This is a genomic window from Paenibacillus sp. FSL k6-2145 (assembly GCF_037976585.1).
Classification (GTDB): Bacteria; Bacillota; Bacilli; order Paenibacillales; family Paenibacillaceae; genus Paenibacillus.
Genome location: NZ_CP150267.1, coordinates 6805004 through 6920346, shown reverse-complemented (window position 1 = coordinate 6920346; position 115343 = coordinate 6805004). Strand labels below are relative to the sequence as shown.

Annotated in this window: 96 protein-coding genes and 4 pseudogenes (2 of these 100 running past the window's edge); 75 read left to right on the top strand and 25 right to left on the bottom strand. The window is 46.3% G+C overall.

Annotated features, from left to right (window positions below; all coding sequences use genetic code 11):
* The 3 genes from NZ043_RS30650 to NZ043_RS30640 all read left to right on the top strand — a co-directional run.
* A protein-coding gene (locus tag NZ043_RS30650) for an aminopeptidase (RefSeq protein WP_339310023.1) crosses the window boundary here: on the top strand, positions 1–464 show its 3' portion. Its footprint begins 652 nt before the window's first position; only the last 464 of its 1116 coding nucleotides appear in the window; its start codon lies beyond the left edge, outside the window; it ends in the stop codon at positions 462–464.
* A gap of 96 nt (positions 465–560) precedes the next feature.
* Entirely contained in the window at positions 561–806 is a 246-nt protein-coding gene (locus NZ043_RS30645) for an HPr family phosphocarrier protein (protein WP_036614658.1), read from the top strand.
* A gap of 225 nt (positions 807–1031) precedes the next feature.
* Positions 1032–1325: a YlaN family protein gene (locus tag NZ043_RS30640; RefSeq protein WP_017687426.1), complete on the top strand. Its 294-nt coding sequence runs from the start codon at positions 1032–1034 to the stop codon at positions 1323–1325.
* Positions 1326–1511: 186 nt separating this feature from the next.
* Here the strand turns inward: NZ043_RS30640 and cax are convergent, their stop codons facing one another.
* A complete protein-coding gene (gene cax, locus NZ043_RS30635; RefSeq protein WP_339310020.1) occupies positions 1512–2582 on the bottom strand; it encodes a calcium/proton exchanger in 1071 nt (356 codons plus the stop codon).
* A gap of 183 nt (positions 2583–2765) precedes the next feature.
* Between cax and NZ043_RS30630 the strand changes: the two genes are divergently transcribed.
* Positions 2766–3128 (top strand): Asp23/Gls24 family envelope stress response protein, encoded by a 363-nt coding sequence (locus NZ043_RS30630; protein ID WP_017687428.1) that lies wholly within the window; start codon positions 2766–2768, stop codon positions 3126–3128.
* Between the two features lie 128 nt (positions 3129–3256).
* On the opposite strand, the gene ftsW is transcribed toward NZ043_RS30630, so the two are convergent.
* Positions 3257–4546, bottom strand: a complete 1290-nt coding sequence (gene ftsW, locus NZ043_RS30625; protein WP_339310018.1) for a putative lipid II flippase FtsW — start codon at positions 4544–4546, stop codon at positions 3257–3259.
* A gap of 13 nt (positions 4547–4559) precedes the next feature.
* Complete coding sequence (locus tag NZ043_RS30620; protein WP_017687430.1) at positions 4560–4907, bottom strand: YugN family protein; 348 nt, start codon at positions 4905–4907, stop codon at positions 4560–4562.
* Positions 4908–5117: 210 nt separating this feature from the next.
* Here NZ043_RS30620 and NZ043_RS30615 point away from each other — a divergent pair, with 210 nt between their 5' ends.
* The 8 genes from NZ043_RS30615 (at position 5118) to NZ043_RS30580 (ending at position 13409) form a co-directional block, all read left to right on the top strand.
* On the top strand, positions 5118–6287 hold the full coding sequence (locus tag NZ043_RS30615; RefSeq protein WP_091028622.1) for a M20 family metallopeptidase: 1170 nt from the start codon (positions 5118–5120) through the stop codon (positions 6285–6287).
* Positions 6288–6480: 193 nt separating this feature from the next.
* A complete protein-coding gene (locus tag NZ043_RS30610) occupies positions 6481–8175 on the top strand; it encodes a DNA repair helicase XPB (protein WP_249912194.1) in 1695 nt (564 codons plus the stop codon).
* 35 nt (positions 8176–8210) lie between these two features.
* Positions 8211–9929 carry a helicase-associated domain-containing protein gene (locus NZ043_RS30605; RefSeq protein WP_339310014.1) on the top strand — a complete coding sequence of 573 codons (1719 nt, stop codon included), beginning with the start codon at positions 8211–8213 and terminating at the stop codon, positions 9927–9929.
* A 152-nt stretch (positions 9930–10081) separates the two neighbouring features.
* Positions 10082–10519, top strand: a complete 438-nt coding sequence (locus tag NZ043_RS30600) for a YlbF family regulator (protein WP_036614642.1) — start codon at positions 10082–10084, stop codon at positions 10517–10519.
* A gap of 30 nt (positions 10520–10549) precedes the next feature.
* Positions 10550–10813 carry a YlbG family protein gene (locus NZ043_RS30595; protein WP_026080981.1) on the top strand — a complete coding sequence of 88 codons (264 nt, stop codon included), beginning with the start codon at positions 10550–10552 and terminating at the stop codon, positions 10811–10813.
* A gap of 165 nt (positions 10814–10978) precedes the next feature.
* Positions 10979–11416: a hypothetical protein gene (locus NZ043_RS30590; protein WP_017687436.1), complete on the top strand. Its 438-nt coding sequence runs from the start codon at positions 10979–10981 to the stop codon at positions 11414–11416.
* 132 nt (positions 11417–11548) lie between these two features.
* A complete protein-coding gene (locus NZ043_RS30585) occupies positions 11549–12472 on the top strand; it encodes a selenium metabolism-associated LysR family transcriptional regulator (protein ID WP_339310012.1) in 924 nt (307 codons plus the stop codon).
* 67 nt (positions 12473–12539) lie between these two features.
* Positions 12540–13409 (top strand): PHP domain-containing protein, encoded by an 870-nt coding sequence (locus tag NZ043_RS30580; RefSeq protein ID WP_339310010.1) that lies wholly within the window; start codon positions 12540–12542, stop codon positions 13407–13409.
* Positions 13410–13553: 144 nt separating this feature from the next.
* Here NZ043_RS30580 and NZ043_RS30575 read toward each other — a convergent pair whose 3' ends face one another.
* On the bottom strand, positions 13554–14000 hold the full coding sequence (locus NZ043_RS30575) for a GNAT family N-acetyltransferase (RefSeq protein ID WP_091028636.1): 447 nt from the start codon (positions 13998–14000) through the stop codon (positions 13554–13556).
* A 193-nt stretch (positions 14001–14193) separates the two neighbouring features.
* Positions 14194–15966, bottom strand: a complete 1773-nt coding sequence (locus NZ043_RS30570) for an NFACT RNA binding domain-containing protein (RefSeq protein WP_339310008.1) — start codon at positions 15964–15966, stop codon at positions 14194–14196.
* A gap of 357 nt (positions 15967–16323) precedes the next feature.
* Here NZ043_RS30570 and NZ043_RS30565 point away from each other — a divergent pair, with 357 nt between their 5' ends.
* The 19 genes from NZ043_RS30565 (at position 16324) to spoVM (ending at position 37882) form a co-directional block, all read left to right on the top strand.
* Complete coding sequence (locus NZ043_RS30565; RefSeq protein ID WP_339310006.1) at positions 16324–19182, top strand: calcium-translocating P-type ATPase, SERCA-type; 2859 nt, start codon at positions 16324–16326, stop codon at positions 19180–19182.
* Between the two features lie 182 nt (positions 19183–19364).
* Positions 19365–20198: a diaminopimelate epimerase gene (gene dapF, locus NZ043_RS30560; protein ID WP_339310004.1), complete on the top strand. Its 834-nt coding sequence runs from the start codon at positions 19365–19367 to the stop codon at positions 20196–20198.
* A gap of 215 nt (positions 20199–20413) precedes the next feature.
* Positions 20414–22303 (top strand): bifunctional homocysteine S-methyltransferase/methylenetetrahydrofolate reductase, encoded by a 1890-nt coding sequence (locus tag NZ043_RS30555; protein WP_091028643.1) that lies wholly within the window; start codon positions 20414–20416, stop codon positions 22301–22303.
* Between the two features lie 19 nt (positions 22304–22322).
* Positions 22323–23222 carry a YicC/YloC family endoribonuclease gene (locus NZ043_RS30550; RefSeq protein WP_076211386.1) on the top strand — a complete coding sequence of 300 codons (900 nt, stop codon included), beginning with the start codon at positions 22323–22325 and terminating at the stop codon, positions 23220–23222.
* Positions 23223–23273: 51 nt separating this feature from the next.
* Complete coding sequence (locus NZ043_RS30545; protein WP_006209218.1) at positions 23274–23534, top strand: DUF370 domain-containing protein; 261 nt, start codon at positions 23274–23276, stop codon at positions 23532–23534.
* A gap of 13 nt (positions 23535–23547) precedes the next feature.
* A complete protein-coding gene (gene gmk, locus NZ043_RS30540; protein WP_017687445.1) occupies positions 23548–24120 on the top strand; it encodes a guanylate kinase in 573 nt (190 codons plus the stop codon).
* Between the two features lie 157 nt (positions 24121–24277).
* Positions 24278–24490 (top strand): DNA-directed RNA polymerase subunit omega, encoded by a 213-nt coding sequence (gene rpoZ, locus NZ043_RS30535; protein WP_091028645.1) that lies wholly within the window; start codon positions 24278–24280, stop codon positions 24488–24490.
* A gap of 138 nt (positions 24491–24628) precedes the next feature.
* On the top strand, positions 24629–25864 hold the full coding sequence (gene coaBC, locus NZ043_RS30530) for a bifunctional phosphopantothenoylcysteine decarboxylase/phosphopantothenate--cysteine ligase CoaBC (RefSeq protein WP_249912200.1): 1236 nt from the start codon (positions 24629–24631) through the stop codon (positions 25862–25864).
* Positions 25865–25867: 3 nt separating this feature from the next.
* Positions 25868–28417: a primosomal protein N' gene (gene priA, locus NZ043_RS30525; RefSeq protein ID WP_133385482.1), complete on the top strand. Its 2550-nt coding sequence runs from the start codon at positions 25868–25870 to the stop codon at positions 28415–28417.
* Between the two features lie 116 nt (positions 28418–28533).
* The gene (gene def, locus NZ043_RS30520; RefSeq protein WP_017687449.1) at positions 28534–29022 is read left to right on the top strand and encodes a peptide deformylase; all 489 of its coding nucleotides are present in this window, start codon (positions 28534–28536) and stop codon (positions 29020–29022) included.
* 12 nt (positions 29023–29034) lie between these two features.
* Positions 29035–29988 carry a methionyl-tRNA formyltransferase gene (fmt, locus tag NZ043_RS30515; protein WP_339310002.1) on the top strand — a complete coding sequence of 318 codons (954 nt, stop codon included), beginning with the start codon at positions 29035–29037 and terminating at the stop codon, positions 29986–29988.
* A complete protein-coding gene (rsmB, locus tag NZ043_RS30510) occupies positions 29985–31463 on the top strand; it encodes a 16S rRNA (cytosine(967)-C(5))-methyltransferase RsmB (RefSeq protein ID WP_133385480.1) in 1479 nt (492 codons plus the stop codon). Before fmt ends, rsmB begins: the two co-directional genes overlap by 4 nt.
* Before the next feature lie 253 nt (positions 31464–31716).
* Positions 31717–32757, top strand: a complete 1041-nt coding sequence (gene rlmN, locus NZ043_RS30505) for a 23S rRNA (adenine(2503)-C(2))-methyltransferase RlmN (protein WP_036614609.1) — start codon at positions 31717–31719, stop codon at positions 32755–32757.
* Positions 32758–32764: 7 nt separating this feature from the next.
* Positions 32765–33541, top strand: coding sequence for a Stp1/IreP family PP2C-type Ser/Thr phosphatase (locus tag NZ043_RS30500; protein ID WP_091028658.1), 777 nt, complete (start codon positions 32765–32767; stop codon positions 33539–33541).
* The gene (gene pknB / locus NZ043_RS30495; RefSeq protein WP_133385479.1) at positions 33538–35748 is read left to right on the top strand and encodes a Stk1 family PASTA domain-containing Ser/Thr kinase; all 2211 of its coding nucleotides are present in this window, start codon (positions 33538–33540) and stop codon (positions 35746–35748) included. Before NZ043_RS30500 ends, pknB begins: the two co-directional genes overlap by 4 nt.
* Before the next feature lie 61 nt (positions 35749–35809).
* Positions 35810–36718 (top strand): ribosome small subunit-dependent GTPase A, encoded by a 909-nt coding sequence (gene rsgA / locus NZ043_RS30490; protein WP_017687455.1) that lies wholly within the window; start codon positions 35810–35812, stop codon positions 36716–36718.
* Position 36719: 1 nt separating this feature from the next.
* Positions 36720–37379: a ribulose-phosphate 3-epimerase gene (gene rpe / locus NZ043_RS30485; protein ID WP_017687456.1), complete on the top strand. Its 660-nt coding sequence runs from the start codon at positions 36720–36722 to the stop codon at positions 37377–37379.
* 3 nt (positions 37380–37382) lie between these two features.
* Positions 37383–37634: a hypothetical protein gene (locus NZ043_RS30480; RefSeq protein WP_091014322.1), complete on the top strand. Its 252-nt coding sequence runs from the start codon at positions 37383–37385 to the stop codon at positions 37632–37634.
* Positions 37635–37801: 167 nt separating this feature from the next.
* Complete coding sequence (gene spoVM / locus NZ043_RS30475) at positions 37802–37882, top strand: stage V sporulation protein SpoVM (RefSeq protein ID WP_019424875.1); 81 nt, start codon at positions 37802–37804, stop codon at positions 37880–37882.
* Between the two features lie 194 nt (positions 37883–38076).
* Here the strand turns inward: spoVM and rpmB are convergent, their stop codons facing one another.
* Entirely contained in the window at positions 38077–38265 is a 189-nt protein-coding gene (gene rpmB, locus NZ043_RS30470; protein ID WP_017687459.1) for a 50S ribosomal protein L28, read from the bottom strand.
* Between the two features lie 637 nt (positions 38266–38902).
* On the opposite strand from rpmB, the gene NZ043_RS30465 reads away from it, so the two are divergent.
* From NZ043_RS30465 to NZ043_RS30445, 5 genes are all read left to right on the top strand, one after another.
* Positions 38903–40714 (top strand): DAK2 domain-containing protein, encoded by a 1812-nt coding sequence (locus NZ043_RS30465; protein WP_133385478.1) that lies wholly within the window; start codon positions 38903–38905, stop codon positions 40712–40714.
* A gap of 215 nt (positions 40715–40929) precedes the next feature.
* On the top strand, positions 40930–41793 hold the full coding sequence (locus tag NZ043_RS30460; RefSeq protein WP_091028666.1) for a DegV family protein: 864 nt from the start codon (positions 40930–40932) through the stop codon (positions 41791–41793).
* 10 nt (positions 41794–41803) lie between these two features.
* Entirely contained in the window at positions 41804–43849 is a 2046-nt protein-coding gene (recG, locus tag NZ043_RS30455) for an ATP-dependent DNA helicase RecG (RefSeq protein ID WP_339309996.1), read from the top strand.
* A gap of 115 nt (positions 43850–43964) precedes the next feature.
* On the top strand, positions 43965–44252 hold the full coding sequence (locus tag NZ043_RS30450; RefSeq protein WP_036614589.1) for a stage VI sporulation protein F: 288 nt from the start codon (positions 43965–43967) through the stop codon (positions 44250–44252).
* A 609-nt stretch (positions 44253–44861) separates the two neighbouring features.
* A complete protein-coding gene (locus tag NZ043_RS30445) occupies positions 44862–49319 on the top strand; it encodes a glycoside hydrolase family 3 C-terminal domain-containing protein (RefSeq protein ID WP_339309994.1) in 4458 nt (1485 codons plus the stop codon).
* A 33-nt stretch (positions 49320–49352) separates the two neighbouring features.
* Here NZ043_RS30445 and NZ043_RS30440 read toward each other — a convergent pair whose 3' ends face one another.
* Positions 49353–50933 (bottom strand): response regulator, encoded by a 1581-nt coding sequence (locus NZ043_RS30440; protein WP_133385475.1) that lies wholly within the window; start codon positions 50931–50933, stop codon positions 49353–49355.
* Positions 50934–50940: 7 nt separating this feature from the next.
* Positions 50941–52749: a sensor histidine kinase gene (locus tag NZ043_RS30435; RefSeq protein ID WP_133385474.1), complete on the bottom strand. Its 1809-nt coding sequence runs from the start codon at positions 52747–52749 to the stop codon at positions 50941–50943.
* A gap of 131 nt (positions 52750–52880) precedes the next feature.
* Here NZ043_RS30435 and NZ043_RS30430 point away from each other — a divergent pair, with 131 nt between their 5' ends.
* The 9 genes from NZ043_RS30430 to glsA all read left to right on the top strand — a co-directional run bounded on the left by NZ043_RS30430 (position 52881) and on the right by glsA (position 63940).
* Complete coding sequence (locus NZ043_RS30430; RefSeq protein WP_091028675.1) at positions 52881–54212, top strand: extracellular solute-binding protein; 1332 nt, start codon at positions 52881–52883, stop codon at positions 54210–54212.
* An 85-nt stretch (positions 54213–54297) separates the two neighbouring features.
* On the top strand, positions 54298–55176 hold the full coding sequence (locus NZ043_RS30425; RefSeq protein WP_133385473.1) for a sugar ABC transporter permease: 879 nt from the start codon (positions 54298–54300) through the stop codon (positions 55174–55176).
* Positions 55173–56009 (top strand): carbohydrate ABC transporter permease, encoded by an 837-nt coding sequence (locus NZ043_RS30420; protein WP_133385472.1) that lies wholly within the window; start codon positions 55173–55175, stop codon positions 56007–56009. The genes NZ043_RS30425 and NZ043_RS30420 overlap by 4 nt, the downstream gene beginning before the upstream one ends.
* A gap of 13 nt (positions 56010–56022) precedes the next feature.
* A complete protein-coding gene (locus NZ043_RS30415; RefSeq protein ID WP_339309992.1) occupies positions 56023–57576 on the top strand; it encodes a sugar hydrolase in 1554 nt (517 codons plus the stop codon).
* A 660-nt stretch (positions 57577–58236) separates the two neighbouring features.
* A complete protein-coding gene (locus tag NZ043_RS30410; protein ID WP_339312916.1) occupies positions 58237–59898 on the top strand; it encodes a sensor histidine kinase in 1662 nt (553 codons plus the stop codon).
* A 10-nt stretch (positions 59899–59908) separates the two neighbouring features.
* Positions 59909–60703, top strand: coding sequence for a LytTR family DNA-binding domain-containing protein (locus tag NZ043_RS30405; protein ID WP_091028680.1), 795 nt, complete (start codon positions 59909–59911; stop codon positions 60701–60703).
* Positions 60704–60883: 180 nt separating this feature from the next.
* Entirely contained in the window at positions 60884–62119 is a 1236-nt protein-coding gene (locus tag NZ043_RS30400; RefSeq protein WP_339312914.1) for an OFA family MFS transporter, read from the top strand.
* 260 nt (positions 62120–62379) lie between these two features.
* Positions 62380–62862 (top strand): GNAT family N-acetyltransferase, encoded by a 483-nt coding sequence (locus NZ043_RS30395; protein WP_133385468.1) that lies wholly within the window; start codon positions 62380–62382, stop codon positions 62860–62862.
* Between the two features lie 136 nt (positions 62863–62998).
* Positions 62999–63940, top strand: coding sequence for a glutaminase A (gene glsA / locus NZ043_RS30390; protein WP_091028684.1), 942 nt, complete (start codon positions 62999–63001; stop codon positions 63938–63940).
* Between the two features lie 224 nt (positions 63941–64164).
* Here the strand turns inward: glsA and NZ043_RS30385 are convergent, their stop codons facing one another.
* A complete protein-coding gene (locus NZ043_RS30385; protein WP_062835342.1) occupies positions 64165–64506 on the bottom strand; it encodes a YolD-like family protein in 342 nt (113 codons plus the stop codon).
* Positions 64503–65747: a DNA polymerase IV gene (locus NZ043_RS30380; protein WP_339309991.1), complete on the bottom strand. Its 1245-nt coding sequence runs from the start codon at positions 65745–65747 to the stop codon at positions 64503–64505. The genes NZ043_RS30385 and NZ043_RS30380 overlap by 4 nt, the downstream gene beginning before the upstream one ends.
* 857 nt (positions 65748–66604) lie before the next feature.
* On the opposite strand from NZ043_RS30380, the gene NZ043_RS30375 reads away from it, so the two are divergent.
* The 6 genes from NZ043_RS30375 (at position 66605) to NZ043_RS30350 (ending at position 75023) form a co-directional block, all read left to right on the top strand.
* A complete protein-coding gene (locus NZ043_RS30375) occupies positions 66605–68830 on the top strand; it encodes a hypothetical protein (protein ID WP_289389772.1) in 2226 nt (741 codons plus the stop codon).
* A 26-nt stretch (positions 68831–68856) separates the two neighbouring features.
* Entirely contained in the window at positions 68857–70065 is a 1209-nt protein-coding gene (locus NZ043_RS30370; RefSeq protein ID WP_091018251.1) for a HEAT repeat domain-containing protein, read from the top strand.
* Positions 70066–70087: 22 nt separating this feature from the next.
* Positions 70088–71488 (top strand): glycosyltransferase, encoded by a 1401-nt coding sequence (locus NZ043_RS30365; protein WP_176872555.1) that lies wholly within the window; start codon positions 70088–70090, stop codon positions 71486–71488.
* A 276-nt stretch (positions 71489–71764) separates the two neighbouring features.
* Complete coding sequence (locus NZ043_RS30360; protein ID WP_339309990.1) at positions 71765–72568, top strand: response regulator; 804 nt, start codon at positions 71765–71767, stop codon at positions 72566–72568.
* Positions 72569–72723: 155 nt separating this feature from the next.
* Positions 72724–74091 (top strand): nucleotide sugar dehydrogenase, encoded by a 1368-nt coding sequence (locus NZ043_RS30355; protein WP_124116107.1) that lies wholly within the window; start codon positions 72724–72726, stop codon positions 74089–74091.
* 8 nt (positions 74092–74099) lie between these two features.
* Entirely contained in the window at positions 74100–75023 is a 924-nt protein-coding gene (locus NZ043_RS30350; protein WP_339309989.1) for a hypothetical protein, read from the top strand.
* 259 nt (positions 75024–75282) lie between these two features.
* Here the strand turns inward: NZ043_RS30350 and NZ043_RS30345 are convergent, their stop codons facing one another.
* Positions 75283–76155 (bottom strand): AraC family transcriptional regulator, encoded by an 873-nt coding sequence (locus NZ043_RS30345; protein WP_339309988.1) that lies wholly within the window; start codon positions 76153–76155, stop codon positions 75283–75285.
* A 549-nt stretch (positions 76156–76704) separates the two neighbouring features.
* On the opposite strand from NZ043_RS30345, the gene NZ043_RS30340 reads away from it, so the two are divergent.
* The 6 genes from NZ043_RS30340 to NZ043_RS30315 all read left to right on the top strand — a co-directional run bounded on the left by NZ043_RS30340 (position 76705) and on the right by NZ043_RS30315 (position 83655).
* Complete coding sequence (locus NZ043_RS30340) at positions 76705–77889, top strand: LLM class flavin-dependent oxidoreductase (protein ID WP_339312912.1); 1185 nt, start codon at positions 76705–76707, stop codon at positions 77887–77889.
* Positions 77890–78142: 253 nt separating this feature from the next.
* Entirely contained in the window at positions 78143–79417 is a 1275-nt protein-coding gene (locus NZ043_RS30335; protein ID WP_339309987.1) for an extracellular solute-binding protein, read from the top strand.
* A 3-nt stretch (positions 79418–79420) separates the two neighbouring features.
* A complete protein-coding gene (locus NZ043_RS30330) occupies positions 79421–80293 on the top strand; it encodes a sugar ABC transporter permease (RefSeq protein ID WP_017687487.1) in 873 nt (290 codons plus the stop codon).
* A 49-nt stretch (positions 80294–80342) separates the two neighbouring features.
* Positions 80343–81158: a carbohydrate ABC transporter permease gene (locus NZ043_RS30325; RefSeq protein WP_017687488.1), complete on the top strand. Its 816-nt coding sequence runs from the start codon at positions 80343–80345 to the stop codon at positions 81156–81158.
* Between the two features lie 113 nt (positions 81159–81271).
* Positions 81272–82489 (top strand): MFS transporter, encoded by a 1218-nt coding sequence (locus NZ043_RS30320; protein ID WP_133385462.1) that lies wholly within the window; start codon positions 81272–81274, stop codon positions 82487–82489.
* Positions 82490–82767: 278 nt separating this feature from the next.
* The gene (locus NZ043_RS30315; protein ID WP_256332217.1) at positions 82768–83655 is read left to right on the top strand and encodes a cell wall hydrolase; all 888 of its coding nucleotides are present in this window, start codon (positions 82768–82770) and stop codon (positions 83653–83655) included.
* A 121-nt stretch (positions 83656–83776) separates the two neighbouring features.
* Here the strand turns inward: NZ043_RS30315 and NZ043_RS30310 are convergent, their stop codons facing one another.
* The 4 genes from NZ043_RS30310 to NZ043_RS30295 all read right to left on the bottom strand — a co-directional run bounded on the left by NZ043_RS30310 (position 83777) and on the right by NZ043_RS30295 (position 87492).
* Positions 83777–84487 (bottom strand): ABC transporter permease, encoded by a 711-nt coding sequence (locus NZ043_RS30310; protein ID WP_339309986.1) that lies wholly within the window; start codon positions 84485–84487, stop codon positions 83777–83779.
* Positions 84484–85329, bottom strand: coding sequence for an ABC transporter ATP-binding protein (locus tag NZ043_RS30305; RefSeq protein WP_339309985.1), 846 nt, complete (start codon positions 85327–85329; stop codon positions 84484–84486). The genes NZ043_RS30310 and NZ043_RS30305 overlap by 4 nt, the downstream gene beginning before the upstream one ends.
* Positions 85330–85467: 138 nt before the next feature.
* Positions 85468–86403 (bottom strand): LytTR family transcriptional regulator DNA-binding domain-containing protein, encoded by a 936-nt coding sequence (locus tag NZ043_RS30300; protein WP_339309984.1) that lies wholly within the window; start codon positions 86401–86403, stop codon positions 85468–85470.
* Between the two features lie 318 nt (positions 86404–86721).
* Complete coding sequence (locus NZ043_RS30295; protein WP_339309983.1) at positions 86722–87492, bottom strand: hypothetical protein; 771 nt, start codon at positions 87490–87492, stop codon at positions 86722–86724.
* A gap of 400 nt (positions 87493–87892) precedes the next feature.
* On the opposite strand from NZ043_RS30295, the gene NZ043_RS30290 reads away from it, so the two are divergent.
* From NZ043_RS30290 to yaaA, 6 genes are all read left to right on the top strand, one after another.
* A complete protein-coding gene (locus NZ043_RS30290) occupies positions 87893–88567 on the top strand; it encodes a hypothetical protein (RefSeq protein WP_339309982.1) in 675 nt (224 codons plus the stop codon).
* A 132-nt stretch (positions 88568–88699) separates the two neighbouring features.
* A complete protein-coding gene (locus tag NZ043_RS30285) occupies positions 88700–89059 on the top strand; it encodes a hypothetical protein (RefSeq protein WP_339309981.1) in 360 nt (119 codons plus the stop codon).
* Between the two features lie 63 nt (positions 89060–89122).
* Positions 89123–89404 (top strand): DUF3139 domain-containing protein, encoded by a 282-nt coding sequence (locus NZ043_RS30280; RefSeq protein ID WP_339309980.1) that lies wholly within the window; start codon positions 89123–89125, stop codon positions 89402–89404.
* A 120-nt stretch (positions 89405–89524) separates the two neighbouring features.
* Positions 89525–89965: a hypothetical protein gene (locus NZ043_RS30275; RefSeq protein WP_339309979.1), complete on the top strand. Its 441-nt coding sequence runs from the start codon at positions 89525–89527 to the stop codon at positions 89963–89965.
* 296 nt (positions 89966–90261) lie between these two features.
* Positions 90262–91140: a prohibitin family protein gene (locus NZ043_RS30270; RefSeq protein ID WP_249913434.1), complete on the top strand. Its 879-nt coding sequence runs from the start codon at positions 90262–90264 to the stop codon at positions 91138–91140.
* Positions 91141–91353: 213 nt separating this feature from the next.
* Positions 91354–92106 (top strand): peroxide stress protein YaaA, encoded by a 753-nt coding sequence (gene yaaA, locus NZ043_RS30265; RefSeq protein ID WP_339309978.1) that lies wholly within the window; start codon positions 91354–91356, stop codon positions 92104–92106.
* A 654-nt stretch (positions 92107–92760) separates the two neighbouring features.
* Here yaaA and NZ043_RS30260 read toward each other — a convergent pair.
* Complete coding sequence (locus NZ043_RS30260) at positions 92761–93519, bottom strand: SDR family oxidoreductase (RefSeq protein ID WP_339309977.1); 759 nt, start codon at positions 93517–93519, stop codon at positions 92761–92763.
* A 213-nt stretch (positions 93520–93732) separates the two neighbouring features.
* Between NZ043_RS30260 and NZ043_RS30255 the strand changes: the two genes are divergently transcribed.
* Entirely contained in the window at positions 93733–94620 is an 888-nt protein-coding gene (locus NZ043_RS30255; RefSeq protein ID WP_339309976.1) for an AraC family transcriptional regulator, read from the top strand.
* Positions 94621–94992: 372 nt separating this feature from the next.
* Here the strand turns inward: NZ043_RS30255 and NZ043_RS30250 are convergent, their stop codons facing one another.
* Entirely contained in the window at positions 94993–95559 is a 567-nt protein-coding gene (locus NZ043_RS30250; RefSeq protein WP_091028718.1) for a DUF4879 domain-containing protein, read from the bottom strand.
* 608 nt (positions 95560–96167) lie between these two features.
* Between NZ043_RS30250 and NZ043_RS30245 the strand changes: the two are divergent.
* The 5 genes and pseudogenes from NZ043_RS30245 to NZ043_RS30225 form a co-directional block, all read left to right on the top strand.
* A pseudogene (locus NZ043_RS30245) lies at positions 96168–96428 on the top strand (WXG100 family type VII secretion target); the annotation flags it as partial.
* A 531-nt stretch (positions 96429–96959) separates the two neighbouring features.
* A pseudogene (locus tag NZ043_RS30240) lies at positions 96960–97367 on the top strand (hypothetical protein); the annotation flags it as partial.
* A 26-nt stretch (positions 97368–97393) separates the two neighbouring features.
* Positions 97394–97774: a hypothetical protein gene (locus NZ043_RS30235; RefSeq protein WP_111618892.1), complete on the top strand. Its 381-nt coding sequence runs from the start codon at positions 97394–97396 to the stop codon at positions 97772–97774.
* Positions 97775–98138: 364 nt separating this feature from the next.
* Positions 98139–98471 (top strand): hypothetical protein, encoded by a 333-nt coding sequence (locus NZ043_RS30230; RefSeq protein WP_339309975.1) that lies wholly within the window; start codon positions 98139–98141, stop codon positions 98469–98471.
* A gap of 270 nt (positions 98472–98741) precedes the next feature.
* Positions 98742–98984, top strand: coding sequence for a hypothetical protein (locus NZ043_RS30225; RefSeq protein ID WP_339309974.1), 243 nt, complete (start codon positions 98742–98744; stop codon positions 98982–98984).
* A 193-nt stretch (positions 98985–99177) separates the two neighbouring features.
* Here the strand turns inward: NZ043_RS30225 and NZ043_RS30220 are convergent.
* Positions 99178–99695: pseudogene (locus tag NZ043_RS30220) on the bottom strand (GNAT family protein).
* Between the two features lie 687 nt (positions 99696–100382).
* On the opposite strand from NZ043_RS30220, the gene NZ043_RS30215 reads away from it, so the two are divergent.
* Together NZ043_RS30215 and NZ043_RS30210 are read left to right on the top strand one after the other, a co-directional pair.
* Positions 100383–101219, top strand: coding sequence for a hypothetical protein (locus NZ043_RS30215; RefSeq protein WP_091028726.1), 837 nt, complete (start codon positions 100383–100385; stop codon positions 101217–101219).
* 262 nt (positions 101220–101481) lie between these two features.
* The gene (locus tag NZ043_RS30210; RefSeq protein ID WP_091028729.1) at positions 101482–101763 is read left to right on the top strand and encodes a DUF6809 family protein; all 282 of its coding nucleotides are present in this window, start codon (positions 101482–101484) and stop codon (positions 101761–101763) included.
* Between the two features lie 141 nt (positions 101764–101904).
* Here the strand turns inward: NZ043_RS30210 and NZ043_RS30205 are convergent, their stop codons facing one another.
* Positions 101905–103281: a right-handed parallel beta-helix repeat-containing protein gene (locus NZ043_RS30205; RefSeq protein ID WP_339309973.1), complete on the bottom strand. Its 1377-nt coding sequence runs from the start codon at positions 103279–103281 to the stop codon at positions 101905–101907.
* A 655-nt stretch (positions 103282–103936) separates the two neighbouring features.
* Positions 103937–105427, bottom strand: a pseudogene (locus NZ043_RS30200) (catalase); the annotation flags it as partial.
* 205 nt (positions 105428–105632) lie between these two features.
* On the opposite strand from NZ043_RS30200, the gene NZ043_RS30195 reads away from it, so the two are divergent.
* Positions 105633–107597, top strand: coding sequence for an ATP-dependent DNA helicase (locus NZ043_RS30195; RefSeq protein ID WP_240768058.1), 1965 nt, complete (start codon positions 105633–105635; stop codon positions 107595–107597).
* Between the two features lie 490 nt (positions 107598–108087).
* Here NZ043_RS30195 and cysK read toward each other — a convergent pair whose 3' ends face one another.
* From cysK to NZ043_RS30175, 4 genes are all read right to left on the bottom strand, one after another.
* Positions 108088–109044 carry a cysteine synthase A gene (gene cysK / locus NZ043_RS30190; RefSeq protein WP_339309972.1) on the bottom strand — a complete coding sequence of 319 codons (957 nt, stop codon included), beginning with the start codon at positions 109042–109044 and terminating at the stop codon, positions 108088–108090.
* Positions 109045–109206: 162 nt separating this feature from the next.
* Positions 109207–109590 carry a hypothetical protein gene (locus NZ043_RS30185; RefSeq protein WP_289389750.1) on the bottom strand — a complete coding sequence of 128 codons (384 nt, stop codon included), beginning with the start codon at positions 109588–109590 and terminating at the stop codon, positions 109207–109209.
* 459 nt (positions 109591–110049) lie between these two features.
* Positions 110050–110283 (bottom strand): hypothetical protein, encoded by a 234-nt coding sequence (locus NZ043_RS30180; RefSeq protein ID WP_017687536.1) that lies wholly within the window; start codon positions 110281–110283, stop codon positions 110050–110052.
* The gene (locus tag NZ043_RS30175) at positions 110280–111317 is read right to left on the bottom strand and encodes a nucleotide-binding protein (RefSeq protein WP_051447360.1); all 1038 of its coding nucleotides are present in this window, start codon (positions 111315–111317) and stop codon (positions 110280–110282) included. Before NZ043_RS30175 ends, NZ043_RS30180 begins: the two co-directional genes overlap by 4 nt.
* A gap of 949 nt (positions 111318–112266) precedes the next feature.
* Between NZ043_RS30175 and NZ043_RS30170 the strand changes: the two genes are divergently transcribed.
* Positions 112267–113001 (top strand): YitT family protein, encoded by a 735-nt coding sequence (locus tag NZ043_RS30170; RefSeq protein ID WP_036614465.1) that lies wholly within the window; start codon positions 112267–112269, stop codon positions 112999–113001.
* Positions 113002–113125: 124 nt separating this feature from the next.
* Here the strand turns inward: NZ043_RS30170 and NZ043_RS30165 are convergent, their stop codons facing one another.
* Entirely contained in the window at positions 113126–113596 is a 471-nt protein-coding gene (locus tag NZ043_RS30165; protein WP_249913446.1) for a DUF2188 domain-containing protein, read from the bottom strand.
* A 429-nt stretch (positions 113597–114025) separates the two neighbouring features.
* On the opposite strand from NZ043_RS30165, the gene NZ043_RS30160 reads away from it, so the two are divergent.
* Both NZ043_RS30160 and NZ043_RS30155 read left to right on the top strand, forming a co-directional pair.
* Positions 114026–114826 (top strand): lipid II flippase Amj family protein, encoded by an 801-nt coding sequence (locus tag NZ043_RS30160; RefSeq protein WP_249913447.1) that lies wholly within the window; start codon positions 114026–114028, stop codon positions 114824–114826.
* A 137-nt stretch (positions 114827–114963) separates the two neighbouring features.
* Positions 114964–115343 carry the 5' portion of a TetR family transcriptional regulator C-terminal domain-containing protein gene (locus NZ043_RS30155; protein ID WP_339309971.1) on the top strand. The gene runs 229 nt beyond the window's last position, so 380 of the gene's 609 nt are visible here — the first part of the coding sequence; it begins with the start codon at positions 114964–114966; its stop codon lies beyond the right edge, outside the window.

Below are 115343 nucleotides of genomic sequence, written 5' to 3'. Positions count from 1 at the left end.
TGTACAGCGCCCCTGTGCGTAATTCCGTGAACGGAACGATTAGTTATAACACGCCAACGCTGTATAACGGAGTGACATTTGAAAATATCAAATTCACGTTCGAGAATGGAAAAATCATTGAAGCGACAAGCAACGATACAGATCGTTTGAATGAAATCCTGAATTCGGATGAGGGTGCTCGTCATATCGGTGAGTTTGCGATTGGATTTAACCCGCATATTCTTCATCCGATGAAAGATATCCTGTTCGACGAAAAAATCGCAGGTAGCTTGCACTTTACACCGGGTCAGGCATACGAAGAAACGGACAATGGCAACCGCTCGTCCATCCACTGGGATCTGGTGTTGATCCAGCGTCCGGATTATGGCGGCGGGGAGATTTATTTTGACGACGTGCTGATTCGTAAAGACGGTATCTTTGTTATTCCTGAGCTGGAATGCCTGAACCCGGACCGTTTGAAATAGGAGCAGGATTTTGCTGTTGCTAGGAAAGCGGATTCAAGGTATCATGTAGTGGTAATTAATAGATGATACCAATAGTAAAAAGACGGAGGGATTCCTATGTCGAGTAATAACGCGGCTGTAGTGGAAATTGCTCAAACAGCAGGCAAGTTTACTTCTTCAATCGTGCTTCATTCGGAGAACAAGTATATCGATGTGAAAAGTATTCTCGGATTGTTTACAACGCTGATCAGCACGCACAGCTATGAACTGCATGTTCATGGTCCAGATGCAGTTGAAGCGAAAGCAGCCATGTCAGAAGTATTTGCCAAGCATGGACTGAATGTAAGCATCGCATCTGAGTAATAGCTCTCAAGAAGCACCTTTGCCTTTTTAGGCAGGGGTGTTTTTTGGCATGGAATGATCTGAATACTCGTCTGAACGTGACTGGAACAGGTGGATTATGCTTCAACAGAAGGCTTAACTTTGCGGGCTTATTTTGGTCAGGTTCTTGTATTAGCTCTTCATTTCGTCTAATATTAGAGGTAGAACGTCTTTACGCGATTTTTGGGACATAGGGGGGAAAAATGCATGACTTCATCTGATCTGCAGGACCAGCTGAATTTGAAAGCGATCAGTCTTCTTCAAGAAGATGCAGATAAAATACAGAAGCTTATTGAAGTACAGATGGAGAATCTGGCTACCCGCTACTGCCCTCTCTATGAGGAAGTATTGGATACACAGATGTATGGGTTCTCCAAGGAAGTTGATTTTGCTGTTCGTGCAGGGCTCCTTCCAGAAGGTGCAGGTAAGCAGCTGGTTAGCGCGCTTGAGCGGAATTTGGCAATTCTATATGAAGCCTTGAACAAGAAGAATGAGCAATAGCCTGCAGATGCGCGGGTCAGAATAGAAGGCATGCAGGCGTTTATGCATGCTTTTTTTGTGCGTCTGAACGGGATGGGGATGCAAGCCAGCCGGAAGGCGTATACAAGCAAAGAGACAGCACCGAAGATAAATTCGGGCTGCCTCTGTGGCTTGTTTATTTTTAACGATGGCTACGTGAGGGCCTGGTTACACCAAGAAGAAGGATACACCGAGTATGATATATACCACGAGCAGGAGTAAACCTTCGTACCAATTCGTTGAACCATCTTGGGTAATGGACTTTGCAATAAATACGGATACGCCGATGGCGACCAGTTCAATCGTTGTAAATACGATATCCATGGTTCTGCCTGTGAAGTAGCTGACAAAAATCAGAACAGGAGCGACGAAGAGCGCGATCTGCAAGCTGCTGCCAACCGCAATCTCGACGGCTGCTCCGATTTTATTTTTCATGGCAAGCATGATGGCTGCACTGTGTTCGGCCGCATTACCGATGATGGCCACAAGGAATGCACCGACAAACAGTTCGCTAAGTCCAAATTCCGAAGTGAAGACTTCGAGCGTGCCCACCAGCCATTCACTGACAAAGGCAACCATGACTGTTGCGAGCACCAGGTAGAGAATAGATTTTTTCTTGGACCACGCCGGAGCATGCTCATGAGGTAGCTCTTCATCGCGATCCTCAGTAACGTCTGCAAGGTATTTCTTATGTGTCACCATGGAGAATAATAACCAGGCAATATACGCGAGAATGAGCAATCCGGCTACGATGAGACTAAGTGTATTCGTGTCTTTCTGTGTAATGGAATGTGTGTTGAGAAAGACTGCCGGAATAAACAGGGCAATGATGGCAACAATCATCAGGGAACCATTCAGACCTGCAAGTGAAACATTATAATTCTGAATTTTGAACTTGAGTCCTCCGGCAAAAATACTTAACCCAAGCACTAACAGCAGATTTCCGATAATGGAACCTGTCAGACTTGCTTTGACCATGTCGAACAGTCCCTCTTTCACGAGGAAAATGGCGATGATCAATTCGGCTGCATTGCCGAAGGTTGCATTCAAGAATCCACCCAGCCGCTGTCCGGCGTAGTGGGCCACATTTTCGGTGGCTTTGCCTAAAAAACCGGCCACAAAAATAACCGAAATGGCTGATATCACGAACTGTAGAATCGAATCCCATTTCAAGTAGTGGGCGATGGCACTGAGTGCAAAGAAAGCAATCAGCAAAATGGATGAAATCCGGTTTCTCACAACAAACACCTCGGTTATAAATTATTTTGTTTTAAATTACACTGTAAATCGCTTATGAGATTATTTTCATATTTCAATATAACCAAATGGTGGTAGGTTGTAAACGCATCTTTTTGAGTTTAATTTGCTTTTTGGGGTGGAAAGGATTTAAAATACGAGTAACGAAGTGAAGGAGGATGTGGCATGGCAGAACAACTTCAACTGGAGAGCGGAAACATCCGGATTGCCGATGACGTGGTTGCAAAAATTGCCGGAATGGCTGCAATGGAAACACCCGGAATTGCCGCAATGTCTGGAGGTTTGTCAGAGGGCTGGGCGAAGCGACTCAGCGGTAAAAACGTACAGAAAGGCGTGAGCGTTGAGGTCGGCCAGCTGGAAGCAGCCATTGACCTGCGCATCATCGTCCTGTACGAAACCCCGATTCATGAAGTTTCCCGTATGCTTCAGCAGAATGTAAGAGAAGCGGTAGAGACCATGACCGGATTACGCGTGGTTGAAGTCAATGTAAAGGTAGAAGGCGTATCTTTCAAAGGCGACGATCTGTAGAAATCGCAATCCGTAATGGAGGACAGAGTCATATTGACCTGTTCTTCATCTTGATAGACAGAATAGTACCGAGTACACAGAAAAAGGCTGCGCATCCATTAGGTGCACAGCCTTTTTTGTGTTGTTCTTTATCGAATCCGACGGATGGACTCCCGTGAACGAAGAGCAGGAGAGGTGCGAGTCTGTGTCTGTACAGTTACGGACTTCGTTTTCTCTTCCTTGATCACGTCCAGATTGTTGGTGCGTGAGATACTGAGCAGAATGCCCATGGCAACCATCATCACAAAGAGTGAGGTACCCCCATAACTGATAAACGGAAGCGTGACCCCCGTCACCGGAATGGTCTGAGTTACACCACCGATGTTGATAAATGCCTGAATCGCAATCAGTCCCATGATACCTATGCCGACCAATGTTCCGAATGGATCGGGACAGCGGAGAGAGACAATAATTCCGCGCCAGATGAAGTACAGGTAAACAAGCAGGAATAATGCACTTCCGATGAATCCAAGTTCTTCCCCAATTACGGAGAAAATAAAGTCATTATAAGCATTTGGCAAATAGTGCAGCTTCATCGTACCTTGTCCAATCCCGGAACCTGTCATACCGCCATCACCAATGGCAACAAGGGAACGGTAGAGGTTAAGACTTCCGCCATTAATATCGGATAATGGATCCAGGAAAGCTTGAATACGTCCGATCTTGTAGTTCTGCTCCGCAGTGACTGCTGTTGTAGCAGTTGTTGTGTCGGAAGGAGACATGGAAGAAAACAGAGAATTCGCTCCGAACGCCAGTGCCCCACCGAGTACAACCAGGAGAATGGAACCCAGGATATGTTTCATACTGGCTCCACCGGCATAGATCAAGAGACCACAGGTGGACACCAGGATAAAGGTGGTACCGAAGTCTGGTTGCAGCATAATCAGTCCTGCGATGAATCCAACGATGAACAAGACGGGAAAATACCCTGTCTTGAAAACCCTGAATTTCTCACCTTTTTTGGTAATAAGAGCAGAGAGATAGAGAATGATAGCAATTTTCGCGAACTCTGCAGGCTGAAGACTAAAACCGAAAATGTGAATCCAGCTTCGTGCACCGTTCAATACTGCACCTGAGATCAAAACAATCACCAGCATGACCGTAGTGAGCAGGAAAAAGGGTGCATAGAGCTTTTTGTACTTGTTGAAGCGGATATTCATGGCAAAAAACATGCCAAATAGACCGATAATCGCCCACATAAGTTGTTTTTTCGTGAAGTAAAGGGCATCATTGTTAAATTTATCGCTTGCGATTGCAATGCTGGAACTGGAGCTGAATACCATCACCAGTCCAAAGCCCACCAACAATAAAGTGAGGATTAGCAGTTGAAAATCCGGCGTGCCTCTCTTCGTTTTCGTTTGGGCCGTTTGTTGTTTCATCGTTTGGCCCAGCCTATGCTTCCAGCAGTTCTTTGAGCTGCTGTAATTTTTGGGCTGCCAGCTTCACGACTGGTTGCGGAACGGAAGAGTCATAATCCAGGCCGTGAGGGAAAGTGGCTTTGCCGAGGTATACTGCTTCCACAGCAAGAACGGTATCCGGTTTTTCCAATTTGCCTTCCACAGCGCGGGTATTAATGCGTACAAAGTATTCTGAGTTGGTTTGTTCATCTTCAATTTTGTAGTCATATGTAGCACGGTAATATTCCCATTGCCACCGGACAAATCCGACTTTCTCGGCGCTCTCATCCAGGTATGCCAAGTCGCTCTTCAAGCCATCCAAGCCTGTATTCTCAAAAATCATAAGCGTTTGATCCTCCTCATAAGCTTCCGAGTATAATTTCTCGAGTATTTCTCTAGTTCATGATAGTATGTTTCCCCTTCCCGTGCAAGCTTTCCGAAGGCGTTTCGTATCGGTTTTCTTCCAATTCTGCTACAATATACAGCAATAGGTTTGAAGAGGAAGGTTCGGGCTTGATATAAGTCCCGTTCAAGATTGAAAGGGTGGAGAGAAATGACTAATAATATATGGTGGGAAGATCTGCAGATCCACATGGTGGAATGGCGGCGTCACCTTCATCGCAATCCAGAGGTTTCCTTTCATGAGGAGAAGACATCCTCTTTTGTAGCGGATATGTTGGAGAGTTTTGGCGTGGAAGTGAGGCGTCATGTTGGTGGTCACGGGGTCATCGGTACCCTTCGTGGGGACAAGCCGGGTCCTGTCGTCATGCTGCGAGCTGATATGGACGCACTTCCAATTCAGGATGAGAAGAATATCGAGTATGCATCACAACAAGCAGGAGCGATGCATGCATGTGGCCACGATGGTCATATCTCAATCTTGCTCGGTACGGCATTGTATTTCAGCCGTCACAAGCAGGAGATCCAAGGCGAGATTCGCTTTTTGTTCCAGCCAGCAGAAGAGCTGCTTCCGGGCGGTGCAGTCCAGGTCATTGCGGATGGTGCGCTTGAAGGCGTGGATGTCATATATGGCATTCATCTGTGGACCCCGCTGCCTGTAGGTGTTGTTGCCAGCAAAGCAGGACCGATGATGGCTGCGGCGGACGATTTTTACATTGAGATCAAAGGCAAAGGTGGACATGGCGGGATGCCACAATCCACGATAGATAGTCTCATCGCGGGTTCTGCGCTTGTGATGCAGCTTCAGACCGTTGTCAGTCGTTCGGTTGATCCATTGCAACCGGCAGTGCTGACCATTGGTACAATGCAGGCGGGCTCGGCTCAGAATGTAATTGCAGAGCAATGCAAAATGAGCGGTACGGTAAGAACGTTTGATGAAGAGACCCGAAACGGGATGAAAGAGCGCGTGCTTACCATGGTAGCCCAGACAGGGGCAGCTTATGGGGCAGAGACGCAAGTGAAATATATTATGGGATATCCGCCTGTGGTGAACGATGAACAGGAGACAGCGCGTTTCTTCAGAGAAGCTACAGAATTATTTGGGGCAGAACGAGTGCAAGCATCCCCCATGCTGATGCCAGCGGAAGATTTTGCGTATTATCTGCAGAAGGTGCCAGGGTGCTTTATGTTTGTTGGAGCAGGCAACCCGGATAAAAATGCGATCTATCCGCATCATCATCCGATGTTTGATTTTGATGAAGACGCGATGCAGACTGCCGTGAGATTATTTATCGCCATGGCCAAGGGTTACACAGCCGAATGACTTTATAGCTAGTTGGGCATCCTGTTCATACCGAGGTATGGGCAGGATGTTTTTTTGTGGATTTTTATAGATGTTGTTCAAAAAGTCCATCTTCTCGGTACTGAAAACCAGACTTTTTGAACTCGCAATTATACAGGTTCATTTTCGGAAGCTGCCGGAACTGGACTTTTTTGTGATAGGAGGAAGGCTCCAAATGGAAGGAACAGAACATATGGTAAGGACAGATGCTTGTATCGTTCAGCGAGATTTTACAGTTTTGCTGGAAGTTGGCCACCCCGGATTCGAAAGAGCAAGAGAGCAGCTTGGGATGTATTCAGAACTGGTTAAGACACCAGCAGCGTTTCATACTTACCGAATCACTCCGTTATCGCTCTGGAATGCGGCTGCGCTGGGATGGAATGCAGATCAAGTCATCGCAAGTCTGGAGCTGGTATCCCGCTGGAACGTGCCTGCTGCACTGATACAGGATGTTCGGAGAATCATGGATCAGTATGGCAAATTAAAGCTGCATTCCGAAGCAGATCACACCAGAATGCGTCTTTACAGTGAGGATGAGCGGTTGCTGGATGAATTAAGTGGATTGAAAACGATAGCTGCCTTTCGGATGGAACGCAAGGACGCTCATGAACTTCTGCTCCCAGGAGAACAGCGAGGGTTATTAAAAAGGGAATTAACACGATTGGGTTACCCTGTGCTTGATTACGTGGGGTATCGGGAGGGAACCAAACTTTCATTTGATTGGCGGTCTAATGATCCAGGGGACCACTCTGAGCGATTTGCGCTGCGTTCTTACCAGAGAGAGGCTGTGGATGCATTCGAAGGCAGTGAGGGCATGGGAGGAAGCGGTTTGCTCGTACTTCCTTGCGGAGCAGGCAAAACGGTCATTGGCATGGCCGTGCTGGAGCGGCTCCAATGTGAATGCCTTATTTTGACGTCCAATACAACGTCTGTGCGACAGTGGATTCAGGAAATTCAAGACAAAACCACGATTACCAGTGAACAGATTGGTGAGTATTCAGGTCAGAAAAAACAGGTGAAACCTGTGACAGTAGCTACATATCAGATTCTGACACACCGGAAATCAAAGGATGCTGATTTTACTCATATCAAACTGCTCAGTGAGAGGCAATGGGGGCTGATCATATATGATGAAGTACATTTGCTGCCAGCACCAGTGTTTCGTGCAACTGCGGATATTCAAGCTACGCGAAGACTGGGATTAACGGCTACATTGGTTCGAGAGGATGGCTGTGAACAGGATGTTTTCTCGCTGATTGGTCCGAAGCTCTATGATATGCCGTGGAAACAACTGGAGCAGCAAGGGTGGATTGCTGATGTACAATGCCAGGAGATACGTATCCCATTTTCCCCGGAACTAAGATCGAATTATCTGCAAGCCGAGGTTAAGCACCAATTTCGATTGGCTGCCGAGAATCCGGCGAAAGTAAGTGTAGTCAAGCGTTTGCTTGAACGTCATCGGGATTTGCCTGCACTTGTGATTGGACAATATCTGGATCAACTCAAGTTGATTGCCCGGGAAATTGAAGCACCTCTAATCTCGGGGACCATGTCACAGCAAGAGCGAATCAAGTGGTTTGCCGCTTTTCGACGTGGAGAGATTAAAACGATTGTTGTATCCAAGGTTGCCAATTTTGCTGTGGATCTGCCCGATGCTGCTGTTGCGCTTGAGATATCCGGGAGTTTCGGGTCAAGGCAGGAAGAGGCACAGCGTTTGGGGAGAATTCTGAGACCGAAAGCTGGAGAAAATAAAGCATATTTCTATGCGCTGGTATCAGAGGATAGTAAGGAACAGGAGTTTGCATTAAACCGTCAGATGTTCTTGGTGGAGCAGGGATATGAATATGCCATCGTTCATGAGAACGAATAGTCCATTTATACTCGCGAAAAGAGGAGGATTGGGATATGTCTTCATTTGAACCAATAGATGAGCCTGTGGTACTGAACCTTGATTCATGGTCAAAGCTTGCTTTGGTGGAACAAACAGTGCTTGGTGCAATTTTTCACAAACATGCGGGTCAGCCTTTTTCCTCCCTCCTGCCGCGAGAACAGTGGGCCATAGAAGGACTAAGTGTCGCAGAAGCCAAATCTTCATTCGCCAACCTTAGGCAGCAAAGATGGATTGAATCTGTATATAAGAGTTGGGGGGAGCGATTATTCTATATTCCTGCTTCGCTGATAGAGACGTTGACGATTGCTTACGCACAAAGAGTGGGTATAACCGTTGAAAAGATGGCACAGCATGCTCATGTACTTCAGGAAGGAAAGCCGGATCTCGCTGCAGAGTTGATTCATCTGATCGCTTGGATCGGAAGAGAAGGACTTCCTTTGACAGGTAAAGGTACGATACATAAGAGAACGGTTCAAAAATTAAGTGGAATAACAGTACTATCCGCTACAGACTTTGATGGTTTGGGCATCCAATATGAACATTCGGATTTGTATCCGACCCACGTAGCTATCCTTCTCGATCTACTGCTCAGTCTGAATCTCGTTCAGAAGTCAGATGATCGAATTCAGATTGTAGATCATCGATTACAAAAATGGTTGAAGCTCTCGTGGAGACAGATGCATCGGGAAATATATCAAGCGTGTATGGAAAGATACGGAGAAGCTGAACCCGCGTTGCAGCATTTCCGTTATCAATTGGCATTGTTTGCTCCAGAAAAAAACATATGGTGCCATATAGAGAATTCGGAATTGAAACCACGGGTCAGGGGCTGGCTTTGCGCACTAGCTTGCTGGGGTTATGGTGAAGTAGGAGAAGATCAGTCGGGAGAGCTGGCATTTCGCTGGCTGATCGAACCGCAGAGCCTGTTAAATCGGGAACAAGAGATGGTAAGTGAGACGGAGCCGTCTGGATTTTACATGCAGCCTGATTTTGAAATGTTGGTGCCGCCGGAAGCAGGGCCTGATGTGATCTGGATGCTGGAGCAATACGCAGAACGGGTGACACGTGATCGAATGTCGATCTACCGTTTGACAAGAGAACGATTCATTTCGGCCATAGCCAGAGGGTATGGATTACATGAAGTGATGGAGTTTCTGGATCAATATGCTCTGACAGGTATACCGGAGAATGTATGGATTGCGTTAGCAGATTGGGGCAAGGAGACCGATGCTGCACTGTTGACTGTAAATCGGAGTATGAAGGTAATGGAGGCAAGTACAGGCTCCGCAGATGATCCGAAGTTATTAGAAAAAGATGTGTTGAGCGATGTATATTCTTCTTTCTACACACCGGATAATCAAGGTCTGGTTGATGTCCCTGCATTTCTGCATGGGTTGGAGCGTGATCATTCTGTCATTGAGAAGAAGTTCTCTCTGTTGGGATTTGAAGAGATACCGGAGACCTGGTACAGGGAGTGGCGTCGATATCATAGTTCAACCGCACGACAGATTGCTACCAAAGCCATTGAGTGGCAGACCAAGCTGGGGATACAACAGGAAAATCGTACGCAATACCTCATTCCACATCAGGTAGAGGGTCATGAACAATGGACTTTAAGCGGTTGGTGCATGCTGGATTCAAATGAACATACATCAGAGACGGAATGGCGTACATTCACCCCGTCAGAGTGGGATACAATGCGTCTTATCTTGCCAGATGATGTCATAACCTGACTATTTCACGTAAATATCAGGTTGAAAGGCGAATTTTCGAGCTCCCCCTATTTCTAATTGCAGGAAAAACTCTTCTTAACTATTCATGGATATGCTATGATGAGGTAGTCTACGTTAAGTAGAACTTTATATATAGATAGGATGAATATTTCATGAGCGTAGCGGAAATGAACACGGTCGATATGGCCCAAGTGTTAACGGGCGCATATGAACTGGGCGACATGATTAACCAATCTGCCGAAGTATCGGATTATTTATATTGGAAGCAGCAAGTCGAGACTACCCCTGAGATTCAGATGGGGATTCGGAAGCTGAATGCCAAGAAGGAATTGTTTGAAGAAACACAGCGTTTCGGTCATTTTCACCCGGATTATCATGCAGCAAAAGACCAGGTGAAGGCTCTGGAACAGGAGTTGGAAAATTTCGAGGCGGTAATCCGCTTCAAACAGGCAGAGAAGTCCCTGGATGATATGTTATTCCAGATGTCAGAGACCATTGCATTCGCAGTGTCAACAACCATTAAAGTACCGAGCAATGACCCGAATCCGAAGGGCGGCTGCGGTAGTGGCGGCAAGTGTGGTTGCAGTTAAGTAATCATTATAGAAGGGCGGGGAACGATGATGTTTGCGGAAAGGACAGGATTCATTATTTGGGTCAGTGATTTGAAGGCTGCCCGTAATCTCGAAAAATATGGCACCGTGCATTATATCTCCCGCCGTATGCATTATGTAGTCATGTATGTTAATGCAGAACGGGCTGATGATACGATGAAAAATGTGAAGCGACTTTCCTATGTGCGCAAGATCGAACGCTCGTATCGTAATGAGATCAAAACCGAGTATGCCAGCAAAACGATGGACAAAACGAGCTTTTACGGAATATAGACGAGAAACTGGAGGGACCCTTTGGGGTCGCTCTTTTCTTGAATTATGCACAAATTGGCTATTGTGAAAAAAAGTTAAACTTACGCCTTGAGGTTGCGGGACTAATGTTGTAATATATTTGGTAATAAATAGATAGAAAGTCCTATCTGGTGGAGAGTGATTCCCATGCGTGATAAGGTGATGCAACGTTGGAGCACCTACGAGCCGTTTTTCGTGGCTCTTGGAGACAAGAAAGTGGCCGACATCGTCATTACCCATCATGCCAAGATGCGGTATGCAGACCGTATTGAGCCTGCACGTAGTGATGATGACCATATTGCGGCGTGGTTATGGGAGTGTCTGAAGCAGGACCGTATAACACCATACTACCGTAATGAACAGGACGTCTACCTGATTGATGAGGATCTGGTGGTGGTCGCCGAATTTTCCGAACTTGAAGGAGAATATGATATTGCGGGCAACCCGCTGCACAAAATGATTGTGGTTACGTTTCTGGGACGTATGTCGGAGACTATTGAGTTGAGGGACCTGAAATCATATTATTCATGGTTAAGACATTCAAGAAGAATGACGTTGGTCAAAAATAGCCGCAAGCATAAGTAAGCCTGAGTAGATTCAATATGTTGAAATCATAGATTCAAGTATTATCGCATGCAGACAAGCTGCATGCTTTTTTTGTTGCCAAGCGGGAAATCGGCTACAATGTAGAGAGTGTAATCGAAGAGGGGCGAAGATATGAATTTTCACCAATTGCATATTTTTTATACGGTAGCAGAGAAGGGGAGTTTCTCGGCTGCTGCACAAGCATTACATATGACTCAACCGGCAGTAACGATGCAGATTCAATCATTGGAGGATTATTTTGGCACCAAGTTACTGCATCGTTCCACCAAAAAAATAGAATTATCCGAGGCGGGTCGGACTTTATTACCTCATGCGAAACGGAGTGTAGAGCTGGTCAGACAGACGGACGAAGCGATGTCGGCGTTTACCCAGATGTTACAGGGCAGACTCCAGCTGGGAGCCAGTTTAACAATCGGGGAATATGTGCTTCCGCGCATGCTCGGACCATTTGCGCTTCAATATCCCGATATTTCAATCGTCATGAAAGTGATGAATACAACGCAAATTCTGGATGATATATTAAAGCACCAGCTTAATTTTGGTCTGATTGAAGCGCCAGTGCACCACCCGGACATGATTGTAGAGCCTGTCATGCAGGACGAGCTGAAACTGATTGTACCTGCCGGGCATGATTTGGCTAAGCGCAGCAAAGTGAATATTGAGGATGTAATGAATTATCCTTTTGTGCTGCGTGAGAAGGGCTCGGGTACTCGTCAGGTGATGGAAGACCAATTGCAAAAGAAAAAGATTGATCCACAGGATATGAATGTTGTGATGGAACTTGGCAGTACAGGAGCGGTAAAATCGGCCGTAGAGGCAGGGGTAGGCATTACGATGTTATCTCCTTCTTCGGTGCAGCATGAACTGGCTCTGGGACTTGTTCATATTGTGGATATCCGCGGACTCGAATTCAAAAGGCAGTTCTATGCCATCCATCTAAAATCGTCCTTGTTGCCCCTGTCAGCAGTCGCTTTCCTGAATTATCTGCGTCAGCAGGAGCAGCCTGAGTCGGTACATAAGACGGGAAAGGCATAATAGTTGGCAACATCAATGATAGATAAGATTGAATCATAATCAATTTTACACAAAGGAGCTGTTGTTCATGGATCAGCGCCAAGGACGCTGTGATCTTCATACGCATAGTCAGGCTTCCGATGGAATGCAGCCACCTGCTGATAATGTGAAGCTTGCCAAACAAAAAGGGCTATCTGCGGTTGCCCTAACGGACCATGATACAGTAGCTGGTGTAGCGGAAGCTCAGCAAGCGGGAAAAGAGTACGATATTGATGTTGTTGCCGGAGTGGAGATCAGCACTCGGGCTGGTGGGAAAGATATTCATGTGCTCGGGTATTATGTGAATACAGAGGATGAGCAGTTCCTGCAACGGTTGCGCGGATTACGAGAAGCGCGAGATGAGCGGAATCATCTGATTATCGCCAAGCTCCAAGAACTCGGGCTTGATATAAGCTGGCAGGAGGTACTGGATGAGCTGGGACGACCATTAGAGCCGGATGAGAGTATTGGAAGGCCTCATATGGCGGATGTGCTGGTGAAGAAGGGATACGCAGTTGACATGCGGGATGCATTCGATCGGTATCTTGCTGAAGGCAAGCCAGGCTTCGTATCTGTACCCCGCGTTGCACCAGAGGATGCGTGCGAGTGGATCAGAGCCGCTGGTGGAGCCGCTGTGATTGCCCATCCGGGTCTCTATAATGATGATGAATTGGTGCGACGTATCATCGAAGACTCTCGTCCGGATGGCATTGAGGTGTTTCATTCGGACCATGGCCCGGAAGAGGAACGCAGGTATGGTGAGCTGGCCAAGGAATACGACCTCATTGAAACAGGTGGATCTGATTATCATGGCAAACGGCAAGGTGTTGTTTTCCACGGGGATCTTGGTAGCAAGACCGTGACGGTTGATGTGTTGGAAAGGCTGAAGGCAGCTGCTTCACAGCAAAAAGTAGAGTAAGCGAGACGTTGCAACGCTCTATCTGACTATAATAAATTCTGTATTACTGGCTACATTTTAAGATCGAAGGAGAAAAGGACATGCAATCATGATAGGGCTGAACCTTCATGTTTGCATGTCCCTTTTTTTTGTTTTCAAAAGAGTCTACGTAATGGAATAGTTTACCCAAGCGCCACGGTTAGCCCCAAGACGTTCGAATAATTGCTGTGCCCGCTCATTGGTCACTGCTGTGATCCAAGACATATATGCACATCCATGGTCACGCGTATACTGCTGACAGTGTGCAAATAATTTGGCTTCTGCTTCGCCCTCTCTGAATGTTTCCGTAACAAATAGGTCATTCATGATGGCGACACGCTCTGCTTTCATCGTGCTGTAAGTAAAGAACAGGGTGGAAAATCCGATAAGCTTCCCGTCCTCTTCTGCCACGAATTGAGCACCGATCTGCTGATTAAGCAGGTTGTTGATCAAAAGCTGGATGGATTGATCACCAGGCCAAGGGTTGTTGTAGAATCCCACCACATAGTCATGCATTAATGCCATCAGGGGTTTCAGATCATCAGGTTGAGTTTCTCTGATATGTATGGTCATGATACACTTCCTTAACAGTAGTTTTAATTATCACAATTGAATTATTATACATATAAATGAATTAATATTCAATGAGGAAACTAAATAAGCTGAGCTTCACATAACATTGAAACAAGTAGTGAAACCACAAAAATCCCCTGAACCGTTAATGGTCAGGGGATTCTGTCTTTGTTACTGTTACATCTATATAGCCTTATCCATTTTTAATGGTTGATGGCAGACTTTTGATCAATTCATCATTTGGAGTGACAAACAAGGTCTTCTGGTGATCATAGATCACAAAACCAGGCTTCGCACCACTTGGTTTGCGCACATGACGGATAAACGTGTAATCCACAGGCACACTGCTGGACTCCTTGGCTTGGCTGAAATAGGCAGCAAGCTGTGCTGCTTCTTCCAATGTAGCTTCACCAAAGTCCGTACTGCGAATAACGACATGTGAACCTGGAATGTCTTTGGTATGCAGCCAGGTGTCGTTGGAAGAAGCAAGACGGTTGGTCACATACTCATTTTGCAGGTTGTTTTTGCCCACAAGAATATCAATTCCCTCAGAAGAGGTAAACTGGTGTACGGTCGGACGGTCACTTTTCTTCTTCTTTTTACCCTTTTTATTGCGATCACGAAGGTATCCCTGTTGCACAAGCTCATCCCGTATTTCCTCAATATCGTTCATAGATGCGATGGACAATTGCTGCAACAGGTTATCGAGATAGTCAATCTCGTCTTTGGTTTTGCCAAGCTGCTCATGAATGACAGCCAGACTGTTCTTGTATTTGTTATACCGCTTGAAATAACGTTGTGCGTTGTCAGACGGTGTGAGCAGTGGATCAAGCTGAATGGTAATGTTGGCTTGGTCTTCATCGTAGAAGTTCACAAGCTCCACGCTCTTGTCCCCTTTGTGGACCTGATGCAGGGAGGCGAATAGCAACTCACCCCATAGTCTGAACTTGTCTGCATCGTCCGCTTCCAGCAGGTCCTTGTTCAGGTTGTCCAGCTTTTTGATGTTTTTGCTTCGCTCATTCTGCAGAAAACGGAGCAGATCACTTACTCTTTGTTTTACCGTGTCCCGCTCAGCTTTGTCTCCGTAATAATCTTCCATGCACTTGCTCATCGTGTCATAGGTTTTCTCCAAGTCCTGAATGCTCTGAAGATGAACGGCCGAGAAAATCATTTTGCCTTTGGCGTTTGTTCCGGTTACAGGCGTGTAGATATGATCTCTGACAGGTCCCATCACGGCTTCAAAAGCGTTCCAGAGTGCACCAGCCTCAACTCGGCTCTCACCCTCAACCACATCTGGAGTGCTCACGGTGCCTTCAAGAGCAATCCCACGGGCAGCAATCTCTCCCGCAATTAACGGGCTAAGACCGCTAAAGGAATTCACAAGCCAGCGTGATGCCTCTTCTTCAACGGCATGATAGCTGTCCTCGAATGCTGTCCGGCTCACTTCGAGCGGATTACTTTTATGTTGTTCGGGTGGAGCGGTATACGAGAATCCAGGCATGATTACCCGGTAGCTGCTGATGGAAGGAGTCACATGATGAATGCCATCCAGAATCGTTTCTGTAACGGGATCAAGCAAAATAATGTTACTGTGACGCCCCATCAATTCAATGATGATCCGTTTAACCGATACATCCCCTAGTTCGTCACGCTGGCGCACATTGATGTGGATGATACGTTCCATGCCAATCTGACGGATCTCCTCAATGATTGCACCTTCACAGTGCTTGCGGAGCAGCATGCAGAACATGGGTGCTTCCGTAGGGTTAAGGAATGTCTTTTCCGTAAAATGCACACGGGGATAGGTTGGGCTTGCCGAAACAAGCAATTTACTATTACCGCGTTGAGCACGTAGGGTGAGAACTACGTCATGGCCATTCGGCTGATGGATTTTGCTGATGCGTCCACCAATGCAGCCTTGCAGTTCATGAACAATGGCCCGTGTTACAATGCCGTCCAATGCCATTTTTTCCACTTCCTCTCTCTATCGAGCATCTGCATTTATCATGCCAAATGCTTCATCTATATAACTGAAACCGTGCAACCAGGTATGTAAAAAAACAAGGACTGGCTGCAGATTCTTCGTTGCTTGCCTGTTGAACGCTGGAATCGGTACTGCGCAGAACATCGCAGACTTTTATTTTAGCCTATTCTGTCCATCAGGGAAAGGATTCACCTTCCGGGTGCTAATCACAGACCTGTCCGAATACATATAGAGCAGGTAGTTTGTCCGGCATAGTGTACAGCCTGTCGACCAGCACGCCGGTGAAACATGTGAGCTTATTTTGCAGATGAAATACAGACTGGGAGGGAAACTTGAAGCATGGAACATACCAAGTGGCATCAACTTAGTGATGAAGAGCTTCGTAACACTCTTGGCGTCAGCCCGCAGGAAGGATTGACGGATGAAGCTGTAGCAGAGAAGAGGAAAGTGGTCGGTTCGAATGAGCTGAGCGAGGGGAAACGCATATCTCCGATTACATTGCTCTTGAATCAGTTCAAAGATTTTATGGTGCTGGTGTTGATGGGAGCAACGTTGGTATCCGGATTACTGGGTGAGTATCTGGATGCGGTAACGATTGTGGCTATTATCGTACTGAATGCGATTCTGGGGTTTGTACAGGAATTCCGGGCTGAACGATCTCTTCGTGCATTGAAACAGTTGTCTGCACCTCTTGCCAAAGTGCTTCGTTCAGGCCAGGAAGTACACCTTGCCGCCAAACAACTTGTCCCCGGGGATATTATTATGGTGGAGAGTGGGGATCGTATACCCGCTGATGTGCGCTGGCTGCAAACAAACAGTCTGGATGTTGAGGAGTCAGCACTTACCGGGGAATCGGTTCCTGTAAGCAAACATTGCCTTCCGATTGCCGATGATGATGTTCCGCTGGGTGATCAGAAGAATATTGGTTTTATGGGTACCATGGTCACTCGTGGTACAGCCAAAGGCGTGGTTATCCGTACGGGGATGGAGACGGAGATGGGCAAAATCGCCGACTTGATCCAGAATACGGAGGAGCAGGAAACACCGTTACAGCACAGGCTGGAACAACTGGGCAAAATTCTGATTTTTGTCGCATTGGGATTAACCATTATGGTTGTCGTCGCCGGGATATTACACGGTCAACCAGCCGTTGGCATGTTTCTGGCAGGGGTTAGCCTCGCGGTGGCTGCCATACCGGAGGGTCTGCCGGCTATTGTAACCATTGCACTCGCACTTGGCGTGCAGCGAATGATCAAACGTAAAGCCATTGTACGCAAACTGCCTTCCGTCGAAACTCTGGGCTGTGCATCCGTAATATGTTCGGATAAGACTGGCACGCTCACCCAGAACAAGATGACGGTAACGGATGTGTGGCTGGAGGGACGTAACATCAAGGTTACCGGGGATGGTTATGCACCTGAAGGGCAGATGCTGGAGAACGGTCGTACGGTGGAACTGAAGAGTGACCAGTCGCTACGTAGAATGCTTCAGATCAGTGCGCTTTGCAACAATGCCAGTATTGTCGAGAGTGTTGCAAGCGAGGCCGGGAGCAAGAAAAAGGGCAAGGATACCAAAAAGGACGGCAAGAAAAACACAAAAAAAGGTGATCTCCAAGAAGAAACCGTTCAACGAGATAATGTATTCTGGGAGCTGAAAGGTGATCCGACGGAAGGGGCACTGGTCACACTGGCCTCCAAAATGGGGCTTACTCCTGCCGGACTCAAAGAGTTGTATGCCCGCCAGCAGGAATTCCCGTTTGATTCGGAGCGGAAACGCATGTCGGTCCTGGTTCATCATCAGGGGGGCCGAATGATCTACACCAAAGGTGCACCGGATGTGTTAATCGGACACTGTAGTTATATTTTGTGGGAAGGTAAGGTCGTGCCTTTCACTGGAACACTGCGACAGAAAGTGATGGCAGCTAACGAGAGCATGGCTGGAGCAGCACTGCGTGTCCTCGGAATGGCCTACCGTGAAGTGCGGCCGGAAGAAAAAGTGGCTGACGAACACGCCGCCGAAAGTCAACTTGTCTTCGTAGGACTTGCAGGTATGATAGATCCGCCGCGTCGTGAAGTGCGAGATGCAATTGCCACATGCCGCAAAGCGGGCATTCGTACCGTCATGATCACAGGTGATCATGGAACAACGGCAGAAGCCATTGCTCATCAGCTGGGGATTCTTCCCCGCGGAGGCGCGTCGTTAAGTGGTCAACAACTGGCAGGCATGACAGACGAGCAACTGGATAAACAGGTAGAGGGCATCTACGTGTTCTCAAGGGTATCTCCAGAACACAAGCTTCGCATCGTAAAATCGTTACAGCGCAAAGGGCATGTCGTCGCCATGACAGGAGATGGAGTCAATGATGCTCCAGCCATTAAAGCGGCAGACATCGGGATTGCGATGGGCATTACGGGTACAGATGTCACGAAGGAAGCTTCGGCGCTGATTCTGAGTGATGATAACTTCTCAACCATTGTGGCTGCCATTGAAGAAGGCCGTAATATTTATGAGAACATTCGCAAATTTATCCGTTATTTGCTGGCATCAAACGTGGGTGAGATTTTGACGATGTTCTTTGCAATGATGATGGGCCTGCCACTGCCGCTTGTACCTATTCAGATTCTGTGGGTTAACCTGGTGACGGATGGATTACCTGCAATGGCGCTCGGGGTAGATCAGCCTGAGAAAGATTTGATGGAACACAAACCCCGTGGTGCCAAGGAAAATATTTTTGCCCGCAGACTGGGTTGGAAAATCGTCAGCCGGGGTGTGTTAATTGGATTATGTACACTCGGAGCATTCTGGCTTACCCTTCAGGCTGCACCGGATAATCCGGGTCAACTCATCAAGGCACAGTCTGTAGCTTTTGCTACACTCGTTTTGGCGCAGCTTATTCATGTCTTTGATTGCCGTAGTTCGCGGTCCATCTTCCACCGGAATCCTTTACAGAACAAATATCTGGTTCTTGCGGTTATTTCATCGGTTGTACTGATGCTGGTTGTGATGTACGTTGAACCGTTGCAGCCGATCTTCAAAACCGTACCGCTTGGTTTGCGTGAATGGGCGATCTGCATCGTTGCAGCGGGCATTCCAACGTTCCTTATGGGCGCAGGCAGCGTCTGGGGTGGTCGTCGTAACCGCCGCCGTATGGGTGGTTCTGGCCGCTTCGTACCGAAAAGTACAAAGTTTTCGGCATAAAATCAATACCTTTTCCTGACCTATTTCGTTATGCTATCCTCAAAATGATTCGAAGCGAGAGCTTTGGCATTTTGCAGGATAGCTTTTTTGTGTAAATGTTGAATATTAATTTCTATGGTAATCCTGTAGAAGAGCAAGAATATAGCTTTGGCAGCAGACTGCCAAAAGGAGTGGGCAAGATTATGGAATTTACGAAAATGCATGGACTTGGTAACGATTTTATCGTTGTATTTGGTGAAAAGGAGCTTCCGGCAGATGCAGCAGAACTGGCTGTGAAATGGTGCAACCGTTTCTTTGGCATCGGTGCGGACGGCCTGGTTTATATACTGCCTTCAGAGAAGGCGGACTTTCAGATGCGTATCATGAATTCGGACGGTTCGGAAGCAGAACAGTGCGGTAATGCCATTCGCTGTGTATCCAAATATGTACACGATCATGGTCACGTGAATCAGGAGCAGATCACCATTGAAACGATTGGTGCAGGGGTACAACCTGTGAGTCTCAATATTCGTGATGGTAAAGTGGAAACGGTTCGTGTCGATATGGGGGAGCCGATTCTGAACGGTCTTCAAGTGCCTACAACGGTGGATGCCAATCCAGTGGTTGATCACTACATTGAAGCGAATGGACATGCGTTCAAATTCACTGCCGTATCCATGGGTAACCCGCATGCGGTTATCTATGTAGATGATGCTGTTAATTTTGACCTCACGACTTGGGGCCCACTTCTTGAAGTACATCCCATGTTCCCGAAAAAAATCAATGTGGAATTTGCTACAGTTCGTGACCGTGGATATGTGGACATGCGTGTATGGGAACGCGGAGCTGGTCCAACACTTGCTTGTGGAACCGGAGCTTGTGCGACACTGGTATCCTCTGTCCTGAATGGTCATACAGATCGTACAGCAATCATTAGCCTCAAGGGTGGAGATCTCCACATTGAGTGGAATGAAGCTGACAATCATGTATACATGACTGGGCCTGCTGAAGTTGTTTTTAAGGGAATCACTTCATAATCAAGTGAACGGTGTAACAGAAGAGGCCTGTGGGCCTCTTTTTTTGTTAAAAAGAACAGGTCGTGTCTCCTGTACAGAGACATATTGGGGGCTGTTTGGCAAGAAAGTCCATATGAGCTGGATACTCATCAAAAACCTGTGTTTTTCTTCGTTTTTTAGCGTTTTTTGTGTTACATTAGTATGTAAATGATCACAGCTAGGCGGGGGGAAATGGGATGAAGGCGGATTTGCGCAAAGTTATGCAGGAACGGGTTCTTGTTGGAGATGGGGCCATGGGAACATATCTGTACCAAATGGGGTTCCCAGTGGGGATTTCATATGAAGAATTGAACTTGATTTCACCTGAAGTAGTGGCGGATGTACATCGCCGTTATCGGGATGCAGGTACAGAAATATTTGAAACAAATACGTATTCTGCCAATTACGACAAGTTGTCCAAGTTCGGTCTGGAGTCCAAGGTGGAGGACGTGAATCGTGCCGGCGTACGTATTGCCAAAGAGGTAGCTGGGGATACCGGTTATGTGCTTGGTGCAGTTGGTTCCATTCGAGGTGGCAAGCGGACGAACGTGTCAACGAGTGAACTGAAACGCTTTTATCAACAACAGATCTCTGCACTGCTTGATGAAGGCGTAGATGGCATTTTACTTGAGACCTTCTATGATATCGAGGAAATGGATATTGCTCTTTTGCAAGCGCGCAAGCTAAGTGATCTGCCCGTGATTGGACAGTTCGCTGTAGAGGATGTAGGACATACACTGGACGGATATACGATGCCTGAAGCCTTCCGGATTATGCGGGAGCAGGGCGCGGACGTCATTGGTTTTAACTGTCGCTCAGGTCCAAACGGGATTATGCGTGCCATGGAAACCGTCTCCGGACGTATTGGTATTCCAATGTCTGTTTATCCAAATGCGGGTGCTGCAGATTATGTAGATGGTCAGTTCCGTTATGGTGCAACTCCGGAGTACTTTGGTCAGACGGCAGTGCAATTTGCCGAACTGGGCGCTCGTATTATCGGCGGTTGCTGTGGTACGACACCTGATCATATTACCGCTATGAAAGAGGCGCTTGCTGACTATATACCTTCGCCTATTTTGGAGCCTGATCCGTCAGAATCCAAACCGCGTATTGTGTTGCATGAACATGTGGATGAGCGTTCCGGGCGTGGAGGACAGCCTACGATCGTTGATCTGGTCAAGCAGCGTCACACGGTCATTGTTGAACTCGACCCGCCGCGTGACTTGGACATTGCCAAGTTCATGAAAGGTGCCGAGACATTAAAAGCAGCAGGAGCCGATGCCCTGACACTGGCCGATAATTCACTCGCGGTTACACGGATGAGCAACATGGCACTGGGTCACCTTGTTCAGGATCGCACGGGCCTTCGTCCACTTGTGCACATTGCCTGCCGTGACCGGAACCTGATTGGAACACAGTCCCACATGATGGGGTTTGATGCTCTGGGCATCAATCATGTACTGGCTGTAACAGGAGATCCTGCAAGATTTGGTGATCTGCCGGGTTCAAGCTCGGTATACGATCTGACTTCTTTTGAAATCATACGCATGATCAAACAGTTGAACGATGGAGTGGCTTTCTCTGGTAAACCGCTGAAGCAAAAAGCGGGTTTTGTCATCGGAGCAGCATTTAATCCTAATGTGAAATATTTGGAAAAAGCTGTACAGCGTCTGGAGAAGAAAATTGCCTCTGGTGCAGATTACATTATGACACAACCGATCTATGATCCTGAGTTGATTGTGGCGATGCACGAGGCGACCAAACATCTGGATGTGCCCATTTTTGTAGGTGTAATGCCGCTGGCGAGTGGACGGAATGCAGAGTATCTGCACAACGAGGTTCCCGGAATTCAGCTTTCGGATGAAGTGCGTTCCCGTATGGCAGGTCTGGAAGGTGAAGAAGGCCGTGCGATGGGGGTAAAAATTGCCAAAGAATTGCTGGACGTAGCAACAGCGCATTTCAAAGGCATCTATCTTATGACACCGTTTATGTTCTACGGCATGACGGCCGAACTGACTCAATACGTATGGGAGAAGTCGGAGCATCAATGTCCTACTTGTTTCAACCCTAATAATCAATTACAATAGTAAAACGGATGTGATGCCGATGTCATTCAGTATGACCGGATACGGTCAATCCGCCTTTCATTTTGGCGGCTATAAGGTACAATTAGAGATCAAATCTGTTAATCATCGTTATTGCGAAGTGATGATGCGTCTGCCAAGAGAGTGGACGTATTATGAAGACGGTTTGAGGAAAATCGTACAGAGTCGTTTGAAACGTGGGCGGATTGATGTTTATGTAATGAAAGAAAAAGAGGAAGACCAGGCTCTTCCCGCTGTTCTGAATGAACAGACGGTCAGGGCCTATCTGCAGGCTGCAGAGCAACTGGAGACCCAATATGGAATGCAGGGCAAACCAAGTATTGTGGATATGCTTGGTCTGCCGGACGTCATGGTTCATTCGGATGGGACAAGTTCCATTCCCGAAGAGCAGAAGGACGAATGGGAGCGAGTTCTGCAGGAAGGATTGAAAGAGGCTCTGTCCAGCCTTGAACAGATGCGCGCTCGCGAGGGTCTTCATCTGGCCAGTGACCTGGAACGGCGGATTACCCGTCTGGAGTCACTGCATACCGAGATGCTTGATCTTGCACCGACTGTGGTAAGTGATTATCGCAACAAGCTAAGACAAAGGCTTACGGAAATGCAGGAAGAAGGCTCTTTCCCTTTTGATGAGCATAAATTGGGTATGGAAATTGCAATGTTTGCCGATCGTTCTAACATAGAAGAGGAGCTTACGCGTCTACAGAGTCACTTTGGACAGAGCAGGGAACTGCTGAAGAGTGATGAGCCGGTAGGTCGTAAGTTGGACTTTCTAATTCAAGAGATGAATCGGGAAGTCAATACGATTGGATCAAAAGCCAACCATTTGGCTCTGGTGAATCGTGTTGTCGAGATGAAGGCGGAACTGGAGAAGATTCGCGAGCAAGCTGCGAATATCGAATGATCGGCCTAATTTCGACAAAAGAGTCGCATGTATAGGGGGAAGAACCTGATTATGGCAATCAAACTCATTAACATTGGATTCGGTAACATCGTATCGGCGAACCGGATTATATCCATCGTGAGTCCGGAATCGGCGCCGATCAAGAGAATTATACAAGAGGCAAGAGATCGTCACATGCTGATTGATGCAACGTACGGAAGACGTACTCGTGCCGTAATTATTACGGATAGCGATCATGTCATTTTGTCTGCAGTTCAGCCTGAGACGGTCGCCCATCGTCTTTCTTCGAAAGATGATGATAACGACGAATAAAATGGAGTGTAATATGTCTAAGGGATTACTGGTAGTGTTGTCCGGCCCATCTGGGGTCGGGAAGGGTACTGTATGCAGCGCTTTGCGCAAACGGGTGCCGGAATTGATCTATTCCGTATCGGCAACAACCCGTCAGCCTCGTCTTGGTGAAGAACATGGTGTGAACTATTTCTTCAGAAGTCATGAAGAGTTCCAGAACATGATTGCTGAAGATCAATTGTTGGAACATGCGGAGTATGTTGGTAATTATTACGGAACACCGCGTGATTTTGTAGAGAAAACGATTAACGAAGGCCGCGACATCATTCTGGAGATTGAGGTTCAAGGCGCGTTAAAAGTGAAAGAGAAATTCCCGGAAGGGATCTTTGTTTTCCTGCTTCCTCCTTCATTGGACGAGCTGAAAGATCGCATTCAGGGCCGTGGTACCGAAAGCCAAGCGACCATTGATCACCGGATGTCCGTGGCGGTTGATGAGATCAGTCTGCTGGAGCAGTATGATTACGCTGTTGTTAATGATGAAATTGATTTGGCGTGCAAGAGAATAGAAAGCATCATAATCGCCGAACATTGTAAGATCAATAAATAATCCCTTTTGCCGCTGCAGAATGCGATATAAGTGGGGCAGTTGTCATATCATATACTGAAGCACTCCTTCTCGGAATGCCCGGGTGTGAAGACATGCCACATCAGTTCTGTCAGGCGGCAACTTGCGATTATACTAATGCGAAGAGGTGTTTGTTAATATGCTGTATCCTTCTATTGATGAAATGATGAACAAAGTCGACAGCAAGTATTCCCTTGTTGTTGCTGCTTCCCGCCGGGCTAGACAGCTACGTGAAGGTGAAAAATCGGATTTAAGAGGTGCGAGATCCCATAAACAAGTGGGCGTTGCACTGGAAGAAATCTATGGAGACCTGCTCGTTGTCATCAAAGGACAGGACGAAGAAGAAGAGTAAGCCGCCTGCGGCTGCTCTTCAACTGCATACGGCGCAAGCCGGATTAATTGACAACCGCGAGGTTGTTATTTTTTTACGAATAAGCATATTTTAACGGAATCTTACTTAGACGTCGTATAAATATCGGGGGAAATAAACATGTTGAACGGTAAAAAAATCGTGCTTGGTGTGACTGGCGGCATAGCCGCTTACAAAGCGGCAACATTATGCAGCAGACTGGTACAAAAGGGAGCGGATGTTCATGTAATTATGACAGCTTCCGCTACACAGTTTATTACCGAATTGACGCTGCAAACGTTGACCCGAAACACCGTATATACCGATACATTTGATGAGCGTGAACCAGCAGTCGTATCTCATATTCATCTGGCCGATCTGGCGGATCTTGTTCTGGTTGCTCCGGCAACAGCCAATGTAATTGCCAAGATGGCGCATGGCATGGCAGATGATATGCTCTCAACAACTCTTCTTGCCACGACAGCCCCTGTTATGATTGCTCCGGCGATGAATGTACATATGTATGATCATCCAGCTGTAAAGCATAATATGAACCTGCTTGTTGAACGGGGTGCCATGATGATTGAACCGGGTGAAGGTTTGCTTGCGTGTGGATATGTGGGCAAGGGACGTCTGGAAGAACCGGAGAGCATTGTGGATGTGGTGGAACGTTTCTTTGAACAACGCGAGTCTGCAGACATTAGCCGGCAGGGACAAGCTCCATTGTTACAAGGCAAGAAGGTTGTTGTTACGGCTGGCGGTACGATTGAGCGCATTGACCCAGTACGATACATTACGAACGATTCATCTGGCAAAATGGGATTTGCCATAGCCGCAGCTGCGCGTGATCTGGGGGCAGATGTGAAATTGGTTATGGGCAATACCCAAGCCAAGCCACCGGAGAACGTTGAGTTGATCCTTGTACAGTCTGCGCAGGATATGTATGAAGCCGTAACACGCGAGTGGGACGATGCTGATATCGTGGTTAAGGCGGCGGCAGTTGCCGATTACCGTCCAAAGGAAGTTTATACCGAGAAGATCAAGAAGAAAGGCGACACATTGTCGCTCGAACTTGTTAAAAATATAGATATTCTTGAAACGCTGGGCAAAGAGAAGACCCATCAGTTTTTGATTGGTTTTGCTGCAGAGACTCAGTCGGTTGAGATGTATGCACGTGAGAAATTGGAACGGAAAAACTGTGATCTGATCGTAGCCAATGATGTAACCCGCACGGGTGCAGGATTTGGAACAGACACCAACGCGGTACATATCTATGACCGGGAAGGTTTGGTGGAGGAGCTTCCAGTGATAGCCAAGGACGATGTGGCTCATCGGTTGCTCCGGATTGCGGCGGAGCGCATTGCCGGGAGGAATTAGGATATGGAGATTGCCAAGGTCATAGTCGATGTTCCCGTGAAGGAAACAGACCGGCCGTTTGATTACCTGGTACCTGAATCGATGAGGGAATGGATCGAGATTGGCAGCCGGGTGGGTGTACCTTTTGGTCATCGGACGGTGCAGGGATTCGTGATTGATCTTGTGCCGCGTACCGGAGAGGAATCATTCAAGCTTAAGCAGATTCAGGAGTTGCTGGACATTGTTCCACCGTTGTCAAAGGATTTGGTTGAGTTGGCCGAATGGATGAGTGGACGTTATGCCAGTAACCGGATTTTGTCATTGCAGGTCATGGTGCCGACGGCATTGAAAGGTAAAGCAGAGCGATACATCTCGCTGGGAGATGCACTTGATGGACAGATGGCGGGTGCACAACCGGATGATGAGGTGTTATTTGTTTGGGGAGAAGAGTCTACGACTGAGAAAGTACAGCAGGATATCATCCGTTTTGTCAAGAGTCGGGGTCAGGTACCGCTGCAACAACTGAGTCGAAAATATCCCAATCATGCTGCACTAATTAAGAAATTATTGCTTGGTGGCGTGCTGCTGGAAAGTCAGGCCATCAAGGACAAGTTAAATAAAAAAACGATGAAGTCCGTTGATCTGGCTGTAGATATTGCTGCTGCTGAGGAAGCACTTGCTTCATTCCCGGCGAAAGCACAGCGACAGAAGGAGATTCTGGCTTTTTTGCTGGAAATGAAAGAACTGCTGCCCATGCCGATGAAAGAAGTGTTATCTACACTACAGGTATCGGCTGCAACGATTAAGGGGCTTGAGGATAAGGGACTGATCGTCACCGAGGACGTTGAGGTCTTTCGTGACCCTTATCAGGGCAGGAAGTTCAAAGCGACTGAACCGCTGGTTCTGACTGATGAGCAAAAACTTGTCTACGACAATATCAATGGCCGATTGCAGGAACAACGCCACGGGGTATTTTTGTTACATGGTGTTACGGGAAGTGGCAAGACGGAAGTCTATCTTCAAACCATTCAACAATGCATCGAGCAGGATCGGCAGGCTATCGTTCTGGTTCCCGAGATTGCACTCACACCACAGATGGTAGAACGTTTTAAAGGGCGATTTGGGGACCAAGTTGCTGTTATGCACAGTCGTCTGTCTGGCGGTGAACGTTATGATGAATGGCGCAAGATTCGTGAAGGTCAGGTGAAGGTTGCGATTGGGGCGCGTTCAGCCGTATTTGCTCCATTCAGTCGGCTTGGGTTGATCATTATGGATGAAGAACACGAGACTTCCTACAAACAGGAAGAAACTCCGAAATATCATGCCCGTGATGTGGCGGTAAAAAGAGCACAGCAGCATCAGGCCGTGGTTGTTCTGGGTTCAGCGACACCTTCGCTGGAAAGTTATTATGCGGCACGCTCGCAAAGTAATGATGATTTTGCACCACTTTTACTGGAGATGCCAACACGGGCACTGGGTAACAAGTTGCCTGAAGTGCGAATCGTTGACATGCGTGAAGAGTTGAAGGATGGCAACCGCTCCATGTTCAGCAGGGCTTTGCACAAAGGGTTGGAGGAGCGCTTGGAACGTGGTGAACAGACGGTGCTTCTGCTGAATCGCCGTGGATATTCGACCTTTGTTATGTGCCGAAGTTGTGGATATGTGGCAGGTTGTCCCGAATGTGATATTTCATTAACGTACCATCAGCGCTCGAATAATCTTCGTTGTCATTACTGCGGGTATGCGGAAGCGGCTCCGGAAGTGTGTCCGGACTGTGGAAGTGAGCATATTCGATACTTTGGTACAGGTACACAGCGAGTCGAGGAAGAGCTTGCCAAGCTCTTTCCGGGTATTCGGGTCATTCGGATGGATGTGGATACAACAACGGAAAAAGGGGCTCACGAGAAGCTGCTGAAACAGTTTCGTGAGAAAAAGGCGGATGTATTGCTGGGCACCCAGATGGTTGCGAAGGGACTTGATTTCCCGGATGTAACCCTGGTTGGCGTGATAACAGCCGATTCAGCGTTGAATTTACCTGATTTCCGGGCTGCGGAAAAAACGTTTCAGTTACTAACACAGGTAGCGGGCCGAGCTGGTCGGCACCAATTGCCTGGTGAAGTGTTTGTTCAGTCCTATACGCCGGAGCACTACTCCATTGGTCATGCGAGTCAGCATGACTACGTGTCGTTTGTACGTGAGGAATTGCTGCACCGTCGCAATTTGCAATATCCGCCATACTGTCGCCTGATTCTGGTGACCTTTTCGCATGAGCAGCTTCCGGTATTGATTCGTCTTGCCGAGAACTATACGCGAATACTGAAAGAGAAGGCTAATGCGGCCGGATGGCTCGGCAGTCTGGATCGTTTCAGCAATGATGCCTTTGATGTACTAGGGCCGGTAGCATCCCCAATTCCACGGATCAAGAATAGATACAGATTCCAATGTATGATAAAATGGCGGGGGGATGTAGACGCCATAGGACTCGCTCTGGCTACGGCCCGGCGCATGGACGATGATGTTCAGGCGCAGAAATTGCTTATTAGTCTGGATGTAGACCCGCAAATGTTAATGTAAGCATTTTGCAGCAATGCGGATGTAAACAAGCGGTATAAACATAGATTAAAATGAATACCCCAAAAATACAGATATCGTCCTGAAATTATGATGAGGATTAGGAAGGTGCTTACAACATGTCGATTCGCATTATCGTGCAAGAACCAGATGAGGTGCTCCACAAGAGAGCCAAAGAAGTAACTAAAATTACACCGAACGTACAAAAATTGCTGGATGATATGGCTGATACCATGTACGATGCGGAAGGTGTAGGTCTTGCTGCGCCGCAGGTTGGAATTTTGAAACGTCTGATTGTTATCGACGCAGGTGATGAGCAAGGGCTGATCAAGATGATTAACCCGGAGATCATTGCAAGTGAGGGAGAACAATTTGGACCGGAAGGTTGTCTGAGTATCCCTGGAATTAATGGTGATGTTCGCCGTTTCGAGACCGTTACGGTTAAAGGTCTGGATCGTGAAGGCAAAGAGTTGATTATTACGGGTAGTGGCTTGCTGTCCCGTGCATTCCAGCATGAGATTGATCATCTGGATGGCGTACTCTTTACGGATGTCGCCGAGAAAGTGTACGAAATTGCAGCCGATCAAACGGGACCGCGTCGTAATTAAGGAGTGATCGATTTGAATATTGTTTTTATGGGAACACCTGAATTTGCAGTTCCTTCTCTCGATATGCTGATGGCAGAGGGATACAATGTGGTGGGTGTGGTCACTCAGCCTGATAAACCACAGGGACGCAAAAAAGTACTTACGCCAACACCGGTTAAGGCCGCGGCAGAACGCCACGGTCTGCCGGTGTTTCAACCTGTTAAATTGCGTGATCCGGAAGCCGTAGCCCGCTTGGCTGAATGGAAGCCGGATCTGATCGTGACCGCGGCCTTTGGACAGATTCTGCCCAAAGCCGTGCTGGATATGCCTGTTCGCGGTTGTGTGAACGTGCATGGCTCACTTTTGCCAAAATATCGCGGTGGAGCCCCGATCCAACGTTCCATTATTAACGGTGAATCCGTGACAGGAGTCACATTGATGTATATGGCCGAAGGCCTGGACACCGGAGATATGATCTCTCGTGTGGAACTGCCAATTACGGATGAAGATACATCAGGATCGATGTTTGATAAATTAAGTGAGGCGGGTTCCAAACTGCTTCAGGCAGAAATGCCACGATTGATTGCAGGCGAGACAACGGCGGTCCCTCAGGATGATGCCGAGGCTTCATATGCTCGCAATCTTACTCGGGATGACGAGAAAATGGACTGGAGTCGTACTTCACGTGAACTGTTCAATCAGATTCGTGGTCTTGTGCCGTTCTCCGGTGCATTTACGATATGGGATGATCAGGTCTTCAAAGTCTGGGCTGCGGCTAACCCCGATCAGGTGGATCTGGCAACTTCTTCGGATGCAGGACAAGCAGAGCCGGGAACCGTGCTTCAATTGGGCAAGGCAGGGATTGAAGTTCGCACAGGCGATGGGTCCCTCTGGTTGACTGAAGTGCAACCTGCAGGCAAAAAGGTGATGCAAGCTGCTGACTTTGCTCGCGGTGGTACACTGAAACCTGGAACGGTGCTGCGATGAGCGGTAACATACCAGGTCGTTCGTCAGGAAAAGGCCAGAAAGCTACTGGAAATTCATCCGGGCGTGAAGGAAACCGTCGTCCGAATTCGGGTAAATCGGATGGTGCATCTCGCTCCCAGAAACCCAAAACATCTGCTCGTGCATTGGCAGTCAAAGTTCTGAGTGCTGTTGAGCAAGATGGAGCATACAGTAATCTGGAGTTGAACCGTCGTCTGAAAGAGGCAGATTTAAGCCCCGCAGATGCTGGACTCGCTACCGAATTGGTGTATGGAACAATCGCCAGATTGAATACACTTGATTATTTTCTGGAACGTTACGTGGCCAAAGGAGTATCCAAACTGCAACCATGGGTTCGTAGCCTGCTGCGAATCAGCGTATACCAGATGATATACCTGGATCGTATTCCGGAACATGCCGTGGTGAGCGAAGCGGTTAATCTGGCGAAGAAACTGGGCCATCAGGGAATCTCGGGCATGGTGAATGGAGTGCTCCGCAATATGATCCGTAATCGGGATGAACTTCGTATTCCGGAACATCTGCCCGTTGCCGAACGTATTTCACTGGAGCATTCCCACCCGTTATGGATGGTTAAACGTTGGATTGCCCAGTACGGCGAAGAGACGGCAGAAGCGATCTGTCGTGCGAATAACGAGCCGCCAGCGGTGAGTGTTCGGGTCAACACCACAATGACCACACGGGAGAAACTGATGCATGAGATGGCCAGCACAGGTGCAGTCGTTGAAGCTTCTCGCCTGAGTTCCGATGGTATTCTTGTACGTAGTGGCGGAAATATGGCTCTAACGTCCTGGTATCGGGATGGCCTGTTCTCTGTACAGGACGAAAGTTCCATGCTTGTCGCTGAAGCCGTTGCGCCGGAAGAAGACCAACTTGTATTGGATTGCTGCGCAGCTCCAGGTGGTAAAACAGCTCACATGGCGGAGAAAATGCAGGATCGCGGTCGTATTGTCGCGAATGATGTACATGCTCACAAGCGCCAGCTGATCCTGGATCAGGCGGATCGTCTCGGTCTGAGCTGCATCGATGCTGTAACTGGAGATGCTCTTGATCTGAACGAACGGTATCCGGAAGCGTCGTTTGACCGCATTTTGCTGGATGCACCATGTTCAGGTCTCGGTGTTATTCGCCGCAAGCCAGATGTGAAATGGACCAAAACTGTAGAAGATATCGAAGATATCGCAGGCTTGCAGCGTGAATTGCTTGATCGGGTTGCGCCGTTGTTAAAACCAGGTGGTATTCTGGTGTATAGCACGTGTACGATTGAGCCTGCTGAGAATGAGGATATGGTGGCAGACTTCTTGAATCGACATCCGGAATATAGTCCAGCAGAAGCATCTGTCTGGTCTGAATCGAAGACAGCGAACTTGAAGGCAGTGAACGGTGGTATTCAGATTTTGCCACAATACGCTCACAGCGACGGATTTTTCATCGCACGGTTGACAAAAACAGCGAAATAACAGTTTAATAGAGCACGGAAGCATGACCGCCGAGGGGAACTTCGGCGGATTTCTTTGTGATGGGACTTCGATATAATTGTCAGAGAAAAGTGATGACAGGGTGCGATGGCGGCATTGAGGTGTTATAATGCATGAAGTACAGATATCAAGGGTATACATGGATGTAACGTGGTCTTTGTGATAGAATAGGACGAATGGAACGAAAAGAAGGAAGCCAACGAAAAGAAAAGAAGGAATAGGTGTTGACAACAAAATGAAACCTTTTATATATGATTATTCTCTGGAACAACTACAGCAATGGGCCGTTGAGAATGGGGAGCCGGCGTTTCGCGGTGGCCAAATCTTTGACTGGATTTATGTAAAACGCGTGAATGATTTCAGTGAAATGACCAATCTGTCCAAGCCATTGCGTGAAAAACTGACAGAGCAATTTGAATTCGTAACACTTAAGGAAATTACCAAGTTTGAATCCAAGGATGGAACGGTTAAATTCCTCTTTGGTCTTCATGATGATCATGCCATTGAGACGGTAATCATGAAGCATAACTACGGGAACAGCATCTGTGTAACCACACAGGTTGGTTGTCGTATTGGTTGTACGTTCTGTGCATCTACATTGGGTGGTCTCAAGCGTAACCTTACGGCTGGGGAGATTGTTGCCCAGGTTGTGCAGGCTCAGAAAATTTTAGATGAACGCGGCGAGCGTGTCAGCAGCATTGTAATCATGGGTTCGGGTGAACCTTTCGAAAACTATGAAGCTACGATGACTTTCCTGCGCATTATGATTCATGAAAAAGGGCTGAACATCGGTCAGCGTCACATCACGGTATCCACGAGCGGAATCGTTCCGAACATCTACAAGTTTGCAGATGAAGATACACAGATTAACCTCGCCATTTCGATCCATGCACCAAATGATGCACTGCGTTCGAAATTGATGCCGGTTAACCGTCGTTTTCCTTTTGAAGACGTGATGGAGTCCCTTCGTTATTATCTGGCCAAAACAGGTCGGAGAATTACGTTCGAGTATGCACTTATTGGTGGGGTAAACGATCAGCCAGAGCATGCAGCAGAACTGGCAAGCGTGCTTAAGAACATGTTGTGTCACGTGAACCTGATTCCGGTTAACCATGTACCTGAACGCAAATACGTAAGAACATCGAGAAGCGACATTTTCAATTTTCAGAAGATTCTCTCGGAACAGGGTGTTAATGTAACCATTCGTCGTGAACAGGGACATGATATTGCTGCCGCTTGCGGTCAGCTTCGTGCAAAGCATATGGAGTTGAGGTGAGAACGTTTTGATCAAAACAGTTCATGTGAGCCATATCGGACGAGTGCGTTCGGTGAATGAAGATTCAGCCTGGATTCGTAATCTCGATACAGGATATATTCTGGGTATTGTTGCCGATGGCATGGGTGGACATCTTGCAGGGGATACGGCAAGCCGCTTGGCAGTAGAGACGTTGGTACAAGATCTGGGAACACTGGAACCAGGTCTGTCGCATGCGTCTCTGTCTGCAGCTCTCAGCGATGCTATTTTGCATGCCAACGAAGTTATCTTTCGCACGGCATCCACAGATGACAAGTATCACAACATGGGTACAACGGTGGTTGCGGCATTATTGAACGATACAGAAGGTGTTATTGGACACATCGGTGATAGCAGAGCCTACAAAATTGCGAACAAAGCTGTGATCCAGCTAACCGAGGACCATACACTGGTGAATGAATTGTTCAAAAATGGTCAGATTAGCAAAGAGGATGTGTCCCATCATCCACGTCGCAACGTGTTAACTCGTGCGCTTGGAACAGATGCCGAGGTGAAGGTAGACCTGGATACCGTCAAGCTGGAGGAAGGCGAAGTTCTTCTCCTGTGCAGTGATGGTCTCAGTAACCTGGTCAGCAATGAGCAGATTATTCAGGTTGCCGGCAATCTGGAACTGGCATTGGAAGATCGTGCAGACCGACTGCTTCAGTTGGCTTTACTTGCTGGGGGAGACGACAACATCACGGTTGCTTTGTTCGAGTTGCAGAGGGAAGGTTCCGTGGATACGGAAACGGGGTGTGAGTCATGATTGGGCACCAGCTAGGCGGACGCTATGAAGTGATTGAGCGTGTCGGCGGTGGCGGCATGGCTCTTGTGTACAAAGCACAGGATCTTCTGTTGAACCGGAATGTAGCGATTAAAGTCCTTAGACAACAGTTTGTGCATGACGAAGAGTTTATTCGCCGTTTCCGCAGGGAAGCACAATCGGCGGCATCACTGTCTCATCCGAATGTAGTTAGCATTTATGACGTGGGGCAGGAAGATGACGTTCATTATATTGTCATGGAGTACGTGGAAGGCAAAAACCTGAATGAAATTATTAAAGAACGTGCGCCGCTGCAAGTGGACGAATCTGTCCGAATCGCTTCCCAGATTGCAGATGCTCTTGATCATGCACATCATAATCAAATTATTCATCGGGATATCAAACCCCACAATATATTAATAGGCCGGAATGGCCGTGTGAAAGTAACGGATTTCGGGATTGCCCGTGCCGTTACATCTACAACGATTACGCAGACGGGTTCTGTAGTTGGTTCTGTACATTATTTCTCACCGGAACATGCCAAAGGCATCGTTACTGGTGAAAAATCGGACTTATATTCTCTTGGGATCGTACTTTACCAAATGCTTACCGGGCAACTTCCGTTTCTGGGTGAAAGTCCAATCAGTGTGGCATTGAAACATTTGCAGGAAGAGTTCGATGAACCACGCAAATTCAATCCATTGATTCCGCAAAGTGTGGAAAATGTCATCTTAAAATCCATGCGTAAAAATCCTCAGGAACGTTATCAGTCGGCCAAAGAAATGCAGACCGATCTGGAAACTTGCCTGATGCCGGAGAGACGTAATGAAACGAAGATTGATTTTCCGGATGAGGATGATATAGACCAGACTCGCGTTATGCCAGCGATCAAGCCTGAACCTCGCGGAGTTACATCGACGGGGGCAGTGCCTGTGATGGAGTCTGACGAAGAAACTGGCAAGGGTAAGACAAAATCGAAGAGCTGGAAGAAGCCAGCTCTACTCATTTCATTAACCGTTCTTATTCTAATCGCCATGGTGGGCGTTGTATGGTATGTCAAGGGTATGCTCGTTGTACCTGAAGTAACCGTACCTAACGTGATTACCCAGACGGAAGAAAAGGCTCGTGAAATGCTTGAGGAGAAAGGACTCGTCGTCAGTGATGAGGTCATCCGTATGTACCAGGAAGGTGTTGAACCGGGTATCGTCTATGACCAGAGCAGAAAAGAAGGCGATGTCGTCAAAGAAGGTTCGGAGGTCCAGATCAGTGTTGGTGCAGAAAAAGAACTGGTGAAGATGATTGATGTCAAACAAGTAACTTATGATGAGGCTGTCAAGAAGTTGACTGCGCTTGGCATTAAGGAAGATCAGATTCAGCGGAAAGATGACTTCTCCAATGATGTGGCTTCAGGTTCTGTTATTTCCCAGACACCGGGTGTGAATGAGGAATTTGATCCTGCGACAGTTCAGATTGAGTTAACCGTAAGTAAAGGTACTGAAACGGTCAAAATGCCTGATCTGAAAAATCTTACCCGCAGTGAAGCTGAAGAAAAACTTAAATCTGCTGGACTGGAACTTGCTCAGGTGCAGGAAGAACCAAGCTATACGATAGAAAAGGGCAAAGTGACGCAGCAATGGCCTGTGGAAGCGGGCACAGAGGTGAGTCCTGGTGATAAGATTACGATCTTTATCAGTACAGGGTATCCGCCTGAAGCGCTGCAATATCCTTTTAATATCAATGTGTCACCCAAAGAAGAGGGCAAAAACAGTAAAATTCGTATCACATATGAAGATGCACGCGGCAAGAATCAGGAATGGGGAACACGCACCGTGAACTCAACCCAGACCTTGACCATTCCACTTGTGCTCGCTCCAAATGAAAATGGGGCTGTGTCCGTATATCGTGATGGACAGTTCCTGGATACGTATCTTGTCTCCTACAGTGACGCCAAAAACGGAACAGTAAATGTACCTTCCATTGACCCGGAACAAAGCACTGAGACGCCGCCAGAAAATGAGCCTGATCCAGGTGAAGGTAGCGTTGATGAAGGCAGTGTTGATCCCAATCAGGAAGGTGAACCTGAGTCCACACCGGCAGACGGTGAAGGTGACAGTGTAGATGAGGACACTTCTGCCATGAATAATGGTAAGGGGCACGGTAAGGAAAAAGAGAAGAAAAAGGAAGTCATTAACGCATCAAGCCGTCCATAAGGGCGGCTTATGCTGGCGTCTGGAGTAAATGTACCACCATCTAAAGGAGGGCGACGGAGCTATGCCAGAAGGTATCATCGTTAAAGCGCTAAGCGGTTACTATTATGTCATGCCAGTGGAAGACAACGGGGTTCCTTCGGTTGAAGGTTCCGCCGTTCAATGTCGAGCCAGAGGTATCTTCAGAAAACGGGGAACATCACCGCTTGTAGGTGACCGCGTCAGCTACATGTTGACAGAGAACGGAGAAGGAACGGTAGATGAAATCCGGAAGCGTGAGACGGAACTTATCCGTCCTCCTGTAGCCAATGTAAGTTTGGCTGTTCTCGTGTTCTCTGTGAAGGAACCGGATATGAACCTGAACCTGTTGGACAAGTTCCTTGTTCACATCGAGCAGGCGGGGCTGGATGCACTCATTGTGTTGACCAAACTGGATTTGGCTGATCCAGCCAAAGACACTGTTGCTGAAGTGAAAGCATTGTATGAACAGGTTGGTTATGAAGTGATCTCCACAAGTTCACGTACCGGTGAAGGCAGTGAACTGCTCAGAGACCGTCTGGCTGGTAAGATCAGCGTATTCTCCGGACAATCCGGTGTAGGCAAGTCTTCGATGTTAAATGCATTGATGCCGGGCCTGACGCTGGAGACAAATGCGATCAGCATGCGTCTAGGACGAGGGAAACACACCACCAGGCACGTGGAGCTTATTCCGTTGGATAATGGTGGATTTGTTGCGGATACGCCAGGATTCAGCCAACTGGACTTTTTGGAGATCGGTGTGGAGGAACTCTCCACTTGTTTCCGGGAATTCGCCCAGTTTGCAGATCAGTGCAAATTCCGAGGTTGTACCCATACACATGAACCAGGCTGTCGTGTGCTTGCGGCCAAGGAGGAAGGTCTGATCTCCGAAAGCCGATATCAGCACTATGTGCTGTTCCTGACCGAAATGAAAGATAAGAAGCGGAGGTATTAACATGATTAAAATTGCCCCATCGATATTATCAGCTGATTTTGCCCGCCTTGGTGCGGAAGTTGCAGAAGCTCAAGCTGCAGGAGGAGACTGGATTCATGTTGACGTTATGGACGGTCATTTCGTCCCTAATATTACGCTTGGACCTGCGATTGTGAAGGCAATCGCTCCACATACAAGCTTGCCGCTCGATGTGCATTTGATGATTGAGAATCCGGAGCGTTATGTTGAGGAATTTGCCAAAGCGGGTGCAGCGGTAATTACCGTTCATGCTGAGGCTTGTGTGCATCTGCACCGGGTTATTCACCTTATCAAGGAGCAGGGAGTGAAGGCGGGAGTAGCCCTTAATCCGGGAACGCCAGCGTCTGCCATTCTCGAAGTTCTGGATGATGTGGACATGGTTCTTGTTATGACGGTCAATCCTGGCTTTGGCGGACAGGCATTTATCTCGGGTACCATGAACAAAATCAAGCAGATTCGTACCTGGTTGAACGAAAAGGGACGCCATGATGTACATATCGAAGTAGATGGCGGGATTGCAGCCGATACAGCTCCACTTGTAGTGGAAGCTGGAGCAGATGTGCTCGTTGCTGGGAGTGCCGTATTTGGCCGTGAGGATCGTGCTGCCGCGATTACTGAAATTCGTCGTAGCTACGGAGGCTGATCTATGACCCTCAAGGAGACACTGTGGACGATGGCTGCGAGTCTCGTGACGGGACTTGTGCTTGCTTTGTTTGCGGTTATTCAATCCCCGTTTAATGCCATTACGTCATTAATCGGGGTGGGCGTTGTTATTATGTATTTCCGCAAATTTGATCGTACCGGGCATCGGGTTACTTTTGTCATATTCAGCATACTGTATTATGTACTGAGTGTTTTCATGATCGCTGTCTATCAATATATTCCTGCCCAAACGTAAATGACCTGATCTTCGGGCTTGTCATTGTGGAATAGGGATCGAAGGTTCCGCATAAATATGGTTACATGAGCAGGTTTCTCATGTAGCCTTTTTTGTCGTGTTTGAGGTAAAGAAGGCCTGAAGCATAGGATACGGCGGACGCATGAGCATGATGGGGAGGGTGAATTATGAAATTTTACACATTCAAACTGCCGAAGTTTTTGGGAGGGTTTGTAAAGGCGATTCTTAATACGTTTCAAAAGAACTGATCCGATTGATAAGGTAACAGGGAATACCGCCGCTTTGGCTCAGGCTTATCTGGAATTCGTACCTGCGAAGCGCCATGCGGCGGCCATTCACATGTTAATGAGCGTATTCAAGAATCACTTTTTTGAATACCAAAAAAGCACCTGCAAGGAACAAGGTGCTTTTTGCTTACCCGATTTATAGTAGCTTTGCGTGATTATACGCGAGTCACTTTACCGGCTTTCAGTGCACGGGTGCTTACGTATACACGTTTTGGTTTGCCGTCAACGAGAATGCGGACCTTCTGAACGTTTACGCCCCAAGTACGACGGTTACGGTTGTTAGCGTGGGATACGTGGTTACCGGTGCCCGGTTTCTTACCTGTCACATAACATTTGCGAGACATAGATTACACCTCCTATCCTAAAATAACCAGTTGCCTTCAGAAACGAAAAGTCATTCCATAAGGGCTAAATTGTTCTTCCCGATCATAAAGATCAGGTTTCAGTAGCTAATGGCGTTGTTTAAGCCGGCATGAACCGGATCATTTCCATTACTTAACCTGCATAAAACAATACTTGAATATAATATCATAATTAAAAAAGCTTCGTCAACTGATCCAAAAACTTTATTTATTTCTCCTGTCTAATATAGTACAATGTTGAGTAGTCCATAATACAGTGGTGAACAGGCTGTTGCCGCGAGGAAGTCGGAGAATAAACCGTACTTAGAGGTCGGTGGTCTGCTTTTTGGCAACGCTGTGAGCTGCGGCATTCCATCATTGGCACCAGTCTCCATGCGGCATTCATGCCGGCTCTTGATACCGGTGCATATCCGTATGCCCCGAAGTTAGGGGTGCAGAGAGTGCAGGATATTGGTAGCCCGGCCGCCCAGACCGTTAATCCGGCTGACATGTTGTATTGTATGCCTGTGCCGGACAAGGTATGGACGAAGAATAACGCAGTCCGCGTTAGCGCATGAACAGACCAGACACATCTTGGTGCAAGGTGTTCGTGTATCAAGCTAGGAAGGGGAATTCTCACTTGAGTATACGTTCTTTAAATGGAACAGATTTCACCGCAATGGTACTTGCCGGAGCGGAACAACTTGGACAGCATGCAGAGCACGTCAATTCCCTGAATGTTTTCCCTGTGCCGGATGGTGACACGGGAACGAACATGAATTTGACAATGAGTGCAGGAGTTGCAGAGATTAAAAGAAAAAGTTCTGCCTCCATCGGCGAAGCTGCCGGTATTCTATCGAAAGGCCTGCTTATGGGCGCACGGGGGAATTCAGGAGTTATTCTGTCGCAATTGTTCCGTGGTTTTAGTCGTTCAGCTGCTCCCTATGAGGAACTGAATACGCTCCAATTTGCAGCAGCCCTGCAGAACGGTGTTGACGCAGCTTACAAAGCAGTCGTAAAGCCCGTTGAAGGGACCATTCTTACCGTAGCCAAGGAAGCGGCGAAACATGCCAACTACTACGCAAGACGGACGAATGATATTACTGAATTAATGAATGAAGTTTTGTTAAAAGCAAAAGAAGCACTGGCAATGACTCCGGAATTACTGCCTGTACTGAAACAGGTTGGTGTTGTGGATTCAGGTGGTCAGGGGCTTGTATATATCTACGAGGGCTTTATGGAAGTATTGCTGCAAAGTGACGGAGTAAGTCGTACTTCGCTGAACAAAGAAGTAAACCCCTCCGTGGGAGCATCTGCTTTGAAACCGGCTGCACCGGCAGAAGTGGATATCAAGAAGCCTGCACAGCAGCAGGTGATTGCGCCGGAGATGCCATTATCTGCTCAGGCGAGATTGGAAACGGAAGATATTGAATTCCTGTATGATATGGAATTCTTCATTAATCGTGAGCTTGGAGAGAACGCAGGAGTGGCATTCGATGACGAAGCATTCCGGAAAGCGTTGTCAGTTAATGGGGATTCGATCATTATCATTGCCGATGATGAAGTCATCAAAGTTCATGTCCATTCCAAGACACCAGGCGATGTATTAAACCTGGCGCTGCATTATGGTGAGATTACACAGATTCATATTCTCAATATGCGTGAACAGCACCGGGATCTCCTGACAGCAGGCATGGACATTGCTCCATCACCTGAATTGTTTGCAGAGATTCCACCTGAGGCAGCGCGCAGTATGGAAGAGGCTGTGCTTCCTGCAGATGAGATGGCACCGTATGGTTTTATTGCGGTATCCTCCGGTGACGGTATTGCAGAGATTTTCCAGAGTCTTGGCGTTGATGTAGTTCTGTCCGGTGGACAGACGATGAATCCGAGTACTGAGGATTTTGTAAAAGCCGTTCGTTCCATTGCTGCGGAGCAGGTATTTATACTCCCGAATAACTCGAATATTGTACTGGCTGCGGAGCAGGCTCGTGAACTGCTTGAAGATGAGCGCCGGATTACGGTTATACCAAGTAAGACCATTCCACAGGGGATGGCTGCTGCCTTTGCTTTCCAGGAAGATGAGTCTGCGGAAACAAACCGTGACCAAATGTTGGAAGCCATTAGCCGGGTACAGTCCGGTCAAGTGACTCATGCGGTTCGTGATACGCAATATGATGAATTGGATATTAAGGCGGGGCACTATATCGGTATTCATAACTCCAAAATTGTAGCGACAGATGAAACCATGCTTCAAGCATGTGAAGGTCTGCTCAAACAGATGATGGAGAGTGGAGATGAAGTGGTGACGATCCTTGAAGGTGACGAAGCTGACCCTGAGGTTACTGCTGCCCTCGCTGCATGGCTTGAAGTACAGTATCCTGATGCTGAGGTAGAGGTACATCTTGGAGGACAGCCTGTGTATTATTATTTGTTCTCCGTAGAGTCCTAAAATAAAGGGATTGTTCAAAAAGTACCAATTGATCACGAAGTAGCTCACGAAGCAAACTCGACATCGAATCTTGCGTTCACCTTCGGAGTCCGGTGCTCATGTAGGTTTGCCTACATTCCGCTCCTCCTCCTTCAGGTTCTCGCAACCTTCTCGGTGCTGAATCGTTGACTTTTTGAACATGTATTAATAGCACTCTAGCGAAGAGGAGGAGAGTCATGAGCCACAAGGTTGCGATAGTAACAGACAGTACGGCGGATATTCCCGAAGAACTCATTCGCAAATACGGGATTCACATTGTTCCGCTGCGTGTACTGTTCGGAGAAGAGACCTATGCAGATGGTATTGATCTGACTTCGGAACAGTTCTACGAAAAGTTGAAGAAAGTATCTGTGTTGCCTACAACTTCACAGCCATCTCCAACCGATTTCATGAATGTATATCAAGCTTTGCTTGATGAGAACCCGGAACGCCCGATTGTATCGATCCACCTGTCATCTGGCATGAGTGGTACCTACCAATCGGCCATGCTTGGCAAGTCTTTGCTGGAGCGTGAGGGTGACATCACCGTGCTGGATTCGAAGTCAGCATCGTATGGATACGGTCTAATGGTAGTACAGGCTGCTGAACTTGCCGAACAGGGCAAGTCAGCAGTCGAAATCACTGCTGCCATTGAAGGGATGCAACAATCTCGCAAATTGTTCTTTCTCGTGGATACTTTGGAGTATCTGCAAAAGGGCGGTCGGATTGGCAAAGCTTCAGCCATCTTGGGAACGTTGCTTAACATTAAGCCGATCCTGTCTATTGATGAAGAAGGCGTTATCTACGCAGTTGAGAAAGTCAGAGGTCATAAAAAAGCAATGGCACGCATTATTGAGCTGTTCCAGAAGGATCTTGCAGGCAAACGGGTTAACCTGGCGGTAGGTCATACCGCTGACCCGGGATCAGCAATCGCTTGTGCAGAGCAGCTGCGGGGTCATTTTACACTGAATGAAGTGATCTATACCAATATTGGAGCCGTAATAGGCAGTCATGTTGGACCTGGTGTCATTGCGATCTTTATGTGGCCTGTTCCGGAATGAGGGATTAGACATGAAATTGGAAGAAATATCAGTTAAGCAAATTAACGGCGTGAGTGCTCTCAAAGAGGGAGAGCTTCACGCCTTTGGCATCTCTACTGTTAAAGACCTGCTTGAGTACTATCCGTTCCGTTACGAGGATTATCGTCTGCGTTCACTTAGTGAAGTGAAGGATGGGGACAAGATTACGGTCCAGGGACAGGTGATGGGTATTCCTGTATTACAACGATACGGTAAAAAGTCCCGTCTTACCTGTAAGATCATGACGGAAGAGTGGATGATTACAGCCACCTGGTTCAATCGCCATTTCCTCAAAGAACAACTTACCCCCAATCGGGAGATTGTGATTACGGGAAAATGGGAACAAAAACGCATGCAGATGACAGTTACTGACTCGGAGTTCCCCGATAAAGGTGATGGGCGTTCAGGCACACTCCAACCTGTATATTCGGTAACCGGCAAGTTGACGCAACAATGGATGCGGAAAACGATCAATCAGGGATTAATCCAATTCGGAGATATGATTCCTGAGATTCTGCCTCAGTCCTTGATGAAGAAATACAAGTTGATGCCTCGTAAACAAGCGATTGCGGGGATTCATCGTCCACAGGACAACCGGGAAGGTCAGCAGGCCAGACAGCGAATGGTGTATGAGGAGCTGTTTCTGTTCCAGTTGAAAATGCAGGCGTATCGTGCGCTCAACCGGAATCGCATGGATGGCGTGGTACATACAACGGACAATACGACGATCCGTGAGTTTGTACGCAGTTTACCTTTTGAATTGACAGATGCTCAGAAAAAGGTCGAGCTTGAAATTTTGCATGATATGCGTTCCCCCTATGCAATGAATCGGTTATTGCAGGGTGATGTAGGTTCGGGTAAAACGGTTATTGCGGCAATTGCGCTATACACGACTGTTCGATCCGGTTTCCAAGGGGCTCTGATGGTGCCTACAGAGATTCTGGCGGAACAGCATATGCGCTCACTGCAAAAGCTGTTTGAACCGTTTGGGGTAACCGTAGGCCTGTTAACGGGCAGTGTAAATGGACGTAAACGTAAAGATCTGATCGCCTCGTTGCAAATGGGCATGATTGATATCGTGGTGGGTACACACGCCCTGATTCAGGAAGATGTTTTCTTCCGTGATCTGGGTCTTGTGGTGACGGACGAGCAGCATCGCTTCGGGGTGAATCAGCGCAGCGTTTTACGACGCAAAGGATATAATCCGGATGTGTTAACGATGACGGCAACGCCTATTCCGCGGACACTGGCCATTACAGCTTTTGGGGATATTGAAGTATCCACGATCTCGGAACGTCCGAAGGGACGGATTCCAATCTCCACGTATTGGGTCAAACACGAAATGATGGAGCGGGTGCTGGGGTTTATCTCCAGAGAAGTGGATCAGGGCCGTCAGGCCTATCTGATCTGTCCACTCATTGAAGAGTCGGAGAAGCTGGATGTGCAGAATGCCATTGATCTGCATGTGCAGATGCAGCAGAACTTTCCGAAATATCGTGTAGGTCTGTTGCATGGCCGGATGACGGCTGCGGAGAAAGAAGAGATGATGCGTGACTTCTACAGCAATGATATTCAGTTGCTTGTCTCCACCACCGTTGTCGAGGTTGGGGTCGATGTGCCAAATGCAACGTTAATGGTCATTATGGATGCGGATCGTTTCGGTCTATCTCAGCTGCATCAGCTTCGTGGTCGGGTCGGTCGTGGTGCACATGCTTCCTATTGTGTACTCATTGCTGATCCCAAGACGGAGGTTGGACAGGAGCGCATGAAGGTCATGACGGAAACGGAGGATGGATTCGAGGTATCCCGGCGTGACCTCGATCTCCGGGGGCCGGGTGATTTCTTTGGTACAAAACAGAGCGGATTACCCGAGTTCCGTCTTGCCGACATGGTTGCCGATTTTGCTGTGCTGGAACAAGCCAGAGATGACGTGACCCACTTAATTGAGGATGCGACCTTCTGGACCTCTATGGACTATGCACCTCTGCGTGATTTCCTACAGCAACAGCAAGTATTTAAGGGCGATCTGATTGATTAATGTTTGCCATGATAGCGGGTTTTTCGTATTACCTTTGTAAAAAAAGACAAGTGTACAAGCCCTCCCGACATATGAATAAGAAGTGAGTTCATTCTTTTGGGAGGTGCTATACGTTTTGGGTTATCAACAATATGGAATTAGTCCGCAGCTGGTGGAGCGGATCAAATTAAAGATGAAAAATCCCGCTGTCAAAGAGCGTATCAAAAAGTTGATTGATGGCGTGACCAAGTCTGATCTGCAAGATAAGGCCAAGGTCAGAAGGTTGGTCAAGTCTTCAGCTGTTATTATGAATGAGAATTTCTCTCCGGCGCAGGAGGAGCAGTTTGTTGCGTTTGTACTCGCGCAGAAGATTGATCCGAACAATACGTTTCATTTGATTAAGCTGTGGGGGATGTTTAGGTAGGGATTCGATGTAATGTTGGGTGGAAAAAAACAATCGTTTACACGAGGGCACTACGATGACAGAATAACCTTCCGAACGCTGTTATCCCCGGATTTTCTGATTGACTCTTTCCAAGGGTAAAATCCGGTTATAAAGGCGCACGCTTCGCTTCTTTAGGTTATTTCTGTCCTCTCCGTTGTTGTGTAAATTGATTTATTTTACAAAACCATATTACATCGAATGTTTATGAAGTAATTTTAGTGGGTGGGGCGTTCCAAAAGTCAGGAAGATGACTTATGGAACGCCTTTTTGATTGTTATAACTAGAGACAAGCCTTGTGACATTACTCGGTTGAATATTCGTTGAAGTTATCGAAATGACCTGGCTTGTGTTACCGCAGAAACAAAGTTTTCAATGAGTTGTTATGTTGGTTAAATCGAGCATCTTAGTATAGTGATTAGTGGAGTATGAGGCTTATATTTAATATAAATCCAAATTTATCCTTTAACGATACATAACCGTAATATCTAAAAATACTGTACCTCAACCCATAAACAAAATGTACCATTCCTCCAACTATAATGAGTGAGTACCAAATTGTAAGCGATTACAAATAAAGGAGGGGTAACATTGACTTTGACTAGAGGTTTCAAGCAGAAGATTAGCGGCAAAGTGATTGCGGTCATCACCGTGGTCAGTCTGACATGGGGGTCCTGGGGAGCCACGCCACTATCAGCATCTACTACAAGTACGTTAAAGTTCCAAACTCAGCAGGGAGGTGTCTTTGACGGGATGCCATTATTCGATGGCGTGCCAGAGCATCTGGATGCATACGTAGACACCTATTTCGAATACACTGGCCTCGAAGGCCCAGCCGTTTATGTGACGGGTTCGCGAAACCATTACACATTGAAGCAGGGGAAACATGCAGGCAAGGTCATTCCGGGTGCGTTATCCGCTGCAGATAATGTTCAGGGTGTCTCGACCGATTTTCCTGCTCTGATCGGCATGGGACAGAGCTGGAACAAAGAACTTTTGTCCGATATCGGTGAAGTGATGGGGAACGAGAAAATCAGCAAATTAAAGGTCAAGCAAGGCGAATCCAACATTCATGGGGGCAACGATTCTTCCCTCAGCGTGGCGTTCAGTGTGGTCAGTGATATGCGTATCAATCCGCTTAGCGGTCGTTTCGATGAAGGGTTCTCTGAAGATCCCAATATGGCCGGAGTCTTGATCGACAAGATGGCTTCGGGTCTTAGCGGAATTGATCAGTCCACCAGCGAAGATGGATTCTGGATGAGGGCCGCGGTGGGGACAAAGCATTACTCCGTATATAACGCGCAGTGGTTCAGGCAGACAGCGAATAACAGTGCAAGCGCGCGTTCTTTGTTTGAGTACCAAACCAGAGCCGCGCTCCCTGGATTTAAATCAGGTGCGCTGGCGGGCACAATGACATCTTATGGCCGGACTAACGGCATTCCAAACATCCTTTCCCCGTTACAATTATTGGCCAATTTGGACGCGAAATATGGTGTATACAGCTCGCCTGATTTCAATGGAGATGCAATTGTATCCAACGCGAACCAACTCGGAAATGGATATGACGACCGCTATGCCGTGGACCGCGGTCATGCAACCGTTCTCATGGCGCTTGCTCAGGCGAATGCGGGTCGGCCGTCAGGGACGACACCTGCGGATGTGACCGATCTCGTGGCGCTCGTAGAGCAAGGGGAATATGGAATTACCGAGGAAGAACTTATAGAAGCAGCCAGACCACATGTAAACCAGCTGGTACGTTTGGGGATTTTCAATGAAACTGATGAGCAGGGCATACCGAAAAACTACCCTTTTGCCCAGGAAGCAAGAGACGTCAGGACGTCTCCGCCTTCCGATTATAACCAAGTGAACCATCAGGAAATAGCACTTCAAGCGGCACAGGAGAGCGTTGTTTTGTTGAAAAATGATGGCACACTTCCGCTGGAAAAAGGAAATGACGCTGCTGTTTCTGGGGTGTATGCCGACGCACGCTTCAAGACAACGTATTCAGTTGGCGCGACACCTACGCTGGAAAACTCGGGTGAATCTCCACTGCTCTCAATCATTAAAATGAATGGTAGCAGTAACGTAAACTATGCCCCAGGAAATGAAGTCATTGCACTAACCTCTAAAGCGAATCAACAAACGGTCACGGCAGACGTGTATAGTCCAAATGCAGGCACGGAGGGAGCGCAGCTCATCACAACTTCGGATGCCCCAGATGAGGCCAGTTTCTCCCACTTGTTCCGAGTATACGATTGGGGTCAGGCGGGTTCAAGTTTATTGTCGCTGTATAACCAGCGTTGGGTGACTTCCCCTGCGACAAATCATGCAGCAGTTGGCAATACGGATCGTACCAGCCTCAATCTGACGAACAATGATTGGAACCTTCCTGAGATGATGGGTGATACGAGTGCCATACCCCCAACATTACGAATGGAAACGAACGAGGATGGCTCAATGTCTATTGTTACCAATGGGTACCGTACAGGATTCTCTGGTGACTTTACAAATTGGTATTATGCCAACGGACGCTTTATCAAGGTAGATGATGCTGGTAAGCTCGTGACAACATCATCTCCACTAGGAAGCAAGGTCAACGCTGCGAATCGCCCGGACGAGGTGAAGTTTGAGAAGACCGTGGTGAAGAACGTGGACGAAGAGGCAGTAGCAAGAGCCACAGAAGACGATTATGCCATCGTCTTTGTCGGCGCAATTCCACGACATAGCGCAGGAGAAGGTAACGACCGGTCTACCCTTGATATGGGCGAGGCTGATTATGAACTGGTTGACAAAGTATCTGCTGCCTTTGCAACCCAGGGTAAGAAAACCGTTGTCGTGGTTAAATCGAGCTTCCCTGTAAACATGGAGCGCATTCAGAACAACCCTAACGTCTCAGCGATCGTTTACCAGCCATATGGCGGTCAATACGATTCGTATGCTCTGGCCCAGGTGTTGTTCGGAGATTACGCACCGACAGGCCGCCTGACGTCCACATGGTATGCAGGCATGGATGCATTCCCTTCCATTAGTCCATATGTTATACCAGAAGGTAACATTACTGGCCTTGACGACATCGACCCCCGATTTATGGTTGATATGACGAATGCAGACCCCATTGAATCTGAGTTGACTTATATGTATACAGATGCCACGGTGACCTATCCGTTTGGTTACGGGTTATCATATGCTGATTTTACGTACGATTCCCTGACCGTACCGTCTTCTGTAACGGGAGATGAACCATTCACGGTGTCGGTCCGCGTAACCAATACAGGAGATGTGGCCACTTCCGAGGTCGTGCAGCTGTACGCCCGTAACAGCAACTCTGCATACGGCGAACATGCGCCTAAAAAGAAGCTGGTTTCATTTGAGAAGATCCATCTCACTCCGGGTGAAACAAAAGAAGTCCTGTTGCAGGTCGATCCACAAACGCTGGCATTATGGGATGTGAATCAGAGCGAATGGATCGTTGAACAGGGCAGTTATGAATTCATGATCGGAACCTCAGCTGGTGATGCAGACGTGCAAGTATCGAAGGCATTAAGCATTGGTGGGAAGTCGGTTTCGACCTTACCCCTTACCCAGCCTATAAATGTATTTGATCATGCGTTTGCTTCGAACGAGGTCGTTTACCACGAAGTATCCAAGGAACGCACGGCAGCCCAATTAAAAGCCAAAGCGATTATTGGAGGTTATTATGCAGTTCGGTCCAAACAAAATGGATCGTGGATCGCGTTGCCTAAGGCTGACTTGACAGGTGCGCAGAAGGTGAAGGCAACTGTCGCATCTAATGTGCAGGGTGGCACGATCTCGTTGCATGCGGATGCGCTCGATACTGCACCGCTTGCTGTATGGAACGTACCGGTGACAGAACCTGTCTCCTACAAGATTAGCAATGCTAACGTAACGGTCAAGGAATTAGGGTACGTTGACGTAGAGGCGGATATTTCTGCTGCCGTGAGCGGCGTACATGATCTGTATCTGGTGTTTCATGAACCGGATCTTCGGATTGACAGTTTGTCATTTACGTTGAAAGAGCCGGGAACAAATCCAGGAAGTCCAGGCACAAATCCAGGAACAAATCCAGATTCGCCAAGCACGCCTGGATCAGGTAGTGTTGGAACTCCTGTTAAGCCACCAGCATCCGGGTCCGAGACTGAAGGCGAAACGGATTCGGAGGGCAATGTTTCTGCTGTCGTGACCGTGCAAACGGGGGATGTTGCTGATCAAGCTAAGGCAGCAAATATCCGTTCATCTGGCATCCGGGTTATCGGCGATCCATGGAATGTATCCATCAAAGATAAGCAGAACACGTATGTCATTGCAGCGCTGCCTGTTAACGATGTCGTAGCTGCAAACTCCACAACAATCGCATACGTTGGGGAAGGAGGACAACTTACGCCGGTGCCTGGCGTGTTGACCAAAGACACAAACGGAAACAAGGTATGGAAAGTACTGTTAAACCAAGGAGGCACGTACGTTGCGATTCACTCGCTCCGCGAATTTGTTGATGTTAAGCCTTCAGCTTGGTATGCCAAAGATATTGCCAAAGCCAACAGCTTGCTGTTGATCAATGGCGTATCGGAACGCCGCATGCAACCCCAAGGAACGACAAAATCGGCCCAAACGTTGATGGCTGCCTTGAATGCGTTAGGAATTGAACCGATGGGAGCGGCAGCAAACGAGAAATGGTTTGATCCGATTTTACGAGCCTCCAAGGAATATGGCCTGATGGAAGAAGGGCAGTACCTGCCAAATGCCCCAATGTCACGTGAGGACATGGCAATGGTGCTCGTTCGTGCGCTGAACTTGTCTGGGGTGGATACGAAACTGCCAGAAGCAGAGGTTGAATCATGGCTGGAAGATTTTAAGGATCAGGCCCAGCTGACACCAAATAACCGGGCAGTCATGGCAACGGCCATTCAGCTTGGTATATTCCAAGGTACGCCGGATAAACTGTTACAACCACAGAGCACCCTTACACGGGCACAACTTGCAACTGTTATTGTCCGTGTGCATGACCGGATAATAGAACGGCTGGATCACTAAGAACCAGAACAACGAAAATAAGGAACTGGGCCATCATACATGGCCTGGTTCCTTGTTATTTGCGGTGAAGGATTTGTGTTGCTTTCGGTATTCCTCCGGAGTCCAACCGGTCAATTTTTTAAACACCCGAAAAAAATATTTTGGATTGTCGTAACCTAGCTGTTTGGCAACCCGGTAGATTTTATCGTCTGTGCTCGTTAAGAGCTGCTTGGCTTGCCTGATCCGTAGTCGGTTTACGTAATCAGTGAAGTTCTCGGATGTCTTTTCTTTAAATAAATGACTGAGGTAACTCGGGTTCAGGTAGAACAGGGACGATACCCATTCCAACGTTAAATCCTTGGTATAGTGATTATCGATATATGTCCTGACGTTGTCGATCACTTGATCTGATGCGTAGGGGTTTTCTTCCTTAAGCAGAAGAGCTGTTCCCGTCAGCACCTTTACCATGTAATGCCTAATGCACTCCATATCGAACGAGACGTTCAGGACGGCCTCCAAGCTGGAAGAGGCGCTACTATTACCTCCATTCTGGATATAGTTACTCAGCAGCCGTTTGGTTTCCGTGATAATGTCTCTGCACTGCTCCTTCAGGTGGGCAAGCAAAGCGTCAGGCTGGCGTATGTAGAAAGCAAAGAAATCGGTGATGAGCTCTTCCACCTTCGGTACATTCCCGCTCTCTATAAAAAATAACAGTTCATACATTCGAGCCCACTTCAGTTGATGTAAAGGAATTTGCTCCCGTGAAAATACGTAACATTTTCCAAAATCGGTAATGGCTCGTTCGTCCAACGCAAGGATCGTTTGATGATGAGCTTCTCGGACCCCACCAATACCTGTATGAGGCAAGCTGATCCCCACACAACAATCCGTAGTTTCAGATTTGGTCAAAATTATACTTGCTGTTTGTTCCGCCATTTTCTGCAAATCAAGCTGGCCTGAGCAACCCAGATCATGCATCAGGAAAAACAATAGCTGATCCGTTTGTGGATGAGGAATGTACAGGCCATTCGAAAAGGTAGGCAGTTGCTGTGCTGTAAGCGGTTGAGGACCATAAATCGTCAAGAAAATGAACTGGTCAGAAGCCATGATGGCGGCAAATTCCGCAGAGCGGAACACAGGTGTTTTGATGGATGAATGGGGAGCCAGCACATAATTCAGGAAGGCTTGCATGTCTGTATCCCTTTTCATCTGCTCCGTTTCTACTTCTCTTAGAACGACTTCCCGCTGAAGAGAGCGCTCCTGTTCGATGGCTTGGATGGCTTGGTGAAGCGTACCGTGGATTTCATCCCGGCTAAAAGGCTTCAGCAGGTAATTTACAACTTTCGCAGAGATTGCCTCCTGCATATAATCAAAATCGGTATGTCCGCTAATGACAATTAACTTGATGCGCGGATATTGCTGGCATACTGTCCTGATCAACAGCTTGCCATCGACCTCAGGCATACGCATGTCCGTAAAGATAATGTCCGGCTTGAACGATTCAATCAAAGCCAAGGCGTCTGCGCCGTTATCTGCTTCGCCTAAGAGTTCAAGCGAGTGCTCAAAAGTCCCGATTTTTTTCAACAAACCTTTGCGGATCAAGGGTTCATCGTCCACAACGATATACGTGTACATCTTTTGGTCACCTCTTTTCCCAATTGGCCGGAATTTCGAGTGTAATTCGAGTTCCTGTATTCAAATCGGTATGAAACGAAAGGCCGTAACCCTCTCCGTAATACAAAGCAATTCGTGAATGCACGTTTTTGATGCCGATGCTTTGTTTATGCCTTTGACCAACGGCGACGAATTCAGGTGGCTGCTGGAGCAATTGTCGAAGTTCTTCCGCTTGTGTTGAGGACATGCCCACGCCATCGTCCCAGATCTCGAACACGATGCTGTCCTCCTGAAACAAACCGGTAATGGTAACGGAACCCTTCCCACGTTTGTTCTCCAACCCGTGATAGATGGCATTTTCCACGAGTGGTTGCAACAGAAGCTTCAGCATGCGACGACTCCGAATTTCCGGGTCTACATTAAGGTTGAACGCGAACTTGTCACCATACCGAATCTGCTGGATGGCCATGTAGTTTTCTACATGTTGAAGTTCTTCGCTGACCGGGACCAGCTCGCTATCCGTTTTGATGCTGTAGCGGAACATGTCCCCGAGTGACTTGGTCATCACCACAATACTCTCAACTTCTTCGATCTCGGCAATGCTATTAATCGACTCCAGCGTATTGTAGAGGAAATGGGAGTTGATCTGTGCCTCCAATGCCTTCATCTGGGAGTCCAGCATGAGGATTTTATTCTGGTAACTTTCTCGGATATGCGTATCGATGTCTTTCATCATTTTGTTGAACTCATGGTAAAGGATTCCGATCTCGTCGACTTGCCTCGTTACTTGAGGCTTGATGGTCACAAAGCGATGAGATTTGGTTTTGCGCATCAGTTTGGTCAATTCAATGATGGGTTTGGTAATCAGATTGGACAAGAAAAAGGAAAGTAGAAGGAAAATGACGGCACAGCTTATGGCCACGTATAACAGCAACTTTTGCGAGATGTTGTACTGCTCATACAACCGATCCATAGAGATGTTGGCAATCACGTTCCAATTGCGGCCGGGAACTTTCTGGATTACCGTCATCATGTTATCTTGGATTGATTTGTACTGTGAATTGTTGCTGACTTGATGCGTTGCCGCAGCCAGAGTATCGGAGAGAGGAGTGCCAACTCTACTTCCGTCGCTGGAGTACAGGATCTCGCCAGCGTCGTTCGCCAGATATAGATTGGACAAGCTTGGTGCCGGATTACGTTTTAGACCGTCAAAAATGTTCATACTGCAATCCAGCATAAACACGCCTAGGAACTCGTTGTTGTTGGGATCGTAGAGAGCTCTGGAGAAGCCAATGGATTCCTTGGCGTTAATGATGTAAGGTTTGACGCCAACTTCACCAATATACAAATCGCCTTTGCGCTTGATCGTATCCAGATACCACTCATCGCGAAGTGCGACATAATCAAGGCGTAGGTCTGTGCCGCTACTGCCATAGCTTATCCATTTGCCATCAGGTGTGAAAAGGTACAAACCATTGATGTAATTGTAACCAAGCAGAATGTTTTCAAAGATCAGTTTCAATTTGCTGCGGATCATGAAGATTTCATATTGATCGTTGGTACCGTTCAACTTGATTAGTTCATCACTCACAGTGCTGTAAGCGGTTGCATTTGAAGACTGCTGAAGGAGTGTGACGGAGATCCGGTCGATGTTCTGCAAAATTTCCTCCATGCTCTTGACCGAATTGCCTATAGTTGTCGACGTCACGAGAGAGGTCTGCTCATTCACCAGCTTCGTGTAACTGCGATAGGAACTGACAGAAACAACGATAATTGGCACGATCGATACGAGGACGAGGACCAGAAAAAGTTTAGTTTTGATGTTGAACAGAATCATACGTGCTCCTCCCGCCATTTGTCAATTCTAAAAATAGTGCACCATACGAGCCAAAGCAAATGCACTTTTGCCCACAGTATGATGAGAATGTGCACAAAGCAAGAATAAACATGAATTGGGGGAATGACAAGATGAAAAAAAGAAAACGACTGTGGTCCCTAACTTTGGTACTGCTCATGATGTTTCTGAGCGCATGCAGCTCCAGTAGCGAGGAGGGGGGCGGTACGGATACCAATAACGGGAGTATAGATGATTCAGAAAAGCCAATTACGCTGACGATGATGCTTTCGGGAAACAAGGCATCCGAGGGAGAGGATTTTGAGCTGGAGACCTTGCCGCGCCTAGTCAAAGAGAAGTTCCCGAACATTAACTTGGAAGTACAAAAGTTGCCTGATGATCAATACAATACATCTGTTCGAACCAAGCTTGCGGCTGGACAGGGACCGGACATTTTCTGGATTTTCCCGAAAAATGCGGCTGGCGGTGTCATTGATTTTGCAAAGGCAGGCTTCGCTGCGGATCTGTCAGATCTGAAGTTCTGGGACAACATCAGCCAAGGAGCGAAGGAAGATATGTCCTATGAGGGTAAACCTTACGGCGTGGCCGAAGGACTGGACTTCCTCGGCGTTTACTACAACAAGGAGTTGTTACAGCAGGCAGGATATTCCGAGTTTCCGAAGGATTGGCCTTCGTTTCTGGATTTGTGTCAAAAGTTGCAGGCAGCGGGCGTAACGCCAATTGCGATGGGAGACAAGGACCCTTGGATGATCCAATTCGGAATGTATCCGATTGCAGCCAATGTCGTGTATCCAAATGAACTGGATTTTGATGTCAAACTGCAGAACGGCGAAAAATCGCTGACTGATCCAAAGTGGGTTCAAACCATATCCAAATACAAAGAGCTCTATGATAACAACTACGTCGTCAAAAACTCGCTTGGCATTGGTAGTGCCCAATCTGCGCAGTTGTTTATCGACGGGAAAGCAGCAATGACCTTTACGGGAACATGGGATTATGCCTCCATGACGTCCAAAGGCGCTACCGATTTTACTCGCGGATTCGCTTCATTGCCAGGTAACGAGTCGGAACAGCCGGTGTTTGTATCTGCTGCAACATCTGCCGGATACGCTTTGAACGCCAAATCGGCAAACCTGGATGCAGCCAAGGAAGTACTGAACTACCTGTTTGATGGTGAATCAGATCTGTTCAAAGCATTTGTGGAAGCCAACAGTTCCATCAGCGTGTATAAGGACGTAGAACTTGAAAATGAATTGTTCAAGGAAGTGAATGACAACTATCAACAAACTGGAAATTCCGTCTACTTCAGCAACCAGATGTGGCCAGCTGGAGTATCGGACGTCATGCAGGCAAAGTTTGCCGAAATTATTGCTGGACAGAAAACAACACCAGAAGATGTGGCAAACGCCATGGAAACCAAGTTCAGAGAGCTGTGGAAAAATTAGAACAAAACGATGCTGTCTGCTGTAAAGGGGAGAATGATTGTCCTTCTTCCCTTGCCGCAGGCCCTCTTGGAAAGGATGGAGCAGGATGAGCTCTACTGTAATGAAAAAGTCCATGTACTGGTTTGCTTTGCCGGCATTGATCTTCTACCTGACCTTCTGGATCTTCCCGATCCTGCGGTTGTTCCAGTACAGTATAACGGACTATAACGGGTACGCCCAAGCCTATAACTATATCGGTTTCGACAACTATAAGGAATTGTTCCGGAGCGACATCCTAGGCATTTCTTTAAAAAATACACTGATCTATACGTTCGTCACCGTCATAGCTGGCAATATCATCGGTTTGGCAATGGCATTGCTGTTAAACATGAAAATAAGAGGAACCGGGATTTACCGTTCCCTGGCGTATATTCCCACTTTGTTCAGTGCGATTGTCGTCGGCTTTTTGTGGAGCTACGTCTATATGCCGGATTACGGGCTGATTTCTTCCTTTCTCGATAAACTGGGTATCGCAAATGAACTGAATTTCCTGGGTAATTACTCGACCGCACTGTATTCTATTATCTTCGTGGAAATCTGGAAGACGATCGGAACGACAATGATTATCTTCCTTGCAGGACTACAGACTGTTCCAAGCGACCTTTTGGAAGCCGGACGGATTGATGGCTGCGGCTCATGGAGATTGCTGCGACATGTGAAGATTCCATTACTGGCAACAGCGATTACAATCAACGTGACGTTAAGTTTGATCAATGGACTCAAAGCGTTCGACTTCCCGTTTATCATGACGAATGGCGGTCCCGGCACGGCTACCAACACGCTGATTTATACCATATACAAGATGGCATTTACCGAACAACTCTTTGGTAAAGCTTCGGCTCTTGGTGTCATTTCCTTTGCCGTAATTATCGTCATTACCGCTGTTTTTGTCCTGAAAATGAACAAACGGGAGGTGTCGGCATGATGCTTCGTAAAGTTTTGGGGAAAGGGTCCATTCAGGTTGTCGTGTTGTTGGTGATGGCGTTAAACCTGATTCCGTTAATTATTGCCTTTTCGACATCACTCCGAGATCCAAGCAACAACACAAATCCGCTGGTCCTGTTCCAGGAGATGTCCTTTGCAAGTTACAAGGCTGCCTTCGACCGCATGCACTTTCCGGAAGCGCTATGGAACAGCGTGGTGTTAACCGGCGTATCGGTTGTGTTCGTTGTCCTGTTTGCGGCGATGGCGTCCTACCCGATGGCCCGTTTGAAGACAAAGCTAAGTAAGTTCATGTATTTGTTTTTTTTGTCCGGACTCGTGGTACCTGCGCAAATGGTATTGATACCGATTGTGCAAATGATCAATGCGCTTCATATCCCAACGAATCAATATACGCCTATTTTCATGTTCATTACGTGCAGTCTGCCGTTTTCAACTTTCCTGTACACGGGCTTCATTCGAAGCGGTGTGCCTGAGGAGGTAGAGGAAGCGGCGCACATCGATGGGGCGGGATTATTCCAACGGTTCTGGACCGTCGTGTTCCCCTTACTCATTCCAGTGACGGTTTCGGTCATTATTACGCAAGGTGTCTGGATATGGAACGATTATTTCTTCAATATGATCTTTATTTCCAGCGCAGGAGATTCACCGTTACCGCTGGCCATGCTCGGATTTTTGGGCGATCAGCAAAATCCCACGCAGTGGAATGTCCTGTTTGCAGCGTGCTTTCTGTGCGCGCTACCGTTGCTGCTGGCGTTTCTGTTCCTGCAAAAATATTTTATCGGTGGTATGACCGTTGGGGCGGTCAAAGGATAAGGAGGACACTGCAATGAGTGAAAAAGTGATAAACACAGCCTGGCTGGAAAAAGCGCAGGGTCTGATGCCGGAGCTTCGCCAGCAAAAGGTCTATCCGGAACATATCGTGAGCGCAATTCCGGATGCGTCGGCTTTTCAGGGATGGCGTATCGAACCACTCGGCTTAGCAGAACACTTATCTGATCAAGTGTTGTGCAAGGGAGACATTGTTACGCTGGATTTCGGGGAGCATCTCGTCGGTTATCTGACCTTGTCGCTTCTTAACGAGCGCAGTAATGCAGATGCACCTCTCAGGTTGAAGCTCACATTTGGAGAAATGCCCTGTGAGGTCGGTGAGAATTTTGCAGAATATTCGGGTTGGCTTAGCCGTTCATGGCTTCAGGACGAAATCGTGAATGTGGACGTGTTACCTGGCGCGCTAACACTGGACCGTCGCTATGCCTTTCGGTATCTGAAAATCGAGGTGGTAGAAACGTCGATCCGTTACGATATTAGAATTAACAATATATATTGCATGACGGTGACTTCAGCAGACATAGGGGCAGTACCTCAATTGCCTGAAGGTATCGACACGGAGCTGCTGGAAATAGATCGCGTGTCCGTGAAGACACTCCGGGATTGTATGCAGACGGTATTCGAAGATGGACCGAAGCGCGATCGACGTTTATGGATCGGAGATCTTCGCCTTCAGGCCCTCGTCAATTATGAAACATTCGGCTGTAATGATCTCGTCAAGCGCTGTCTCTATCTCTTTGCCGGAACAAGATTGGAGGGAGGCCAAGTAGGAGCCTGTTTGTACGAACAGCCGGAACCGTACGTGGATGACATTTACCTATATGACTATGCGTTGTTCTTTATTGTGACATTATGGGACTATTTTGAGGCTACGAAGGACAGGGGAACGTTGGAAGAACTTTGGCCGGTCGCTCAAGAACAGATTGAGATTGGGCTTAAACGACTCAATGAGCGGGGCATCGTAAGGGATGACGATACATGGTATTGTTTTCTGGACTGGCATGAAGAACTAAATAAACAGGCTGGTGCTCAGGCAGTTCTCATCTATAGTATGAAAAGGGGCAGATCAATTGCCAAAGAACTAGGGCTGCCTGAGTATGAGGAATGGATTAACGCACACATCAAAGACGCTGAGCAAGCAGCCCTCACATATCTGTGGGATGGTGATCAGGGGTTTTTCGTCAGTGGTGAAAAAAGACAGGTATCCTGGGCATCGCAAGTATGGATGGTTCTGGCTGAGATCATGGATGCTCCGACGGCCCGGCAATTACTTGATCGGTTAACGGGTAACGGAGAAGCTATTGGCATGACCACGCCGTACATGGTTCATCATTATGTTGATGCATTGCTTATGTGCGGGGAAGAGGAGAAGGCACTGGAGCAGATCCGAAGGTATTGGGGCGGTATGCTGAAGGATGGAGCGGACACTTTCTGGGAGCTCTACGACCCGGACGACAAAACGTATTCTCCTTATGGCAGCAATTTGGTCAACAGTTATTGCCATGCTTGGAGCTGCACACCAAGTTATTTTATCAGGCGAAATTTTTTATAATTTTGGACTTGAGGTCAACCGGGAACGTCTGGTTGGCCTTTTTGGATTAGTTTCAGGTAGCATAGAGCCTGCCATGGCCTATTGTTTTTATTTATCTGTTTTTGTTCGTACCGTTAAAAGAACGAGTGGCTATTAATGAAGCGATAAATACGAATATTAAAATAAAGTTATATGGGTTTCCTTTAAGTATGTAGACTTGAACGATGAGTGTCAGAGTTGAGATGCTTAAGATTATTCGCAGGACAATCGCCGATGAGCGATCAGGATGATGGCTTCGTTTGGAGATAAAGTACAGGGTGTACCATAGAAAACTAAAAAGCAGAAGTGAACCCAGGAGTAGAATGGCAAGCATGCATGAACACCTTTCTGTAATTAATTTCACTCAATAATTGGAATAACATGACAACTAATTATAACATAGGTTTTTCTGGAATCGCAGATTTTCATAGAAGTTAAGGGATGAACTATTGTGTGCTTGGTGCAGTCTTGTTGATGCATTTTCACAAGATGGACTTTGCTTTCCTCTGGGGGGAGCGGTAAACTGTTGCATACGAGTATAAGAGCCTTATGGTTTAATGTCCTGGATGTTCTTTCAAAAAGGCGTGGCTGTGTCGGTATGCATGTTATTTTCAGACAGATGTGGAGGAAGTACGATTGGAAATGTTTACGATGCTGCTGGGTTTATTTGAACGGGCGGCGCTGTTGATTATATTTTTATTCTTTCTGTCGAGGGTGCCGAGATTTAGGCAGATTCTGCAAAAGGGGAAATTAAGGTGGCAGGAGTCTATTGCGGTTACCTTGTTATTCTGTGCTTTTGCCATCTTCGGGACATATACGGGCATTAATGTTGAAGGTTCACTGGTAAATGTGCGGATCATCGCCGTGTTATCGGGTGGTATTTTGTTCGGAGCGCCTGTGGGTATTATTACGGGGATTGTCTCCGGGGTGCATCGGTATTTGATCGATATGGATGGCGTCACAGCCATACCTTGTCTCATCACAAGTATTCTTGCGGGTCTGGTCTCCGGATATATACATAAGTACACGCCCAAGCCTAAGCGATGGATTATCGGTATTGGTGCCGGAATGATCTGTGAAACGCTCACGATGTTATTAATCCTGCTATTTTCCTATCCCGATCCACTGGGTGCCGATATTGTTTCGAAGATTGCGCTGCCTATGATTCTGGGTGAAGTCAACATTGGGCTGATTGTGCTCTTGGTGCAGAGTGTTGAAGGGGAAAAGGAAATGATTGCAGCTCGTCAGGCGAAGCTCGCGCTGGAGATTGCAAACAAAACCTTGCCGTATTTCCGTTCGATTGACGAGGATTCTCTGCGCAAAATCTGCCGGATTATTCAGGAGGATATTCAGGCTGATGCGGTTGCAATTACGGATACCCGGAATGTACTGGCTTATGTAGGATTTGGTGAGGAACGATATCATATCGGTAATGAAATTATAAGTGAGATGACCAAGAAGACGATATCCAGCGGGGAGATTACGATCAGTAATGATGTCATTGATGAAAAAACACCCGATATCCACTCGCTGTTAATCATTCCGCTCAAAGAACGAGGAGACATTACAGGTGCGCTCAAAATCTATTATCGCAAAGCGTACAAAATTACGTATCCATTACAAACGATGGCTGTAGGTCTGTCGCAGATCATCTCAACCCAGATGGAGGTATCGCGGGTAGAGGAGATCAAGGCTGCTGCCAACAAAGCGGAGCTGCGTGCGTTACAGACAACTATTCATCCTCATTTTCTGTTTAATGCGTTAAATGCGATTGCTTCGTCCATCCGAACCAAACCGGATCGAGCACGCGAGCTGATTGTGAATCTATCCGGGTACATGCGTTACAATCTGGAGCTGTCGGATGAGTTGATCGATATTCATAAGGAACTAGAGCAGGTCCGTAATTATGTAGAGATTGAGAAAGCTCGCTTTGGTAGCCGACTTAACGTGATCTATGACATTGATGAGGTCGCGGTGCATATTCCGAGTCTTGTTATCCAACCGCTCGTCGAAAATGCAATTATTCATGGCATTCTCAAGGTCAAAGGACCCGGGACTGTTCGAATTCGGGTACAGGATTATCCGGAGTTTGTGCGAATCAGTGTCAGTGATACAGGGGCAGGCATCAGTGCAGATATTATTGAACGTGTCTACCATGACCGTATGCCTGGTAACCAGATCGGGCTATATAATGTGCATCGCCGCGTTAAGCTTATCTACGGACAAGGTGTAACCATTACAAGGCTGGAACAAGGAACCGATATTTTATTTGATGTGCCCAAAGGAGATGTCGTAACAAGGTGATGATGGATCAATGAGAGCTCTTATTGTGGAAGACGAGATTCTGGCAAGTGAGGAATTGAATTATTTAATCCAGGAACATAGTCAGATTGAAGTGGTGGATCGCCTTGAAGATGGGCTGGATGTACTGAAGTTTTTGCAGGAACAAGAAGTAGATGTGATTTTTCTCGATATCAATATTCCCTCGCTGGACGGTATGATGCTGGCCCATCATATTGGAAAGTTTGCAACGAAACCCTACATTGTATTTACTACGGCGTATAAGGAACATGCAGCGGAAGCCTTTGAGTTGGAGGCGTTTGATTATATTCTGAAGCCGTATGACGAGAAACGAATTGCTGCAATGCTCCATAAGCTGGAGATGGCTTTCAAACGTGATCATACGCAGGTGGAGCAACATGTTGAGGATGGACCAGTTACTATGATGGACGGATCTGCTGCGCAGGGTGAACTGGTACGGGATATGAATTCCCATACGGACAGAAGAATTAATCTGCTGCGGAATGACAATATTATTGTTACGGATACGGCAGATATCTACTATGCGGAAGCGCAGGAGAAAGTGACGAAGGTATATACCAAAAATGGGGAGTTCACCATGCCAGTGAGTATATCGGATTTTCACAGCCGTCTGCCACAGGACACGTTCTTTCGCTGCCACCGTTCGTACGTCGTAAATCTGTCGCAAATCCGTGAAATTGTACCTTGGTTCAACAATACGTATCTGCTCCGTCTGCGCGATTTGGAAGCTGAAGTGCCCGTGAGTCGTGGGAAGGTCAAAGAATTCAGGCAACTCATGCGCATCTAGAAGCATTTCATTCCGCATCTGATGCAACTCATGCTCAAAACGGTGTAATGAATCCCCTTTCATGTATGATTAACTTGTGAACGCATTCATGTATATGACATCGGCAAAGGGGAGATCACGATGAAAGCAACCATTTCATCCGTTTCATCAACACCTGAATCAACATCTGCACCTACAAAAATGAACCGCTGGCTTATTGTTTTGGGGACCATCATTGTACAAATGGGTCTTGGAACCATCTATACTTGGAGTTTATTTAATCAACCGTTGTCTGATCGTTTCGGATGGGACGTCAGCTCGGTCGCGATAACTTTTTCAATTACCAGTTTTGCTTTGGCTTTTGCCACATTGTTTGCAGGTCGGTTGCAGGAACGTTGGGGTCTTCAGCGCCTGATCCGTGTAGCCGGGGTTGTGCTTGGGTTGGGTCTCATTTTGAGTTCTCAAGTCACCTCGTTAACACTGCTGTACATTTTGGCTGGATTTGTTGTTGGTTTTGCAGATGGTACGGCGTACATTACGTCACTGTCTAATCTGATCAAATGGTTCCCGGAGCGCAAAGGTCTGATCTCGGGGATCTCGGTCGGCGCCTTTGGTACCGGTAGTTTATTGTTCAAATATGTGAACTCGGCATTAATTGGTTCCGTTGGTCCTGCTCAGGCATTTATGTACTGGGGCATTATCGTTCTGGTTCTGGTCGTTGCGGGATCATTCCTGATCCGTGAAGCGGTTGTTCGTGAACAGGCTCCGGCAAGCAAGGAAGGATCCAAACAAGTCGTGGCGCGTCATGATTACACGGTGAAAGAGATGCTGCGTACAAAAGAAGCGTACATGCTGTTCGTTATTTTCTTCACGGCGTGTATGAGTGGCCTGTATCTGATCGGTATTGTCAAAGATATCGGTGTACAGCTCGCTGGACTTGATGTAGCTACCGCTGCAAACGCAGTGGCCATGGTTGCGATCTTTAACACGGCAGGACGTATTATTCTCGGTGCGCTGTCGGATAAAGTAGGACGAATGAAGGTCATCGCTGGTGCGCTGCTTGTTACAGCCGTAGCTGTCATGACACTTAGTCTGGTTCCACTGACCTTCGGGATTTTCTTCGCCTGTGTCGCGGCCGTTGCATTCTGCTTTGGCGGTAACATTACGGTATTCCCGGCAATTGTGGCCGATTACTTCGGACTGAAGAATCAGAGCAAAAACTATGGCGTCATCTATCAGGGATTTGGATTTGGTGCCTTGGCAGGATCATTCATCAGCGCCCTGTTGGGCGGATTCCATCTAACCTTCATCGTGATTGCCGTACTCTGCGCTGTCTCGCTGTTGCTCGCACTGATCATCACCCCTCCAGGTCAAAATCGTCGTGCACGTCAACGTGAAAAACAGATGAACCTTAACCCTTCATCACGGGCAAGCTGACACATGCACTGGAAGTACGGAACAGAGAATATTTCTTCATCTTAAAAAGCAAATTAAAAAACAAAGTAAACAAAGCGGTCTCCAGACGAGGCCGCTTTTTGGTATCTACAGTTGTCAGATTGCTGACTTGTTGGCCTAGCGGACCATCTGGCTGCCTGCGAGCGTGGTGCCCTGTGTGCATTCCATCATTCGCATCTGTTATACTCTAGATGAATTCATCAAGACTAAGACCAAGTTATGTACCCCAGAGGAGGCATATCATGAAGTTCATTAAATACACACAACCTGATTTTGATGATTATTATGCATTGGTTTCCAATATGGAAGTAATGAAACAGATTACAGAACGTGCAATACCGGAGCAAGAGGCGAGAACGCAATTTGAGTCCATGCTGGAGTTTAATGAGCGTTCCACTTGCGGACATTACCGGGTATTTAGTGAAGATGGTGCCGGTGTGGCGTATGCCAAATTGATTCCGGATCAAGAGGACCCGACCAAGGCTGAGATAGGTTACATGATCCTGCCTGAACATTGGGGCAAAGGTCAAGGCACATCCATAGCATCACGGTTGATTATTCAGGCACAAGCCGCAGGGATTGGATCACTCTATGCAGTTATCGATCCGGGTAACGCTGCTTCCCGCCGGATCTTGACCCGCCAGAATTTTGTATCCACCTGGACAGGCGATTACGATGGTCTTCCCGGCGAGATTTTGGAGTTGAATCTTCAAATGAAGCGGTAAAGGAACTGTTCTGAGGGTAATCAGATAATATATGGCATCTTGCATGATGCAGATGGGGCTCATTATCATTATGGTGCATGGGTTCAACATTTCATGCAAGATGCTTGCTTATATAGAGATGTGGAGGAGATGACATATGAGCAATTCAACCATGGAACGTCTGAATGCATTACTGCCGGAGTGGCTGGAGACCAGTCGTTTGCACACCGGTCAGGGTAAGGTGGCTTCTTATATCCCAGAGCTTGTCAAAGCCTCTCAGGATGAGCTTGGTATACATATCATGGACGCCGAAGGAAACCATGTGTCGGCAGGGGATTGCGGTGTTCCATTTACGATGCAAAGTATCTCCAAAGTATTTACCCTTATTCTGGCCCTGATGGATCATGGGGAAGAAGCGGTTTTCTTTAATGTAGGAAAAGAACCGACAGGCGACGATTACGATTCGATGATCAAGCTTGAATTGGTTGAACCCGGTATTCCATTTAATCCATTGATTAATGCAGGTGCGATTACGGTGTCCTCGCTTGTTGGAGGAGACTGTAAGGAAGAAAAATCACGCCGCATTCTGGAGTTTTTCCGCAAACTGGCGAATAATGATCAGCTGGGCTATAACGAAGAGGTATTTCAGTCCGAATCGGAGAGCGGTCACCTGAATCGTTCGCTTGGTTATTTCCTGAAGCATAATGGCGTGATCAAGGATGACGTGGAAGATGTACTCGCCGTGTATTTCCGTCATTGCTCCATTGAAGTTACCTGTGCTGATCTGGCACGAATGTCACTTGTTCTGGCTTATGATGGAACAGATCCAATTACGGGCAATGAACTTATTCCTCGCCGATATGTACAGATTGCCAAAACCTTCATGACGACCTGTGGGATGTACAATGCGTCAGGCGAATTTGCCATCGAGGTAGGTTTGCCCGCCAAGAGTGGTGTATCTGGAGGCATCTTGACCCTTGTACCAGGACAATTCGGCATTGGTCTTGTAGGCCCGGCTCTGAATCGCAAAGGCAACAGTATTGCTGGCGTACACCTGCTCGAGCGTCTGTCCAAGGAATTCGACTGGAGCTTTTTCTAAAAAGTTTTCTGAAAAAAGTCATACCCTCATATGTAGCCGATGAATCACATATCCGATATTTTGCTTCTTTTGAACGAAGTGAATGTTGGGGATATGTTTCGTCGGCTATTTTTGGTATTCATCAGGATGTGTAGGAAGGCAGTCCTGCATGGTAACGACCATGCTGCATCTATCATGGAACATCCACAACATCGAGGTGGGTATATACGCCTTCATTTATTAATTCAGTCATTGGCTAGGGCCACATCTGTAATGAGGTTCATCTGAATATCCCGGGACCCATCTTCCATCAGTAGTCTGAGGGTCCGGGCAGGACGGTCCAGCCGAAGCACCTGCCCCGTGTAACGGATATCGTCATGTTCGTGAAACAACGTAATAGTGACCCTATCTCCAAGCATCATCGAGTTGCTGAGCAAACGGGACATTTCTTCCGCGGCCTGGGCATCCAGGGATGGGCGGGTACGAGGAGCAAGTTGTTCCTGATGAAGAATGTAAGCTTCCCGGTGTTCGGGGAGCATCATGCGTGAGGACTCGAAGATACCGTTTTGCTGCAATTTTTTACTCATTTATAATGACCTCCAATTTTATGAGAACGTTCATGGGCTTGCGCGGACGAGCAGAGGGAGGATGCCCGCATGATGGCGGTATCTCCGTACCTGCGCTTGATATCATCCGTGGCACGTTCCAATTCTCTTTTACGTTCACGGTCATCAAACCAGGACAGCTGTACTTCAGAATCGGGTACAAGTCCGGTCAATGACACGCTGATGCGGCGGATGGGTAATCCGTCCCAATGGCGCAGGAACAGAGCTGCTGCCGCATCGTATACTTCATCCGTAATATTGGTGGGTTCATTCACCTTCATCTGGCGGGAGAAACCGGTTGGCCGATCATAATCCTGTCCGCGACAACCAACCGAGACCACATGGCCCATGAGTGATTTGTCCCGGGAACGTCGACTGACGAGTTCCGCCAGTTCAAGCAGTACCACTTTGATATCTTCCCAAGAGTCATAGTCCCGGGGCAGCGTCATCTGATGTCCGATCCCCTGCTGCTGATGAGTATATGTCCCGGGTTTGACCGGGGAATCGTCAATACCGCGGGCGATACGCCACAGTACCTCGCCATTCACCCCCCAACGTTCTCTCAGTCGGGACAATGGGGTCTGGGCCAGATCACCGATCGTATGGACGCCCATCTTGTAGAGATGCTGTGCCATGCGGGAACCAACCATGAACATGTCTCGCACAGGCTTCTCCCAGATGGTTGAAGGCAGATCTTTGCGAGGCAGCGTGCAGATGCCACTAGGGACTTTTTTGGCATATAGATCACAGGCCATCTTGCTAACGACCTTCGTATCACTGATACCGATCCGAATGTACACACCCGTCTCATCCATCACCCTCGATTGAATGCTGCGGGCAATCGTCTCGGGACTACCGAACAGATCCAGGCTTCCGGTGACATCGAGAAACTGTTCGTCAATACTATAGGGTTCCACCAGATCGGTGTAAGACTGAAGGATACGCGTAATATGAAGGGACACCCGAATGTACTCGGCCATCCGAGGGCGAACAACAACAACATCCGGACATTTGGCAAGCGCTTCGCCTAGTCGTTCTGCTGTCGTAATTCCATAGGACTTGGCGAGTGGACAGGCCGCAAGAATAATACCCGAACGGCGCGCCGGATCTCCCGCAACAACGAGGGGGCGGTCCTTGTATTCGGGGTGTGCAGACTTCTCAACACTGGCATAGAATGACTGGCAGTCTGCCAGCATGATGACACGTCTGTCTTGGCGGGGCATAAGACGTCTCTCCTTATCCGTGATGCTAAGCTCATCTGTTAAGTATCAATGATCTTCATTTGAACATCGATAATTAACAGTTTATTTACAGTATGGAACAAGTGTTCTTGTTTTATAAGCATATCCGACAATTCGAAATGCAGCAACCGGAATTATTTTGCAAATTGGACACAATTATGGGTTAGCTATATTAGAGGCAGAAATTAGGAAATAAGATGTGCTTTTTTACATTTAATGTGAGAGATCTGTGACCTCTGGGTGATGACCGGGCGTTCATTTGGGTTTTTGTAAAAGGGTTATAAATGGGCACAGTCCTATAGAGGGGGACTGATGTCCTTTTTTGATTTTCTGCATTTTTCAGAAAACCTTGATGTGACGCGGAATATCGCTGATGCGTTATCGGACTATAGTATCAATTTTGTAATCTTTATGGTTAATACTGTAAAAAGGTCCGCAACTTTAAAATATAACTCGCGTTTAATGGGGTATGTGTTCAAACGGCAAACGTTGCCTGTACCCGCGTTGCACATAACAATAAAGGTTCCAGAAGTGCAAGATCAGCAGGGTATCTAATCCATGCGATTCCAGCAAATATTAGTGTTTGGGAATCAGACGTATTCTGGAGGCTTTCGGATGCTAGTTGATGGCGCTTTTTACGAATTATGGGCAGAATGTTCCATTTCATGTTTGCTTCCATCAGCCTAGTTACAAATGCAGAGTCTTAGCGCTATAGTGAGAACTACACCGCTGACATCTCTACCAAGCGGACATCCGAAGCGGAATGATTCGTAAACTTCATGTTGGACCATTCGATGTTGAAGCAGGATGCATATTAGAGAGGTGAGCAATCTAAAGACATGAGCAGACAAAGACGAAGACGCTGGCTATTAACGGTGTTGACAGGAGCAGTGGTGGTGACCGGTGGGATATTTGCCGGATGGCACTATATGCAACCCAAGCTCGTTACGTACACAGCGGAGAACGGCACGGAGATGAAATTCAAGACCGATGGAGACCGGTTCATGGAATACGGGCCAGATGGAACGTGGAGGGAGATGTTCGTCAAAGGTGTCAACCTGGGCGCAACTTCACCGGGGCATTACCCGGGAGAATTCCCGCTGACCAAAGAGGATTACTTGCGGTGGTTCCAGCAGATCGAGGATCTGGGAGCCAATGTAATCCGGGTATACACGGTTCACGAACCCATTTTCTACTCCGCATTAGTCGAATATAACCGCGGCCGGGAGCAACCGTTATATTTTATACAGGGCATATGGTCACCTGAAGAAGAGTTGATTGAGAAACAGGATGCCTATGCAGCCCATATTGAGCAGACGTTCAAGCAGGAGATTGAAAAGGCCGTATCTGCTGTCTATGGCGATGCGGACATTCCTGCCAAGCAGGGAGAGTCCAGCGGCAAATACAAAACGAATGCAGGAAAATACCTGATGGCCTGGCATGTGGGGACGGAATGGGACCCGGCCATGGTAGACAACACAAACGCAAAACATGCGGACGTGCCGCAGTACAAGGGAGCTTATTTCTCGGCGAGTCCAGAAGCGTCACCGTTCGAGAACTGGCTCGCAGAGTTACTGGATCATACGGCGGTCCTGGAGAAGAAGTATGGATGGGAACATCCGATGACCTTCACCAATTGGGTAACGACCGATGTGCTGGATCATCCCGGCGAGCCGCTGTATGAAGAGGATCTCGTCAGTGTGGATGCCCGACATATTCAGCCGGAGGCATGGCAGGGAGGTTATTTTGCAGCCTACCATGTGTACCCGTATTACCCGGATTTGTTCCATATCGATAAAACACTCCAAACGATCAAGGATGAGAACGGTGAGTACAACACGTACAAAAGTTATCTGCGCAAGCTGAAAGCCGAGTTTTCCGATATGCCTGTAATGATTACAGAGTATGGCGTACCCTCTTCTCTTGGTATTTCCCATCTGGGTATGGGAGGACGGAATCAGGGTGGACATAACGAAGTAGAGCAGGGAGATATTGACGCGTCACTGACGCAGGATATCTATGATGAAGGATACTCGGGAGCGATTGTGTTCATGTGGCAGGATGAATGGTTCAAGAAAACATGGAACACGATGCCACTGGAAATCCCGGCTGATCGCCGTGCATATTGGCTGAACGTGCTGACAAACGAGAAGATGTTTGGTCTGCTTGCCATGGACCCCGGTAAACAGGAACAGTTGACCATCGACGGATCACTGGATGACTGGAATGATCTGAAGGATGAAGAGGTCACGACCTGGCAGGGCCAAGTGGACGGCATTCAGGAAATGAAGATGACCCATGATGAAGCTTATCTGTATATTGGGCTGACCTTGGATCAACCGTTTGACCCGGCTAAGACAGTGTTACGAATTGGGACCGATACACTTGCTGGAGGCAGTCAGCCTGACAAGTTACTCCCGGGCCGGACGCTCAGTGATGGTCTTGAGACGGTGATTACACTGGGGCAGGATGAAGAATCACAGGTGGAGATTGCCAAGGATTATGACTTTAATCAGCGTCTGTACGGCAAAGAAGGATACGACATGCTGCCAGATCAGCAGTCAGACTCCGCAGATCCGTTCCACCCATGGAATCTGGCAGTCAGCCTGAGGATGACACCTCCGGATACCCGATCTGCTCAACCGTTCATGAATGAAAAGGTCGGAACATTGAAGCGGGGAACGACGGCTCCCAGTCAGCCCGATACGGATTCATTAACGGCATGGCAGTATAACGGCAATCAGGTGGAGATGCGAATTCCCTGGATGCTGCTCGGGTTCGGTGATCCGAGTTCGCTGCAAGCGATCGACTATGGGCCGCTCAAGAATGGACGTGAGTTCTCCACAGTTGCTGTGGAAGGTGTTACCCTCATTCCGTGGTTAACGGACCGCGCCACGAAGAAAGTATCTTGGCCTGGGGGTGAACAGACGACCCTGGATCTGAAGACATTGCCCGTATATAGCTGGCAGCCTTGGGAGCAGGTGCAGTATAGTGAACGCCTGAAGCTAAGCTACGAAAAAATGAAGAAGAGCTATGAAAAAATTCCTAGTTTTCAGATCGAATAAATGAGTATAAAGGAGGACCTTTTCACATGTTTCCAAGTTTGGCTTTGGCCTATCTGTTTTTGTACATCTGTATCGCACTTGTTGTTGTAGGCGTCATCGTATTGTTTGCCATGAAAATGTCCCACAATGGCAAACGACGCAAGACGGCGTTTTATGAATTGAAGCAGCGTGACTACTTCACCTATCTGCAAACGGCCTTGACCGAAAATAGTCCGCTCAAATTGCCACCAGGCAAACTGGCTCCGCTGGAACGCAGAGTCATTCAGGACAGGCTGATTGAATGGATCGACCAGTTCAAGGGTGAGTATCGTGATAAATTAATCGCACTATGCCGTGAAGCAGGATTCGTAGAGCATGATCTGAAGGAACTGGGCCGTCTGCGTTATGGTCGCCAGATTGATGCGGCTTATCGCTTGGGTGGCATGCGTTGTCCCGAAGCCGTTCCGGGTTTGATGGAATTGCTGAAGGATGAGAAACCGGGCCCGATGGCCATTATGATTGGTCGGTCCATCTCCAGATGTACGACTCGGCAAGGTGAACTGAAAGACATGCTGGCATTGCTGTTAACGAAAGGTAAGTCCATTCACCATCTGGCAGCAGATATTCTGCTCGAAACGAGTCTGGATACGAGCAGAATTCTAATTGAATTGCTGGAAGACCGGAATCCTGATTTTGTTAAAGTCGGACTGGTTGCTATGTGGGGACAAGCTGTACCTGAAGTGATGCCTGCACTCGACAGACTGGTAGGCGCAGAACATCAGGATGTACGTGCCGAAGCGGTGAAGCTGTATCTTAGCGCAAGTCCGGCGCTCCGGGATGAGACGATTCTGAAGCTGATTCAGGACCCTGACCCCGAAGTTCGCGCCGAAGTGGTACAAGCGCTTGGTTCGAAACATGCATCTGGCAGCATTCCATTACTGCGCAAAGCGCTGCGGGATGAAGACTGGAGAGTTCGCTATAACAGTGCGGAGAGTCTGAGCAAGCTCGGTGAACCGGGATTCGAAGCGCTGTGTCAGGCTGCGGTGCAAGGTACAGTTGCTGAGCGCGAGATTGCGATGCAGCAGATTGAGAGTACCATGCAGCACACGAGAACCGATGACAGAGCTGTAGAGCAGATGATTGCACATAACAAAAAAAGACTGCTGTACGATCGCTATTTTGGCCCTGTCCGAGAGAACAGAACCAGCAAGAAACGCACAGGTGTCGCTACGGTAGGAGGGGATTACACTGCTTAGGGATCTACTATTAATCTACGGCATGGTCGCAATCTACTATGTTGTTTTTGTAAATACGCTCTATTTTTCCATTCTGGCCTTATCGTTCCGTAACATCTGGACGATCTTCCGGCGGTCGCATTATTCCAAATACAATACATTGTCAGGCTCGGAACTGGTTCCTTCAGTATCACTGCTGGTACCGGCATACAACGAGGAATTGACGATTATTGAAAATGTGAACTGTCTGATGACGCTGAATTATCCAACATATGAAGTCATTGTTGTAAATGATGGCTCCAGTGATGCGACACTGAATATCCTGTTGAAAGAATATCGTCTGAAGCCAGTACCCAATACGAAGATTCGGGGTAAGATCGCCTGTCAGAAAATTCGTGGGATCTACCACAATCCAGAGTTCCCGGATCTGTATGTCATTGACAAGGAAAACGGCGGTAAGGCCGATTCCCTCAATGCCGGGATCAACCTGTCCCATTATCCGTTGATCTCTTCCATCGATGCTGATTCGTTGCTGGAGAAGGATGCCCTGATCCGCATGGCTCGCATGTATATGGAGAATCCGGAAGAGACAGTAGCCATCGGTGGAGATGTAAGGATCGCTAATGGCTGCAAAATTGAAAACGGGGCAGTGCAAGATGTATCGCTGCCACGCAAGATCTGGCCCATGTTCCAGTCGATCGAATATCTCAAAGCCTTCCTGGGTGGACGGATTGGCTGGAGTCACATGAACGGTCTGATCATTGTCTCTGGTGCCTTCGGCATGTTCCGCAAGGACGCAGTAATCGCCGTAGGCGGATACCGGGATGGTTATCCTGGGGAAGACATGAACATCATCATTAAACTTCACCGTTACATGCTGGAAAACAAATTGAAGTATCGCATTGCCTTCTGCCCTGAGGCTGTGTGCTGGACGCAGGCACCGGATTCCTACCGGATCTTGTCCAGTCAGCGCAAGCGCTGGGGCCGTGGGAACCTGAAGAACATGCTGGAGAATCGGGGCATGCTGTTCAATCCGAAATATAAGGTTATGGGTATGGTGACCATGCCATATAACGTCCTTTTTGAAGCGTTGAACCCGTATTTCCGGATTACCGGACTTCTGGCACTCGCCGGATATGTCCTTCTGGATATGACGCAATGGCCGATTCTGGTTCTGTTCGGACTGCTGAACTTTGTGAGTGGTTATCTGCTGAGTGTAGGCGCACTTGTCCTGGAGGAGATTGCTTTCAAGCGTTACAACAAACTCTCGGATCTGGTCAAAATGCTGGTCTACTCCGCGCTGAAATTCGTAGGTTACCACCAGCTCGGCGTATTGTGGAGGTTGCAGGGACATGTGCAGTTCATGCAAAACAACAATTCATGGGGTACCATGACACGCCAAAGCTGGTCCGAGGATGAGAAGAAAACAAGCGAAGCCGCTTGATTAAAGAATAATCAAAGCAATTATATGTCCAACTAGACATTTACACGATAACGGAGAGGGCAGAAAAAGCCTGAAGAAGCGAAGCGTGCACCTAAAAGCTTTCTGAAAGAAAGCTGCATCGAAAGCATACGCTTATTCCCGGATTTCCCCTTGTATAAAGGAATCAAAAAATCTGGGGATAACAGTGATCGTAAGGTTGTTCTGTCATCGGAGTGTCAGTGTAAATAACATTTTTTGGACTTATATAGATAATCGAGGAGAAGGGTGGAAAAGAACATGCCAAATACGGCGACATTGCAGCGTGAGGCTGCCGTTAATGTGTACCGAAGTGTAGAACAGGGATTGAAGGAAACGGGTGCCGAAACATGCGGCTTAATGTTCATCCATTGTGCAGGAAACTCTCAACCTGAGCAGCAGGTCAGGACACATCTGGAGCAGACGAGCGGGACAGCCTTCCAGGTGTGGAAGGATGGGGCCACTCAGGCGATTGCCGTCCTGCTGCCAGGGTTGTCACTGGATGAAGTTCATTATGAAGGACTTCGGATCAAGCATGAACTGCAAGAGACTGTACCCGGTGCCGATCCACAGATTACACTGGCGAGTTTCCCGGAAGGGGAGCGCCCTTCGAAGGCAACCATTCAGCATATGGCTGAATCCTCGAAGCTCGTAGATTCGTCGGAGATTCATATCTACACGCTGGACACTACAGCGGACGAGCCGGAACGCATTTTGATTGTGGACAACGATCCTACGGTACGCGAATTCCTGCAATTGCGGTTGAAGATGCAGGGGTACGAAACCTATGAAGCTGTCGATGGACTGGCTGCACTGGAGTTGATCGAGAAGGTTACACCAGACCTGGTGCTCACGGAGCTGAATCTGTATGGCATCGACGGTCTGCCATTCATCCATCATATCCAGAACCTGGAGATGGAGCAGCCACCCAAAATTGTCGTGTTGACCGAGCAACGTGTCGAGCAGACGATTAGTCAATGCTTCCGCAGCGGCGTGGATGATTACATGACCAAACCGTTTTCACCTGTAGAGCTGGATGCCCGAATCAGACGCTGCCTGCATTAGAAGATAGCTTGAATAAGCTGATTGTGTGAAGTGCAAAGAAAGAGCTTTTTTTACACTATGAATCAGATAGATTAGAGCAACATTTAGAGCACAGACACTCATCTATTTATATGGATTTTAAGCACCAACAAAATACACTGCCCGGAGGGAATATCATGGAGAATCAACAATTCCACACATTACTGAATGCGATTGAAAATAAAGAAGCTGTACTCGGCGTCGTCGGGCTCGGTTACGTAGGACTTCCACTTGCCGTGGAAATGGTCAATCAAGGTTTCACGGTAATCGGAATTGATCTGGATGCGTCCAAAGTAGAAAGTATCTATCAAGGAGATTCCTATATTCACGATATTTCGTCTGATGAGTTGAAAAAAGTAATGCAAAGCGGTCGTTTCCAGCCAACGACAGATTACAGTATGCTGCGCGTGATCGACGCACTCAGTATCTGCGTACCGACACCGCTTAGTGAAAATCAGGACCCGGATACGTCTTACATCGAGACGGTTGTGGATCAGATCAAACTGCATATGAAACCAGGCATGCTGATTACGCTGGAGAGCACTACTTATCCAGGTACAACCGAAGAGCTGATCCAGGATGAGCTGGACAAAATTGGACATGAAGCAGGAAAAGATTACTTCCTGTGCTTCTCGCCTGAGCGTGTGGACCCGTCGAACGGACGTTTCACAACATTTAATACGCCGAAAGTGATTGGGGGCACGACCGAAGCTTGCTTGAAACTCGGAACAGCGTTATATAGCAAATATGTAGAAACTGTAGTACCGGTATCTTCACCAAAAGTGGCTGAGATGTCGAAACTGCTGGAGAACACATTCCGCAGTGTGAACATTGCCTTTGTAAATGAAATGGCGATGATGTGCGATCGTATGGGCATCGATATCTGGGAAGTTATTGACGCGGCGGCGACGAAACCATTTGGTTTCATGCCATTCTATCCAGGCCCAGGCATTGGTGGACACTGCATTCCACTTGATCCGATGTACCTGTCATGGAAGGCCAAAGGCTTCCGTTTCTATAGCAAATTCATTGAGCTGGCGCAATCTACCAATGACAACATGCCATATTATGTCTTGAACAAAACGTCAACGATTCTGAACGAATACGCTAAATCCGTACGTAAATCCAATATTCTGCTCCTCGGCATGTCCTACAAACCGAATATTGCCGATCTGCGTGAATCACCAGGACTGGAAGTATATGAACTGTTCAAGGAAAGTGGAGCTAACGTAAGCTACTACGACCCACATGCGGATTCCTTCAAGGACAAACATGGCGAGACCGTACACAGCGAAGTGTTCAATCTGGAGCAGTTCAAAAAGTACGATTGCATCGTGCTGATCACCAACCACAGCGATTTGCCTTATTTTGATATTGCCGAGATGGGTGTGCCGATTCTGGATACACGTAATGCGTTCCGTTCGTACACACATCCGCATATTTACAAGATTGGTCACTCGGTACAGCATCCTGTGCTTGAACCAAGTGAAGCGTTGCTCGTCTGAGGAAATATATGAGGCAACGGGGCAAACTGGTGGGTATGGCGAAATGGGCCATTCTGGCTGTGGTGTTGTGCCTGCTGCTTCTGTCCTGGATGTTCAAATGGTTCTCGGCAGAGGAGCATAAAGCGACCTGGCTGTGGGACGCGTCCATTATTGCAGAACAGACGCCTGAGATTATTGCCTTTTCCAAAGAACAGGGCGTGGATACCATCTTCCTGCAAATCCAGGATGAGGTGCCTGACGCAACATACCGTAAATTCATTGCGGCTGCAGGGCAGGCCGAGATTGAAGTGCATGGACTTAACGGTCATGCAGACTGGGCCTATGAGGAAAAGCGGGATGAAGGGCTTGCTTTTATCGAGCGAGTACGAGCATACAATGCAGCTTCGGCCAAGAATGAACGCTTCGAAGGCATTCAACTGGATGTGGAGCCGTATCAGCTGAAGCGCTGGGAGAACGAGGAGAGCAGCGTCATTGCAGAGTGGCAGAACAACATGAAGGCCTGGACAAAAGCCGGCGAGGATGCCGGACTGTACATGAGCGCTGCCATTCCGTTCTGGCTTGATGCACGTCAGTCGGCTGAAGGTGAGGGTACATTCAGTCGCTGGGTGATCTCCCACTTCGATGCGGTGGCCATTATGGCTTACCGGGACAGTGGTCAGCAGATGTATGATCTGTCCAAGGAAGAACTGGACGAAGCGGATGATCTCGGCAAGAAAGTCTGGATTGGAGCGGAACTCGCGGATACACACGAGGGGGATCACCTGACCTTTTTCCGTAAACCGGTTAGCAATATGAATGAAGAGATGGCAAAGGTGTTTGATCTGGGTTCCTCTCATTCTTCTTTTGCGGGTGTGGCTGTGCATCATTATGAAGCATGGTATGCCAAGGAGAATGGTATTCCGCTTGCACGTAAGGATGAGGAGAAGGAATAGCGTTACATCAACGTAAAAAAAGTTCCTCGTTTTGGTTACGTGCAGTCAAGACTATAGTATAGAAAAAAGGCAAGTCCCGGGTTGAAGGGGCTTGCCTTTTTTGTGGTGGATTTCGTAATGGGTTTTGCAGCACTAGGATGTGCAGGATATGAAGCACAGGAGTCCATTGTAATTTGCTAAAGGCGACATCTTACACAACCATACACAAGGCGTGGTGCATAAGGCATGGATTATAGGCTGGGAGCGAAAGGTCGCTCCCTCATTCTTTCGTGCTCTCCGCTGTGCGATAGCGATTGGGCGGCAAACCGACTTGCTTTTTGAACGCTTTGGAGAAGGAGAACAAGTCCGGGTAACCTACGGAATGAGCCACTTCAGTTAAGCTTAGCGGCGTCTGCACCAGCAGGCGTTTGGCCTGATTCATTTTCAATTGCTGGATATATTGCACAGGGGACAGACCATAAGCTTTGCGGAACTGTTTGGCAAAATGGGTTCGATCCACACCCGCATGAGCGGACACACCTTCCACGGAGATGCCGCCTGCAAAATGAATGTCCATGTATTCCTTGCCTTTCTGAAGCCAAGGTGTGGCCGAATCCGGTTGCAATCCTTTGGTTGCAGGGGAACGGGCTATCCGGTCAAAGAGGCTTAGAAAACGGGTGAGTCGTCCCAGATCACTCGCTTCGTCCTGCGGTTTGCGAACATCCTCCATGAACGAGCGCATGGCATTTGCAGTCTCTGGGGCAAGTACACCTGAACGGTACGGTGAGTCGGGTGTAAGTCCAATTCGGGAAAGCAGTTCCGATGCATGTGCGCCATCAAATGCAATGAATATTTTCTGCAACGTGTTCTCTGGATCAGTCCAGTACTCATGGGGAACATGTGGAAACAGACAGAATGCATCCCTGGCTCGAAGGGCATGACGCTGTCCGTTCTGTATGAATGTACCTTCCCCCTCCAGCACAAATAGCAAATAATGATAAGGCGTAGTACGCGGGCCAATATGATAGTTGGTCTTGGCTATATTGCGGCCAATGCGAATCGGCCAAGCGCCACCAGCTTTCTCGAATTCAGATGGAGTGAAGAAAATAATATCCAAAAACTCATGGTGGTCCTCCTTCATGCTCTCGGTCATCAGGAACACCTCTTTATTGTATAAGTATCGTTTGTAGATTTTAAAAGTTTCACTTATAACCTATTATACAGGTGGGTTTTATACATATTCAAGATCGCGAAGACCTAAATCTGAGAAAAGACCACAAAATGACAAAATGAAATTGCCGCGAAATGACATTGCTCACAGACAAATCAATTGTTATGATGTCCATACCTATTAAACCAAGTTAATTAATCGGCATTTGAGTGTGTACTTTGAAAATGAGTTAGAAATTAGGCGCACTTTAAAAATAAGTTTCAAGAGTGCCAACGTAGTGGAGGGGACGAAATCGATTCTGAAGAAGCGAAGCGGTCGCCTGAAAGCTTTCTGAAAGAAAGCTACATCGGAAGCATAAGCTATCCTTGAATTTTTACCTTTAAAAAGGAGAATCAAAAAAATTCAAGGATAACAGTGATCGGAAGAACGATTCGTACCCGGAACGTCAAGGAGGCGTAACGGTAACTTTTTTTAACATGAGACTTTATTTATTCATAGAAGGGATTGACTTTTGTGAGCGAACAGGAAGAAATGAAGTTTGGATGGTTTTTGCCTACAGCAGGGGATGGTAAGTATGTAGGGGTTACCCCAGAGCGTGAGCCAAGTCTTGATTATCTGGTCGATGTGGCACAGACAGCGGAGAAGGCAGGATTTGAATTTGTACTGATTCCGACAGGGGGAGCCTGTCTGGACGCATGGGTGGTTGGCTCGGCTGTGATGAGTCACACGAAGACATTGCGTCCCCTTGTCGCCATTCGCCCGGGATTGGTTACACCCGTACTCGCTGCACGCATGGGAGCGGCACTGGATCAGCTCTCTGGTGGTCGCGCCATGATCAATGTGGTAACAGGCAGTTCTGTTCGAGATCTGGAGGAACTCGGCGATCCACTGGCACATGCGCATGATGAACGGTATGTCCGGGCGAGCGAGTACATGGAAGTGATGAAGCGTTCATGGACCCAATCGACGGGACTGAATCTGACGGAGTTTGCCGGAAGTGGTTCAAAATCTGGTGCAGATGCACCCAGCGATCCCAATCCTGAATTTAACGGCCAGTATTACAACTTCAAAGGACCGGTAGGCATGCCGGAGACGGTGCAAAATCCGCATCCACCATTCTATCTGGGAGGAAGTTCTCCGATTGCCAAAAAGGTCGCTGTTGAACATGCAGATACGTTCCTCATGTGGGGCGAGCCTCATGACTGGATTCAGGAGCAGATCGAAGAGATTGAGGTCATCCGTCAGCAGGTGAAAGAGGAAACGGGACAAGATCGTCAGCTCCGTTACGGCATGCGTGCTCAGGTGCTCATTCGGGATACCGAAGAAGAAGCATGGGCAGCAGCTTGGGAGATTATAAGCAAAGTACCACCAGAAGCGATTGAGAAAGCCAAAGCCGCTTTTGCCGAAACGGATGCAACCAACCAACGCAGACAGAACGAGTTACGGGAACTGTCCGAGAAGCAGCAGTTTGTCGTAGGTCCCAACCTGTGGACAGGCTTGTCTGTTGTGCGTTCCGGCGGCGCGATCCTCATTGTAGGTACAGCCGAACAGGTCGCAGAACGTCTGATGGAATATGGAGATCTCGGCGTTACAACCTTCATTCTATCCGGTTACCCGCATCTGGAAGAGGCCGAAATCTTCGGCCGGACCGTGATGCCGATCATTCGCGAAAAATGGAAAATAAGACAGAAGCAGCATTCCGTTACTACTAACTAAGTAAGTTCAACTAATCTTTTTATACGAAAACGGAGAGGACAGAACCGATCTGAAGAAGCGAAGCTAAAAGCTTTCTGAAAGAAAGCTACTTCGTAAGCATCATCTTGCCTTTATCCCCGGATTTTAACCATTGAGAAAAATGATTCAAAAAATCTGGGGATAACAGCGATCGGAAGATGGTACTGCACTCGGAGTGCCCCGTGTAAAAACTTTTGTGCAACTTACATCAATCATCCTCAGGAGGTCGTCTTTCATGAAAAAAAATAAAAAATTAATCCTGCCGCTTGTCATTATGCTGGTGATGTCCATCCTGCTGTCAGCTTGCGGCGGCGGGGATAACGCGTCATCTGGTGAGAACGGCTCCTCGGGTTCAGGTAAAGTTACGATCAGCTTCATGCACTGGCGTGGAGAAGATGTGGAAGCACTGAACAAGAGCATTGACGCATTTGAGACAGCAAATCCGAACATTAAAGTGGAGATGCAGACACTGCCTTCCGATCAATATCAGTCCACCGTACAATCCAAAATCAGTGACGGTTCGGTAGGGGATGTATTTGCTTCCTTCCCGGGTGCACAGTTTGAAGCCTTCACCAAAGCCGGCTTGTTCACGGATCTGACTGGATCCTCGTTCTTGTCGGCCTACAATTCGAAGCTGATTGAATCAGGACAGCATGATGGCAAGCAATATGCGATCCCGTATCAACTCGTATATAACGATCCTATCTATAACGTAAAACTGTTTGAACAATATGGCTTGACGCCACCGACCGATTGGGAAGGTTTCCTGGCACTTTGCCAGAAGCTAAAAGACAATGGCATCATTCCGATTGCCTTTGCCGGAGCGGACATTGGCCCAGGGCAATTCATGAATACGATGGTGATGAACAATGCACCAAGTGACGACATTTTTACCAAAGTGGAAGCTGGCGAAGCTAAACTAACGGATGAGTTCTGGGTGAAAACGTTGACTCAAATCAAGGAACTGAACGATAAAGGGTACTTCCAGCAAGATGCACTGGGCACGAAGGACCCTGCGGCTGGCGCACTGTTTATTCAAGAAAAAGCAGCGATGCTGGCAAGTGGATCGTATCAATTAGCTCAGAACAAACAGCAGAATCCAAATCTGGAGCAAAAACTGCTTGCACCGATTACCGTAAGCGCAGATCAAGCGAAGTATGAAGGAGTGCATACGACCACATTCATGCTCGCCGTGAACAGCAAGTCAAAACATCCGGAAGAAGCGAAGAAGTTCCTCGAATTCCTTAGCAATCCCGATGTAGCGAGTGACTATGCCAACCAAACGGGACAGAATGTAACGGTGAATGATGTGAAGTACGATACGCCTGAGCTTCAGGTAGCCGGAGAATGGGCGAGCAAAAAGACCGTGTTCCAGCCACGGTTCACCATCCTGAACGGAGATAATCAAAAAGCAGTAACCAACTCCATCCAGGCTGTACTGAGCGGCACTTCTCCAGAAGAAGCAGCACAGCAGGCACAAGCGATCATTGATCAGCATATCGGGAAATAAACGATGAAAAACCGTCTTCAGCTATCCCTGTTTCTGATCCCTGGGTTGCTGCTGTACGTTGGATTGTTCGTATTTCCTACATTGACGGGGCTGTTCTATTCCTTTACGGATTGGGACGGGGTATCCCCGTCGTATGCATTTGTAGGGCTGGATAATTACAAGGACAGTCTCAGCAGCATCGTATTCCGCAAAGCCTTTGGCAACAACGTGGAGTTTATGTTAACGGTTGTTATTGCACAAACCTTTATTTCACTTGTCCTGGCCCTGCTCCTGGTACGCAATACCAAGACACGCATTGTGCTTCGGGCATTGTATTTCCTGCCTGCGATTCTGTCCTCCGTATCGGTCGGACTGATCTGGGCATTTATGTATGATCCATCCATTGGATTGATCAACTATGGACTGAATGAAGCCGGGATGAGCAGCATCGCTCGTAACTGGATTGGTGATCCCAAGATCGCCATCTATTCCATCGCTGCGGTACAAGTCTGGGCCCATGCTGGACAGATGATGATTGTATTCATCGCAGGTCTGCAAGGTATTCCGGCAGAACTTTATGAAGCGGCTCGTATGGACGGCGGCAGCAAATGGCAGGTATTCCGTACCGTGACCTGGCCGCTGCTGGCACCTTCGGCAACGATTGTTGTGGCCTACACGACCATTCAGTCGTTCAAGGCATTTGACCTCATTTTTACAATGACGGACGGAGGCCCGAACTACGCAACTGAAATTTTGACAACATATATCTATCATACCGCCTTTGGCAGCTATTCATTTGGTCTGGCTTCTGCCGGTTCCATGATCTTCCTGGTGTTGCTCGCGCTCTTGACGCTGTTGCAGTTCAAGGCACTACGCGCTGACCGGGTGAGCTATTGAGGTTGATGTTGGAGCATTCATCCTGCAATCGAGGCAGAAGGGAGTTCACATGTTTTTAAAATGGTTCAATCGCCTGATCTTATTGGTGTACGCGCTGCTGATTCTGGTGCCGCTGTACTTTGTATTTGTATCCTCGTTCAAAACAAGCAGCAACTTCTTCACCAGTCCATTCAGCTGGCCGGACCCGTTTACGTGGGATAACATCACTGGCATGTTCCGCAATCAGCCGATGTGGCAATATTTCGGAAACAGTCTGGTCGTGACGCTTGGTACGGTTGCCATTGAGTTATTGCTGAGTAGCATGATTGCTTACGCCATTGTCCGCTGGGGCGGCAGTGTAGGCAAAATCGTGTTTGCTCTGTTCGTAGCCGGTCTGATCGTTCCTTCCCAGGTGAGTATGCTGCCGATCTATTCCCTTACGCGTACCCTCGGCTGGTCGGATAGTTTGACAGGCCTGATTGTGGTATCTGCAGCGATGCTGATGCCTGTCTCTGTGTTCATGCTGACAGGTTTCATGCGCATGCTTAATTCGGAGATTCTGGAAGCGGGCAGTATGGATGGAGCAAGTGAATGGAGGCTCTATACCCGGATTGCACTGCCACTGGCTGCACCTTCGCTGGCGGCAACGGCTACGTTCCTGCTCGTCATGGTATGGAATGATTTGCTTATTCCGATGCTGATGCTCAGCAGTAAGTCCAAGCTCACGTTACCGCTCGCGCTTATGCAGTTTCGAGGGGAATACGTGACGAACTATCCGATGATGCTTACGGGGGTGCTGGTAACGGCCATTCCGATGATTGTGCTGTTCCTTCTACTCCAGCGTTACTTTGTTGCAGGCCTGACAGCGGGTTCACTCAAGGGGTGAGGTATCGCAGAAATCGGAAGGAAAAGCTTATTTTGCATTGATTTCTGGAGCATTCTGCATAATAATGATTTAGTGTCAGAATGACTACATAGAGATCAAGGGAGCTATAAGTGATGAGCAAACTGGAAGTATTGCGGAATCCCAAGCAGCGCAAGCTGCTGTTCAGTGCCGGCATGAGCTGGCTGTTTGATGCGATGGAAGTTGGCATGATCTCCTTTATCGTGGCTGCACTCGCCAAGGAATGGAGTCTCAGTCCCGGACAAGTCGGCGTGCTTACGAGTATTAACTCGATCGGTATGGCGCTAGGTGCTTTGCTTGCAGGTGCACTTGCGGACCGTTTTGGACGGAAGGCCATTCTGATGTGGACCTTGTTAATCTTTACGATTGCAAGCGGTCTGTCTGCATTGGCGACTGGATTTGCGGTATTGTGTGCACTGCGTCTGGTTGCGGGTATTGGACTTGGCGGAGAGTTACCCGTGGCATCCACACTGGTATCGGAGTCGATGCCTACAGCGGAACGTGGACGTGCCGTTGTATTATTGGAAAGTTTCTGGGCAGGGGGCTGGATTGTATCAGCGCTCATTGCCAACTTTGTCATCCCGGAGTACGGATGGAGAATTGCCTTTGCCATTGGTGCACTTCCGGCGTTCTATGCACTGTATCTGCGTCGTGCCATTCAGGACCCGCCGCGGTATAAGAATCATACCAAGCTTCATAAAATCACGTTCCGCGAGAAAGTCGCTACCGTCTGGTCAGCACCACATCGCCGTACAACGTTGATGCTCTGGATTTTGTGGTTTACCGTCATTTTCTCTTATTATGGAATGTTCCTGTGGCTGCCTTCGGTTGTAATGGCAAAAGGATTTACGTTGGTTAAAAGCTTCCAGTACGTGCTGATCATGACGATTGCACAGTTGCCAGGTTACTTCACCGCAGCGTACTTCATTGAACGTTACGGTCGCAAATTCGTATTGGTTGTGTATCTTACCTTGACTGCATGCAGTGCGATTGCGTTCGGACTGGCAACAACCGAAGCGACGATCTTGGCCGCAGGAATCTGTCTATCCTTCTTCAATCTGGGAGCCTGGGGTGGTCTGTACGCCTACAGCCCGGAATTGTATCCGACTTCTGTTCGTTCGACAGGTGTGGGTCTTGCCACATCGGTTGGCCGAATCGGTGGGGTGCTTGCTCCATTAATGGTCGGTATGCTGGTTCAGCGTGAAGTGGCAATCAGCCTGATTTTCACGATTTTCTTCGTGACAATCCTCATTGGCGCAGCGGCTGTACTGTTCTGGGGCCGGGAAACGAAGGGTCAGGAACTGGCCGAGTAATTGTCAATAAATACAACGCAACTTTTGTACGGGTCTGCCTGCCTACGGAAATAACGGGTTGGACAATCGGTATAAGGTTGATACAAGAAGGGGCATGACCATGGTGTGACCATGGGCTCATGCCTCTTTTTGTTATGTTCAGCGTCGTTTTTTCACTGCGTCATCGGTCCGATAGACTTCATTTTTTCTATATCCTATAATGACACTCGGGATGTAGAGCCGTGAGGATTCAGGAGGAAGATGTGGGATCTGGATTCAGAAAAGTGGAGGTTAATGGAATGATGAAGAACAATATTGGAATGGATCAACCGAATGAAATGAATGAAAAGAATATGATAATTGAATTAGATAGCGTGAGTGAGATGAAAGAGATGAAGGTGGTTAGCCATATGAACAGTAATGAACGCACTACAGTTGATAGCACGAATGAGGGGGTAGATCTGTTAACGATTGCTGACAACATGGAGCCTATCACTGTCAGTCGGAAAGTCACTCATGGAAAGGGGAAAATGGCTGGCAAAAGAGCAGGGCGGGTCAGCATGCTCCTCGGTGCCTGCGCATTGACTCTGGGATTGACCGTGGCAGCTCCTTCTGCGGGAGCACAGAAGTTGGAACAGGGCGTTCGTAGCGAGCATGTGCTGCAATTGCAGGAGCAATTAAGCGATCTGGGCTACTTCAATGCTGGAATGACTGGATATTACGGTACCATTACCAAAGGCGCTGTCCGCAAGTTCCAACAGGCGCAGGGACTGAGTGCAGACGGCGTTGCAGGTCCGGCGACACTGAACAGGCTGAACAAAAAGGCCAAAGCCGAAGGCGAGACACTGCGCCAGCTGGCGAAGCTGATCCACGGTGAAGCTCGCGGGGAATCTTTTGAAGGGCAAGTTGCTGTAGGAGCGGTTGTGTTGAATCGAGTGCATTCGAGTGAATTCCCGTCGTCTATTTCGAAAGTTATTTTCCAGAAAGGGCAGTTCACGGCTATAGACGATGGCCAGTTTAATACCAAGCCAACCCAGACCTCTTACAGGGCTGCTCGCAAAGCTTTGAATGGCGCTGATCCGACGAACGGAGCGCTCTATTATTACAATCCGAAGATTGCCACTTCGGTGTGGAGTAAGAGCAGGCCGACGCTTCTGACCATTGGGCAGCATGATTTTACGAGATGAGTTAAGTTGAGCTAGGTAGTGTAACATTTGAAATGGTAATGGTGAACCTCGGCTGTACGCTGCTGAATGCAGACGTGTACCGGGGTTTGTTTTATATTTTGGTTGTGTAGGCGAGGAGTGGCTACTCATCCTTTAACCGCCGTTGATACAAAATAACAGACACAATCGTTAATACAACCGTCCATATCAAAATAATGAGGAGAGGTTTAAATAGGTCTCCAAATGTAAAGCCTGCGTTGGGTATATTTAGCAAATTCACAAGTTGAATGCTTGGTGTATAATCCAGCATTTTAAAAATCGGGAAATCTCCAAACAAGATTGTTGCAACAGGAGGAGCAGAAAATACCATTGCTGCAGGAATGATTGATAATGAAGCTTCAAGGACCGTTTTAGAGAATAAACCACATATCGTTCCTACTGCTGTGTATAGAATTATGGAAAGAATGATTGCAATTGCAAATGCCCATATACTAGCTGGTTCATAGCCTAATATATACGTAGCAATAGCCAGAACAACAGCAGACATGACAAAGACTAAGGTACTTTTACCAACTAATACATCCATCGTTGTGGCTGGAGTCATCATTAATGATCGTAAGGTGTTACGTTCCTTTTCTTCCGCGATCAAACATGCTTGTGCGAAAGAGGTTAAGAGCACAAACGAAATATTTAGAAGAAAACCTATTGCCCCAGGGAAAGAAGGGCCGGCAGTGCGAAAAAGAAATGCGAATAGAATCGGGACAAGCAACATGATGGAAATGCCATAATTGCGTGAAAACTCTTTGTAGTCCTTTACAAATATTGCTCGCGCACGTTTTAACGAGATACTCATAGCAGTTCACCTCCTGTCACTTTAATAAAGATATCCCCTAAACTTGGCTCTTTCGATCCCAATCGTTCGATTAAGCCTCGCTTCATCCAATCGGCAATTTGCTCAGCCGTTCCTTCATTGATCGGGAGCTCGTAGGTTTCCCCGTTTACCAATTCCACACAAATGACGTTTTCCCGATGCTGTTTTCTAAGCGCCTTAGGTGAGCCAATGGCTTGGATTACTCCTTGATACAAGATCGCTACACGGTCACATAACAATTCTGCTTCTGACATATCGTGTGTCGTTAGAAAAATTGTTGTCCCTTTCTCTTTTAAGTAGCGTAAGCCTTTATAAATATGGGCCGAGTTTACCGGATCTAATGCTGAAGAAGGTTCATCCAAAAACAATAACTCAGGCTCATGAATAATTGCACATGCCAGCATGACACGCTGACGCATCCCTTTCGATAAGTGGATGACTTTCTTTTTGCGTTCTTCGCTTAAGTTTACAAACTGCAATACAGTATCGATCGAAGTTTTAGGAAGGTCATATAATTGGCGATACAACTCCAGATTTTCATCTATCGATAATCTTTCATATAGACCACTGTTATCTGACAAAATACCAAAGCGCACCTTCTGTGCAGACTGATGCATCATCGCCACTGGCTGGTTAAATACAGTTGCCTGTCCACTTGTCGGATTTAATTGCGCAGTTAAAATCTTAATTAAAGTCGTTTTTCCAGAACCACTTGGACCCAGGAAACCCAAAATTTCGCCTTTCGGAATTGAAAAAGATACTTCTGATAATGCATTCTTATTTCCAAATCTCTTTCGAATACGTTCTACTCGGATAACATCCATGCATATCACTTCCTTGGAGTTGATGACTTAAGCATATAAAGATTACATGCCTCCAACCATCAAAATCCGCCGAAATGTAGCTGTTAACGGCTGAATGGTACCATTAATTGCTGGATAGATTCGATATTTCCCCGGAAATCAAATATTAAGATGTGTTTTTAATTCTTGTAATTTTGAACGAGATAACGGAACAGTCGCATCTTGTCCTGTATTTAAACGCAAGCTGTAGCTATTCTTCGTCCATGTAATAATCTCTCTTACCTTCTGTAGATTAACAATATACGATCGATGACATCTAAAGAATCCGAAGTTAAACAATCTCTGCTCGAGCTCGGTTAGCGTCAGCGCACAGACAAAACTTTCTCCACCTACATGGACAAGAACTGAACCATCCATACTTTCTATGTAATCAATTTCAGGCGGATTAAATAAAATTACTTTGTCATTTTTTTTTGTATAAATCTTCTGCAGGGTTATATTGGCTCGATCTTGTTCCTGCACTGCTTGCTTATCCTCTTCTGAATCACGAATATCCAATAGATGAAATCCGGATTCATTCAGACGATAAATTGATTCACAGGAAATCATGGCATCTTCTAGATTAGAAGTTAAAATTAAAATCTGTATTTGTTTCGAAAGATCATCTAAAATCCGTTTAAACTGGCGCCGGTCTTGTTCTTCCAAATAAAAATAGGGCTCCTCCAGTACGAGTGTAGGCTGATGTGCAAAATAAACGCGTAGCAACGTCACATACATCCTTTTTGATGGGCTTAGATGCTTGATTTTTACCTTCCATTCTTCTTTCAAAGCGAAATAATCCAATAACATAGTAGCACGATCATTCCGCTCTGTTACGTTGATCAGAAAAGTGATTAATTCTTCCACCGTTAATTGTGTATACTCGTTTTGTTGAGCTCGAAGTATGTAATATTGGGAACGATCCTGTAGTTGATTCATTAAAACTTGCTTTCGCTTCAAGTCCGTTATAATGCCAATTGATTGGTTACATGCCATATTTAATTCAATTTTGGGTAAAAATAGTTCACCATCATGATACACTGGTTGAAATTGCATCTTGTCCTCCTGGTCATCACTGATTTTGGATAATATGTAACAATTATAATGTTGAAGTTATTTTTTGTCAGCTTCAATTGAGATGATTTAGATCCTCGATCAAGCATATGAATAACGAGCCTCCAGCAATCGGTTGGACGTAGCAGCATTGCATACGAAAAGGGATACTATGGATATATAAACAAAAAAACCACTCCAAATGAATGAGCTGCACCCCAATTGTTAGACACAACTACCAATTGGAGGTGCAGTTCAATGAATTAGAATGGTTTTTAGAGTAATAGTTTTGTCATAATGTGCGATGGAGCTGTGTTTACACTACTCTTGAACAGCAAAAGGAATTTTCAACAAAGTGGGCTCTACAATGGTTTTTCCAGTATCATAGTCATAGACTTTGTTGAACACAAGTTCAATGGATTCCAACTTATCAGGATCATCGGTATATACCAAACCGTAATTCGTATTATCAATAACTACGCCATCATACTGATTATAGACATATGATTTTCTCATAAAATTGCGATCTGCGGAGATCGGCTTTCCCGTGTTTGGATGAACGGAGTTTAAGCCGTAAAAACCGATATTCTGATCCGTAGTATTTTCAACAGTGTAGAGAATATTAATATAAGTGATCTTGGAACCGATATCTTCTCGATTTAGAATGGAAATGTTTTTCTGTGAATCCTCAGGAATGTCACTGGCCTCTAATAATTGGGCATGAACAATATGAATGGTTAGTGGGCCACGTTCAAAACGTGTATTCAGAGGCACTGACTTTAGTAATTTCAGATTCCCGCCATAATCAAATATTCCTGTATCGCCAGGTTTGGATAGGATCGGTGACACAACACTTTCAAATAGCCTGTTCTGAAGACTGCTGGCGGCCTGCTCGAATTGATCTAGTTCTGGCTCCCATCCATTATAATTGCGTTCGGACCGGAAAGGTTCTAAACCGGTTTCCATGACTTGTTCGGGAGAAGCATCCATAGGCTTTATTTGGTTGATTTCTAGTTGTGTAGAAGTGGCATAATTTGAGCTGCCTGAGCTGCCCAGAAGTGCGATAGCGAGCATTAATTGAACAATAAACATAGGATGAGACACCCTTTCTCTCTAACAATATAATTAAATAAGATCATCAACCCACCTAGTTGTTATCTGAAAATAATATGACCTGATATGGTATTGGTGGAATAGATTTACGGTCAAAGTAATAATAATCATAGCAAAATGGAGCATTGAGATAATGAGAATAACGACCTAACTTCAGGTAATAGATGATTGACGAGTGGATATAGTGATTTAGATATAAGGACCCATGCGACAAAGTGGGAATTTCTGTTCGATAAGGACCAGGGCTGGTTATGAGTGGATACATAGAACCATTTTAAAAGAATAAAAATGAAATTTATTGGAGGAACAGATCGAACAGATTCAACAGGCTGGATCGGTTGTGTTAGAATATAGTAATTATGGAAGTTGGAGGATTGCAGTGGGAATACATAAAGAGTTAAGTCAAATTAGAGCTGAAAACCAATCCACTACAAAACAAAAAGCTTTTTCAATTGTCAGTGCGATAACGATCGGAGTGATTTTAGGTTTAGCGGCAAAGCTTGTGGATGCTCAGGGGATTAACCCCATATTTGACGATATTGGTGGGCGTCTAGGTATTTGGATTTTTGTTGCCACACTCATATCAGTTATTAGTTATTCTCCTAAACTAGCAGCAGTAAAGGTATTCTTCTTTTTTGTGTCGCTGCTAACTGTTTATTATCTATACACCGTGTTTTTTCTGCATTTCGTTCCAATGAAAGAAATTATTTTTTGGGGGATGTGTGCAGTAGCGTCTCCGGTATGTGCTTATGTGATGTGGTATGCACGTGGCAATGGATCTGTACCTAGTCTAGTTTTATCCCTTCCAATCACAGCTCTACTGTCCGAAGGGTATCAATTGCGTGACGCTTACTTGCCCGAGAATACTCATTACTATTTGATCCCAATACTTATGGGAATATATCTAATCATGGTCATTGTTTTATTATTTTTTGTTCCTACGAGCAGACATAAATTTTTCATTATACTACCAATATCTATAATGTTGTCTTTCATAATGATATATTTTAATGTTCTGGGGCGTTTATTCGGTGGCTTGAACGTAGTGTTATAAATCACTTTAGAGATTGTCATACAAATGCGACAGTCTTTTTTACAATAGTATATTTGCTTGTGTCAAAGTCTGGTTCGTCCTGTGTTGCCATAACAGGATTAACATATGAAATTCATAATAAAGGGGATTTATATGAAAAGAGTATCGTTTTTTTTGCTTTTTCTTCTTCTATTGACAGCATCCGCTTGTTCAAACAAAGTCACTTCATATACAGGAGAGAGTGAGAATTGGCGTGTCTCATGTACAGTTCAAAGTAATAGCGATGGAGCAAGCTATGAATATGAAATTAGGTACTTAGGAGATAATCCTTCATTAATTGAAAAAGTTAAAACCAAATTTATGAGCGAAAATATTCATTCTACAGGAGAAGTTCCTTTTAATACTGTGATCAGAGGAAAAGCTGAAGGGATTTCCCCATTTTTGGATGAGGATGAATTTATAGTTCAGATTGATTGGGAAGGAAACTCGGAAAAGATAGTGGTTACCAAATGATGGTGATAATAAGCGGGAATATTAATAGAATTACAAACTACAGGCTAAAGTGAGGTGAATAAAATGAGATTTCTAAAGGGAGCATTGATTGTAATTGCACTAATAGTTGTAGCTTCAGTCACATGGTATGGCTCCTATAAGAATGATATGAAGGAGCTTGAAGATGGTTTAAGAACGTATTTAATCGTTGAAAAGGGTATGGATGAACATGATATCATTAGCATCACTGCTCGTCGCAGTAAAATGCCACAGTATCCTGTAGTCGTCAAATTAAAGGACAATCCACAGGAAGTTGTATACACCTACAGAGAAGAGCAATGGATGCAACTATGGCCTGATCCATAATTCTTCAATGGTATGTTCTGATATTGTCCGGTTTTATGGAGTGTTACGTCCGGATGGAGTTTAGACAAAAAAATCAATCTTTGGATTATATCCATATACAGACTAAAGGGAAATGATTAAATGAATATAGGAGATATTGAGAAATTACCAGATAGGTTACCTACAGAAGTTTTACTGTCTTTGTTCAGGAATGTTTTAAAAGATTTTAAAAATAAGATTCTTGATAAAAAAGTTTTTCTGTCCATCCTATCCGAATTAACAGATCGACAGATCATGACTTATGAGCTTTTAGAGGATAGAACTAGAAATGAAATGGATGTCTTAATGAGAAAGTTATGGAATACTGATTCCTACGAAGATGTAGACATCATACTCTCTATTGTTGTTAACCTTGGTTTAAAGAATTGTTTTATTAAAATTAAAGAGTCTATAAGTGAAGAAGATAATATAGATTTAATAATTTTAAACGAGATTAAAGAGACAATTTTGGAGGTTGGAGATCATATTTCCAATCCATATTATGATTTAGAAAGATTAAACTCACCTAAAAATGAGTTGTAAATGATAAGAAGTAGTAACCTATGATATAAATTATTAGTACTTCAAGCTCTAAACATCCTTGAAACCTAATACCAATTTACAAAGTATATATAAAAGAGGATATAATTAGTTACCATTTATAAATTTGTACTCGGTTACATCCATAGAGGGGAGGACGAATATGCCATTTATTGGGGGAATCATTTTAATTTTTATCCTAGCATTTATTCTATGGGCATTAATGATCCCGCTATTCAATAAAATAGGTAGTAGAATTCTGAAGAAATACAATAAATTCAAACAAGAGGAGAATGTTGATGAAAAATTCAAAGACGTTTAGGGTAGGAGCGATCACGGTGGCATTGGTTATTATTGTGGGAGCGCTACTGGTGACCTTCTTTGTCACACGAATTCCTAACGGATATGTTGGGGTCGTATATTCACCCAATGGAGGGGTAAAAGATAGTACACTGAGTCAAGGGTGGAAACTGGTTGGAGCGTTTGATAAAGTAACGAAATATCCGATCCGAATTCAAACGGTGGAATACAGAGACATTCAGATTGCAACTTCTGACGGAAAAAACATCACCATTGATTTTGCTTACAACTACCAGGTAGAACCAAGTAAAGTATCTTCTATATTCAATACATTTGGGCCAATTAGCATTCAAGAAATTGAGGATACATATCTCAAAACACGTTTCCGTGACGCAGCCCGTAAAGGAATTTCCAAGTTTACAGTCATTGATGTGTATGGTGAAAAGTCATCTGAGGCAGGCGTCGATGTGCAACAACGTTTCTCTGATGACGTTAAAGAGTTAGGTTTTATTGTATCCAACGTTACTGTAGGTGTTCCTCAACCTGATGCCAAGACTCAGGAAGCAATCGATAAGCGTGTCGAAGCTTCTCAAGAACTGGAACGTAAAACGACGGAACTCGAGATCGCCAAGAAAGAAGCAGAGCGCAAGCGCGTGGAAGCACAAGGTAATGCAGACAAACTATTGATCGAAGCAGAAGGTCAAGCTAAAGCCAACAAAGAGCTTCAACAATCCTTATCGAGTCAACTCGTTGAATATGAAACCATCAAGAAATGGGATGGAGCCCTTCCATATGTAAGTGGGTCAAATACGCCAATGATTCAATTGCCGACTACAAAAACAGAGCAAAATAGCAGCGCGGGGAGCGTATCTCCCTAATAGCGGTTTGAAATGCGAGCCTTGCTTTCTCACCAATCAAATTGTTGAATTCGAATGAACAAGCCGGTCCAATCTTGGGCTGACTTGTTCATTTTTGAGTCTTTACAAAGGTATCATGAGGATTTAGTTAAGCCTTGGCATTGGATTCGCCTGTCCAATCCTGTACAATGGATAACGACTAAAACAACGGTAGATTAAGGATGGATCAGCACGATGAGAATTATCATATCACCAGCTAAAAAGATGAAGATCGATACAGACCTTATGGCTATCGCGCAGATGCCGCAATTTATAAACGAGTCAGAACAGCTATTGAGTCTGCTTCAAAAGTTATCCTATGACGAACTCAAAGCGATGTGGAAGTGTAACGATGCAATCGCCGAACAGAACGTGGAGCGGATTCAGAATATGAATATAAAAGCAAATCTGACACCAGCAATCTATTCCTACGAAGGCATTCAGTATCAATATATGGCACCAGGTGTTTTTCAAGATGAGGAACTGGCGTATCTTCAGCAGCATTTACGTATATTATCCGGTTTTTATGGCATGTTGCGGCCTTTGGATGGGGTAACTCCTTATCGGTTGGAGATGCAGGGCAAGCTGCAAGGTCCGGGCTTCAAAACGCTCTATCAATTCTGGGGCAGCAAACTCGCAGATCAGCTTGAGTCGGAAAGCAATTGTATTCTGAATTTGGCTTCCAAAGAATATAGCAAAAACATCACGCCTTTTCTGAGCGAGGAAACTCGCTTTATCACTTGTGTATTTGGACAAATGGTTGATGGGAAGATTGTTGAAAAGGCAACCCGGGCCAAAATGGCTAGAGGTGAGATGGTACGATATATGGCAGAGCGTAAAATTACAGATGTGAAGGATGTAAGAAACTTTGATCGGTTAGAGTTTGTTTTTTCAGAAGAGAAATCGGATGAGAGTACGTATGTGTTTATATATACAGAGGAAAAGTAGTTTGTATTATGTGAGCAGATTATAATGATAAGTGCTTTTTACTAAAAAGTCGCCATCCGGCGGCTTTTGTTGTATGCAGCAACCTTTTGGAGGATACTCTTACGAGCATCACTTACTACCGAAAATTGATTATTTAATCAGATTGATTCCAAATGTCATCGAAGTATAAAAGAAACAGTCCTTATCATTGAGGACTAAATTACTATTACCGCTTTATCATTTTTCTGGTCTATGGTTTGCGCTTGGAACCATGATGTCGACCAACGGTTACGCACTTTCGGATCCATCAACTTCCATAATAATGAACGAAAGTAGCCGTAGCGGTCTCAATACTTCTATGGAGCAGAGCGTAAAATATAGTGTGCAAATAGAAAAGGAAGACCCTTTCACAGCTTTCCCAAACCGATCTGGAGAAGTCTGTATCCGACGCATCTGATCGAATGTTTAACAAGCAAATCAAGAAATACACGAACCGGAGAGAGCAATGTAATACTACTCTTACGAAAATAAATAAGGCTCATGGCCAAACACCATGAGCTAAATAAACCAAGTATAATCGAACGTAGCAGCTAGAAAAATGTTCTATAAGCAGAGCAATATCAGTGTGGAACTCCGCAGATATGCCGTTATTCACAGCGTGTTGTCTTTACATTTTTAAAGCAAATGTCCGCCAGACACTTCAATGTCCTGAGCTGTAACCCAGCCGAAATCATCGGACAATACATTCACAATGACCTTCGCAATATCTTCGGGTTGGCCTATTCTGCCAAATACAGATTGCTCAGCCAGTGGCTTGATGAATTCGGGATGCTTATCGAATACTCCATCGCCAAAATTGCTGTGCGTAGGACCGGGAGAAACGGCGTTGACCCGAATGTTGCGAGGTGCAAGTTCTTTGGCGATATAACGAGTCCATGTGGAGAAGGCTGCTTTTAACGAACCGTAGGCAGAGTAACCTGGGAATGATTGGTTTTTGGATGAACTTGTGGTATTAACGATGGCTCCAGCATCATCCATGAATTGCACGAGGTGTTGTGTTAGAAAAACCGGTCCTTTAAAGTTCGTATTAAGAATCTTGTCGAAGTACTCTTCGCTCATCTCATTGAACATCATGGGTCCGCCAATACCTCCATTATTAACTAAGTAATCAAAAGTTGTTCTATCCCAAATGTCTTTGAGACATTTCTTAACTTCCAGGGAGAAACCTTCGAATGTTGATACTTGCGTCAGATCCAACTTCAGTGCTGCAGCCCGAACTCCATTATTCTTCTCAACTTCCTTAACGACAGCTTCTGCCCGCTCCTTATAAGAATTGTATGTGAGAATCACGCTAATTCCGCGCTTGCCCAGTTCAAGAGCCGTCGCTTTACCAATGCCATTACTTCCACCTGTTACGATTGCAATTTTCATCATATCCACCCTTTCTTGTGATCGATCTGGACTTTATTGTAGTCTCCTCTGCTGAAATTATATAGATCTAATAACACCTTATAATTGCCTAAAACCACCATGTTTAATTTTATGTAATTGTAATTTCCTTTGTTTTATATATAAGAAAAGCCTAAAAGTGCCGATTCATGTCGGTGTTGTGTTGAGGAATACAGAGTCGTCTGATAAAATAGGTGTATGAATAAAATTATGGATGAAATTATAGATTTAATGAATTATGCAGGTACTCGACCGATTGCAACGGAAGTGCCGGGGCTGAGTATGATTAAGGGAGATATACCCGCACATCAGCTTGCAGCGCTATACGAGCCGATGATTGGGTTTACGGTTCAAGGAACAAAGATTCTTTCAATCGGGGAGCGCAGTATTACCTTGGGGGGACCCTCATATTATGTTCTGCCGGTACATGTTCCCGCAACGGCGAGGGTATATCCAGACCCTAATGGCGGTCCTTACATGTCCCTTGGTCTTGCGTTGAATCAGAATGTCCTTCAAAGCTTATTAAGAGATCTGCCTGAAAATCTGATACCAACGTCATCGGAGCCGTTCGCAGCTTGTGAGATAGATATTGAATTTATGGAGGCATGGCTACGGTTATTGCGATTAACAAAGACAACAAGAGATATTCCAGCTCTTGCGCCGGCCTATGAACGCGAAATCCTATATCGTGTTCTGATGGGACCACAAGGGTGGTATTTGAGGCAACTGGGTATGCAGGAGAGTAATTTTTCGAAGATTTCTCAAATTGTAAAATGGTTTCGCGATCATTTTATGAGTCCAATAGACGTCGGCGAGATGGCATCAAAATCTGGTATGGCTATAAATACTTTTCACCGGCAGTTTAAAAGTGCAACAGGGTTAAGTCCTATTCAATTTCAAAAGCAATTAAGGCTGTTGGAGGCTAGAAACCTCATTGCATTTGAGGGTTATACAGTAGCCGGTGCCGCATATCAAGTTGGCTATCAAAGTGCCTCACAGTTTAATCGAGAATACTCCCGTTTCTTCGGTCTATCTCCAGCTCGAGATACGGAGAAACTAAGACTAATCGAAAGCGCGAGGGATTAGTTAGCTGCCTCTACTAACTTGATGGTAGTGGGGAAGCATATGGTGTATGAGAAAAGACGCAGGGATGTATATCCCTGCGCCTGATCAAGAATCAAATCCGTGTCCATCAATCCAGATTGGATAAGGGATTGAAGCCACTGCTTGTTTCCTCTGCTTTGTTCCACGCATCCTTGACTTCTTGAGACCATTCTTCAAGGTCGCCTGAGAAAATGTACTAACATAATTGTTAGCAGAAGAGGGAGCTGTCACATCCAATTTAGGTGCGATCCGATTCGTATCCGAAGCTGATGAGCCTTTGGGCTTACTTCCCGTATTCCTCATGATAGAACCAGGATAGCCAATTCCTCCAATATTCAGATTACATCCTTCCTGTTAACGAACATTAATCCAAGCGGTCCACTGTGTTGGAATGTTAATGGAATAGACCGTACCTACAAATTGTCCGCCTGTTGTATTAGGGGATTCATAAACCCAAGAATGGGCAAAAGCATCTACGACACGATCACCGTCCAGATCAATAGCTTCAGACCAGTTGTTTGTCATAGTATTGCCAGCGAGTTTGCCGTAGTGACTACTGTCATAACCGATCTGGAACGTAATACACTGAATCCAAGCCCCACCATGATCATTGGTCGTGGAGAGCGGATTGTTATTAAAGCCGTAAATTTCTTGACCGCCATTAGGAGATACAACACCATATACATTAATGTGAGATACTTTCGGAGCAGGAGCAAACAGAACTGGACCACCCGCATTATCAGCCTTTTGCGATTCAAATTCAGCCTTAGCCGCTTTCACAGCTTCACGGAATTCTTTGGAATTAATAATTTCTTCCTTTGTCAACGGTTTGGCTTGAGTCACGTCACCGTCTGCATAAGCAGCAACATTAAACGAAAGCACTAGAACAAGAATAAGAGCTAAACTAAACAATTTTCTCATAGCAATCAATTCCACCTTTCTTGTTATGGGTATTTTTTTACAAAAACATGCGGTTACGATAAATAGACCTGCTTGCAGATTAAAGCCTCGTGCCCTCCTCTCTTATGAAAATGGTAGAACTCTACAGGCTAGAAAACTCTATGAAGTAGGAATGTATATATAAAATGAATGCCTGCCAATGGTTATGTGTTGCAGACAAAATGTAAATCTCATTTATACGCATTGATATCTTAGCTATGATAGACTCTGATACCCATCTTGAAAATATAAGATTCCAAAATAGATATTTAAATTGTAATATATTCCATTTATACAAACATATAGTACCTTTATGTATCACTTTAAGTCAAGTATTTCATTAATTCTATTATTTATTAAATCATGCTGCTCATCGCAGTAAATTGCCATAGTATCCTTTAGTCGTCAAAATGAAGGACAATCCTCAGGAACAATATATACCTACAAAGAGATCCTATGGGGCTGAAGGACGGATATAAATCATTCTGAGCGTAGGTTCATGCAGTGAAATCAGGAGGTTAGGCGGATGTATTGTACTAGTACTTCTGCTAACATAGGTTAATCATATATCAGATGAGCGGTGAAAACGGATGAGTACGATTAAGGTGAATCCTGAGCAACTACATCATGTAACCAATCAGGTGGATCAGGCCAGACAACAGTTGGAGCATATTCGCAGTGAACTGACGAGACAGATCATGTTCGTTCAGATGATGTGGATTGGGGCGACGCAGGAGCGATTCTACTATGAGTTTGAACAGTCGCGTCCTATATTGGATAAAGCACTGGAGAGTATGGTGGGCATCTCCAAGGAACTCAAGGAGATCGCTACGCGATTTGAGAATGTCGATGCTGAAAAGGTGAGTCTTGGAAGTGCTGTGGGTGCGGGAGCAATGATGAAGACCTTGGGAAATGATGAGGGTCCGGAGGATAAAGGCTACCGGATGGCACCAGTCAATGTGTATGGGAAGCTGATGTGGATGCCTGTGAACGAGAATGGCGTTACGGATCAGGCTGCGCTCCAGGCATATAAGAAGGATCAGGGGCATTTGGATATCAATCGGATGCAGGCTACGGATGCTGAAGCGCCAGGGGAAGATATTTATGCGATGCAGATCAAAGCCTTCGAAAATGGGATTCATCCCTTCACAGGCGAGCCTGTATCCGATAAGTATGCTCAGATCATGTTGACTTCTCTGAAGTTCAGTCAGCTATTTATGGCATTTCAGATGGTTCGCGGGAGTATGCCGGGTGGCAAAGGGCCGTTTCGCGTACCTTCTTCTCATCCAGCTGTGGCGAAGATTAAAAAGAATTTGGAAGCGGCTGATGCAAGGAAAGGTAGTAAGATTAAGGGGACGGGTGATGTTAGACCTGTCCAAATCATTGAAAATAGATATCCAAATGAGATTCAGCAAGGAAAGAGTTTTGACTATGTTTTGAAAAATGGCCAAGTTAAGATTCGAGATGGAATTAAAGAGGTTGACTTTGTCATAGATGTAGATGGTAATTTAAATGTTGGAAGAGGACATTCTCATTTAGCAAATGGAGCTGATGTTCAAGCTGCTGGAAAACTAAAAGTCGATGCAAACGGAAATGTTAGAAGAATAACAAATGAATCAGGACACTATACACCAACAACTGAGCAAGCTAAAAAATATGAGCAGATATTCAATAGTGCTGGAATAAAGACAGAAAACGCTTGGTTAGAGATATATCAACTAGAAGTAACGAGAAGTGGTTATGTCGATATAGGGAAATTAAAGAAAGTATATTCAACTAAACTGAAATAATAGGGGGAGATATTTTGACTACTCAAATGAACGAGGTAATTTTTTCGACTAATTTATCTAAAGCCGTTGATAAGATAAAAAAGGCAAAAAACATTACGAGCGATATCGTTAAGTTTATCATAGAGCCGGTTGAGGAACAGGGGAAAATGTTAGATGGTGGCGATGAAATGATGAAACGTCTTGTGTTATCTAAAGAGAATGTTGGTGGTAAAAAACTATTGTTAGAAGATGTTGTTGGGGTTTTAGGAGGTCTTTTTCCGAAAGCTCCTATATGGATTAATGTATCTTTTATAGAAATTGAAGGAGATACCGCTATCTTCAAGCTGGAAACCAGTTTGCGTTTTAGAAAACCGACTTTATTAAGAAATGCTGAAACAGGTCATGCTCCTTTTAAAGCTATTGTATAAAGTATGTGAAGATTGTCTAATATCTTTATGGAAATTTAAGTAGAGGCTACTTAATTAGTATTGATTCATCATTCAACAAATACAGCAGATTGATCGTGGTCAATATATCACCATGATTAATCTGTTCTTTTGTTATTTTCGTTTCTTCCGGTTTATCCGTGCGTATGATTCGATTGGTGTTGAATTATGTCATCCTATCATTAATAGAAGAGAAAGAGTACATTGGGAAACAGAAAAGAAAAGTGTGTTTAACATGAGAGAAGATTTTCGAAATGTTTGCGATTTTGCACAGAAGATCGAGTTCTCAAAAGAGAAGAGTTTCCAGACTACAAATTTAGTGCTACTTTTGGAGGTGAATAAGTGCATGTCAGTCAGTGCTGTAATATATGAACCACAAAATGATTTTGAACAGAGTTGTTTCTTTGTTCCCATTGCTACGGAATCGTTTTTTAAAGAATGTTGGCAACCTGCGATTGAAGCACTCGGGTTACAATGGACAGACCTCTTTTCATCAGGTGTTGATGTAGAGGAGGAAGATGTACCGTCAATAATTGAGGAACTAATTCAAATCAAAGATTGGGCGGTAAAAAACTTAACTGAGGAAAAAAGGGATAAAATGTTTGAAAGAATAACAATTCTTCAAAATAAATTGCCCATAGCATTTCAGCGCAAAGATGCTGTTGTATTTATAGGATAGATAGGGTATTAGTCATGTTACAGTTTGATGGACTACCCAGTGCAGAGTGAATCCATCATTCAATCAATAACATAATATCTGTATAACTACTTCATCAATTGAGTTGTACGCAGGAAAAGGCTCTGGTTTCATCCCTAATTAATGTTACTCTGTTACATCGAACAGGTCGATTATGGTTAGATATCACTATGATTGCTCTGTTTTTTGTTACCTTGGTTCTTCTGCGTTTTTTAAGAAATGACTTGGACACAACTGATTGGAGATACGAACATGATTAAATATAGGTATACCATTGAATATAAAGAAGATTTCAACGAAGTTATCGTGGACTTAGGCATTGATTCTTCGTTAAAGAATGGTTATCTGATTAGTAATTCTTTGGGATCGGATATATTTGGAGACTTCGCCACAATCCAGGAAGAGATCGGAAACTTAATCGAATTACTGAAAGGGGAAATAACGTTATACGAAGGTGGAGGGAATGTGAACTTAAATTACATTACATATACCTAGTTTGTTTCACTAAATGCGCGTAAGAACCAATTCATCTGCAATACTCAATGAGTTTCCCAAAGGAATAACATCAAGAGCGCGAAATTCAAAATATAAGGAATCTTAAAAGACAAAAAAAGCCTAACCCCTCAGTATCTTGAACGAGGAATTTGGCTTATGATCTTCAGCTTAAACAGCTGCATCTGATTGGTGATTAAAATGATGGTTTATTCGTCCATTTATAAGTAATGAATTTTAACATTTGGCCATTCATTTCAAATTGATTATCACTAGTTTCTGTATGCTCGAATCCGTTTTGCTCTAAAACTTTTTGAGATGCTATATTGTTGGTGGTTGTTTTTGCCTTAACTTCTTTTATATCTAAATCAACTAACGTATTAAGTAATAATTTTAATGCTTTTTTAGCAACACCTTTTCCAGTGTGGATTTGTCCCACTCTGTAGCCGAGAAATCCTATTTTATCGGAATCAATATCAACTAAATTTATTCTTCCAAGAATAGAGTTATTTTCGTCTTTTATTAGATAAAAAAGGAGAGTCCTTTGACTTGTTCATCAAGTAGAGATTCATTCCTTACTTTAAAAACCTCAGGTATGTAATAATCATCTCCTCGAGACGGTACCATTTCCTCGAAAAAAGTTCTGTTTTCAATTTCGAATTCATACAAGTTTTCAATATCTGTGACTTTTAACTTCTCAATTATTATATTCATGATTATTTTCCTCCAATCAACTTTAATGGAATATATTGATAATCTGCTTCTATAAACTATAATTTGTACTATGATAGTTTGTTCTAGTTCCTTATTTTGGTTATTTTGAATGAATATTGAATTTTTTGCGATTAAGTTTTTGTACATCAAGTACAACATCCTGTTCCGTTATTCAACATTATAGGAGATTAATGGATATTCAAATCCCTAGTAAATTTGAGCAATCTTTGGATGAACATTATGGAAACCTAGGCTCGAAGATGTGGGCGTATATTATGGGGCTTTTTGAACACTTGAGCAATTATATGAACAATGGATCTGCAGTACTATAATTACCTAATGTTGATAAGTTGACTTCTCAATTGACCGCAAGGAAATGGTCAATGACCAGTAAGGGGAAGATATTACTTTAAAAGTAAGAAAGACATGGGTGAGAATCGTTTGAATAAAAAAGTGACCTATTTTTGACCTGATTATGGCCACATGATGGCCTTTCGTTGGACTTTTCACGTGATATATTTGTATTGTGGAAATCGGGCGAGAATGAAACGTACAGCTGCAATAGCGGCATATGACTGGGGCGTTCCGCATCTCGCTTTTTCTTATTTTCTTTGAATAGGAGATTAACATCGTATAATATGTTAAGAATGGGTTAATAAAAAGAATACGAAAGTTAGGTGTTACTTTTTGAAGAAGTTGTTATTTGTAACAGACCTTTACTATCCAGCTAAAGGCAGAAACTATTATGAAGAAGACCTGTATCTCACTTCCAAACTTAGAGAAGAGTTCGACTTGATTATTTGCCATCCGGAGGATATCGAGAGCTTCGAGGATGTTGTCGATTTAATTGTCTTTCGAAATGCAGGTCCTGTTGCCAATTTTAAAGAAAAGTATCAAGCTTTTCGTAAGAGAATAGTAGACAAGCAACTAAATACTTACAATTCATTTAATGGCAAAGCAGATATGAATGGAAAAGAGTATTTGTTGGAATTAACAAATGTGAATTTCCCGGTTATACCCACTATAGATTCCGTTGAAAATGTTAAATTTCTACCCGAGGTAGAATACTTCATTGTCAAACCAAAAGATGGCGCTGATTCCATTGGCATGAAGAAAATTTCTAAAGAAGAACTAACTAATGAAATTGATAATGAGCAGCATAGTATTCTGGTGCAACCGTTTATCCCTTTTGAATACGAGGTATCCTTTTACTTCATTGACAAGGACTATCAGTACGCATTGTATGCACCGGATAAGGATAAACGTTGGGAATTGAAAGAATATACACCTACTGAACAAGATTTATCTTTTGCACAAAAGTTTATTGATTGGAATAACATTGACTACGGTATTCAACGTGTGGATGCATGTCGCACACTATCAGGAGAACTGCTATTAGTTGAACTGGAGGACTTGAATCCTTATCTGTCTCTGTTGGAAATTTCTTCTGAAACTCGCGCCGAGTTTATTCAAAACATGAAGGAATCCTTAATAAAAGCCCTTAGTATCAATCCTTTGGGATAAATGTATATCATTCAAATGATAGTAGCGAAATGATCATAAACATGTCGACTAAAGCCCCCTCGTGGTGCTTTTTCTTTTGCCTTCATATGACAGAATGTGAGCCATTTGTGAGCGTTGACTACAGCAAGATAAGCTTCCTTTGGTGTTTGAGGTATGAGTTTAACTTTAACTTCGACTCAATAAAAAAACACTAGCGGTTTTCCCGCTAAATCCGCATTTCATCTCTTCCCTTGAGTTACAATCTTCCTGAGGTGACCTTACCATGAAGGATAATATGTCAAACCTGATCGAAGATTTGTTTCACGGGAACCTGCGGTTGGACGAGTCGATTCATCCTGAGCAGGCTGAGTATCAAGAGATCAATCGTCAAATATCGGACATGATGCAGAACTACAAAACAAATCTCACAGATACAGAATACGATGCTTTGGAACAACTGATCGACTTGATCGGACAGTCCACGTCGATGTATGTGGAAGCGGCATTCGAGCAAGGTTTTCGTACAGGCGGCAGACTGATGATTGAGGTTTTAGCCAAAACATAAGTATTTATCTATCTACCTCATAAGCCAGCTGACAATACAAAGCAATTCAAGAATCCCCTCCTCCATTACCACCGATTAGGCTGGCATTGGGGGGAGGGGAATTGCTTTTAAATTATTCTTTTATCTTATTTACTCACATACCTACCGTGCCCCAATATTCTTACCCGCTGGCGTACCCGAACCAATCAAATCACTGCCACCCGCAAGCTTCAGGAAATTACCCAAGACAGGTGTTCCGTCGGCGCTACGTGTTACCGAAGGCACGAGGGAGACAAAGTCGGCTGCGCTGACGAGCAGGCCTTTGGCGTTCTCGCTTTTTTTGTTCTTCCACCAGACGTTGGTGCTGCTGACGTCGGTTCCGCTTGTTTTGTCACTGGCGCCGCCTTGGAAGGACAGGTTGTTGGTGAAGATGTGGGTGCCTAGATCAAAGGCAAAGTTGCTTTGCCCATTATTCCAGGAGGTGTTATTTTTCACCTGGATCGAACCGGGATTACTGTTGTAGGTGAAGCCGTGCTTTTTATTGTTAAACGCAATGTTGTTCTCAACGATATGATTCACCGCAATCTTCTCGCCACCGAGCTTGAAGCCGTTGCCATCGCTGTTGGAGGTGGAAGTGCCGTCTGATGTTGCACCGTTCGCGTAGGCGATGCTGTTGCGGATCGTAACCGCGCCGATGGCGCCTGTATCCGTTTTGCTATACAGATCCCAGCCATCGTCCACGTTATAGGCGGCAATGCAGCCGTCGAATACGTTCCCTGGACCGACCGTTAGTTTCGCGGCAAAACCGTCGGCATCCTCGCCGTCATCCGGGTCATAGTTGTTGTGGGAGTAGGAACGAATGACTTCATTATATGCAGGCCATTCACTCTTGGCAGCCGTGGAAGCATAACGTCCCATTTGAATACCCGTATCCCGGTTGTGATGAGCTTCGATCTGCTCCAGGCGGTTGTAGCTGCCCCCGATGAAGATGCCGTTATCGCCGGCACCCTTCACCTCAAGCCCTTTGACGAACCAGTAGTCTCCGAACATTTGCAGTCCACGATTGGTGGAAGCGAAGGTTTGGGCTGAGAAATCAAAGACTGGTTTTTCCGATCCATACGCCACCAGGTTTTTACGTTGACTCGATGTGCCGCTGTTGCCACGTTCAATGGTAATGGTCTGGGAGAAGTTATAGGTACCGCCGCGTAGATAGATCGTTTTGCCCGGTGCGACCTGGGTTAATGCGTTAGCCAGTGACGTTGGACTGTTGATCGTACCCGGATTGCTGGCTGAGCCGTTAGGGGAGACATAGAGATCACCTGCAGCAAGTGCGATATTCGAAGTCGCCACCGATTCGGAGGGGGGTTGTAAGCTGCTCTCGATCAGCTCTTCAGCACCAGCCGATCCACCACCAATCAATAATAGAGGGAACGCGGCGCTCAGACAGATCTGGGCCATTTTCGATTTGAGGGAGCGTTCCTTCAGAGAACGTGCAGATCGTGCAGATACATGAGTGGATGTGGATGGGAATAATTTCATTACGTAAGCCTCCTTGGTTAATTGGGAATAGAATGAAGAGCATGTGGTATCCGTGTACCAGACCGTTACCTATGAGAGAGGTCATGCCGGCTGGTTAGATGTAATCTCTAGGACACAACTTTATGGTAAATGTTGTAATCGTTATCATCAATAATCATCTGATCAGATGGAGGTACATGCAGGCAGGTCAGGCCTGCAAGCTTCCAATGCCTGTAATATCACGTGAATTATGTAATCTTTCCATTGTGTGATAGCTCTCATTTAACGAAGAATCATCTGAAATGAACGTAGAGAAGTACGCTTTTCAATCCTAAGAGTACCAGTTTTACTTATGATCCACTCCTATGAACTTCATTCAATCTAAAATACATAGCTGCATGCATCCTGAAGTGGAGATTACACTCCAGCTAGTCATGAAAAAGCCCTGATAGCAGCTGCAACTGGCAACTTGACGATCAGGGCTATGTTTAATTCAGAACGTAATCTGCTTACTCAACATACTCGAATGTACTAACAGTGTCAGACTTATCAGTCTAAACGCTGTCCAGCTATTTTAATATCCGTCCGTCTCACGACTGCGTTTCTCTGCTTGCTCGACACTGGGTTCATGTTTCGGTTGGACTGTGGCACTATCATCGGTTGGTACAGAGGCCAACCCTTCAGAGACGCGCCGACCGTAATCCGCATCCGCTTGGGTGAAGTAAGAGATCATGCGATCCCGGATATCCGGTTTGCATTGTGCCAACGCGCCGACCATGTTGCTGATCAGCTCATCTCGCTCCCAATCCTCGAACGCCCGGTACGTATCACCCGCTTGTCCAAAGTCATTGGTGCGCTCAATCTTCTCGCGGACAAGTCGGCCCTCCACCAGTGGTTCATGCTCCTTGCCACGAGGGGGTGCTTCCTTTAAGCCACCAAGCGAAGAAGGTTCGTAGTTCACATGCGGATTCTGACCCGGTGCACGATCCACCTGATACTGCATCTGCCCGCCGCTCTGATTCGTTGCAACCCGGTTCTTCGGTGCATTTACAGGCAATTGCAGATAGTTCGCACCCACCCGGTGACGCTGGGTATCCGAATAGGAGAAGGTGCGCCCTTGCAACAGTTTGTCATCTGAGAAATCCAGCCCGTCTACCAATACACCTGTGCCAAACGCTGCTTGCTCCACTTCATTGAAATAATCCTCGGGATTACGATTCAACGTCATTTTTCCCACAGGTAGAAAAGGGAACTGATCTTGCGGCCATAGCTTGGTTGGGTCCAGCGGGTCGAAGTCCAACTCTGGATGCTCGCCGTCCTCCATTACTTGAACGCACAGCTCCCATTCGGGATACTCCCCTTGTTCAATGGCGTGATAAAGATCCAACGTCGCATGGTTGAAATTCTGTCCCTGAATCTCGCTTGCGTCTTTTTGCAGCAGGTTGCGTATCCCTTGATTGAGCGGTTCCCAGTGGTATTTGATGAGTACGCCCTTGCCTTCCTGATTGACCCATTTGTATGTATTAACACCCGACCCTTGCATCTGCCGATAATTCGCTGGAATGCCCCATGGAGAGAAGAGGAACGTGACCATATGGGTAGCTTCAGGACTTAGCGAGACAAAATCGAAAAACCGCTCCATATCCTGTGCATTGGTCAGAGGATCTGGCTTGAAGGCATGTACCATATCCGGGAATTTGAGTGGGTCGCGAATGAAAAAGATTTTCAGATTGTTACCCACCAGATCCCAGTTGCCGTCTTCGGTATAGAATTTTACAGCAAACCCGCGCGGGTCCCGCAGGGTCTCCGGTGAATGTCCACCATGTATAACGGTAGAGAAGCGAACGAACACGGGCGTTTGTTTGCCTTTCTCCTGAAACAGACGTGCACGTGTGTACTTCGATACCGGTTCATCTCCGGCCGTTCCATACGCTTCAAATACGCCATGAGCGCCAGCGCCGCGGGCATGGACCACACGTTCAGGAATACGTTCACGGTCGAAGTGAGTAATCTTTTCGAGAAAATGATAGTTCTCCAGCGTAGTCGGTCCCCGACTGCCAACGGTTCGTACATTCTGATTGTCCGTAATGGGATGACCTTGTCGATCCGTTAATGTCTCAGGGTCTTTGTCTGAGGAATGCTCTGATTGTGAAGACTGATGATTCATGGAGTGGAGCACCGCCTTTCCTTAAAGTGGATTCCTGTATATATTTTCCCTGAAAAATGGTTCTACACATTGAACCTCGCAAATAATCTCGTAAAAAAAGCTTGTCACCCGCTTCATCGCGTGAGATAATTAACTTTTGCCCTGCGGCCTTTTTTGAACGGAAAATGAAAGAGGACCGCGTCTAAGAATGGAGGCTGACCTAGGATTGTCTACACAACGTTATCCTTTTGCATATGATCCGGCTGAACCTTTTGTATCCCGTCTCGGGGAATGGGTTGCCGATGTTTTTTACGATATTTTGCCAGAGTCCGGCTTCGAGGTACGGGATGAACAGATTTTTATGGCGTACCAGCTCGAACGGGCCTATGGAGATAAAAAGACCATTATGGCGGAGGCCGGTGTCGGAACAGGCAAGACGTTAGTCTATCTGCTCTACGCGGTCTGTTACGCACGTTATACAGGCAAACCGGCGGTGATCGCTTGTGCCGATGAGTCCTTGATTGAACAGCTTGTGAAGCCCGGTGGAGATATTGCCAAGCTGGCTGCACATCTGGACTTGGAAGTGGACGCACGTCTGGGTAAGTCACCGGACCAATACGTCTGTCTGAACAAATTAAGTGCGATGCGATTTGCGGATGAGGATGCGCCTGTTATTGAAGAAGTGCATGAGAGTCTGCCGGATTTTGTGAACACGCCGGGTACACTTCAGGCCTTCCATCCGTATGGTGACCGGAAACAGTATCCACATCTGAATGATCGTCAGTGGAACAAAATTAATTGGGACCCGTTCCAGGATTGTTTTGTTTGTCCAAAACGTCAACGTTGCGGCCTGACGCTGTCGCGTGACCATTACCGTCGTTCCAAAGACATCATCATCTGCTCCCATGATTACTACATGGAGCATGTGTGGACCTATGATGCGCGCAAACGCGAGGGCCAACTGCCCCTGCTGCCTGATCACAGCTCAGTTGTATTTGATGAAGGACATTTGCTGGAAGAAGCAGCCCTGAACGCACTGAGCTACAAACTGAAACACCGTATTTTCGAGGAACTCGTAACCCGTCTATTGGAAGGCGAGATTCGTGAATCCCTCGCGGAGCGTGTGGATGAAGCGATTGAGAGCAGTGAGCGACTGTTTGCATTGCTGGATACGTATACGGTGGCGATTCCGGGATCGGAACGGAAAGAAGTTCGGGTAGAGCCGCCACTGCTGCGTGAGATTGAACGTCTGACGAGTGTGCTGGATGCGATCGGTGAAGAACTGGTATTTGAGAGTGGATTGTTCTCGCTGGATGGTTATCAGATGCGTGTCGTGGAAGAACATCTGGACATGATTCAGTCTGCACTTGCTTTGTTCCGTAAGGAAGATGGTTACATCTGTTGGGCGGAAGAGAGCGAGGATGAGACGACCTTATCAATCATGCCGCGCACCGTGAAGGAAATGCTGAACGAGCGTGTGTTCAACACAGGTATTCCAATCGTGTTCTCCTCCGCAACATTATCTGTGGACAGTTCATTCCGTTATGTGGCGGACAGCCTGGGCATTGATGATTTTGTATCATTCTCGGTGGCTTCTCCGTATGATTATGCGGACAAAATGAAGATGAAAATTACCGATGAAGCTGTACCGGGTCACCCGGAGAACGAAAATCGCTTGCGTGATGCGGTGTCGTTACTTCAGGAGAGTGGAGGACGTGCGCTGATTCTTTTCCGTACGATGGAAGAACTACGCGCGTTCAAGCAGGACATCGTTCATGTACCTGAAGCAGAAGGTTTGCGCTTTATGTATGAGGGCGACCGGGAGATCAGTGATCTGATCGCGGCGTTCCAGCAGGATGAGGAGAGTGTACTGTGCTCCGTTAATCTGTGGGAAGGACTGGACGTTCCAGGTCCGTCATTATCCAATGTCATGATCTGGTCGCTTCCGTATCCACCACAGGACCCTGTCTTCAATGCAAAACGCAGTGCGTCTGCAGCACCATACGAAGAGATCGATCTTCCGTATATGCTCTTGCGTGTGAAGCAAGGTCTCGGACGTCTGATTCGGACAAGCACAGATTCCGGTTCTGCGGTCATTCTCGATGAATCGCTGTATACCAAAAAGGAAGCCAAAGACCGCATTGCGGCCCTGCTTCCTGAAGGTGTGGAATGGACAACCCTGACACACTAACCAGCTTACGTTAAATGTTCTTGCTTTATTTTTGATGATAAAGTTCCTTGCCAAAATAAGTTCTTGTTCTCTGCGGATTCAACATCCGTATGGGAGCAAGAGCTTATTTTTTTATTTTGATGGTTCCTTCAATGTACTTATCTTCCCTTTTTTCGAGGGATTTTCCCTCGCTTCTCGCTACCAATCGCTCCAACATTCTAACGAACCTACCGCACCTTATTAGGGTGATAATTAAGCGATGTGAATTCTAACGAATCTCAGTAACGTTATCCCGTCGAAAATAGCTTTTAAGCCTGTAAATCGACCGAATTTGGAGAAATAACGTCGCTGTGATTCGTTACACGTCAGACCTGCGCAAATAGGAGCGAATAGCGTGTGTCAGGTTCATTAGAACCAATGACCATGAGCGATAATAAAGAAGGGCCTCTGTTATGCTCATGACTTATGGGACATGGAAGCCCCTTTTTGATGTGCATAGATTTTTGCTGTGTTAAAAAATATCCATGCTCAAATACCGTTCCCCGGTATCCGGCGCAATGCAGAGCACTCGGTGCCCCGGCCCTAGTTCCTTCGCGATGCGAAGGGAGGCCCACACCGAAGCCCCAGAAGAAGGGCCGAGCAACAGCCCTTCCCGGGCAGCAAGCTGCCGCATCGTATCCAGTGCGTCCTCATCGGACACCTGGATGATGGCATCCCACACGTCGGTATTCAGGATGTCCGGAATGAACCCCGGACTTGTACCGACGAGCTTGTGTGGTCCGGGCTCGCCACCGGACAACACTGGAGACCCTTTGGGCTCCACCGCATAGATGCGGATATCGGGTAACTGCTTGCGCAGTTCTTCCCCGGTTCCGGTAATGGTTCCGCCAGTTCCCGCCGTAGCGATGAAGGCATCCAGCTTGCCTTCCATCTGTTGCATAATCTCGGGAGCCGTCGTGATCCGGTGAATGTCCGGGTTCGCCTGATTCTCGAATTGCTGCGGAATGAAACTGCCCGGAATGTCTGCCTGGAGTTCTTTCGCTTTGCGAATCGCACCAGGCATCCGTTCCGCGGCAGGGGTGAGCACCACATCTGCGCCGTAGGCTTTTAGGATATTGATGCGTTCCTTGGACATATTGTCCGGCATGATCAGAATAGCTTTATATCCCTTGGCGGCGGCATTCATCGCAAGACCTATGCCCGTATTGCCACTGGTTGGTTCGATAATGGTTGCGCCGGGTAGCAAGTGACCCGCAAGTTCAGCCTGAACGATCAGATTGTATGCGGCACGGTCTTTGACGCTGCCACTCGGGTTAAAGTATTCCAGTTTCACGTATACGTCAGCGGAGTCGCTGCCTGTGAGTCGGTTCAGTTTAACGGCAGGTGTCTGGCCGATCAGTTCTGTTACATCTGCTGCAATGCCTGTATGTGCGGGTGTTTGTTTAATCGAATGGGTATTCAAATCCATGAAGTACAGCTCCTTGATTGATAAGACATTGAGAGTATATCCGGTTGAAATCAAATCATGCCTTATTGGAATGGTTGGATATCTCTTCTCCATCTTAATGAACGTAACCTTCCGTGGTCAACTTGTTTTGCTGGGGAGGGGTTCAATATTGTCAAAGTTGTATCAAGTCTGCGCCAAGTCCATCTGCAGATGCCGACTGAGTTCTTTTTTGACTTCATTGCGTGCGAATGTCCACAGCATATAGAACCGTTGCCAATACCCCCTGCACATATACAGAGTTTCGATACCCTCGGCTTCCCGTTTCTCTTCAAGTACTTTGACACCACGGGTTCTCATCTGTTTACGAAGGACCAACATCTCCTTGAGCACATTGTTCTGAATGCGGGTCAGCGACAGAATGTAGACTTCAGGCATCTTCAGCATCAGCGTATCCAGTGTACGAATATCTCGTTCAAGTACATCCAGCAAAAGCGTGCGCACAACCAGACCTTTGATCAGACGGTGGTCTTCATCCGCAGGGGATGGGGCGGAAGTTGAGGATGTCATATGTTCACTTCCTTAACCTTTAATTGGAATTTTATATTTACAGAACATGTGTTCCTATATTATAATCAATATATGTAATGGAGATACACAATACAACCGAGAAATATTGGAAGCACACATTACCGCATTTTCCTAAAGGTACAGATAATGAATGAAGCTAGGGATTTAGGGACAAGCCTGCTCCAAAATAAGGTATAATTTATGGGTTTTGCAGGAAACCTAAGGCCATAAACCAAAAAGCAATGCAGTCTGCTACAGAAGTGATTACAAGCAATGAATTACTGCAATGAATTGCAATCATGATTCAAGGATGCCTTACCTTAACACGATGGCACCGGGTCAACGAGTAGAAGCAGTTTTATTTTAGCGAAAATGAGCAACAAAAAAGCCCCTGCCTTGGGCGGCGGGGCCTATGGAATACTGCCGATTCAGCGGCAGGTTTGATGATGTGTTCAGGAATTAAGCAAGATATTGAGGCTTTTCGTAGAACGCCTCTTTTTCAAGGATGACCTTATAAGGTCTTTCCTTGCCCTTCAGGGAGGGCCCAATGGTAGTTAGCGGTACGGCCGGCTTGTGGAAACGATCTTCTTCCTTGGGTTCCGGAACCGGTCGTGATGATTCGGGCGCAGAACTGAGGCGTACCTTTTTTTCGCTGCCCCAGCGCTTGCTTATTTTTTTCGTTTCCGGTTTCATTCCGGTTCGCCTCCTAACAAATCGTTGATGGCGTTGAACAGTTGACGATTCTGTAGGTCAATCTGCTGAAATACCGCCTCATCCGCTTCAATATGTCCAATAATGTGAACGGTGATTACATACCTCTTGGCTACAGGATAGCATAGCAGATACTCTTTCTCAAGGTAATCATCATACAGGTTAATCTTGATTTTATTCTCCCGGTAAGAATCAATAACCAGGATGCGCTTGGGATCATCCGGTTGTTTGTCGTCATTAGCGGACAAGTCATACTTTCTCCCCGGTTCTCCAACATTACCACATAATTGCTCAATATAACCACTGTCATCTGTACGGTATATGGCTGTGCCACGTACAGCGAATGGAGGATGAGAGACAAAGGCAGTACGCAGGGCATCGCTCATTCGTTCCAGCATCTTGGCATCTGCTTTGCGGGTACGCAGCAATTCCCTAAAGAACCGCAGCAACTTAAGCAGTTGTAACCTTGCTTCTCCCTCAGTGCGTTTATGCTTCTCAATGATGTTCTCCAATTCTGGATCACTCCAGCGTCCTTGTTCCTCAATACTGTCTGCGATTTTGGAACATGCCACGGACACGGCTGGTGCCCACTTTCCATCAGAACGGATTTCATATACGAGTGGATTTAATCCCAGAAGATCTGTGGGCATACGCAATCCTTCGACCTTGGTTGTGTCCTTGATGTCTGTAATATCCTCAGGAAGAATGAAAAAAATACGTTTTCGTCCCAGACGACCCATAAACAGACCCATTTCCAGCATTGTATTATCCCGGACCGACGCGTAGTACTTCCCGCGAATTTTGGATATATCATCCGGATGAAAAATAAAAATGGCAAAGTCAGTCGTACGGACCTCTACTTCCAGATCGTCCATGGTATAGCTGCTTGGATTAAAAACCCCGGAATACCAAGGGGTAACTTCGGCTGAAAAACGTAAGTTTTCGTGTACTGCGGCTGCAATCGGCTTCGCTTCCAGCGAGCAGCCAATAAAGACTCTTGGCTTTAACGTTTTCATCAATCCGCCTCGCTTAAACGGTAGTGGGATTCAATTGTTATATTATACCATAAAAAGCAGAGTAAGTCTGGAAACGTCTGAACTGGACAAAGAATAAGCCGATTACGTTTGCTATAGTGTATGTATGAAAGGAAAATGATTCCTTTAAAAAGCGCAAGAAAATAAAAAAAGGCCCCAATTTGTCACAGTTGGGTGACCGACAGTTATTTTTGGAAGCTTTGGTCATAGAATAAAGGAGCAGGTTGCACCATTAGCAAGCATTGCTTATCCTGGTGTTGCCGTATGACTGCTGGAGCAGTCCAAAGGCTGCTTTATGCCTGTTTTTGAGGGGTCCGCTGTTTAGACCCGGTCAAGTTGGTGTTATATAATAGAAGAACAAGCAAGTTAGCTTTGGTGTTTAAACTGAATGAACTTGCAACTGCTGTAAGTTGGGCTTACAATTTACACAGGAACGAAGAGTGCAGAGCCCATCTGTAGAAGCGAAGCGTTCGCCTGAAAGCTTTTTGAAAGAAAGCAGCTTCGGAAGCATAGGCTATCACCGGATTTTCCCCAGAGGGAAAATGGAATTCCAAAAATCCGGGGATAACAGCGATCGAAAGAGGGTACTGTAATCCAAGTGTAAGTGTACAATTAAATGTTCAAGCTTATGCATTGTAGTTATTTTTCAGTTTAACTGAGCACAGCTAACCACAACAGAACAGAAAGGATCAGGATACCATGAGTTCCCGAAGGACAATCTCCCCAAGGACGATCTGGAAACGTTACGATCTCTCATACACATAGCGCCCCTTGTAGAGTACACCAACCGGTTCAAAAAAACGGCTGACTCTGCGAAAGAGGGGATTGGAATGAATATTCGAAGGACGTACACGATGATTTCTTCCAGGCTTACCTTTTGCAGGGTACGGTCGGTCTAAAAAACCAACCTACAAACTGCGAGGGAACCTGAATGAAGAGAACATCGTTAACCTTACAACACGTTAAAACAGAGGCGATCAAATTCGCCATTATGCTGCTCGGTACATTTATTTTAGCTTTTGCTTATTATCACATTAACTTTCAGAATCATTTATCGGAGGGCGGATTTGTTGGTCTGGCCCTGCTCGGAAAATACGCAACAGGCTTATCACCTGCTATCGGTATGTTGTTACTGGACATTCCGGTCATGATCCTGGCTTGGTTCCTCAAAGGCTGGAAATTCATGATTCAGGCATTGCTTGGCGTCGGTGCATTTTCCCTATTCTATGACGGCTTTGAACGATACTCCACACTGGTATTGTCGTTTAACGGAAATCTGTGGATTCCGGCAGTTCTATCCGGTATATTGACAGGGGTAGGCGCTGGGATCGTGCTTCGATTCGGTGGAGCGACAGGCGGAGACGATATTCTTGCCGTACTGGTTAGCCGCTGGAAGGGATGGAAGCTGGGAACAGTTTTCTTTGTCAGCGATGCTTTTGTATTGGGATTGTCGCTTTTCTTTCTTCCGGTAAAAGAAACTTTATATACGATTCTGGCCGTATGGATTGCCAGTAAAGTCATCACGTACGTCGTTAGTGTTCCGGCTCGCGGAACCGTGGTTACAACTTCGGCTGTGAAATTGCCGATGCCATCGGCTGCAGCCAAGGCAGTTAACGCTGCTGCTATTTCACAACGGACTACGGTGGCTAGAGGGGTATCCAATTAACCATACGTTTCAGAACAACCATAACCTGTATGCATCATATTCAGGTCTTGATAGTTAACGTTCTATAAAATCCCTTTTGGCTGCTCTTCAGCAGCAAAAGGGATTTTATTGTTTTCCGATTCATTCAGGGCTTGATCGATGAGGCGATCTGACCATCCTGATTATGGATAATCGCTCGAATATTTTGTTTGCTACTCAGTTCTTTGGCCTTATCTACAGCTTCTGCCTTAGTATCAAATGTGGACAGATAGGTAGACTTTCCTTCTTCCTTGATCGCCCAACCGGAGTCGGTAGGTACTACATGGATGTTATCATGACTTTTGGACGAAGAAACGGGCTCCGAATGACGACGATCCGTGGAATGTGACTTTTTGTGGTCCGAATTATCGGAAGAAGATGTGGAGTCCGATCTCGAACCTTTCGGCACGGGATGATTTTCATCCCATTCTTCCGCCTTCGCTGTCGCTATTGCAATCGAACGCCCTTCCTCATACCCGTCATCGAGCAGAGCATTGGCAATCTCAATTGCTTTGTGTCTGACACGTGGTTCCAGGTTCTTCATGGATACCGGATAATCCTGTTTGTTCCAAGGCATATGAACCCCTCCTGTACAATGATGGATTAGTTGTATATTACCCTGTGAGGGGAGGGATAAACGATAAACAGCCGAGGTCGTAAGTGCATTTACCGATGATCTATATAAATTGAAATAAACATTTACACAAAACGGAGAGGACAGAAAGAACCTGAAGAAGAGGAGCTAAGAGATTTCTGTGGAAAGCTACTTCGTAAGCATAAACTCGCTTTTATCCCCTGATTTACCCCTTTCTAAAAGAAATCAGAAAATCTGGGGATAACAGCGATCGGAAGGTTGTTCTGTCATCGGAGTGTCCAGTGTAAACATTCTTTATTTCAACTTATATAAAAGGACCTCGTTCCTATACTTTTGCAAGCCAGAGGAGTATAATGCTGTCCATGTAAGAAATAAGTTCAACAAAAGGAAGATAAAGGAGTACATACACATATGTTTAGTCTTAGCCTGGCAATCCCTATGCTGTTCACCATGCTGATTCATGCCGCAGACAGCTTGTCATACGCGCTCCGCCTTGGTGGTTTACGCACTCGCAGAATCGCGCTAGCCATTTCTTTGGCAGGTATCTTGCTGTTGGTTTCTCGAACCTCGAATATGGCCCAGGGTCCAATGGTAGGTAATCTAGTGGATACTGCAACACGTGGAGCCAATCCACACTTTGCGGCGCAGCTGCACTGGTTAATGGGTGCGGCGACGATAGGAACAGCATTAGCCATATTGTGTTTCCCAACCATGGTGAAGCTCTCATCGAGAATGGTTGTGCATTTTGAAGCAGCCGGTTCCATCCCTGCGATGGTTCGCGGTATGCTGAAGCGAAGCAAGATTAGAAATGCAACGTATTACATCACCCCGCCATCCTGGAAGATGGCCAAACGATTGGTACAACATGGGATGCCAAGAAGGTTAATGCTGCTGAATGTAGCGGTAACCGCAATCTATACCACAGGTGTCCTGTCCAGCTTGTACGCAGCGTATCTTTACCCAGGGCAGGCTGTAGCTGCATCCCAATCAACCGGGCTAATTAACGGAATAGCGACTATTTTGCTAACCATCCTGATTGATCCGCGGATTTCCCTGCTCAGTGACAAATCATTACGTGGTGAGATCCGTTTGGATCGCATGAATCAGATTTATGGCTGCATGCTCGTGTCCCGTCTATTCGGTACACTGTTGGCACAGTTGTTATTGATTCCATTTGCGTATTGGATTGGTTGGATTGTAAGTATGATGTGACGACTTCTTTCCTGAATTGTAGCCAGGCACTCTCTTGTACATCTTCTGAAGTAGCGAATGAGAGGGTGCCTGTGCACTTTGAATTGACGGGGGGATTTTAGCTGTGATACTATTAGACCGAATAGTCGGTTTAATTTATGGAGGTTTTTCCAATCGAAGTCAAACGAAGAAAAGATGTTACCCAGATAAAGAAAGACATTGCACGTAATACCAAGGAACTGTTTGCCCAAAAGGGATATAGTGCAACTTCCATGGAAGACATATGTACGATTAACAATCGGAGTAAAGGCAGCATCTATTATCATTTCAAAAGCAAAGAAGAGTTATTCATGTATCTGATCAAGCTTAACAATGAAGATTGGATGGATGCTTGGCTGGACAAAGAATCCGGGTATAAGACTGCCATAGACAAACTGTACGGACTTGCTGACCATTACGTGGATGATTTGGCTAACCCGCTGAATCATGCCATTAACGAGTTTGTCTCGGGTCAGGTCGTCAGCCAGGAGATGCTTGA

Bases quoted from the DNA above. Each gene is read 5' to 3' on its own strand.
- NZ043_RS30645 (WP_036614658.1), top strand. From the start codon at position 561: ATGTCGAGTAATAACGCGGCTGTAGTGGAAATTGCTCAAACAGCAGGC.
- NZ043_RS30640 (WP_017687426.1), top strand. From the start codon at position 1,032: ATGACTTCATCTGATCTGCAGGACCAGCTGAATTTGAAAGCGATCAGT.
- NZ043_RS30630 (WP_017687428.1), top strand. From the start codon at position 2,766: ATGGCAGAACAACTTCAACTGGAGAGCGGAAACATCCGGATTGCCGAT.
- ftsW (WP_339310018.1), bottom strand. From the start codon at position 4,546: ATGAAACAACAAACGGCCCAAACGAAAACGAAGAGAGGCACGCCGGAT.
- NZ043_RS30620 (WP_017687430.1), bottom strand. From the start codon at position 4,907: ATGATTTTTGAGAATACAGGCTTGGATGGCTTGAAGAGCGACTTGGCA.
- NZ043_RS30615 (WP_091028622.1), top strand. From the start codon at position 5,118: ATGACTAATAATATATGGTGGGAAGATCTGCAGATCCACATGGTGGAA.
- NZ043_RS30610 (WP_249912194.1), top strand. From the start codon at position 6,481: ATGGAAGGAACAGAACATATGGTAAGGACAGATGCTTGTATCGTTCAG.
- NZ043_RS30605 (WP_339310014.1), top strand. From the start codon at position 8,211: ATGTCTTCATTTGAACCAATAGATGAGCCTGTGGTACTGAACCTTGAT.
- NZ043_RS30600 (WP_036614642.1), top strand. From the start codon at position 10,082: ATGAGCGTAGCGGAAATGAACACGGTCGATATGGCCCAAGTGTTAACG.
- NZ043_RS30595 (WP_026080981.1), top strand. From the start codon at position 10,550: ATGTTTGCGGAAAGGACAGGATTCATTATTTGGGTCAGTGATTTGAAG.
- NZ043_RS30590 (WP_017687436.1), top strand. From the start codon at position 10,979: ATGCGTGATAAGGTGATGCAACGTTGGAGCACCTACGAGCCGTTTTTC.
- NZ043_RS30585 (WP_339310012.1), top strand. From the start codon at position 11,549: ATGAATTTTCACCAATTGCATATTTTTTATACGGTAGCAGAGAAGGGG.
- NZ043_RS30580 (WP_339310010.1), top strand. From the start codon at position 12,540: ATGGATCAGCGCCAAGGACGCTGTGATCTTCATACGCATAGTCAGGCT.
- NZ043_RS30575 (WP_091028636.1), bottom strand. From the start codon at position 14,000: ATGACCATACATATCAGAGAAACTCAACCTGATGATCTGAAACCCCTG.
- NZ043_RS30570 (WP_339310008.1), bottom strand. From the start codon at position 15,966: ATGGCATTGGACGGCATTGTAACACGGGCCATTGTTCATGAACTGCAA.
- NZ043_RS30565 (WP_339310006.1), top strand. From the start codon at position 16,324: ATGGAACATACCAAGTGGCATCAACTTAGTGATGAAGAGCTTCGTAAC.
- dapF (WP_339310004.1), top strand. From the start codon at position 19,365: ATGGAATTTACGAAAATGCATGGACTTGGTAACGATTTTATCGTTGTA.
- NZ043_RS30555 (WP_091028643.1), top strand. From the start codon at position 20,414: ATGAAGGCGGATTTGCGCAAAGTTATGCAGGAACGGGTTCTTGTTGGA.
- NZ043_RS30550 (WP_076211386.1), top strand. From the start codon at position 22,323: ATGTCATTCAGTATGACCGGATACGGTCAATCCGCCTTTCATTTTGGC.
- NZ043_RS30545 (WP_006209218.1), top strand. From the start codon at position 23,274: ATGGCAATCAAACTCATTAACATTGGATTCGGTAACATCGTATCGGCG.
- gmk (WP_017687445.1), top strand. From the start codon at position 23,548: ATGTCTAAGGGATTACTGGTAGTGTTGTCCGGCCCATCTGGGGTCGGG.
- rpoZ (WP_091028645.1), top strand. From the start codon at position 24,278: ATGCTGTATCCTTCTATTGATGAAATGATGAACAAAGTCGACAGCAAG.
- coaBC (WP_249912200.1), top strand. From the start codon at position 24,629: ATGTTGAACGGTAAAAAAATCGTGCTTGGTGTGACTGGCGGCATAGCC.
- priA (WP_133385482.1), top strand. From the start codon at position 25,868: ATGGAGATTGCCAAGGTCATAGTCGATGTTCCCGTGAAGGAAACAGAC.
- def (WP_017687449.1), top strand. From the start codon at position 28,534: ATGTCGATTCGCATTATCGTGCAAGAACCAGATGAGGTGCTCCACAAG.
- rsmB (WP_133385480.1), top strand. From the start codon at position 29,985: ATGAGCGGTAACATACCAGGTCGTTCGTCAGGAAAAGGCCAGAAAGCT.
- rlmN (WP_036614609.1), top strand. From the start codon at position 31,717: ATGAAACCTTTTATATATGATTATTCTCTGGAACAACTACAGCAATGG.
- pknB (WP_133385479.1), top strand. From the start codon at position 33,538: ATGATTGGGCACCAGCTAGGCGGACGCTATGAAGTGATTGAGCGTGTC.
- rsgA (WP_017687455.1), top strand. From the start codon at position 35,810: ATGCCAGAAGGTATCATCGTTAAAGCGCTAAGCGGTTACTATTATGTC.
- rpe (WP_017687456.1), top strand. From the start codon at position 36,720: ATGATTAAAATTGCCCCATCGATATTATCAGCTGATTTTGCCCGCCTT.
- NZ043_RS30480 (WP_091014322.1), top strand. From the start codon at position 37,383: ATGACCCTCAAGGAGACACTGTGGACGATGGCTGCGAGTCTCGTGACG.
- spoVM (WP_019424875.1), top strand. From the start codon at position 37,802: ATGAAATTTTACACATTCAAACTGCCGAAGTTTTTGGGAGGGTTTGTA.
- rpmB (WP_017687459.1), bottom strand. From the start codon at position 38,265: ATGTCTCGCAAATGTTATGTGACAGGTAAGAAACCGGGCACCGGTAAC.
- NZ043_RS30460 (WP_091028666.1), top strand. From the start codon at position 40,930: ATGAGCCACAAGGTTGCGATAGTAACAGACAGTACGGCGGATATTCCC.
- recG (WP_339309996.1), top strand. From the start codon at position 41,804: ATGAAATTGGAAGAAATATCAGTTAAGCAAATTAACGGCGTGAGTGCT.
- NZ043_RS30440 (WP_133385475.1), bottom strand. From the start codon at position 50,933: ATGTACACGTATATCGTTGTGGACGATGAACCCTTGATCCGCAAAGGT.
- NZ043_RS30435 (WP_133385474.1), bottom strand. From the start codon at position 52,749: ATGATTCTGTTCAACATCAAAACTAAACTTTTTCTGGTCCTCGTCCTC.
- NZ043_RS30430 (WP_091028675.1), top strand. From the start codon at position 52,881: ATGAAAAAAAGAAAACGACTGTGGTCCCTAACTTTGGTACTGCTCATG.
- NZ043_RS30425 (WP_133385473.1), top strand. From the start codon at position 54,298: ATGAGCTCTACTGTAATGAAAAAGTCCATGTACTGGTTTGCTTTGCCG.
- NZ043_RS30420 (WP_133385472.1), top strand. From the start codon at position 55,173: ATGATGCTTCGTAAAGTTTTGGGGAAAGGGTCCATTCAGGTTGTCGTG.
- NZ043_RS30415 (WP_339309992.1), top strand. From the start codon at position 56,023: ATGAGTGAAAAAGTGATAAACACAGCCTGGCTGGAAAAAGCGCAGGGT.
- NZ043_RS30410 (WP_339312916.1), top strand. From the start codon at position 58,237: ATGTTTACGATGCTGCTGGGTTTATTTGAACGGGCGGCGCTGTTGATT.
- NZ043_RS30405 (WP_091028680.1), top strand. From the start codon at position 59,909: ATGAGAGCTCTTATTGTGGAAGACGAGATTCTGGCAAGTGAGGAATTG.
- NZ043_RS30400 (WP_339312914.1), top strand. From the start codon at position 60,884: ATGAACCGCTGGCTTATTGTTTTGGGGACCATCATTGTACAAATGGGT.
- NZ043_RS30395 (WP_133385468.1), top strand. From the start codon at position 62,380: ATGAAGTTCATTAAATACACACAACCTGATTTTGATGATTATTATGCA.
- glsA (WP_091028684.1), top strand. From the start codon at position 62,999: ATGAGCAATTCAACCATGGAACGTCTGAATGCATTACTGCCGGAGTGG.
- NZ043_RS30385 (WP_062835342.1), bottom strand. From the start codon at position 64,506: ATGAGTAAAAAATTGCAGCAAAACGGTATCTTCGAGTCCTCACGCATG.
- NZ043_RS30380 (WP_339309991.1), bottom strand. From the start codon at position 65,747: ATGCCCCGCCAAGACAGACGTGTCATCATGCTGGCAGACTGCCAGTCA.
- NZ043_RS30375 (WP_289389772.1), top strand. From the start codon at position 66,605: ATGAGCAGACAAAGACGAAGACGCTGGCTATTAACGGTGTTGACAGGA.
- NZ043_RS30370 (WP_091018251.1), top strand. From the start codon at position 68,857: ATGTTTCCAAGTTTGGCTTTGGCCTATCTGTTTTTGTACATCTGTATC.
- NZ043_RS30365 (WP_176872555.1), top strand. From the start codon at position 70,088: ATGGTCGCAATCTACTATGTTGTTTTTGTAAATACGCTCTATTTTTCC.
- NZ043_RS30360 (WP_339309990.1), top strand. From the start codon at position 71,765: ATGCCAAATACGGCGACATTGCAGCGTGAGGCTGCCGTTAATGTGTAC.
- NZ043_RS30355 (WP_124116107.1), top strand. From the start codon at position 72,724: ATGGAGAATCAACAATTCCACACATTACTGAATGCGATTGAAAATAAA.
- NZ043_RS30350 (WP_339309989.1), top strand. From the start codon at position 74,100: ATGAGGCAACGGGGCAAACTGGTGGGTATGGCGAAATGGGCCATTCTG.
- NZ043_RS30345 (WP_339309988.1), bottom strand. From the start codon at position 76,155: ATGACCGAGAGCATGAAGGAGGACCACCATGAGTTTTTGGATATTATT.
- NZ043_RS30340 (WP_339312912.1), top strand. From the start codon at position 76,705: ATGAAGTTTGGATGGTTTTTGCCTACAGCAGGGGATGGTAAGTATGTA.
- NZ043_RS30335 (WP_339309987.1), top strand. From the start codon at position 78,143: ATGAAAAAAAATAAAAAATTAATCCTGCCGCTTGTCATTATGCTGGTG.
- NZ043_RS30330 (WP_017687487.1), top strand. From the start codon at position 79,421: ATGAAAAACCGTCTTCAGCTATCCCTGTTTCTGATCCCTGGGTTGCTG.
- NZ043_RS30325 (WP_017687488.1), top strand. From the start codon at position 80,343: ATGTTTTTAAAATGGTTCAATCGCCTGATCTTATTGGTGTACGCGCTG.
- NZ043_RS30320 (WP_133385462.1), top strand. From the start codon at position 81,272: ATGAGCAAACTGGAAGTATTGCGGAATCCCAAGCAGCGCAAGCTGCTG.
- NZ043_RS30315 (WP_256332217.1), top strand. From the start codon at position 82,768: ATGATGAAGAACAATATTGGAATGGATCAACCGAATGAAATGAATGAA.
- NZ043_RS30310 (WP_339309986.1), bottom strand. From the start codon at position 84,487: ATGAGTATCTCGTTAAAACGTGCGCGAGCAATATTTGTAAAGGACTAC.
- NZ043_RS30305 (WP_339309985.1), bottom strand. From the start codon at position 85,329: ATGGATGTTATCCGAGTAGAACGTATTCGAAAGAGATTTGGAAATAAG.
- NZ043_RS30300 (WP_339309984.1), bottom strand. From the start codon at position 86,403: ATGCAATTTCAACCAGTGTATCATGATGGTGAACTATTTTTACCCAAA.
- NZ043_RS30295 (WP_339309983.1), bottom strand. From the start codon at position 87,492: ATGTTTATTGTTCAATTAATGCTCGCTATCGCACTTCTGGGCAGCTCA.
- NZ043_RS30285 (WP_339309981.1), top strand. From the start codon at position 88,700: ATGAAAAGAGTATCGTTTTTTTTGCTTTTTCTTCTTCTATTGACAGCA.
- NZ043_RS30280 (WP_339309980.1), top strand. From the start codon at position 89,123: ATGAGATTTCTAAAGGGAGCATTGATTGTAATTGCACTAATAGTTGTA.
- NZ043_RS30275 (WP_339309979.1), top strand. From the start codon at position 89,525: ATGAATATAGGAGATATTGAGAAATTACCAGATAGGTTACCTACAGAA.
- NZ043_RS30270 (WP_249913434.1), top strand. From the start codon at position 90,262: ATGAAAAATTCAAAGACGTTTAGGGTAGGAGCGATCACGGTGGCATTG.
- yaaA (WP_339309978.1), top strand. From the start codon at position 91,354: ATGAGAATTATCATATCACCAGCTAAAAAGATGAAGATCGATACAGAC.
- NZ043_RS30260 (WP_339309977.1), bottom strand. From the start codon at position 93,519: ATGATGAAAATTGCAATCGTAACAGGTGGAAGTAATGGCATTGGTAAA.
- NZ043_RS30255 (WP_339309976.1), top strand. From the start codon at position 93,733: ATGAATAAAATTATGGATGAAATTATAGATTTAATGAATTATGCAGGT.
- NZ043_RS30250 (WP_091028718.1), bottom strand. From the start codon at position 95,559: ATGAGAAAATTGTTTAGTTTAGCTCTTATTCTTGTTCTAGTGCTTTCG.
- NZ043_RS30235 (WP_111618892.1), top strand. From the start codon at position 97,394: ATGAACGAGGTAATTTTTTCGACTAATTTATCTAAAGCCGTTGATAAG.
- NZ043_RS30230 (WP_339309975.1), top strand. From the start codon at position 98,139: ATGTCAGTCAGTGCTGTAATATATGAACCACAAAATGATTTTGAACAG.
- NZ043_RS30225 (WP_339309974.1), top strand. From the start codon at position 98,742: ATGATTAAATATAGGTATACCATTGAATATAAAGAAGATTTCAACGAA.
- NZ043_RS30210 (WP_091028729.1), top strand. From the start codon at position 101,482: ATGAAGGATAATATGTCAAACCTGATCGAAGATTTGTTTCACGGGAAC.
- NZ043_RS30205 (WP_339309973.1), bottom strand. From the start codon at position 103,281: ATGAAATTATTCCCATCCACATCCACTCATGTATCTGCACGATCTGCA.
- cysK (WP_339309972.1), bottom strand. From the start codon at position 109,044: ATGGATTTGAATACCCATTCGATTAAACAAACACCCGCACATACAGGC.
- NZ043_RS30185 (WP_289389750.1), bottom strand. From the start codon at position 109,590: ATGACATCCTCAACTTCCGCCCCATCCCCTGCGGATGAAGACCACCGT.
- NZ043_RS30180 (WP_017687536.1), bottom strand. From the start codon at position 110,283: ATGAAACCGGAAACGAAAAAAATAAGCAAGCGCTGGGGCAGCGAAAAA.
- NZ043_RS30175 (WP_051447360.1), bottom strand. From the start codon at position 111,317: ATGAAAACGTTAAAGCCAAGAGTCTTTATTGGCTGCTCGCTGGAAGCG.
- NZ043_RS30170 (WP_036614465.1), top strand. From the start codon at position 112,267: ATGAAGAGAACATCGTTAACCTTACAACACGTTAAAACAGAGGCGATC.
- NZ043_RS30165 (WP_249913446.1), bottom strand. From the start codon at position 113,596: ATGCCTTGGAACAAACAGGATTATCCGGTATCCATGAAGAACCTGGAA.
- NZ043_RS30160 (WP_249913447.1), top strand. From the start codon at position 114,026: ATGTTTAGTCTTAGCCTGGCAATCCCTATGCTGTTCACCATGCTGATT.